The sequence below is a fragment of the Marinomonas piezotolerans genome, assembly GCF_003362755.1.
Classification (GTDB): domain Bacteria; phylum Pseudomonadota; class Gammaproteobacteria; order Pseudomonadales; family Marinomonadaceae; genus Marinomonas; species Marinomonas piezotolerans.
In genome coordinates this window covers 346,029-461,371 of record NZ_QKRA01000001.1, presented here as the reverse complement: position 1 = coordinate 461,371, position 115,343 = coordinate 346,029, and the positions used below count along the sequence as shown (strand labels likewise).

General features: G+C 44.2%; 119 protein-coding genes and 1 riboswitch (2 of these 120 cut by a window edge). Of the genes, 51 read left to right on the top strand and 68 right to left on the bottom strand.

The annotated features are described in order from the left end of the window. The 4 genes from cysN to DN730_RS02100 all read right to left on the bottom strand — a co-directional run. Positions 1-242 carry the 5' portion of a sulfate adenylyltransferase subunit CysN gene (cysN, locus tag DN730_RS02115; protein ID WP_115466455.1) on the bottom strand. Its footprint begins 1,372 nt before the window's first position, so the window shows 242 of its 1,614 coding nt (coding positions 1-242); it begins with the start codon at positions 240-242; its stop codon lies off the left edge, out of view. 17 nt (positions 243-259) lie between these two features. Beyond that, positions 260-1,168, bottom strand: coding sequence for a sulfate adenylyltransferase subunit CysD (cysD, locus tag DN730_RS02110; RefSeq protein ID WP_211313826.1), 909 nt, complete (start codon positions 1,166-1,168; stop codon positions 260-262). 164 nt (positions 1,169-1,332) lie between these two features. Then, positions 1,333-2,691: a prephenate-dependent tRNA uridine(34) hydroxylase TrhP gene (trhP, locus tag DN730_RS02105; RefSeq protein ID WP_115466453.1), complete on the bottom strand. Its 1,359-nt coding sequence runs from the start codon at positions 2,689-2,691 to the stop codon at positions 1,333-1,335. 136 nt (positions 2,692-2,827) lie between these two features. Continuing rightward, positions 2,828-3,787 carry a hypothetical protein gene (locus DN730_RS02100; RefSeq protein WP_115466452.1) on the bottom strand — a complete coding sequence of 320 codons (960 nt, stop codon included), beginning with the start codon at positions 3,785-3,787 and terminating at the stop codon, positions 2,828-2,830. 161 nt (positions 3,788-3,948) lie between these two features. On the opposite strand from DN730_RS02100, the gene DN730_RS02095 reads away from it, so the two are divergent. The 4 genes from DN730_RS02095 (at position 3,949) to fusA (ending at position 8,820) form a co-directional block, all read left to right on the top strand. Beyond that, complete coding sequence (locus DN730_RS02095) at positions 3,949-4,533, top strand: superoxide dismutase (protein ID WP_115466451.1); 585 nt, start codon at positions 3,949-3,951, stop codon at positions 4,531-4,533. Between the two features lie 167 nt (positions 4,534-4,700). Further along, positions 4,701-5,366, top strand: a complete 666-nt coding sequence (locus DN730_RS02090) for a TIGR04211 family SH3 domain-containing protein (protein WP_115466450.1) — start codon at positions 4,701-4,703, stop codon at positions 5,364-5,366. 22 nt (positions 5,367-5,388) lie between these two features. Next, complete coding sequence (locus DN730_RS02085; protein WP_115466449.1) at positions 5,389-6,567, top strand: cation:proton antiporter domain-containing protein; 1,179 nt, start codon at positions 5,389-5,391, stop codon at positions 6,565-6,567. 159 nt (positions 6,568-6,726) lie between these two features. Then, entirely contained in the window at positions 6,727-8,820 is a 2,094-nt protein-coding gene (gene fusA, locus DN730_RS02080) for an elongation factor G (protein WP_115466448.1), read from the top strand. 72 nt (positions 8,821-8,892) lie between these two features. Here the strand turns inward: fusA and DN730_RS02075 are convergent, their stop codons facing one another. The 11 genes from DN730_RS02075 to gorA all read right to left on the bottom strand — a co-directional run bounded on the left by DN730_RS02075 (position 8,893) and on the right by gorA (position 22,879). Beyond that, positions 8,893-9,945, bottom strand: coding sequence for an aldo/keto reductase (locus tag DN730_RS02075; protein WP_115466447.1), 1,053 nt, complete (start codon positions 9,943-9,945; stop codon positions 8,893-8,895). A 97-nt stretch (positions 9,946-10,042) separates the two neighbouring features. Continuing rightward, positions 10,043-11,209, bottom strand: coding sequence for a cytochrome-c peroxidase (locus tag DN730_RS02070; protein ID WP_115466446.1), 1,167 nt, complete (start codon positions 11,207-11,209; stop codon positions 10,043-10,045). 126 nt (positions 11,210-11,335) lie between these two features. After that, a complete protein-coding gene (minE, locus tag DN730_RS02065) occupies positions 11,336-11,593 on the bottom strand; it encodes a cell division topological specificity factor MinE (protein WP_115466445.1) in 258 nt (85 codons plus the stop codon). 1 nt (position 11,594) lies between these two features. Continuing rightward, entirely contained in the window at positions 11,595-12,404 is an 810-nt protein-coding gene (minD, locus tag DN730_RS02060; RefSeq protein ID WP_115466444.1) for a septum site-determining protein MinD, read from the bottom strand. 43 nt (positions 12,405-12,447) lie between these two features. Further along, positions 12,448-13,173, bottom strand: coding sequence for a septum site-determining protein MinC (gene minC / locus DN730_RS02055; protein ID WP_115466443.1), 726 nt, complete (start codon positions 13,171-13,173; stop codon positions 12,448-12,450). 265 nt (positions 13,174-13,438) lie between these two features. Then, entirely contained in the window at positions 13,439-17,125 is a 3,687-nt protein-coding gene (locus DN730_RS02050) for an AAA family ATPase (protein ID WP_115466442.1), read from the bottom strand. Next, entirely contained in the window at positions 17,122-18,318 is a 1,197-nt protein-coding gene (locus DN730_RS02045) for an exonuclease SbcCD subunit D C-terminal domain-containing protein (RefSeq protein WP_115466441.1), read from the bottom strand. Before DN730_RS02045 ends, DN730_RS02050 begins: the two co-directional genes overlap by 4 nt. Positions 18,319-18,321: 3 nt before the next feature. Further along, positions 18,322-19,068: a 2Fe-2S iron-sulfur cluster binding domain-containing protein gene (locus tag DN730_RS02040; RefSeq protein ID WP_115466440.1), complete on the bottom strand. Its 747-nt coding sequence runs from the start codon at positions 19,066-19,068 to the stop codon at positions 18,322-18,324. A 98-nt stretch (positions 19,069-19,166) separates the two neighbouring features. Then, positions 19,167-19,853, bottom strand: a complete 687-nt coding sequence (locus DN730_RS02035; RefSeq protein WP_115466439.1) for a PAS domain S-box protein — start codon at positions 19,851-19,853, stop codon at positions 19,167-19,169. A gap of 135 nt (positions 19,854-19,988) precedes the next feature. Then, entirely contained in the window at positions 19,989-21,464 is a 1,476-nt protein-coding gene (gene pepD / locus DN730_RS02030; protein ID WP_115466438.1) for a beta-Ala-His dipeptidase, read from the bottom strand. A 56-nt stretch (positions 21,465-21,520) separates the two neighbouring features. Beyond that, positions 21,521-22,879 carry a glutathione-disulfide reductase gene (gene gorA / locus DN730_RS02025; protein ID WP_115466437.1) on the bottom strand — a complete coding sequence of 453 codons (1,359 nt, stop codon included), beginning with the start codon at positions 22,877-22,879 and terminating at the stop codon, positions 21,521-21,523. 177 nt (positions 22,880-23,056) lie between these two features. Between gorA and xthA the strand changes: the two genes are divergently transcribed. Together xthA and DN730_RS02015 are read left to right on the top strand one after the other, a co-directional pair. Then, positions 23,057-23,869: an exodeoxyribonuclease III gene (xthA, locus tag DN730_RS02020; protein ID WP_115466436.1), complete on the top strand. Its 813-nt coding sequence runs from the start codon at positions 23,057-23,059 to the stop codon at positions 23,867-23,869. A 179-nt stretch (positions 23,870-24,048) separates the two neighbouring features. Next, positions 24,049-24,357, top strand: a complete 309-nt coding sequence (locus DN730_RS02015) for an ArsR/SmtB family transcription factor (protein ID WP_115466435.1) — start codon at positions 24,049-24,051, stop codon at positions 24,355-24,357. 29 nt (positions 24,358-24,386) lie between these two features. On the opposite strand, the gene DN730_RS02010 is transcribed toward DN730_RS02015, so the two are convergent. From DN730_RS02010 to DN730_RS01995, 4 genes are all read right to left on the bottom strand, one after another. Continuing rightward, entirely contained in the window at positions 24,387-25,229 is an 843-nt protein-coding gene (locus tag DN730_RS02010) for a DNA ligase (RefSeq protein WP_115466434.1), read from the bottom strand. 67 nt (positions 25,230-25,296) lie between these two features. Next, the gene (htpG, locus tag DN730_RS02005) at positions 25,297-27,219 is read right to left on the bottom strand and encodes a molecular chaperone HtpG (RefSeq protein WP_115466433.1); all 1,923 of its coding nucleotides are present in this window, start codon (positions 27,217-27,219) and stop codon (positions 25,297-25,299) included. Positions 27,220-27,322: 103 nt separating this feature from the next. After that, positions 27,323-28,024, bottom strand: a complete 702-nt coding sequence (locus DN730_RS02000; RefSeq protein ID WP_115466432.1) for an O-methyltransferase — start codon at positions 28,022-28,024, stop codon at positions 27,323-27,325. Further along, entirely contained in the window at positions 28,014-28,745 is a 732-nt protein-coding gene (locus DN730_RS01995; RefSeq protein ID WP_115466431.1) for a DUF599 domain-containing protein, read from the bottom strand. Before DN730_RS01995 ends, DN730_RS02000 begins: the two co-directional genes overlap by 11 nt. Before the next feature lie 236 nt (positions 28,746-28,981). Between DN730_RS01995 and DN730_RS01990 the strand changes: the two genes are divergently transcribed. Beyond that, positions 28,982-29,275: a hypothetical protein gene (locus tag DN730_RS01990; RefSeq protein ID WP_115466430.1), complete on the top strand. Its 294-nt coding sequence runs from the start codon at positions 28,982-28,984 to the stop codon at positions 29,273-29,275. A 44-nt stretch (positions 29,276-29,319) separates the two neighbouring features. Then, positions 29,320-29,913, top strand: a complete 594-nt coding sequence (locus DN730_RS01985; protein WP_115466429.1) for a CBS domain-containing protein — start codon at positions 29,320-29,322, stop codon at positions 29,911-29,913. Positions 29,914-29,951: 38 nt separating this feature from the next. On the opposite strand, the gene tusA is transcribed toward DN730_RS01985, so the two are convergent. Next, positions 29,952-30,200: a sulfurtransferase TusA gene (gene tusA / locus DN730_RS01980; RefSeq protein WP_115466428.1), complete on the bottom strand. Its 249-nt coding sequence runs from the start codon at positions 30,198-30,200 to the stop codon at positions 29,952-29,954. 8 nt (positions 30,201-30,208) lie between these two features. After that, entirely contained in the window at positions 30,209-30,802 is a 594-nt protein-coding gene (locus DN730_RS01975; RefSeq protein WP_115466427.1) for an alpha/beta family hydrolase, read from the bottom strand. A gap of 228 nt (positions 30,803-31,030) precedes the next feature. Here DN730_RS01975 and ccoN point away from each other — a divergent pair, with 228 nt between their 5' ends. From ccoN to DN730_RS01915, 12 genes are all read left to right on the top strand, one after another. Continuing rightward, positions 31,031-32,473, top strand: coding sequence for a cytochrome-c oxidase, cbb3-type subunit I (gene ccoN / locus DN730_RS01970; protein WP_115466426.1), 1,443 nt, complete (start codon positions 31,031-31,033; stop codon positions 32,471-32,473). 11 nt (positions 32,474-32,484) lie between these two features. After that, positions 32,485-33,087, top strand: a complete 603-nt coding sequence (gene ccoO, locus DN730_RS01965; protein ID WP_115466425.1) for a cytochrome-c oxidase, cbb3-type subunit II — start codon at positions 32,485-32,487, stop codon at positions 33,085-33,087. Positions 33,088-33,101: 14 nt separating this feature from the next. Next, positions 33,102-33,284 (top strand): cbb3-type cytochrome oxidase subunit 3, encoded by a 183-nt coding sequence (locus DN730_RS01960; protein WP_115466424.1) that lies wholly within the window; start codon positions 33,102-33,104, stop codon positions 33,282-33,284. After that, complete coding sequence (gene ccoP / locus DN730_RS01955) at positions 33,284-34,180, top strand: cytochrome-c oxidase, cbb3-type subunit III (RefSeq protein ID WP_115466423.1); 897 nt, start codon at positions 33,284-33,286, stop codon at positions 34,178-34,180. Before DN730_RS01960 ends, ccoP begins: the two co-directional genes overlap by 1 nt. Positions 34,181-34,288: 108 nt before the next feature. Then, positions 34,289-35,698 (top strand): cytochrome c oxidase accessory protein CcoG, encoded by a 1,410-nt coding sequence (gene ccoG, locus DN730_RS01950; protein ID WP_115466422.1) that lies wholly within the window; start codon positions 34,289-34,291, stop codon positions 35,696-35,698. A gap of 52 nt (positions 35,699-35,750) precedes the next feature. Continuing rightward, positions 35,751-36,245, top strand: a complete 495-nt coding sequence (locus DN730_RS01945) for a FixH family protein (RefSeq protein WP_158541162.1) — start codon at positions 35,751-35,753, stop codon at positions 36,243-36,245. Next, positions 36,242-38,623: a heavy metal translocating P-type ATPase gene (locus DN730_RS01940; protein ID WP_115466420.1), complete on the top strand. Its 2,382-nt coding sequence runs from the start codon at positions 36,242-36,244 to the stop codon at positions 38,621-38,623. Before DN730_RS01945 ends, DN730_RS01940 begins: the two co-directional genes overlap by 4 nt. Positions 38,624-38,631: 8 nt before the next feature. Further along, on the top strand, positions 38,632-38,784 hold the full coding sequence (gene ccoS / locus DN730_RS01935) for a cbb3-type cytochrome oxidase assembly protein CcoS (protein WP_115466419.1): 153 nt from the start codon (positions 38,632-38,634) through the stop codon (positions 38,782-38,784). After that, positions 38,781-39,455, top strand: coding sequence for a sulfite exporter TauE/SafE family protein (locus DN730_RS01930; protein ID WP_115466418.1), 675 nt, complete (start codon positions 38,781-38,783; stop codon positions 39,453-39,455). The genes ccoS and DN730_RS01930 overlap by 4 nt, the downstream gene beginning before the upstream one ends. Before the next feature lie 81 nt (positions 39,456-39,536). Continuing rightward, a complete protein-coding gene (gene hemN, locus DN730_RS01925) occupies positions 39,537-40,907 on the top strand; it encodes an oxygen-independent coproporphyrinogen III oxidase (RefSeq protein ID WP_115466417.1) in 1,371 nt (456 codons plus the stop codon). 32 nt (positions 40,908-40,939) lie between these two features. Next, entirely contained in the window at positions 40,940-41,701 is a 762-nt protein-coding gene (gene fnr, locus DN730_RS01920; protein ID WP_115466416.1) for a fumarate/nitrate reduction transcriptional regulator Fnr, read from the top strand. A gap of 27 nt (positions 41,702-41,728) precedes the next feature. Continuing rightward, positions 41,729-42,271 carry an adenine phosphoribosyltransferase gene (locus tag DN730_RS01915; protein WP_115466415.1) on the top strand — a complete coding sequence of 181 codons (543 nt, stop codon included), beginning with the start codon at positions 41,729-41,731 and terminating at the stop codon, positions 42,269-42,271. Between the two features lie 72 nt (positions 42,272-42,343). Here the strand turns inward: DN730_RS01915 and DN730_RS01910 are convergent, their stop codons facing one another. From DN730_RS01910 to DN730_RS01895, 4 genes are all read right to left on the bottom strand, one after another. Beyond that, positions 42,344-42,907, bottom strand: coding sequence for a YfaZ family outer membrane protein (locus DN730_RS01910; RefSeq protein WP_115466414.1), 564 nt, complete (start codon positions 42,905-42,907; stop codon positions 42,344-42,346). Positions 42,908-42,919: 12 nt separating this feature from the next. Further along, positions 42,920-43,756 (bottom strand): tRNA 2-thiocytidine(32) synthetase TtcA, encoded by an 837-nt coding sequence (ttcA, locus tag DN730_RS01905; RefSeq protein WP_211313811.1) that lies wholly within the window; start codon positions 43,754-43,756, stop codon positions 42,920-42,922. Between the two features lie 72 nt (positions 43,757-43,828). Continuing rightward, on the bottom strand, positions 43,829-44,335 hold the full coding sequence (locus tag DN730_RS01900; protein ID WP_115466412.1) for a SprT family zinc-dependent metalloprotease: 507 nt from the start codon (positions 44,333-44,335) through the stop codon (positions 43,829-43,831). Continuing rightward, a complete protein-coding gene (locus tag DN730_RS01895) occupies positions 44,328-46,103 on the bottom strand; it encodes a RecQ family ATP-dependent DNA helicase (RefSeq protein WP_115466411.1) in 1,776 nt (591 codons plus the stop codon). The genes DN730_RS01900 and DN730_RS01895 overlap by 8 nt, the downstream gene beginning before the upstream one ends. A gap of 58 nt (positions 46,104-46,161) precedes the next feature. Between DN730_RS01895 and DN730_RS01890 the strand changes: the two genes are divergently transcribed. Next, positions 46,162-46,812, top strand: coding sequence for a YecA/YgfB family protein (locus DN730_RS01890; RefSeq protein WP_115466410.1), 651 nt, complete (start codon positions 46,162-46,164; stop codon positions 46,810-46,812). A gap of 88 nt (positions 46,813-46,900) precedes the next feature. Next, positions 46,901-47,194: a YrhK family protein gene (locus DN730_RS01885; protein WP_211313810.1), complete on the top strand. Its 294-nt coding sequence runs from the start codon at positions 46,901-46,903 to the stop codon at positions 47,192-47,194. A 13-nt stretch (positions 47,195-47,207) separates the two neighbouring features. Here DN730_RS01885 and DN730_RS01880 read toward each other — a convergent pair whose 3' ends face one another. Beyond that, positions 47,208-47,486 (bottom strand): putative quinol monooxygenase, encoded by a 279-nt coding sequence (locus DN730_RS01880; RefSeq protein ID WP_115466409.1) that lies wholly within the window; start codon positions 47,484-47,486, stop codon positions 47,208-47,210. A 364-nt stretch (positions 47,487-47,850) separates the two neighbouring features. On the opposite strand from DN730_RS01880, the gene DN730_RS01875 reads away from it, so the two are divergent. Then, positions 47,851-48,093 (top strand): RNA recognition motif domain-containing protein, encoded by a 243-nt coding sequence (locus DN730_RS01875; protein WP_115466408.1) that lies wholly within the window; start codon positions 47,851-47,853, stop codon positions 48,091-48,093. A gap of 141 nt (positions 48,094-48,234) precedes the next feature. On the opposite strand, the gene DN730_RS01870 is transcribed toward DN730_RS01875, so the two are convergent. From DN730_RS01870 to DN730_RS01860, 3 genes are all read right to left on the bottom strand, one after another. Further along, on the bottom strand, positions 48,235-48,813 hold the full coding sequence (locus tag DN730_RS01870) for an NAD(P)H-dependent oxidoreductase (RefSeq protein WP_115466407.1): 579 nt from the start codon (positions 48,811-48,813) through the stop codon (positions 48,235-48,237). Between the two features lie 45 nt (positions 48,814-48,858). Then, entirely contained in the window at positions 48,859-49,218 is a 360-nt protein-coding gene (locus DN730_RS01865) for a MerR family transcriptional regulator (RefSeq protein ID WP_115466406.1), read from the bottom strand. Positions 49,219-49,351: 133 nt separating this feature from the next. Next, complete coding sequence (locus DN730_RS01860; RefSeq protein WP_115466405.1) at positions 49,352-50,671, bottom strand: methyl-accepting chemotaxis protein; 1,320 nt, start codon at positions 50,669-50,671, stop codon at positions 49,352-49,354. Positions 50,672-51,331: 660 nt separating this feature from the next. Between DN730_RS01860 and DN730_RS01855 the strand changes: the two genes are divergently transcribed. The 7 genes from DN730_RS01855 to DN730_RS01825 all read left to right on the top strand — a co-directional run bounded on the left by DN730_RS01855 (position 51,332) and on the right by DN730_RS01825 (position 57,567). Next, on the top strand, positions 51,332-52,519 hold the full coding sequence (locus DN730_RS01855; protein ID WP_115466404.1) for an ABC transporter substrate-binding protein: 1,188 nt from the start codon (positions 51,332-51,334) through the stop codon (positions 52,517-52,519). Positions 52,520-52,732: 213 nt separating this feature from the next. After that, complete coding sequence (locus DN730_RS01850) at positions 52,733-53,602, top strand: branched-chain amino acid ABC transporter permease (RefSeq protein WP_115466403.1); 870 nt, start codon at positions 52,733-52,735, stop codon at positions 53,600-53,602. A gap of 4 nt (positions 53,603-53,606) precedes the next feature. Continuing rightward, on the top strand, positions 53,607-54,575 hold the full coding sequence (locus DN730_RS01845) for a branched-chain amino acid ABC transporter permease (protein ID WP_115466402.1): 969 nt from the start codon (positions 53,607-53,609) through the stop codon (positions 54,573-54,575). Further along, positions 54,575-55,357, top strand: a complete 783-nt coding sequence (locus DN730_RS01840; protein WP_115466401.1) for an ABC transporter ATP-binding protein — start codon at positions 54,575-54,577, stop codon at positions 55,355-55,357. Before DN730_RS01845 ends, DN730_RS01840 begins: the two co-directional genes overlap by 1 nt. A gap of 3 nt (positions 55,358-55,360) precedes the next feature. Further along, positions 55,361-56,083, top strand: a complete 723-nt coding sequence (locus DN730_RS01835) for an ABC transporter ATP-binding protein (protein ID WP_115466400.1) — start codon at positions 55,361-55,363, stop codon at positions 56,081-56,083. Then, the gene (locus DN730_RS01830) at positions 56,083-56,793 is read left to right on the top strand and encodes an aspartate/glutamate racemase family protein (protein WP_115466399.1); all 711 of its coding nucleotides are present in this window, start codon (positions 56,083-56,085) and stop codon (positions 56,791-56,793) included. The genes DN730_RS01835 and DN730_RS01830 overlap by 1 nt, the downstream gene beginning before the upstream one ends. A 324-nt stretch (positions 56,794-57,117) precedes the next feature. Continuing rightward, entirely contained in the window at positions 57,118-57,567 is a 450-nt protein-coding gene (locus DN730_RS01825) for a substrate binding domain-containing protein (RefSeq protein WP_211313809.1), read from the top strand. Between the two features lie 360 nt (positions 57,568-57,927). On the opposite strand, the gene DN730_RS01820 is transcribed toward DN730_RS01825, so the two are convergent. From DN730_RS01820 to DN730_RS01805, 4 genes are all read right to left on the bottom strand, one after another. After that, on the bottom strand, positions 57,928-59,241 hold the full coding sequence (locus DN730_RS01820) for a hypothetical protein (protein ID WP_115466398.1): 1,314 nt from the start codon (positions 59,239-59,241) through the stop codon (positions 57,928-57,930). 279 nt (positions 59,242-59,520) lie between these two features. After that, on the bottom strand, positions 59,521-60,120 hold the full coding sequence (locus DN730_RS01815) for a transglutaminase-like domain-containing protein (RefSeq protein WP_115466397.1): 600 nt from the start codon (positions 60,118-60,120) through the stop codon (positions 59,521-59,523). Positions 60,121-60,332: 212 nt separating this feature from the next. Further along, positions 60,333-62,429: a methyl-accepting chemotaxis protein gene (locus tag DN730_RS01810; RefSeq protein ID WP_115466396.1), complete on the bottom strand. Its 2,097-nt coding sequence runs from the start codon at positions 62,427-62,429 to the stop codon at positions 60,333-60,335. 56 nt (positions 62,430-62,485) lie between these two features. Continuing rightward, positions 62,486-64,057 carry an ABC transporter substrate-binding protein gene (locus DN730_RS01805; protein ID WP_211313808.1) on the bottom strand — a complete coding sequence of 524 codons (1,572 nt, stop codon included), beginning with the start codon at positions 64,055-64,057 and terminating at the stop codon, positions 62,486-62,488. A 570-nt stretch (positions 64,058-64,627) separates the two neighbouring features. Between DN730_RS01805 and DN730_RS01800 the strand changes: the two genes are divergently transcribed. Next, positions 64,628-66,220: a sensor domain-containing diguanylate cyclase gene (locus tag DN730_RS01800; RefSeq protein WP_115466395.1), complete on the top strand. Its 1,593-nt coding sequence runs from the start codon at positions 64,628-64,630 to the stop codon at positions 66,218-66,220. Between the two features lie 186 nt (positions 66,221-66,406). On the opposite strand, the gene DN730_RS19120 is transcribed toward DN730_RS01800, so the two are convergent. Continuing rightward, on the bottom strand, positions 66,407-66,559 hold the full coding sequence (locus tag DN730_RS19120) for a hypothetical protein (protein WP_170139002.1): 153 nt from the start codon (positions 66,557-66,559) through the stop codon (positions 66,407-66,409). 227 nt (positions 66,560-66,786) lie between these two features. On the opposite strand from DN730_RS19120, the gene DN730_RS01795 reads away from it, so the two are divergent. Then, entirely contained in the window at positions 66,787-67,662 is an 876-nt protein-coding gene (locus tag DN730_RS01795; RefSeq protein ID WP_115466394.1) for an MYG1 family protein, read from the top strand. Positions 67,663-67,696: 34 nt separating this feature from the next. On the opposite strand, the gene DN730_RS01790 is transcribed toward DN730_RS01795, so the two are convergent. From DN730_RS01790 to rsmI, 8 genes are all read right to left on the bottom strand, one after another. Continuing rightward, entirely contained in the window at positions 67,697-68,098 is a 402-nt protein-coding gene (locus tag DN730_RS01790) for a GFA family protein (RefSeq protein ID WP_115466393.1), read from the bottom strand. A 174-nt stretch (positions 68,099-68,272) separates the two neighbouring features. Next, positions 68,273-68,587, bottom strand: a complete 315-nt coding sequence (locus DN730_RS01785) for a hypothetical protein (protein ID WP_211313807.1) — start codon at positions 68,585-68,587, stop codon at positions 68,273-68,275. A 254-nt stretch (positions 68,588-68,841) separates the two neighbouring features. After that, the gene (thiH, locus tag DN730_RS01780; RefSeq protein ID WP_115466392.1) at positions 68,842-70,002 is read right to left on the bottom strand and encodes a 2-iminoacetate synthase ThiH; all 1,161 of its coding nucleotides are present in this window, start codon (positions 70,000-70,002) and stop codon (positions 68,842-68,844) included. Then, positions 69,999-70,772: a thiazole synthase gene (locus DN730_RS01775; RefSeq protein WP_115466391.1), complete on the bottom strand. Its 774-nt coding sequence runs from the start codon at positions 70,770-70,772 to the stop codon at positions 69,999-70,001. The genes thiH and DN730_RS01775 overlap by 4 nt, the downstream gene beginning before the upstream one ends. Position 70,773: 1 nt before the next feature. Next, positions 70,774-70,971: a sulfur carrier protein ThiS gene (gene thiS, locus DN730_RS01770; RefSeq protein WP_158541161.1), complete on the bottom strand. Its 198-nt coding sequence runs from the start codon at positions 70,969-70,971 to the stop codon at positions 70,774-70,776. Continuing rightward, the gene (gene thiE, locus DN730_RS01765; RefSeq protein ID WP_115466389.1) at positions 70,955-72,088 is read right to left on the bottom strand and encodes a thiamine phosphate synthase; all 1,134 of its coding nucleotides are present in this window, start codon (positions 72,086-72,088) and stop codon (positions 70,955-70,957) included. Before thiE ends, thiS begins: the two co-directional genes overlap by 17 nt. Next, positions 72,089-74,065, bottom strand: a complete 1,977-nt coding sequence (gene thiC, locus DN730_RS01760) for a phosphomethylpyrimidine synthase ThiC (RefSeq protein WP_115466388.1) — start codon at positions 74,063-74,065, stop codon at positions 72,089-72,091. It lies immediately after the preceding gene. Positions 74,066-74,190: 125 nt separating this feature from the next. After that, positions 74,191-74,295, bottom strand: a riboswitch (TPP riboswitch). Positions 74,296-74,357: 62 nt separating this feature from the next. After that, positions 74,358-75,212 (bottom strand): 16S rRNA (cytidine(1402)-2'-O)-methyltransferase, encoded by an 855-nt coding sequence (gene rsmI / locus DN730_RS01755; protein WP_115466387.1) that lies wholly within the window; start codon positions 75,210-75,212, stop codon positions 74,358-74,360. A gap of 33 nt (positions 75,213-75,245) precedes the next feature. Between rsmI and DN730_RS01750 the strand changes: the two genes are divergently transcribed. From DN730_RS01750 to DN730_RS01740, 3 genes are read left to right on the top strand one after another with little or no spacing between them, the layout of a single operon-like run. Beyond that, positions 75,246-77,078, top strand: a complete 1,833-nt coding sequence (locus DN730_RS01750; protein WP_115466386.1) for a penicillin-binding protein activator — start codon at positions 75,246-75,248, stop codon at positions 77,076-77,078. After that, positions 77,041-77,409 (top strand): YraN family protein, encoded by a 369-nt coding sequence (locus DN730_RS01745; protein ID WP_115466385.1) that lies wholly within the window; start codon positions 77,041-77,043, stop codon positions 77,407-77,409. The genes DN730_RS01750 and DN730_RS01745 overlap by 38 nt, the downstream gene beginning before the upstream one ends. Before the next feature lie 14 nt (positions 77,410-77,423). Continuing rightward, positions 77,424-78,017, top strand: a complete 594-nt coding sequence (locus tag DN730_RS01740) for an SIS domain-containing protein (protein ID WP_115466384.1) — start codon at positions 77,424-77,426, stop codon at positions 78,015-78,017. 4 nt (positions 78,018-78,021) lie between these two features. Here DN730_RS01740 and DN730_RS01735 read toward each other — a convergent pair whose 3' ends face one another. The 8 genes from DN730_RS01735 to zapE form a co-directional block, all read right to left on the bottom strand. Continuing rightward, a complete protein-coding gene (locus DN730_RS01735; protein WP_115466383.1) occupies positions 78,022-78,408 on the bottom strand; it encodes a ClpXP protease specificity-enhancing factor in 387 nt (128 codons plus the stop codon). Positions 78,409-78,469: 61 nt separating this feature from the next. Next, positions 78,470-79,102, bottom strand: a complete 633-nt coding sequence (locus DN730_RS01730; RefSeq protein WP_115466382.1) for a glutathione S-transferase N-terminal domain-containing protein — start codon at positions 79,100-79,102, stop codon at positions 78,470-78,472. A gap of 117 nt (positions 79,103-79,219) precedes the next feature. After that, positions 79,220-80,002, bottom strand: coding sequence for a cytochrome c1 (locus tag DN730_RS01725; RefSeq protein ID WP_115466381.1), 783 nt, complete (start codon positions 80,000-80,002; stop codon positions 79,220-79,222). Between the two features lie 4 nt (positions 80,003-80,006). After that, the gene (locus DN730_RS01720) at positions 80,007-81,242 is read right to left on the bottom strand and encodes a cytochrome b (RefSeq protein WP_211313806.1); all 1,236 of its coding nucleotides are present in this window, start codon (positions 81,240-81,242) and stop codon (positions 80,007-80,009) included. Then, complete coding sequence (gene petA / locus DN730_RS01715; RefSeq protein ID WP_115466380.1) at positions 81,242-81,838, bottom strand: ubiquinol-cytochrome c reductase iron-sulfur subunit; 597 nt, start codon at positions 81,836-81,838, stop codon at positions 81,242-81,244. The genes DN730_RS01720 and petA overlap by 1 nt, the downstream gene beginning before the upstream one ends. A gap of 200 nt (positions 81,839-82,038) precedes the next feature. Beyond that, a complete protein-coding gene (gene rpsI / locus DN730_RS01710) occupies positions 82,039-82,431 on the bottom strand; it encodes a 30S ribosomal protein S9 (RefSeq protein ID WP_115466379.1) in 393 nt (130 codons plus the stop codon). Between the two features lie 15 nt (positions 82,432-82,446). After that, the gene (gene rplM, locus DN730_RS01705; protein WP_115466378.1) at positions 82,447-82,875 is read right to left on the bottom strand and encodes a 50S ribosomal protein L13; all 429 of its coding nucleotides are present in this window, start codon (positions 82,873-82,875) and stop codon (positions 82,447-82,449) included. Between the two features lie 154 nt (positions 82,876-83,029). Beyond that, positions 83,030-84,139: a cell division protein ZapE gene (gene zapE, locus DN730_RS01700; protein ID WP_115466377.1), complete on the bottom strand. Its 1,110-nt coding sequence runs from the start codon at positions 84,137-84,139 to the stop codon at positions 83,030-83,032. Between the two features lie 130 nt (positions 84,140-84,269). On the opposite strand from zapE, the gene DN730_RS01695 reads away from it, so the two are divergent. After that, on the top strand, positions 84,270-84,707 hold the full coding sequence (locus tag DN730_RS01695) for a Z-ring associated ZapG family protein (RefSeq protein ID WP_115466376.1): 438 nt from the start codon (positions 84,270-84,272) through the stop codon (positions 84,705-84,707). Positions 84,708-84,756: 49 nt separating this feature from the next. Here DN730_RS01695 and DN730_RS01690 read toward each other — a convergent pair whose 3' ends face one another. After that, positions 84,757-85,518: a Nif3-like dinuclear metal center hexameric protein gene (locus DN730_RS01690; RefSeq protein ID WP_115466375.1), complete on the bottom strand. Its 762-nt coding sequence runs from the start codon at positions 85,516-85,518 to the stop codon at positions 84,757-84,759. 14 nt (positions 85,519-85,532) lie between these two features. Between DN730_RS01690 and DN730_RS01685 the strand changes: the two genes are divergently transcribed. Next, positions 85,533-86,576: a S1C family serine protease gene (locus DN730_RS01685; protein WP_115466374.1), complete on the top strand. Its 1,044-nt coding sequence runs from the start codon at positions 85,533-85,535 to the stop codon at positions 86,574-86,576. A 2-nt stretch (positions 86,577-86,578) separates the two neighbouring features. On the opposite strand, the gene DN730_RS01680 is transcribed toward DN730_RS01685, so the two are convergent. The 10 genes from DN730_RS01680 to DN730_RS01635 all read right to left on the bottom strand — a co-directional run bounded on the left by DN730_RS01680 (position 86,579) and on the right by DN730_RS01635 (position 93,629). After that, complete coding sequence (locus DN730_RS01680; RefSeq protein ID WP_115466373.1) at positions 86,579-87,124, bottom strand: SRPBCC family protein; 546 nt, start codon at positions 87,122-87,124, stop codon at positions 86,579-86,581. Positions 87,125-87,137: 13 nt separating this feature from the next. Next, entirely contained in the window at positions 87,138-88,445 is a 1,308-nt protein-coding gene (hisD, locus tag DN730_RS01675) for a histidinol dehydrogenase (RefSeq protein ID WP_115466372.1), read from the bottom strand. Between the two features lie 4 nt (positions 88,446-88,449). Then, positions 88,450-89,088, bottom strand: coding sequence for an ATP phosphoribosyltransferase (gene hisG / locus DN730_RS01670; RefSeq protein WP_115466371.1), 639 nt, complete (start codon positions 89,086-89,088; stop codon positions 88,450-88,452). 1 nt (position 89,089) lies between these two features. Then, entirely contained in the window at positions 89,090-90,352 is a 1,263-nt protein-coding gene (gene murA, locus DN730_RS01665) for a UDP-N-acetylglucosamine 1-carboxyvinyltransferase (RefSeq protein ID WP_115466370.1), read from the bottom strand. 17 nt (positions 90,353-90,369) lie between these two features. Further along, positions 90,370-90,606 carry a BolA family protein gene (locus DN730_RS01660; protein ID WP_115466369.1) on the bottom strand — a complete coding sequence of 79 codons (237 nt, stop codon included), beginning with the start codon at positions 90,604-90,606 and terminating at the stop codon, positions 90,370-90,372. Between the two features lie 109 nt (positions 90,607-90,715). Further along, complete coding sequence (locus DN730_RS01655; protein WP_115466368.1) at positions 90,716-90,988, bottom strand: STAS domain-containing protein; 273 nt, start codon at positions 90,986-90,988, stop codon at positions 90,716-90,718. A 1-nt stretch (position 90,989) separates the two neighbouring features. Then, positions 90,990-91,616 carry an MlaC/ttg2D family ABC transporter substrate-binding protein gene (locus DN730_RS01650; protein ID WP_115466367.1) on the bottom strand — a complete coding sequence of 209 codons (627 nt, stop codon included), beginning with the start codon at positions 91,614-91,616 and terminating at the stop codon, positions 90,990-90,992. 3 nt (positions 91,617-91,619) lie between these two features. Next, positions 91,620-92,075 carry an outer membrane lipid asymmetry maintenance protein MlaD gene (gene mlaD, locus DN730_RS01645; protein ID WP_115466366.1) on the bottom strand — a complete coding sequence of 152 codons (456 nt, stop codon included), beginning with the start codon at positions 92,073-92,075 and terminating at the stop codon, positions 91,620-91,622. Position 92,076: 1 nt separating this feature from the next. Beyond that, the gene (gene mlaE / locus DN730_RS01640; RefSeq protein WP_115466365.1) at positions 92,077-92,859 is read right to left on the bottom strand and encodes a lipid asymmetry maintenance ABC transporter permease subunit MlaE; all 783 of its coding nucleotides are present in this window, start codon (positions 92,857-92,859) and stop codon (positions 92,077-92,079) included. Then, positions 92,859-93,629 carry an ATP-binding cassette domain-containing protein gene (locus DN730_RS01635; RefSeq protein ID WP_115466802.1) on the bottom strand — a complete coding sequence of 257 codons (771 nt, stop codon included), beginning with the start codon at positions 93,627-93,629 and terminating at the stop codon, positions 92,859-92,861. The genes mlaE and DN730_RS01635 overlap by 1 nt, the downstream gene beginning before the upstream one ends. A gap of 202 nt (positions 93,630-93,831) precedes the next feature. Between DN730_RS01635 and DN730_RS01630 the strand changes: the two genes are divergently transcribed. The 9 genes from DN730_RS01630 (at position 93,832) to yjgA (ending at position 100,803) form a co-directional block, all read left to right on the top strand. Beyond that, complete coding sequence (locus tag DN730_RS01630) at positions 93,832-94,791, top strand: calcium/sodium antiporter (RefSeq protein WP_115466364.1); 960 nt, start codon at positions 93,832-93,834, stop codon at positions 94,789-94,791. A gap of 2 nt (positions 94,792-94,793) precedes the next feature. Beyond that, positions 94,794-95,372, top strand: a complete 579-nt coding sequence (lptC, locus tag DN730_RS01625; RefSeq protein ID WP_158541160.1) for an LPS export ABC transporter periplasmic protein LptC — start codon at positions 94,794-94,796, stop codon at positions 95,370-95,372. Next, positions 95,353-95,862, top strand: a complete 510-nt coding sequence (lptA, locus tag DN730_RS01620) for a lipopolysaccharide transport periplasmic protein LptA (protein ID WP_115466362.1) — start codon at positions 95,353-95,355, stop codon at positions 95,860-95,862. The genes lptC and lptA overlap by 20 nt, the downstream gene beginning before the upstream one ends. 8 nt (positions 95,863-95,870) lie before the next feature. Continuing rightward, a complete protein-coding gene (gene lptB, locus DN730_RS01615; protein WP_115466361.1) occupies positions 95,871-96,596 on the top strand; it encodes an LPS export ABC transporter ATP-binding protein in 726 nt (241 codons plus the stop codon). Between the two features lie 76 nt (positions 96,597-96,672). Further along, positions 96,673-98,163: an RNA polymerase factor sigma-54 gene (locus DN730_RS01610; RefSeq protein ID WP_115466360.1), complete on the top strand. Its 1,491-nt coding sequence runs from the start codon at positions 96,673-96,675 to the stop codon at positions 98,161-98,163. 11 nt (positions 98,164-98,174) lie between these two features. Beyond that, positions 98,175-98,624, top strand: a complete 450-nt coding sequence (locus tag DN730_RS01605; protein ID WP_115466359.1) for a PTS sugar transporter subunit IIA — start codon at positions 98,175-98,177, stop codon at positions 98,622-98,624. 9 nt (positions 98,625-98,633) lie between these two features. Next, entirely contained in the window at positions 98,634-98,903 is a 270-nt protein-coding gene (locus tag DN730_RS01600) for an HPr family phosphocarrier protein (protein WP_115466358.1), read from the top strand. A 5-nt stretch (positions 98,904-98,908) separates the two neighbouring features. Next, complete coding sequence (mgtE, locus tag DN730_RS01595) at positions 98,909-100,261, top strand: magnesium transporter (protein WP_115466357.1); 1,353 nt, start codon at positions 98,909-98,911, stop codon at positions 100,259-100,261. An 11-nt stretch (positions 100,262-100,272) separates the two neighbouring features. After that, positions 100,273-100,803, top strand: coding sequence for a ribosome biogenesis factor YjgA (gene yjgA, locus DN730_RS01590; protein WP_115466356.1), 531 nt, complete (start codon positions 100,273-100,275; stop codon positions 100,801-100,803). 84 nt (positions 100,804-100,887) lie between these two features. Here yjgA and DN730_RS01585 read toward each other — a convergent pair whose 3' ends face one another. From DN730_RS01585 to DN730_RS01560, 6 genes are all read right to left on the bottom strand, one after another. Beyond that, on the bottom strand, positions 100,888-104,697 hold the full coding sequence (locus tag DN730_RS01585) for a YhdP family protein (protein ID WP_115466355.1): 3,810 nt from the start codon (positions 104,695-104,697) through the stop codon (positions 100,888-100,890). A 13-nt stretch (positions 104,698-104,710) separates the two neighbouring features. Next, a complete protein-coding gene (rng, locus tag DN730_RS01580; RefSeq protein ID WP_115466354.1) occupies positions 104,711-106,165 on the bottom strand; it encodes a ribonuclease G in 1,455 nt (484 codons plus the stop codon). Continuing rightward, a complete protein-coding gene (locus DN730_RS01575) occupies positions 106,158-106,754 on the bottom strand; it encodes a Maf family protein (RefSeq protein ID WP_115466353.1) in 597 nt (198 codons plus the stop codon). The genes rng and DN730_RS01575 overlap by 8 nt, the downstream gene beginning before the upstream one ends. Before the next feature lie 10 nt (positions 106,755-106,764). After that, complete coding sequence (mreD, locus tag DN730_RS01570) at positions 106,765-107,238, bottom strand: rod shape-determining protein MreD (protein ID WP_115466352.1); 474 nt, start codon at positions 107,236-107,238, stop codon at positions 106,765-106,767. Further along, positions 107,239-108,024, bottom strand: a complete 786-nt coding sequence (gene mreC, locus DN730_RS01565; RefSeq protein ID WP_245957869.1) for a rod shape-determining protein MreC — start codon at positions 108,022-108,024, stop codon at positions 107,239-107,241. A gap of 67 nt (positions 108,025-108,091) precedes the next feature. Next, positions 108,092-109,135: a rod shape-determining protein gene (locus DN730_RS01560; protein WP_115466350.1), complete on the bottom strand. Its 1,044-nt coding sequence runs from the start codon at positions 109,133-109,135 to the stop codon at positions 108,092-108,094. A 238-nt stretch (positions 109,136-109,373) separates the two neighbouring features. On the opposite strand from DN730_RS01560, the gene gatC reads away from it, so the two are divergent. Genes gatC through gatB form a run of 3 tightly spaced genes read left to right on the top strand, consistent with a single transcriptional unit; the run spans position 109,374 to position 112,584 of the window. Further along, positions 109,374-109,661: an Asp-tRNA(Asn)/Glu-tRNA(Gln) amidotransferase subunit GatC gene (gene gatC / locus DN730_RS01555; RefSeq protein WP_115466349.1), complete on the top strand. Its 288-nt coding sequence runs from the start codon at positions 109,374-109,376 to the stop codon at positions 109,659-109,661. A gap of 11 nt (positions 109,662-109,672) precedes the next feature. Beyond that, the gene (gatA, locus tag DN730_RS01550) at positions 109,673-111,136 is read left to right on the top strand and encodes an Asp-tRNA(Asn)/Glu-tRNA(Gln) amidotransferase subunit GatA (RefSeq protein WP_115466348.1); all 1,464 of its coding nucleotides are present in this window, start codon (positions 109,673-109,675) and stop codon (positions 111,134-111,136) included. A 2-nt stretch (positions 111,137-111,138) separates the two neighbouring features. Continuing rightward, positions 111,139-112,584: an Asp-tRNA(Asn)/Glu-tRNA(Gln) amidotransferase subunit GatB gene (gene gatB / locus DN730_RS01545; RefSeq protein WP_115466347.1), complete on the top strand. Its 1,446-nt coding sequence runs from the start codon at positions 111,139-111,141 to the stop codon at positions 112,582-112,584. A gap of 57 nt (positions 112,585-112,641) precedes the next feature. Here the strand turns inward: gatB and DN730_RS01540 are convergent, their stop codons facing one another. Continuing rightward, on the bottom strand, positions 112,642-113,865 hold the full coding sequence (locus DN730_RS01540) for a diguanylate cyclase (protein ID WP_115466346.1): 1,224 nt from the start codon (positions 113,863-113,865) through the stop codon (positions 112,642-112,644). Positions 113,866-113,968: 103 nt separating this feature from the next. Between DN730_RS01540 and DN730_RS01535 the strand changes: the two genes are divergently transcribed. Both DN730_RS01535 and DN730_RS01530 read left to right on the top strand, forming a co-directional pair. Then, a complete protein-coding gene (locus tag DN730_RS01535) occupies positions 113,969-114,247 on the top strand; it encodes a YkgJ family cysteine cluster protein (protein WP_115466345.1) in 279 nt (92 codons plus the stop codon). Beyond that, a protein-coding gene (locus DN730_RS01530) for a L,D-transpeptidase family protein (RefSeq protein ID WP_115466344.1) crosses the window boundary here: on the top strand, positions 114,244-115,343 show its 5' portion. It continues 592 nt past the right edge of the window; the window shows 1,100 of its 1,692 coding nt (coding positions 1-1,100); the start codon lies at positions 114,244-114,246; its stop codon lies beyond the right edge, outside the window. The genes DN730_RS01535 and DN730_RS01530 overlap by 4 nt, the downstream gene beginning before the upstream one ends.

Sequence of the window (115,343 nt, the reverse complement as noted above, 5' to 3'; positions counted from 1 at the left end):
CCATCCACCAATAACGCTAAGTCAACTTCTTCACCTTGAGTGCCCGACTTCTTACTATCGCGTTTCACCGCATCTAAGTGATCTTCATAGATCAGCTTTGAATCATGCAGTAGACGACCAATTAGTGTACTTTTACCATCATCTACGTTACCGCAGGTAAGCAAGCGAAGCAGGTCTTTTTCTTCATGTTGCTTGAGGTAGCCAAGGATATCTTGACTGATCAATTCTGATTGATGAGACATTCTTACAACTCCTACCCTTAGAAATAACCTTGCTTCTTCTTCTCTTCCATCGAACCCGCTGAATCGTGGTCGATGACGCGGCCTTGACGTTCGGAACTCTTCGTCAACAGCATCTCTTGAATGATCTCTGGCAATGTATCCGCTTCAGATTCCACTGCACCTGTGAGTGGGTAACAACCTAAAGTACGGAAGCGTACCGATTTCATTTCAGGCACTTCACCTTCTTTAAGCGGCATACGCTCATCATCAACCATTATTTGAACGCCATCACGCTCAACCACAGGTCGTTTTGCAGAGAAGTAAAGAGGAACAATTGGAATGCTTTCTAAGTAAATGTATTGCCAGATATCCAACTCCGTCCAGTTAGACAAAGGGAACACTCGAATGCTTTCACCTTTGTTTACTTTACCGTTGTAGATATTCCATAACTCTGGGCGTTGATTTTTAGGGTCCCAGCGGTGCTGTTTATCGCGAAAAGAATAGACGCGCTCTTTAGCACGTGATTTCTCTTCGTCTCGGCGCGCACCACCGAACGCGGCATCAAAGCCATATTGATCAAGAGCCTGTTTAAGGCCTTGCGTCTTCATTACGTCAGTGTGCACAGCGCTGCCGTGAGTAAACGGACCAATACCTTGAGCCACACCTTCAGGGTTCTGGTGCACAAGCAAATCTAAGCCAAGTTTTGCAACGAGTTCGTCACGAAACTTAATCATTTCTTTAAACTTCCATCCCGTATCTACATGCAATAGTGGGAACGGTGGCTTACCCGGATAAAACGCTTTCATAGCAAGATGCAGCATAACAGCCGAATCTTTACCAATGGAATACAGCATGACCGGATTGTCAAATTCTGCGGCCACTTCTCGGATAATGTGAATACTCTCAGCTTCAAGCTGTTTAAGGTGAGTCAGTCTTGCCTCTGTCACTGTCATAGTATCTCGTCTCAAATTTGTAAAGGCTTCAGCATTTGCTTAACTATAACATGCCAGAAAGTTATAAAAACCCGATCAAGTAGATTTTCATAGCATATAGATATTAAAAAAGACTCGTATAGAGTCTTTTTACTTCGGCGCTGATTATAAGCAAACCATCACTGACTGCTTGGCAAGTTTCTCATAATCAACCCTAGCTCTAGTTGCTCAGGCTGAAAAGGTAATGGAATACGTGCTTTGTACCCCGATCCTGGCGCTACCGTCATAGTTTCGCCCTTCAAACTTTCCATCGCCTCGACACTATAACTCACACCGCCTTTCGGCGTAATTAACTCAATTGAGTCACCTACTTTAAAGCGATTCTTAACATCAATTGTGAGCCAACCATTATTCCAGTCCAACATTTCACCTACAAACTGCTGACGATCCGAGATCGAATTACCGTATTGATAGTTCTGGTACTGATCGTGAACGTGACGACGATAAAAACCTTCGGTATAGCCACGGTTTGCCAAGCCCTCGAGCTTATCCATCAATGACATATCAAATGGTTGCCCCAGAACTGCATCATCAATAGCTTTACGGTAAAGCTGTGCGGTGCGCGCTGCATAAAAGTGCGATTTAGTACGCCCTTCTATCTTTAAAGAATGAACTCCCAGCTCAATAAGCTTTTCTACATGCTGGATTGCGCGCAAATCGCGGCTATTCATGATGTAGGTGCCATGCTCGTCTTCAAACGCTGGCATAAATTCGCCTTCGCGCCCTTGTTCACGCAGCAATACGACGTCATCAAATGGTTTACCTTCGCCTAGCGTTGGCGCCACATAGTCATTTGGGTTAAAACTTTGTACTCCTTTTAGATGACTGCCATCAGCTGGCACAATGTCTCCATTCTCATCCTGAACAGCCGATTTCATATCATATTGCCAGCGGCAAGAGTTCGTACATGTACCTTGGTTTGGATCACGGCGATTAAAATACCCAGACAGCAAACAACGACCTGAATACGCTATACAAAGTGAGCCATGCACAAACGTTTCAATCTCCATCTCCGGCACCATTTGACGTATCTCACCGACCTCATCTAAGGAAAGCTCGCGAGACAAAATCACGCGCTCTAGACCGAAGTTGTGCCAAAACTTAACCGTCGCCCAGTTGACCGCATTTGCCTGAACCGACAAATGTATCGGCATATCGGGCCACTTCTCTTTAATCAACATCATCAAGCCCGGGTCCGACATGATCAAAGCATCAGGCCCCATTTCAACAACGGGCTCCATGTCTTTAATAAAAGTTTTAATTTTGGCGTTGTGGGGTGCAATATTTGTAGCGACATACAGCTTTTTGCTTTGGCTGTGCGCCTCTTCAATGCCCTGAGCGAGGTTAGCCATAGTAAAGTCATTGTTGCGCACACGCAGACTGTAGCGCGGCTGGCCAGCGTAAACCGCATCCGCGCCATACGCATAGGCATAACGCATATTTTTAAGAGTCCCAGCGGGAGAAAGTAATTCAGTCATAATTAAATTTTATAAAGAAATAAGATGGCGCGAATTCTAATGAAATGCACACACTTTTCCTTATGCCAAACGCAAGAATGGCCGAGTAAATCGGCCATTCTTTGATTCAAATCAAGTAACTCAACGAAGTATCAAACTACTCGTCTAAACTTAACGTTTGCTGCAATGAAATCTGTCTCACTTGTGCTTTTAAACTATTAATCTCGCGTAGCACTTGGGGGCGAAATTCATCGATTGAACGTATCGCTTCATCATACTCATTGAGCTTGGCGTTTACTTCAGCACTTGGAGCCGAGTCCGATGGCTTAGCTTGAATGTTAGCCAGCTCGATCTTCTGTTGCTCCAACCTTTGAGCAATCTGCTCAAGGCTCGTGACGGTTTGATCTAATTGTAATCGTAGAGCTTCAATGCGCCCCTGTTGCGAAGCTTGCTCCGCAGCAGAGCGATCTAGTTTCTCTGAGATAGTAGTTAAAGAAGACTTTTGAGACTCTTGGGAGTTTTGAACGTTTGCAACAGTCTCGATCAGTCGATTGTAACCGTCTTCGATCTCATTAAATGCGTCCCCTTGTACGGCAACAAGCTTTGCTTGGGTCGAAACTGTTTCGCGCAATTGACTAAGTTTGTCATCTAATTGCTCAATAGCGTCACTGTTGGACGAGATATTGCCACGATTTCGATCATACGAAACGCCCCATAATTTACGAATTTCACTTTCATGATTCTTTAAGGTTTCTTCTACCGTTGACCCTAATTGATCAGTCGATACATCAGCTGCCAGCAGCTGGTGATCTAAATCTTGGATCTGGCTTTGCGCCCCTAGCAGTTCATCTCGCAATGCTTGATTTTGCATCCAAAGCCAATATCCGCCGCCAGCAGATCCACACAAAATCAAGAGTAAAAGCAAATAAATACCTGCTAAACTCGGTTTTTTAGTGTGTTTGGTGTTTGCCGTACTGGCCTGGGCTGGCTTCGCTGGCGGAGGATTCAATCTGCGCTTTTTGGCTTGATTAGCTTGTGCAGATAAAGAGGATCGATCACTTATTTCGTCTTGATCGAGTGTTAAACTTGGGATTTCTACGTCGTCATCTTTTCGCATGGTAAGTAAGGTCGTTGGATGTCTCAGTTTGGTAACTATGAAATAAATATCCACACGAACAGTATGAATATAATCTTCAAACGTTCGATGCTAGTATATAATCACCATTAACTGCTTGATCACAAGCACTTTTCGTTTCATATAAAGCAAGGAGAAAAGAAATGGCGTTTGAATTACCAGCTCTACCTTACGCAAAAGATGCGCTTGAACCACATATGTCTACGGAAACTTTAGAGTTTCATTATGGTAAGCACCATAATACTTACGTAACGAAGTTAAATGGTTTAGTACCTGGCTCCGAATACGAAGGTAAATCTTTAGAAGAAATCATCACGTCTGCTCCAGCTGGTCCAGTGTTCAACAATGCTGCACAAATCTGGAACCATACTTTCTTCTGGAACAGCCTTACTCCGAACGGCGGTGGCGAACCTACTGGCGCTCTAGCTGAAGCAATCAATGCGAAGTGGGGCTCTTTTGAAGCGTTCCAAGAAGCATTTAACGACAAAGCAGTAAACAACTTTGGTTCTAGCTGGACGTGGCTGGTTAAAAACTCTGATGGCTCGCTAGAGATCGTTAACACTAGCAACGCCGGCACACCTATGACCAATGGTCAAACTGCGCTAATCACAGTTGATTTGTGGGAACACGCTTACTACATTGACTACCGCAACGTACGTCCAGATTACCTAAAAGGTTTTTGGGCTCTTGCAAACTGGGAATTTGCTGCGGCAAACTTCGCTGCATAAGCGAAATTTTTCCTATCTCTTTAAAAAGCGCGATTTATATCGCGCTTTTTTTGTTTTACTCTTTACTGACAGAAACACGCGGCGCTTCAGACTAACTATATATTGCTCTTAAACCGCTGGAACGTTATTGTTGCGCTACAAGTAATTGATTGTTAAAGGGTCTTAACGTGCTAAAACACCTTCTTTTTGGATTCACTGCCTCCTTAAGCATTGCTCTTTCTGCTCATGCAGAAACCGTTTATGTATCAGATATTCAATTCGTTGCCATTAGAGAAGGGCTAAGCAATTCGACTCGTGCCACAGAGCGCGGCATTAAAAGTGGCACTCCTCTAACTGTATTAGAGCGTCGAGATAGTTACACCAAAGTAAGAACACCTGAAGGGAACGTTGGTTGGCTGCCAGATTACTTTGTCAGCGAAGATCGCGTTAGCCGTGATCAGCTTGTCTATTTAGAAAACCAACTAACTCAGGCGAAAGAAGCGAACATTGCAGCACAAGAAGCACTTCAAACGACGAAAGACACTAATGATGAGCTAATCGCCTCGGTTAATGAACTGACCACACAAAAAGCCGCTTTAGAGCAACGCTTGGAAGATGTTAGTGAGCTGGCTCAAAAAGCAAAAGCCATTGTTTCAGCTAACGAATCATCGGATTACAAAATTAAATCTTTACAGCAGCAGGTTACTAACTTAACCGCTCAAAACGATCAACTGTCCTCTTCCACTGAACAACGCTGGTTCATGATCGGAGCAGGAACATTAATAATTGGTGGGGTGTTTGGCTTATTATTCCCTATGACTCGCCGCAAAAAAGCGCCGACAAGTTCTTGGTAAGCTTGCAGAGGAGTGCTTCCCGATCGATACCTCAATTGTCCATTCCTTTTTCTTGATATTCGCAGGGGCGGCTGTTGTCGCCTCCGTTGCACTTTATACTAAACAACCACTTATTCTTGCCTACATCGCGCTCGGCGCATTATTTGGCCCCTATGCGTTAAAACTTATTGACCACCCAGCGCTACTCGAGGAGATGTCTCACATAGGGATTATCTTTTTGCTATTTTTGCTTGGATTAGACATGCAACCGAGTCACTTGCTCAATATGCTTAGAAAAGCTTCTTGGGTTGCCCTAGCCTCTTCGATTATTTTTGCTGGATTCGGCTACTTTACCGCTAACGCTTTTGGCTACACAGTAGTCGAATCAGTGATCATCGGACTAGCCATGATGTTTTCAAGCACCATAGTGTGTATAAAACTGCTCCCCACCACCGTTTTACATCATAAACACACAGGGGAACTTGTTGTCGGTTTGTTGTTGCTACAGGACATTTTAGCGATTGCGGTATTATTGGTTATATTCGCAGCAGGTAACACGCAAGACACAGAAACTAACAGTTACATGAACTATGTAATGCCTTTGATTGGCTTGCCCTTGCTGATAGTTGGAGCATTTTTATTCGTAAAGTATGTACTGCTTAAGCTAATTGCAAAATTCGACCGTTTTCATGAGTACATTTTCTTACTTTCAATTGGTTGGTGCCTAGCTGTTGCGGTATGCGCAGAAGCTCTCGGTCTTTCTGCCGAAATGGGTGCATTTATAGCAGGGGTCGCGCTGGCCACTAGCCCTATTTCACAATATATAGCAACACACCTTAAGCCCTTAAGAGATTTTTTTCTTATCTTATTCTTCTTCTCAATCGGCGCTAGTTTTGATCTAAACCTATTGGGAGTTGTGATTGTTCCAGCATTAATCCTCGCAACACTGTCAATCCTTATAAAGCCCACAGTGTTCCGATATCTTTTGAAAGGTTTAAAGGAGGATCGAAGTACAAGCTGGGAAGTAGGCTTCCGTCTGGGGCAAGTAAGTGAGTTCTCTTTATTGATTGCTTATTTGGCGACATCACTTGGCTTAATCGGAATCGAAGCTAGCCACGTAATACAGGCGACAGCCATTCTCAGTTTTGCACTGTCCACCTACGTCGTTATCCTCAGATACCCTAATCCTATTGCTATTTCTGACCGATTACGCCGAGACTAGCAAAAATATTTAGCGAAATAATTGAGGCGTGGCGTTACGCCTCTTTTATTGCAACACCTTCTTATAATAGAATACCCGCCAATACCTGACTATATCGCTGAAAAGTCTTGTATACTAACTACGCGAAAAATTCATCCTACACTTATTTAGAGCAATGTAATGGCTGACTTATCTCTTTACAGAAACATCGGTATCTTTGCCCACGTTGATGCGGGTAAAACTACCACAACTGAACGTATTCTTAAGCTAACTGGTAAAATCCATAAGACTGGTGAGGTTCACGATGGTGAATCTACTACTGACTTCATGGAACAAGAAGCGGAACGTGGTATTACCATCCAGTCTGCTGCGGTAACTTGTGAGTGGAAAAAACACCGCCTAAACGTTATCGATACTCCTGGACACGTTGACTTCACAGTTGAAGTATACCGTTCTTTGAAAGTATTGGATGGCGGTATCGGTGTATTCTGTGGTTCTGGTGGTGTTGAGCCTCAATCAGAAACAAACTGGCGCTATGCTAACGAGTCTGAAGTTGCTCGTGTTATCTTTGTTAATAAACTAGACCGCCTAGGCGCTAATTTTTACCGCGTAGTAGATCAAGTTAAAAACGTGCTTGCTGCCAACCCTCTAGTTATGACACTTCCAATTGGTGAAGAAGATGACTTCGTTGGTGTTGTTGACGTTCTTTCTAAGAAAGCGTTCGTATGGGACGACACAGGTCTTCCTGAAAACTACGAAATCAAAGACGTTCCTGCCGACATGGTCGACAAAGTAGAAGAGTACCACGAAGCTTTGATCGAAACGGCGCTTGAGCAAGACGAAGACCTTATGATGGCGTACCTAGAAGAAGGTGAAGTCCCTTCTCTAGACGAAATCAAGCGTTGTATCCGTAAAGGTACACGTGACCTTGCGTTCTTCCCTACATACTGTGGTTCTGCATTTAAGAACAAAGGTGTTCAGCTTGTATTGGACGCTGTTGTTGATTACCTACCGAACCCAACTGAAGTTGACCCTCAGGATCTTACAGATCCGGAAACTGGTGAGCCAACTGGTAAAGTTGCTACAGTGTCTGCAGACGAGCCTCTACGAGCGCTTGCGTTCAAGATCATGGATGACCGTTTTGGTGCCCTAACCTTCGTCCGCATTTACTCTGGCCGCCTTAAGAAAGGTGATACTATTCTTAACTCTGCTACAGGTAAAACTGAGCGTATCGGCCGAATGGTTGAGATGCAAGCAGACGATCGTAACGAAATCACCGAAGCACAAGCTGGCGATATCATTGCAATCATTGGTATGAAGAACGTTCAAACAGGTCACACGCTTTGTGATCCTAAACACGAATGTACACTTGAAGCGATGATCTTCCCAGAGCCTGTAATCTCTATCGCTGTGCAGCCTAAAGACAAAGGCGGCAATGAGAAAATGGGGATTGCAATCGGTAAAATGGTTGCAGAGGATCCGTCTTTCCAAGTTGAGACTGACGAAGATTCTGGTGAAACCATCCTTAAAGGTATGGGTGAGCTTCACCTTGACATTAAAGTGGACATCCTAAAGCGTACTTATGGCGTAGACCTAATTGTTGGTCAACCTCAAGTTGCTTACCGTGAAACGATCACTCGTGAAGTTGAAGACAGCTACACACACAAGAAACAGTCTGGTGGTTCTGGTCAGTTCGGTAAGATCGATTACCGCATCAAACCAGGTGAGCCAAACTCTGGTTTCACATTCACATCAACTGTTGTGGGTGGTAACGTACCTAAGGAATTCTGGCCTGCAGTTGAAAAAGGCTTCAAATCCATGATGGCAGAGGGTGTTCTAGCGGGCTTCCCTGTTCTTGATGTTGAAGTTGAGCTTTTCGATGGTGGCTTCCACGCCGTTGACTCCTCTGCTGTAGCATTTGAGATCGCAGCTAAAGGCGCATTCCGCCAGTCTATCCCTAAAGCAGGTGCGCAGCTTCTTGAGCCAATCATGAAAGTTGACGTATTCACTCCAGAAGACCATGTTGGTGATGTAATCGGTGATCTTAACCGTCGTCGCGGCATGATCAAAGATCAGGAAGCTGGTCTAACTGGCGTACGCATAAAAGCAGATGTACCTCTATCTGAAATGTTCGGCTACATCGGCCATCTACGTACAATGACATCCGGTCGTGGTCAGTTCTCTATGGAGTTCGCTCACTACGCACCATGTCCTGCTAACGTAGCTGAAACTGTCATCGAAGCAGCAAAAGCACGCAAAGCAGAAAAAGCTTAATATTACACACCGTGATATCAAAAAAACCCGGCATTAGCCGGGTTTTTTATTGAACATTTCTTCTCTCTACTCTTAGAATGGCACTGGGTATCTACGAAATACTTCCGATACTTCTTTTAGTACGTCGTCATTTAACACCATATCAAAAGCAGCAATGTCCTCCTGGAGCTGAGATAGCTTGGTTGCTCCTATAATCGTAGAGGTCACGCCATCTACCTGATCTACCCAAGCTAACGCAAGTTGCGATGGAGTAAATCCATGACGCATAGCGACAGCTTGATATTCTTTGATAGCGTTATTTGTCATCTTAGTATCGCGAAACAAACCATTACGCTGCGCAAAACTCCATCGACTACCCTCTGGTCGAGCGCCATCTATGTACTTACCGGACAACGCACCCGCAGCAAGTGGAGACCAAGGCAAATAAGCGACCTCTTGATAAGTACAGTTTTCTATCAAATATGGCCAATCTTTGGCGTGCAAAAGACTAAACTCGTTTTGGATAGACGCTACTCGAGGAAGGGAATGCTTTTCACTTAGACGCAAATACTCATTAATTCCCCAGGGGGTTTCATTAGACAAGCCAAAATGACGTATTTTTCCAGACTTAACACACTCGCCCAGTGCTTGAAGAATCTCTAACATTTGCTGTGATTGTTGCACAGCATCTATGTCAGTAAAGGTAGTTCCGCCTGGCCAATGCTTAGCAAAATGTGGCGAGGTGCGGTTTGGCCAATGTATCTGATATAAATCAATATAGTCAGTTTTCAAACGAGCGAGAGAATCATTTACCGATTGAATAATTGCCTCAGCTGTTACATCTCCTCCATTTCGCACCCAAGACAACCCGTTGCCAGCAATCTTAGTTGCCAAAACAATCTCATCTCGGCGTGACTCATTTCGGCTCAGCCAATTCCCAATAATGGACTCTGTTTTTCCATAGGTTTCAGGTGTTGGTGGGACCGCATACATTTCAGCCGTGTCCCAAAAATTGATTCCTTGGTCTAATGCATACTCAATCTGATGATCTGCATCCTGCTGTGTATTTTGCTTACCCCAGGTCATCGTTCCCAAGCATACACGAGATACATCAATATCCGTCCAACCCAACTTATTGTATTTCATTAAGATACATTCCTTACGGTTACATTACCCTTAAGAATGTAATGAATCAGCCCCAACAAAGCCAGTGTGACACGAGGAAACAATGTGAAGCACTACTTCATTGATCTTCCTGAAGATATTCATATTGTTGATCTGTGAGAGTTTTTAAGAACGCCACTAACGCATCTACTCTACGGTCACTTAATGCTGGACCTTTTGTTAACGTTTTCATATCAACTGTTTCAGGCACTTCAGGAGCGCTCCATGCTTTGCCTGTCTCTGGGTTTACAAGGCGTGTAGGGTTGTTGTAGTGATCATAAAACTTAACCACGGTACGAAGATCATTGAATACACCGTTGTGCATATAAGGCCCAGTCACTGCCACATTGCGTAACGTAGGAACCCTAAATTTGCCTGCTTGATGCTTATCTAATACGTTTGGATTCTCGAGTAAACCAAGGTCCCTCTCTACATGTTTTAAAGAACTATTCTTTGGTACACCGATATTTCGATACTCATAATTTGTAAAGGTCTCCCGCTCAAAAAAAGGAGATTGATTCAACTGATGACATTCAGCACAGTTAGTGAACTGCTGTGAGAAAAATAGTGTCCTCCCTAGCTCCTCTTCTGAAGTGAAAGACGCCTCTCCTTTCAAAACCCTGTCGTATTTAGAGTTAAATGGCATAAATAATTGGGTCTGCTCAAAATGAGCGATCGCATCAGTGACGGCATCAAATGCATAACTTTTATCCAGAAAAACATCATTGCCATACACTTTCTTAAAGGAAGAAACGTATTGCTCATTTTCCATTATACGGTCAATGACGGCTGCTTCTGTAGGCATTTGCATTTCGACTGGATTAACAAAAGGGCCAGCCGCTTGATGCTGTAAATCAATCGCCCTTCCATCTAAAAATTGTCCTCCACGATATTCTCCTGATTGCATCTTATGGAATACTGGAGTCAGTGCAGCGTAAGATGCCGTTGGGGCGTTTCGCCCCCCTAAAGAAACCTCATCACTTCCTCGCGATACGGCGCTCCCAATTTCACGCTTATCGACAAATGCATGACCAACGTCATGACAGCTAGCACATGAGAGATTTCGTGACTTGGACAAGTTAACATCGAAGAATAGCTGGCTGCCTAGTTGAGCTTTAGGGTGTGTAATTGGGACTGGTAAATCTGACGAGGTGTTTTGATTTTTGATTCGATCAACATTACTAATCTGCGTACAGCCTACGCATACAAATAACAGTAAACTTGAAATAATGAGGGTGGAATTCATAACAGCACCGAAAAAATACATGCCATCATGTTATAACAAGTTTAAGTCACAGGAAAGAAATGAGAATGAAAACCACTTAATTTTAGGCTTGATCGATGACTGTGGTACATCAATCAAGCCTATGTCTTAGTTCTTTTCAGGCAATGTGACGTTTAGCTCTAGCACCGAACAATCGTCCGTGTTATCAAGCTGGATCTGAACATCATCAGAGTCTACTTGTACATACTTACGGATGACATCAATGATCTCTTGCTGCATTTGCGGCAAATAATCTGGTTGGTGACGACGACTACGTTCATGCGCCACAATAATTTGTAAGCGATCCTTAGCGACAGAAGCAGAACTCGGCTCACTTTTGCTTTTAAAGTAATCAAAAATTCCCACGCTAGCCTCCTAACAGTCGCTTAAAGAATCCCTTCTTTTGAACATCGATGAAGCGTAATGGACGCTCCTCACCCAACAATCTATCCACTGCGTCAGAATACGCTAACCCCGCTTCCGCTTGGTTATCTAGAATAACAGGCGTACCTTGGTTAGACGCTTTAAGAACAGCCTCAGACTCTGGAATGACTCCAAGTAATGGAATCGCCAAAATCTCTTCAACGTCCTCGACACTTAACATTTCTCCATCAGACACTCGCTCTGGATTATATCGCGTAAGTAACAGATGCTCTTCTATAGGAGAGTCACCTTTTTCAGCTCGTCGACTCTTACTTTGAAGGATTCCCAAAATACGGTCCGAGTCACGTACTGAGGATACCTCTGGGTTGGTCACAACAATGGCAACATCTGCAAAATACAGCGCCATTTGAGCGCCCTTTTCAATGCCTGCAGGGGAGTCACACACGATATAGTCAAATTGTTCTGACAATTCGTTCAAGACAGCTTCTACACCTTCAGGAGTAAGAGCGTCTTTATCTCGAGTTTGTGAGGCTGGCAGTATAGATAAATTTTTGGTGCGCTTATCTTTAATTAAGGTTTGTGACAAAGTCGCTTCTTTATTGATCACATTTACGAAATCATATACGACCCTGCGCTCACACCCCATAATCAAATCAAGGTTTCGCAGACCTACATCAAAGTCAATGATGACGGTTTTATGTCCTTTTAGTGCCAACCCTGTGCCAATCGCTGCACTAGACGTGGTTTTCCCTACCCCGCCTTTACCAGAGGTTACGACGATAATCTTAGCCAACTAAATATCCCCCAAACGAAATTCTGATAGCTCATGCTGTTGTTTACAACGAAACGATTTCTAATGCATCGTCCACTAATAGCACTTGCGCCGTGTCTTTCCAAATTATATTTTGCAATGCATCGCTCAGCATAAAGTTGCCGGCCACAGAAACTAGCTCAGCTTCCATACTACGACAGAAAATTCTTGCTTGAGTGTCGCCCTTAATTCCAGCCAATGCACGCCCACGCAAAGCACCATAAATATGTATATTCCCCTCAGCCAAAACTTCTGCTCCAGCACTTACTTGAGATACAACAATAAGATCTCCGGGTGCATAGATTTGTTGGCCTGAGCGAACAGGTTTAGTGATAAGCTTTGTAGGTTGAGAAACATCACGCTCTTCTACAACTGTTTTTATCACCACATGTGGATCCGTCGCAGGCGCACTTTCTTCACTCTTAATATTAAGTTTACGGTTACTGGCGTTTGGCAGCATAGGTAGTAAAGCGTCCGTTCGCCAACTGGGTATACCACTTTCTGGTGCACGCCAACCCATAACCGCTAACCCTAATTCGCGACAACGCCCTATCAACTGATCAAACGACTCATATGAAACGCTTTCACATGCACAAAAGTCTACAATCAAAGGCGCTTGGTTAAAAAACTGTGGTACTTGTGCAATTTTCTCCTTTAGCCCTTGGACAATTTGCTCCACATTTAGACAACGTACCTCTAAAACGACTGTGGTAACAACGCTGCCTTTGAGACGAAAGTCAGTATCTGACATCTATCGAAAATCCTTAATTAAATCAATGCGGTAGCACTAAATATAAATAGCTATTTAAACGAAAGTCTATTCTAACAATATAACGCTACAAATGAAGCGATCCAGTTCAAACAAAAATTGGTGACGCACCCTAATTGTGCCCTATAGCCTCTACTGTGTGCAATTTACACCATACATCTAAACTACTGTTTTTTATATTCTTTTACTGCTTATTTACAAGGTTTTGCTACCATATCTGGGGAAAAGTAATTCTCCAAGATAATTTTCAAGAAGTTACTCTAAATATCGGTGCTAACGACGAAACCCCAAGACCAGAATGCTTCGTTACTTCTATCTGAGTAGGGATACGCTCTTTCAAGGCCTCCACATGACTAATAATTCCTATGGTTTTACCACGACTATTCAACCTATCGAGCGCATCTAACGCGGTATCCAAGGTTTCACCGTCTAATGTCCCAAAGCCTTCGTCTAAAAATAGTGAATCAATGGAGGTTTTATAAGAGACCAAATCAGATAATGAAACGGCCAACGCCAAACTAACCAGAAATGACTCCCCTCCAGAAAGGGTCTTCGTATCACGAGATACATCGCCCTGCCAATGATCCAATACTTCTAGAGCCAATCCTTCAGCCCGTCTTCGCTGCAATTGATATCTGCCGTGCAATACTTGTAAATGATTGTTCGCCAGCCAAACCAGGTGATCCAGTGTTACAGATTGCGCATAACGTCTAAACTTAGCACCGTCAGCAGAGCCTACTAATACATTTAAATCATCTAGTAATTGGAATGCTTTTTTATCAGCTTCTATTTTGGCGGTCATTTCATTGCTATTTTGTCTATTAGCAAGCTCAGACCGTATACGCTCTCTAAGCTCTCCTAACACCATAAGCACTTCTTCACTCCGTCTCTGAAGAGAGGTTTGACTGGCTTCAAGCGCATGCAAATCCACGTCTTCACGATAAAGCTCTGGCGGGGCACTCAATAGCTCGGTTAAGCCCTGATTAAGTAGCCGTAAATCCACTTCTAAATCATGTTCTTCATTTTCTAATCTATATTTGAGATCTTGTAAAAAAGTTGTTCGTTCTCCAGTCAGTTTATAAGCTTGCCTCGCCTCTTCACTTACAAACCCATTATTTGATAATACCTGCTTATGTTCTTGAATCGCTTCTACTAATAACTCCGAAATCTCGCGGGATCTAATATCATTATTTGCAATCTCTGTCGTCACCTGAACTGATTTTAACGCGAGGTCATTAGCATGCTCGTGGCTTTTGTCGAATTCAACTTCAGCAAGTTTGAGGTTGTCTTGCAGCTGCTGACGCACTTGAGCAACTGTCTTGTTAGCGAGCCCTTCATTTAAAGCACCTTTTAGCTCTTTTTGCTGCAGTTCCAACTCGCTTATACTATCCGACTCGGAATCAACTGACTTTTGCTCTTCTATAAGTTTGTTCTCGATCATTTCTGATTCCCACAAACTTTGTGCAAGCTGCTGCTCTACTTGTGTTAACGAAGTGTGAGCATTCTGCCATTGCTCAAGTGATTCGCTAATAGCATCAAGACTTTTCAGGTCAACTATCCTAAGACTCTCTTCATGCGTCAGATCATTTACTTCATTTGTCAGTTCTAATTTTTGCTTTTCTAGTAACTCACTCTGATCAAAAATCTCTTTTCTAAGCCCTATTATGCTCGTATGGCCTTGTTGTCTCGACGTTTCCGAATATTCAATATCACGATGGTTGGCCGACAGTCTTTCTTCGTGATGCTTTTGATTTTGCAGCTCTGACAGATAAGCCTGTGACACGCCTTCTGCTTGATCAAAAAGATCACGCTGCGTCTCAAGCTGACTTTTGCCTGCTTGATACTTTGCCAACAGCTCATCAGAGCTAATATTTGAAAATTCGCCAAACAGCGGCACGAGCACTGTATTCTTCAATTTCAACTTTAGCGTATTGAGCTCGCTGGCAATGTCTGAGATTTGATTATCATTATGCGATCTTTGTGTTTCAATAATTGCACATTGTTGAGAAAGTTCCTGCCATTCGTTTTGTTGGCCTCTGATCGTTTCGTTAATGTGGCTTAGTCGTTCGGTTAAAGTAGTGTCAAAATTGGATGATGCAACACGCTGAATATTGTGATCTTCGCTACCGCATAACGGGCACATCTCGCCGGCAATTAGAGCATTACGTTCACGCTCTAGAACCTCCACTCGACGCTGCAAATCCATTCTCGCCTGCACATCCTCCAGTTCTTGATTGGCTTCGGCAAGAGCGTTAGCGATCTTCTCCTGACGCTCAGACAAACAAGTAAGTTTGTCGGTCAATTGTTTGGCAATCGCTTGCTTAGCGACGTACTGAAGACCCAGTTGCTCATATCGTTCTACTGACGGTTGCAGAATCTCTAATTGTGAAAGATGATCATGCTCCCGAGTTAAGGTATCCCTCCATTCATCGAGGCTGTCACCCAGCATTAGCTTATCTAGTTTTGCCTTTAGCGCATTAACTTCTGCATCGCTTCTAAGCTTTGTCTCAATGAGCTGTTCACGGTTGGCTTGTTCCTGCTTTAGCTTAAGTTCGAGTTTTTCCAATGCCGATTGGTGGTCATCTAATTGCGCCTTTTTCTGTTTGATCTGCGTTAGACCCGCGTCAATTGAATGGCGCTGAGCTTGCCATTTCGCAAGTAACTTTTGTGCTTTTTGGCCATCCTTCCATGCACCTAAAGAGGATTTAAACGTATCAATTTGGTCTCTTAAATCGATTTGGTGCTTTTTCTTTTCTGTCGAACCCAGTTTTAGTTGCGCTATTTTCCTATTCTTGTTTTCAACGACTTCGCGCCCTTTAGAGAGTGTCGCCGATATGGCCTCTAAACGATTTTCCATTGGCAACCAGTGTATGCTTGAAGCCTTTTCGAAAGACGCGACTTCTTGTTTAATCAAACGCAGGTTTTCTCGTCGTTCCGCAAGCAAATCTGTGACTTTTTGCATCTCAGACTCTATGGTCTGACGCGACGCAGCTAAATCGTTGTATATATTTAAGTGGTCATCACGCTTCTTACGTAGCTCGACAACCTTGTCATAAATGGGATCTATCGCGTAAGCCTCTATTGAACGTTCCAACAACTTAAACTCGGAAGCTTTTTCTCGTTTATGCTGTTGAGCAGCAAGCAATTTATTCTCGGTTTCTTGGTGTTTTGCGCGTAGCTCATCGCAACGCTTCCACCAAACTACTGCCCCATTCACCTCTGCTAGCTGTTTGACAAGAGAACGATGAAGAGCAGTAGTGTTCGCTTCTTCTGTTATTAGTGATTCAAATGCCCCCTCGTCCATAATGGAGTGGCTTTTGTGTATCGCTTCCATCTGAGCGATATCAGCCTTACGCAGGCGATGTTGTTCGAAGATCCGTTTCGAAATGATTGCATAAATCTCTGTACCAGTTAGCTCCTCTAGTAACTCTGCTCGCTCGGAGTCTTTCGCATTTAGGAATGCTGCAAAACCACCTTGAGCCAACATCATAGAGCGTGTAAACCGCTCGAAGTCTAAACCCGTTAGTTCGGCTATACGAGAAAGCTTAGAGTTGATTTTATCAGTGATGATTAAACCGGTATCGTCCGTTAACTCGCACTGAATTTGCTGCAAGTTTCCATCTGGTTTATTACGTGCCCTACGTTGCGACCAAAAAGCACGATATCGCGCCCCCTTGACTTCGAAAACGACTTCAGCTGAACACTGCGACGTATGACGAGTCATAACATCATTATTAGACTGAGAGACTTGAACTCGTGGCGTTTGATGGTAAAGCGCCAAGCAAATAGCGTCGAGTAACGTCGATTTTCCTGCACCAGTCGGGCCCGTTATGGCGAAGAGTCCAGCAGATAAAAAAGGCTCGCTTTCAAAATCTATAAACCATTTACCTTTTAGAGAATTTAAGTTCTCGAGTCGTAATGAGCAAATTCTCATACTGAATCCTCATCTTGCTCAACAGCATAGGTATCAAATAAGGCTGATAGTGCCGCCGCGTGAGAAGGCTCGATATCCTTCTCTGCAAGCAACTGAGAAAATACATCGGTAGGAGATAAGTCATCTAACGTTGCGGTTTCACCGTCCGTACGCCGGTATTGGACGACAGTTTTTAAACGCTGGATTTTAAGTACTTCGAATGGCCTATTAACAAGTCGTTCGGCTATCTGCTCTTGAAACATACCCAAATTGATATCTTCTTCAATAGTAAGTTCGAGCCATGCGGTCGCTTCTTGAGTATGGTCGAGCTCATCGATTTGCTGTAACAGAGAGTCTCTTGAACCCTGTAGACGTTTCAGCACACGGAATACTGGTATCGTTTCTAGCTCAACTGAATTTAACTCAGTATCATAAATAGACACAGACTTTTGAGATGCCAACTCATCAAAGCTCATTGGAAACGGTGAACCAGAATAGCGCCAATGATCGTTACGACCAACGCGCATTGGTTTATGTATATGTCCTAACGCTAAATAGTCAAATGGCGGTAGCACACTGGGAGACAATGCATCTAAAGTCCCGACGTAGATATCACGCATTGCATCAGTTTTCTCACCACCAATCATAGTCAGATGTCCCGTACCGATGATCGGTAAATCGGGAGCCTCTTGTTTAGCCATATCATAAAGACGCTGGTAGTAGTCTTGGATGCTCGATTCTAATTGCTCTTTTTTCTGCCTATCGGTTTGCCCCGCCTCACGCGCCACCATATCTTGTGCACGCAAAAATGGAATCGCGCAAACCGTAGCGCATGTCTTTCCATTATCGTCTTTTAAATATATTAAGGCGTCATTTGAAGACACCCAAGAAGGTTGAGTGATTACCTGGACATCTATATGAGCCAACAGCCCCTTGCTTTCATTGAGCACGCTTACCGAATCATGATTACCGGCGATAACGATTAAGCCACAACGAATTTTGGCTAACCTAAGAGCAAGCTCATGGTACAGCTCACGTGCGTAGCTTGGTGGTGTACTGGTATCAAATACATCTCCCGCCAACAAGACTACGGAGATGCCATTTTTCGCGACGTACTCTACCAACCAACTTACTAATTTTTTATGCTCAAACAGACGGCTTTTGCCCATAAAAGTTTGGCCTAAATGCCAGTCTGATGTGTGAAGTATTTTCATAGGTTAATTCGTGATAGGAAGGTACTGATATTGATCCACTCGCACTTTACTTATATGCAGCAATCGCTCTAATTCCATCATAGGGTAACGTCCAAACGTAACGACATAAGCTAAGTCAAAACGTTGAAACTGATACCCTACAAGTGGAGAACTGAAATCTGTAACAATAGGTTTTGCGTGAACCTGGTAATTTTCACCTTTAAACGCATCCAATAGCTTTTGGGCAATCGGCAATACCTTATGATCACAGAAGACAACCGCTTTTAAGGAAGGATCTGTATGATTACGTTGCTGTTGCTTTGCAAACCTAATCCCTGAGTCCGGTAGCTCGTTGGCCAGTGACGTAGGTAATGCAATGGTCAGTGACCGATCAGATCGATCAAGGCTAATTGTACGCCCACTATGTTTACTGACCAACCAATCAACTCTATCGCCAGGCAGTAACGCCATATTCGCATGGCAAACAACGACACTTAATCCATTACCCACCACTCTGATATCTTGTACATCGACAGGCACGTCGTAATCCTTACTACTTAATCGATGTAATTGTAGATCGCAAGATACTTGATGCTGACACGCTAACAACTCATCACCATTCGGTAAATACAGTGCGCAACTCCTACATCCTCCTGCTAGGCAGCTGTGATGAATCAGTTCTCCTTGCTTTAATAAACTCTGTAGTAGATTGGCGTTCGCACCAAGCGAGTAGATACGCCCATCAAGACTCACTTTAAAGTTATCCTGCATAGTTCACTATTTTTAGGTCAAAACACTATTATGGCGGGGGCAAGGGATAAGATGCAAACGAAGCAAAACTGAGAAGAAGTATTGATCTGAAATAGCACCTACATATCTGAATAGATACGAATCAAATAATAACGGTGGATGGGAAGGCTCAGCTCTTCGAGCCTCCATTTGCACTTAAGCTGATCGCCGTTACGACGCATCAGCGCTGACGACTGTAATACTCCAAAATCAGTGGCGGTAGACGCTAATTGTTGGCTCCACCCACTTTCACAAAGAGAGCTCAGCCCATCAATAAGGGCTAATTTATTCAAAGGACGGCCTTTGAGGTCATTTAACTGGTACCCAGTAACGAACTCAGCTCGTTGGTTCATTGCCAAGACGACCCCACGCTGATCAACCAGCAATGTTGCAACCGTAATTTGATCAAGTATCAATTTTATGAGTTCATTCGCCTCATAAAGCTGCTTTTTATGAATCACTAACTCATCATTGGCTTGCAAGCGCATGCGTTGTAGAGCACTACAACGCTTGGCTAATCGCTTCATTAGGGGTAAACCATCAACTTGTGCGGAAAGATACTCCAGCTGATTTTCTATTAGAAGATTGCACTGACTAATATGGCGGTAGTAAAGAATGGAGCACAACAATATAAAAACCAGCAGAGAAGTCGCCACTAAAACCACTTCCGTAAAGAATGAATATTGGACGGGTTTAAATAACACATTGTCTATCAACCCCCCCAACAAGAACGCCAAAGCGGTCGAAAACCAGACACTATGGCGCATATTCACGACTCTTTAACTGAAAACAACCATCCACCATAGCGCCACTCAACTATTTGAAAATCAACCTATTAAATTTAGCAGGTCGTTTCAGTTGTCTGTGTGACAAAGTGTTGTCTTTACAGTGACGAGAAGTAACTAAACTGCTTGTTTAGGTGTCGCCTTAAGCAACGCTTTGAGCAGTAACCAGAAATCTTTTACCGACGCAATCTCAAGCCGCTCAGAAGGCGAATGCGCCCCCCTTATATTAGGCCCAAAGGATATCATCTCCATTTCAGGGTATTTCGCTCCAATAATGCCACATTCTAACCCTGCATGAATCACTTTCACGTTTGGGAGAAAGCCCATGACATCTTGGTGAATTTGATTGAACTGCTTGAGAAGCGCTTGATCAGAATTCGGCTTCCAACCCGGATAACCATTCTCTAACATCACATCACATCCCACTAACTCGAACGCAGAGGCTGCCACCCGAGCGAGATAGTTCATTTGGCTATCGACTAGGGAACGCACCAACAAACAGGCAGAAAACGCCAACCCACTCCCCTCTGGAGTCAGTTTGATAACACCAAAATTACATGACGTTTCCGTTACCCCTGTTAAACTTGGCGACATACGATGAACGCCATCTGGTGCTAATATAAGTGCTCTAATTAGATCAGACTGACTGTCTTGATCAAGATGCTCAGACGGTAAGATTCGCTCACCCTTAATACTAATCTTGCTGTCAGTCTCACGAAATTCCTCGATAAAAAGCTGTTCATGCTTGCCAATCAGATCCATCGCAAGATCTTCGTCTGACTGCGCGAGCGAAATGACAGCAGAAGCATCGCGTGCAATAGCATTTCGAAGAGAACCCCCTGATAGCGCTGACAAACCAAATTGAACATGCTCACTTAACTCTAAAAGGAGACGAGCCAATAAAATATTGGCATTCGCACGCCCTTTGTGAATATCTAACCCTGAATGGCCGCCAGTTAACCCTGCGATTTCAATTTTAATACCTGTGTTGAACTGATCGTTCCGAAGCGCTGTAAATTTTCCAGCCACATTAATATCGACGCCACCCGCACAACCAATATAGACATCCCCGCGATCTTCAGAATCTAAGTTCAATAAACGCTTGCCTTTTAGGACCCCTTGGGCAAGTTGCGCCGCGCCTCTCAAACTGGTTTCTTCTTCAACCGTAAAAACAGCTTCTATCGGCCCATGTGGAATGTCCTTAGATGCAAGAACGGCCAGTATAGCCGCTACGCCAATGCCATTGTCTGCCCCTAACGTAGTACCTTTTGCTCGAACCCAGCCAGATTCCTCATAGGTCTCGAGTTGGTCTAATGTGAAATCATGGCTTGAATCCACCGCTTTTTGAGCAACCATATCTAAATGACCTTGAAGGACCGTCGTTTCACATAACTCCATCCCAAAGGTAGCGTCTTTAAAAATACACAAGTTTCCAACGTTATCCACGTGTGATCTTAATCCGATGGAATCTGACCAGGAAACCAATATATCCCGTAACTTTTTCTCATGAAATGAGGGTCTTGGAACGTCGCACATTAAACGAAAGTGCTGCCATATTTCCTTTGGCTCCAACTGTTCTAACCAGTCATTCATAATCAACTCCAAAAAGCCCCGATGGTTCTTTCAGTGGCTTGATTTAATACTTTGCGTTATCGCTTCTTAAGAGACGCCGCTGAAAACGTTACAAACTCTTCAGCGCTGGTGGGATGCACACCGACTGTCGAATCAAAATGCGCTTTCGTAGCACCGGCTTTAATAGCTATTCCTAATCCTTGAATAATCTCACCAGCATAATCACCTACCATGTGAGCTCCTAATACTCGATCACTTCCACGATCGACAATTAGTTTCATAAAAGAACGTTCTTGAGCGCCCGATAAAGTATGCTTCATGGCTCTGAAATCAGTTTGATAAACATCTATATCAAAGCCCCGCTTGTCCGCTTCTTGTTCAGATAAGCCAACAGTCCCTATTGGTGGTTGACAAAATACGGCAGTCGGAATGTTGTCATAATCCAAACTAGGCTCTATGCCGTCAAACCAGTATCCAATCAGAGCCATCGCTTCTTTAATGGCCACAGGTGTTAGCTGAACCTTATCTGTCACATCTCCAACTGCATAAATACTGTCTATAGAACTACGATAGGCATTATCAACCACTATCGCTCCGTTAGAAGTCGTCTCAACGCCGACCGCCTCTAGATTCAGCCCCGCAGTTTTTGGTTTTCTACCTGTCGCATAAAGTACTTCACCAACAATCAGTGTTCGACCATCAACTAATGTAACGCGTTTTTGATCACCCTCTTTCTCGATTTTCGCGATATCGCTGTTTAACTCTACATTGATACCTGATTTAGCAAACTCTTCTGTGGCAAATTCTCGAACATCATCATCAAAACCACGAAGGAGTTTGTCTCCTCGATACATTAGGGTAGTTGTTACCCCTAAGCCATTACAGATGCCCGCAAACTCAACAGCGATATAACCACCGCCAACGATCAAGATAGAGCTTGGCAATTGATCTAGATAGAACATATCGTCTGAGACCAGTGCTAATTCCCGACCTACGACATCTGGTACAAAAGGTTCGGCTCCGACTGCAATCAGAATGCGTTCGGACGTTATAACGTCATCACCCACTTGAACCGTATGAGCGTCGAGCAACTTACCAACCCCTTTATGGATGGTAACACCCGGATTTTCTAGCAAATTTTTATAAATGCCATTCAGTCGCTCAATTTCTTTTGTTTTATTATCCCGTAACGTAGTCCAATTGAACGTAGGGGGCGTGAATTCCCAACCATAGCCACGGGCCTGATCAGCGACGTGACTATATTCTGAACCATAAACAAATAATTTTTTGGGAACACAACCTATGTTCACACAGGTGCCACCCAATGCTGACGCTTCGGCTACGCCGACTTTAAAACCTTTTGATGCTGCGATACGACTCGCTCTTACACCGCCAGAACCTGCCCCTATAACGAATAGGTCGTATTGATAATCCATAATGAGCCTCTAAATCTTTGTTTTCTATTTCAATAAGGGTAACACCCTTATTTTCAACAGATGTACCTTATTTTTGATCGAATGTTTACTGACAGTTTGAACAGATCGTATTGTCATTATCATTTGAATCTGCAACTATGCGTAACTCATATCAGAACGTCAGGAAAGCTTTGAAGCATGAAACTAATATCCTTCAATATCAATGGTCTTCGCGCACGCCCTCATCAAATTGAAGCACTTGTTCAGACTCAACAGCCAGATATCATTGGTTTACAAGAAATTAAAGTCCATGATGAAGCGTTTCCTAAAGAGATCCCGGAGTCGGTCGGTTACCATGCATACTTTTATGGGCAAAAGTCCCACTATGGTGTGGCTATATTCAGTAAACAGCCTGCTATCAATGTGGAATACGGCTTTCCAGACGACGAGCCGGACGCCCAGCGTCGTATGATCATCGCTACATTTGATACACCTAAAGGTCCACTAAAAGTTATCAATGGATATTTTCCACAAGGTGAAAATCGAGATCACGAAATAAAATTTCCTGCCAAGCGTAAGTTCTATGAGGACCTTATGTCTTATTTAGAGCAGCACTCTCAAAAAGAGCAAATTGTTGTTATGGGTGATTTCAACATATCCTATCAAGATATTGACATTGGCATTGGTGACCAAAATGCAAAACGCTGGTTGCGTACGGGTAAATGTAGTTTCTTGCCTGAAGAACGAGAGTGGTTTGACAAGCTTTTGGGTTGGGGGCTTACAGACACGTACCGTGCCCAACATCCTGAAAATAATAGTTTTTTCAGCTGGTTTGACTATCGATCTAAAGGGTTTGACGATGTTCCAAAACGTGGGCTTAGAATTGACGGAGTCCTCGCCACTGCCCCACTTATTGAACGGTTAGTCGCGTCAGGCATAGACTATGACACACGCGCAATGGAGAAGCCTTCTGATCATGCTCCCATTTGGGCTGAATTTAAACTGGACTAGATCTGTATATTTTATAACCAACCAAAGTGTATGATTACATACTGGGAGCAAGGCGATTCTGTACGTGACCTACCCCCAGTCTTATCCACAAGGGATGTGGATTATTTATATCTCAACAGGCACAGAAATTTGTTGTAAGCATCATTCGCATAAACATTATTAATGACTGAAAATTGACCATGCCAAACACCAATTTAACTATCCCAGAGCTATTAGAGCGCGCTACCGAAGCGTCAGGCTTTCTTAAAGCACTAGGAAACGAAAATAGACTCATTATCTTATGCTATCTACTAGAAGGCGAACTGTCTGTAGGCGCTTTAAATGCAAAGCTACCTTTAAGTCAGTCCGCACTCTCCCAACACTTGGCCATATTACGCAAAGACGCATTAGTTGAAACTCGAAGAGACTCTCAAACAATCTACTATTCGATTGCAGACTCTCGTGTTAGAGAATTAATAAGTACTATGTATCGACTATTCTGTCATTAATGGAATGGGTAACGCTTACGAAAGTCATATTACGGAGCAATTTCTCTTAACTCAAAATCATCTGCTCGAATTCGAATAAAGCTTGCGAAACGTGGCAGGCCGCTTTTTGTCAATCCCTGATAGCGGAATGTCACATATTGACCAATCGTAGGTGGATTTCTTCGCTCAGAGTCACTAAAGCCAGTACCTAGTCGAAATATTGTTCCTTCAACCGTTTCTACTAGAAGGGCTCCCATCATCCCTTGATACTTACCTTTACCTGGTAAGTGCTGCAATACCTTGGCCTCACCATCTTGGAAGCGCTTCAACTTTAACAGTGCAGAAGTCCGACCATCATGGTGCATCGCATCTTTGCGATGTAGCATAAGACCTTCGCCACCTGATGCCGTGACAGAATCAAGATATTTAAAGAGTGTTTCTTCGTCAGAAAGAGTAATTTGAGTAATAGGTTGTATCGTTTTTGAGTTTGAGGATCCAATTAAAGATGTGTAATGAATCGCCCTAATTGCAAAAGGATCACGCTTATTGGGTGCATCAAACACCATATACGTAATTTTTGACCACTTAGAATCGTCAGGTTCAGTCGACAATACGGTATTTTGAACAACGTTAAACTGTTGTCGCCCTGCCCACAACTCCCCATCAAACCATTGATTAGGCCAGCCTTCGGTGAACCAAACTGGGGGGTAAATGGGATGTCCGTTACGGGTAGTAAGCTTTTTACCATCCCATATGGCTCTTATTCCATCGTACTTTTCACTTACTAAATAGTCCGTGACATGCTCATTCTGATAAACATTTGCAAGCTGCACTTCATTGGCAAACACTGAGGACACGAAGCAACAATAAAACACGCACCACAATTTACGCATATAACCTCCTTGTTATGCGTTATATAAAAAAAAGCCCGAGGTAAGCTCGGGCTATCCATCTCTCGTTTTAGTTCGACATCTGAACGATTAATTTGTTCATACGCGTCACAAATGTAGCAGGGTCATCTAGCTGACCACCCTCGGCAAGGGTCGCTTGTTCATAAAGCAGCCAAGCCATATCTGAAAAGCGATCTTCATCGGTTTCAGAATCCATTTTCTGAACAATCGGGTGATCAGGGTTAATCTCTAAGGATGGTTTTGACTCAGGCAATTGCTGCCCTGCTTGCTCAAGCAAACGGCGCATTTGCAGCCCCATATCAAACTCACCGACAACCAGGCAAGCTGGCGAATTAGTGAGACGATCAGTACTGTTAACAGACGTCACCTTCTCTTCTAGAATCGTCTTCATACGCTCCAGCAAAGGCTTCATTTCTTCCGCTTTTTGCTCTTTCTCTTTCTTCTGCTCTTCGGTTTCTTCAACCTCGATGTCCAGCTTGCCTTTCGTTACATCTTGGAAAGATTTACCGTCGAACTCACGTAAAGAAGACATCATCCACTCATCGATACGGTCACTCAGTAACAAGACTTCATAACCCTTCTTACGCAATACTTCTAAATGAGGGCTGTTCTTAGCGGTATTATGGTTTTCAGCGTAGATGTAATAGATCTTATCTTGATCTTCAGCCATTCGCTCAACGTAGTCTTTAAGAGACTCTGTTTGATCCGCCTTATCTGTGTGAGTCGAGCTAAAGCGCAGCAGCTCAGCGATTTTATCTTTGTTACCAAAGTCGTCCGCTGGACCTTCTTTGAGCACATTACCGAATTCATTCCAGAAAGTCTGATACGTTTCAGGATCATTTTTTGCCATCTTTGATAGCATATCGAGAACACGCTTCGTTAATGCTGAGCGCATAGAATCTACAGCATTATCGTTCTGTAAAATTTCACGAGAAACATTCAAAGATAGATCATTAGAGTCTACAACCCCTTTCACAAATCTCATATAGGGAGGTAAGAACGCTTCAGCGTCGTCCATAATAAAGACTCGTTGAACATAAAGTTTCAAGCCACGCAACATGTCGCGGTTCCACAAATCATGCGGCGCTTTTGAAGGGATGTATAGAAGGCTCGTGTACTCTAGTTTGCCTTCTACTTTATTGTGAGACCATTTAAGCGGCTCTTGGAAATCATGTGACACATGCTTGTAGAACTCTTTATATTCTTCATCCGTCACTTCATTGCGGGGACGCGTCCATAGCGCTTTCGCTGAGTTTACGGCTTCCCAAGTAGGCTCTGCATTTTCATCCGCAGGCTTAACATTACCTTCCTCATCGTATTCTGGGGTAGGCACCTTAAGCATTTCGACCGGTATAGAGATGTGGTCTGAGTATTTTGAGACCAGTGAACGTAAGCGCCAGTTATCAGCGAACTCTTTTCCATCTTCCTTTAAATGGAGTGTGATGGTAGTACCACGTGTTGCTTTGTCGATTGATTCAATTGTGAATTCACCAGAGCCTTCAGACTCCCAGCGAATTGCCTCACTGTTTCCGGCGCGTCGTGTCTCGACGGTTACACGATCTGCAACGATGAACGCAGAATAGAAACCAACACCAAACTGACCAATCAGTTGGCTATCTTTTTTCTGATCTCCGCTTAATTGCTCTAGGAACTGCGCTGTACCAGATTTCGCAATGGTACCAAGGTTTGAAATGGCTTCATCGCGGCTCATTCCAATACCGTTGTCATCGATTGTAATCGTGCCTGCATCGGCATCAAAGCCAATGCGCACTCGTAGATTTGGGTCTTCAGATAGAAGATCCGCATTAGAAACTGCCTCAAAACGAAGCTTGTCAACGGCATCGGATGCGTTAGAAATCAGCTCGCGTAGAAATATCTCTTTATTCGAATACAAAGAGTGGATCATTAAATGAAGCAGTTGCTTTACTTCAGTTTGAAATCCTAACGTTTCTTTTTGAGTTTCAGTTGTCATGTTTCTCCATGCTCCTCACAGTTACATCAATAACGCCAATTGGCGCCAATCTCGGTTATGAACCATGTTATGGAGTCATAGAAAAAAATTTCAAGCGTAAAAGTTAACGCTTACGCACGATTGTTAAACCATCTCCAATCGTAAGTAAGCTAGAATCTACTTCTGGATCTTGATGAATAGCATCATTCAATTCACGAACAATGCGCGTATCCTTATCAGTGAATTCCTCGTCGGCTACATTTCCCCACCAGAGAGTATTATCGACCACTAAACACCCTCCTGGACGAAGCAGCTGTTTACCAAGATGATAGTAGTGCAGCAAATTGGCTTTATCAGCGTCGATGAAAATGAAATCAAAGGTACTACGTTCGTCTTTCCCCAATTGTTCCATGGTCTCCTTCGCATCAGCGCAGCGTGTTTCAACGCTACCTTGTATCTCTGCTTGATCAAGGTATCGGTTCGCAATATCTAACCACATTTGTTTTTTATCAATAGCTAGGAGTGTCGCATCAGAGGACATTTTTAGCGCCATAGAAAGCGTGCTATAGCCGGTAAATACACCTATTTCTAAAAGCTTTTTAGGCTGCTGCAAAGCGACCAAAAGCCCGAGAAACTGCCCCACTTCAGGCGACAGCGCCATTCGAGCCATGTGGTACTGGGCGGTTTCACGTCGTATCGCTTCCAGTACAGTCGGTTCATTCACCGAATGATTTATCACATAAGAATAAAGCTTATCATCAACGTTAACGGTTCGATTAACCGGAAAATTATCTTCTGAAACTGGCTTAGGAAAATTAGGAAGCATGAGATTTTATAACTAGACCACGACTAAGAGTTTTAAACGTTTTGGAGCGAAATTCGCGACGGTACAACACAGCAACAACCATGATACTTGACGCCATACAAAAGTAAGGACCTAAAAACCATGCAGAAAATGCCATCGCAAAATAATAAGCACGCAGTCCATAATTGAATTGGTTCGCGGCGAGACTACAAATTTTTGCCATATGCATGGCATAAAGCTCACGCTCACTCTCCTCGATACCTCGCTCTGTCGCCAATGGGGCACTACCGACCAGCACAGAACAAAAGTTGTACTGACGAACGGACCATGTGAACGTAAAAAAGGCATAAACAAAGATGAGCACTAATACGATAATTTTAAGCTCCCACTCAGTCTGACTCATCGGGGCTAAAAAGTAGAATTCATTTATAATACTTAACGCCTGCTCTGAATAGCTGAACGCGGTGAATAGCCCCGCGATGATCAGCAAGCTACTCGATGCGAAAAACAAGCTGCTACGCTCAAGATTCGCCATTACCGACGCATCAGCGATTCGATTATCACGACGTAATAATCGTGACATCCAAGCTAAACGGAATTGGTGCAACACGCTCACTAGGCAGGTACGTCGCTTAGAGTAATGAAGCGCGTAGAATGCGTACCCCCACCAACACCCGACGAATACAACGAGTGTCCAAATGGCCATTGGATCAAGGAGATCATAAAGCGATTGATTATCCATAAGTTTCCTAACAAGCCTTTAAGGTTATAAGTATGTAGGTCGCTATTATATCGAATAATCTATTGTTTCAACGTCAGAAAGCTCTATTAGCGACAAAAATATTTCTTCTGGGAGTCAAATTAGCCCAGAAGGTGAAAAAAACTTGACCAATTGCGTCCGAAGAAAATTGATCGTTGTCAATACTATGCAACTCAGGCTATGCTGAAAACGTAAATAATTTTAAAAGGGTGTGTTTCATGCAACGCTTGCTGATTCTCATAATGTTCATTCCTCTGATGCTATTCGTTAGCGTTGGGGCGAAAGCACATGACGACAGCAACGCGCCTAGCTATCTGAAAGGCGGTCTAGTTGAAACACCCTTCGAGCTACCGAGTGCGGAAGTTTTACCCGATATTGATCAAGCGTTACCAATTGATGAATATGTTAGTACAAGCAAGTTTGCTGCCTCTCACGGCAGCTGCATGCAAAATCACCTCACCTCAGTACAACCCAGCACTCTTTCATGTCGTGGGCCACCTCCTTCCTATTAATAACTTAACAATTTACTAAATCAGTTATTATTTGGAGAACGAACATGAAAACACTTACCTATGTCACTACAAGCGATATTAACGATCTATCTTGGCCTGTAATTGAGCAGAACACAGGGCTCTACTCCCCAGCAACATCAGTGTTCACCGATTTTAAAAAAACCAATCCTCGTGTTATCGAACCCAACGTGCGTGCGGATGTACTGGCAACGATTATGAAGAAAGAGCATGTGCGTATGAAAGTTGTCGTTGACGCTAACAACAACTTCTTAGGGGTCGTGAGTCTAGAAGACTTGTCAGAGGAAGCATTTATCAAACAAGCCGCGGCAGGCTACATGCGTGATGAATTGCTCGCGATTGATTTGATGCGTGCGAAAGAAGATCTGTTAGCCGTTTCTTATAAATCTTTGACCAACAGTGACATTGAATCTGTCATCCACAGTCAAAAAGAAAATACCTACCAACACTTGCTCGTTGTCGATGAAGAGAATATGTCTATTCGCGGATTAGTTTCAGCAAACGATATTGTCCGCCAGCTTAAGTTGAGCATTGACACGGCTACATCCACCAGCTTTGCTAAATTGCATCAAGTCATCGAAGGTGATTATGCGAACAGCAAGCGTTTACGTGTTGCCTAAGTGTAAAGAGCACAACACTTAAGACAAAAGGCTGGTTTTTAACCGGCCTTTTTCTTTTGGACCCAGTAATAATAAATACCCTGCTCAACAGTCTGTTTAAGAAGTGGATGACCTAGGAAATTACAAAACTTAGGAATGTCTCGCTCAGTTGAAGGGTCCGTAGCGATGATTTTCACCACACTCCCTGGTTCCATCTTTCGAATCACCCCGTGTAACATCATTACTGGCTCTGGGCAGTATAAGCCCTGAGTATCTAATACTTCTTCATGGTTGACATCTTCAGTCATTCATTGCCTCAAACATAAGGTTTAATAAATTCGCATGTAGTGCGTGCCAATGTCTCCAACACTACATTCCGGCTCATATTGTAACGTTTCAATACGTTGAAATCGTGATCGGCACCTTCTACCCACTCAACCGATATATTAATAGGTAAGCTCTGAGTACACACCCACGCTCTATCGCCCAAAGCGTCGCGTGTACCTTGAATCACCTTGAATGGAACTCCCTTAGTCGCTTGCAAATGGTACAGGCGATCTTTATCAGGCTTTTTAGTAGGATAAAATGGATATCCAAGCGCAACGCAGGCTTGCACATTATGCGTTTGACACAATTCCGCGATCATTCGTGCGCCCATTGATTTACCAATCAGAATAACTGGTTCATTCGGACTTATCTTAAACACAGCTTCATCTATAAGCGTCTTTATATTAGGAGGTGGTCTGCGCTTTCCACTCTGCTCCATTTCAGCCATATACTCTAAGGTATAGGACTCTATAGTCAGTGATTTATATTCTCTGGTAGCTATTTCTAACTCTGCTCTAAAACCACTCAAAAAGTCACTTTGGTGCCCAGCTCCCGCACCGTGGAATATGTAAACCGTCGTCATAGGATATAAAAACGTTGCTCTGTGACAAGGAAACACAACATAGGGAGTTCCTAATCTGTTATTCAAAATGTGAAAAGACTTAGAATCAATTTCGCTAGTTCACCGCTGCCTCTTCCCAGCTTCATTGGACATATCAAGTCGGGACGAATCATTTAAGCGAGCGCTTATTATGAAGGCAGCATTTTCAATAACAAGGTCTATCACTCAACTTGGTTTGTGGAAGAAACTATGAGCACAGCTTTTGATCACCCAACATATAACTACAGTGTGGTACGTGCATTTACCATAATGACTGTAGTCTGGGGCGTAGTAGGCATGGCTATCGGCGTACTAATCGCTTCGCAATTGGTATGGCCAGGCTTACTTGCCGACATCCCCTACCTTCATTTTGGTCGTCTACGTCCACTTCATACGAATGCCGTCATCTTCGGTTTTGGTGGTTCAGCGTTATTTGCGACATCTTACTATGTGGTGCAACGTACCACGCAAACTCGTCTTTTTTCCGAAGTGTTATCCGGATTTACCTTCTGGGGTTGGCAAATCATTATTGTTGCGGCCGCGATAACGCTACCGCTTGGCTATACACAAACCAAAGAGTATGCAGAATTAGAATGGCCTATCGACATTTTAATTACCCTCGTATGGGTCGCCTATGCAATAAACTTCTTTGGCACGATTGCCAAACGCAAGATGAAACATATCTATGTCGCTAATTGGTTCTATGGTGCGTTCATTATCACCGTCGCCGTGTTGCATATTGGCAATAGTGCTGTCATCCCGGTAAGCGCCTTCAAATCATACTCGGTATACTCTGGTGCAGCAGACGCGATGGTTCAGTGGTGGTACGGCCACAACGCAGTTGGGTTCTTCTTAACTGCTGGCTTCCTTGGCATGATGTACTACTTCGTTCCTAAACAAACAGGTCGTCCAGTTTTTTCATATCGCCTTTCAATTGTTCATTTTTGGGCATTGATCTCATTATATATTTGGGCTGGACCTCACCATCTCCATTACACGGCGCTGCCTAACTGGACCCAAAGTCTGGGCATGGTTATGTCTTTGATACTATTAGCACCTTCTTGGGGCGGGATGATTAATGGTGTTATGACGTTATCAGGCGCATGGCATAAGCTTCGTCATGATCCAATTTTACGATTCTTAGTGGTATCACTTTCTTTCTACGGTATGTCTACGTTTGAAGGCCCAATGATGTCTATTAAGACGGTTAATGCCCTGTCTCACTATACTGACTGGACAATCGGGCACGTGCATGCCGGAGCACTGGGCTGGGTTGCCATGGTTAGTATCGGGGCTGTTTACCACATGTTACCCGCTTTATATGGGATGAAACCGGGCCAGATGTACTCTACACGCTTGATTAACACACACTTTTGGCTAGCCACTATCGGTACCGTTCTATACATAGCGTCCATGTGGGTAAACGGCATTATGCAAGGACTAATGTGGCGAGCATTCAACGACGATGGCTCCCTGACCTATACATTTGTCGAAGCCGTTGACGCGAGTTACCCAGGGTGGTTTGTTCGAGTACTCGGTGGAGCCGTCTTCTTATTAGGAATGCTATTGATGTCGTACAACACGTATATGACCGTACGCCAAGCTAGCAAAAGCGAGCCTAATAGCCTTAAAACCGACGCACAGCCAGCATAGGGAGAATCGATATGCGCCATGAAGTCATTGAAAAAAATATGGGACTTATGATCGTTTTGATCGTGGTAGCGATAAGCTTCGGTGCTTTAGTAGAGATTATCCCCTTGTTCTTTATGAAGCAGACAACGCAACCTGTCGAAAATCTAAAGCCTCTTACAGCTCTTGAGCTTGAAGGTCGGGATATCTATCAGCGTGAGGGTTGCTTAAGCTGTCACAGTCAGATGATCCGCCCATTTCGTGCTGAAACTGAACGCTATGGGCCTTATAGCGTCGCTGGGGAATCCGTTTATGACCATCCCTTCTTGTGGGGGTCCAAACGGACTGGCCCAGACCTAGCACGTGTCGGTCAACGCTACAGCGATGAGTGGCATCGAGCACACCTCTATAACCCTCGAGACGTTGTACCCGAGTCAAACATGCCAGGTTTTCCATGGCTTTTTGAAAACACCATTGATGGTAACGAAACTCAGAATAAGATGATCGCACTACGTTTGGTGGGCGTCCCTTACACGGACGAACAAATCACGACAGCAAAAGCTGAGGTCCGCGGTACACGAGAAGTCGATGCGCTCGTGGCTTATCTACAGCAACTTGGCACGGTTATCGAGCGATAGCGGGGAGAAGTGAAATGGATATCAATACACTACGTGCATTCGCAACGCCTTTGGCTTTTATCGCTTTCATAGCAATTGGTGTCTGGACGTTTAGCAAGAGTCGTAAAAAAGGTTTTGACGAAGCAGCTAATTTACCGTTTGCGGACGATGACTTTGACAATCAGTCTAAAGACTCCCAGGCGGAGGACCATAAATAATGAATGAACTAACTTCTTTTTGGAGCGGCTGGATCATTGTGATCTCTCTCGGCTCAATCATCGGGTGCTACGTCCTTTTGTCCGTAGTTCGCAAAGGGCAAAAATTCAACGGCGACACTCAACAAACTATGGGCCATGAGTTTGATGGCATTGAAGAATACGATAACCCTCTACCAAAGTGGTGGTACTGGATGTTCGTGTTAACAGTGATCTTTGCTTTAGGGTATTTGGCCTTATATCCAGGGCTGGGAAATTTTAAAGGGTTATTAGGTTGGACGCAGGAATCCGCCTACAACGAAGAGGTCGCTGCAGCAGAGGCTGAGTTTGGCCCTATGTTTGCACAATTTTCGCAAACCCCAATCGAGGCATTAGCTAAGAACGATCAAGCAATGCGAATTGGTCAACGTCTCTTTGCTAATAATTGCTCTCAATGTCATGGGTCAGCAGCCACAGGAGGTTACGGATTCCCGAACCTCACTGACAAGGATTGGTTATACGGTGGCGATGCGGCATCTATTAAGCAGACAATCCTAAATGGCCGAATGGGCGCTATGCCTGCGTGGGGGCCGATATTAGGTGAGTCTGGTGTACACCAAGTATCTCAATATGTCATGAGCCTTAGTGGGCGCGAAACGGATGCCGCTGCAGCAAAAAAAGGGCAAGCGTTGTACAGCACCAATTGTCAAGCGTGTCACGGTGAACAGGCTCAGGGAAATCACTTATTTGGTGCCCCAAACCTTACCGACAACATCTGGCTATATGGTGGCGGTGAGCAACAAATAAAACAAACCATTCGAAATGGCCGCTCCGGACGCATGCCAGCTTGGGAAGCGATACTAGGACAAGACAAATCTCATGTTGTAGCGGGATACGTATATAGCCTATCAAATCAGTAATTCGCTGATGTGTATCAAAAGGGTGTGCCAAAGTGGCACACCCTTTTTTGTGGAATGGCGGTAACATAGCTCGCAGCAAAACAGCCTGATCACAATAAGGAAGGCAGTATGAATGATAAAATTCCAGTGAAAGATGTCACCCCTGAAATCATCGAATATGATCTCTATGAGAAGCGTAAAAAGATTTACACCCGCGCTATATCTGGCTTTTTTCAAAAAATACGTGTCCGTACTCTTTGGGTTCTGATGCTGGGATATTTTTTAACACCTTGGATGAGCTGGCATGACCGCCAAGGAGTGCTATTTGATCTCCCTACTCGACAATTCCACATTTTTGGCATCACTTTCTTCCCGCAAGACTTCTTTTTACTCGCTTGGATTCTCATCATCTGCGCCTTTGGCCTATTTTTTGTAACAACCTTGTTTGGCCGAGTATGGTGTGGCTACACGTGTCCTCAAACAGTTTGGACAATGGTGTACATGTGGATTGAAGAGAAAACCGAGGGCTCACGCAACCAACGTATCAAGCTCGATAATTCAGAGCTGACCTGGACAAAGTTTCGTAAAAAATTTGCCAAACATGCACTATGGATTGCATTCGCGTGGCTTACAGGAGTTACTTTTGTCGGCTACTTTACGCCTGTGCGAGATTTAGTTGTCGACATATTTACATTGTCCGCACACCCTTGGGCGTACTTTTGGATTGCATTCTTTACGGGGGCCACTTACCTCTTTGCTGGTTGGATGCGTGAGCAGGTTTGTACTTACATGTGCCCCTACGCCCGGTTTCAGGCCGTAATGTTTGATCCTGATACGTTAGTTATCTCATACGACTACAACCGAGGGGAAAAGCGAGGTGCTCGTAAGCGTAATGTTGACCCTAAAAGTCAGGGCTTGGGAGATTGTATAGACTGTAGCCTGTGCGTGCATGTATGCCCTGCCGGAATTGATATACGTGATGGCTTGCAATATCAATGCATAGGGTGCGCGCTTTGTGTCGATGCATGCGATTCGATCATGGACAAAATGGGGTACGAAAAAGGGCTTATTAGCTACACAACAGAACAACGGCTGGAAGGTAAACGCTCCCATATCTTGCGACCAAAGGCGCTCGGATACGCTTTAGCGATGCTGATCGTGATCGGGGCTTTCTTCACGTTCGCAGGTGACAGAGAAGCTTTAGGCCTAGATGTAATACGTGACCGCAATCGCCTCTATAATGAAACGCCTAGCGGCATGATTGAAAACATCTACACCGTGAAGGTCATCAACATGGATCAGGCCATGCACACCTTTGAGTTGTCTGTTTCTGGGCTTAAGAACATGACAATGATTGGCCGTAAAACAGTTAACGTTCGAGCTGGTGAGGTCCGCTCGATACCTTTCTCGATCCAAGTGCCGCCTACTTCGATGATTCAACAGAACAATACGATCTACTTTAAAGTTCGTTCAATCGACCAAAACTACGTGCTAGAAAAGATTACAGAAAGCCGCTTTATTGGTCCTATATCAAAATAATTTATAGTTCGCGATGATAAACTCATTGCGAACTACTTATTCGGAGCACATCGTGTCAACTTACTCATCAGCTTCAACGACGGTTTGGTACAAGCAATTTTGGCCATGGTTCATCATTTCGATTCCTGCCTCGTCTATTATTGTGGGGATGATTCAGCTTTATGCCTCACTACACTCATCAAGTGACTTGGTAAAAGATGATTACTACAAAGAAGGGTTGGCCATTAACCAAGTCATTACCATGCGTGATGCAGCAAAAGATCTAGGTATAGAAGCTCATCTGACACTAGACAATCTCACGGGAGAGCTAATTTTAGCTACTCGCAACGTAAAGGCTCCGACTCTCACTGCATTATTTGCACATGCAGCCTTATCTAAATATGATTTTTCTGTCACGTTCATCCGAATACAGGCGGACCAATATCGGGCCAACTTAGAGAAGCCATTGACAGGAATTTGGAACATCTACCTAGAGTCTAATAATCTTTGGCAGCTTAACGGCCGAATCAACACAAATATTCATAGCAAACTCGACTTTAATCTATGACAAGCTCGTGCTTTCATTGTGGTGATGCGATTCCTTCTGGACTGTCTATAACCGCTGATATCAAACACCAAAGCCAGTCATTTTGCTGCTATGGTTGCCAAGCAATAGCAACCTGCATTCACGATGCAGATCTTGAAAAGTATTACGAGAAAAGACAAAACCAACGAGCAACTCGACCGTCTGATGACAATATCGGCGCATTCGAGCTTCTTTCTGATCCAAGCAATTATGCACGCTATGTACATTCAGAAAATGACGCGCATACCATGCAATTTGCGATCACTGGTATTACCTGCTCAGCATGCGCATGGCTTATTGAAAAACGACTTTCGTCACTAGAAGGTGTAAACAGCGCCTTCGTCAATGTTAGTTCGCAGATCGCGACTGTTACATGGAAATCACCGTTACAATCACCTCTTAGCATAGCTCAAACACTATTAGCCATCGGTTATTCAGCACAACCATACCTCCCAGGCGAGCAAGACCTGCACCAACGCAAAGAAAAGCAAAAGGCAATTATCCGCTTAGGTGTAGCGGGTGTAGGTATGATGCAGGTCATGATGAGTTCAATTGCAATGTATGCCGGTGATATGGATGGGATGGACGATATTTATCGACAATTGCTTCGGTGGGTCAGCTTCATCTTCGCTACACCCGTTGCCCTTTATGCAGGACTCCCCTTTTATCGCGGCGCCCTAAGAGACCTAAAGAACCGTCACTTTACCATGGACCTACCCGTCTCGATTGGCATAGGTCTAGCCTACGTATCAAGTACCGCCGCACTTATAACCCAAACAGGACATGTCTATTTTGATTCAGTAACCATGTTCATTTTTTTCTTACTGCTAGGCCGTTTTTTAGAAACCGTAGCGCGTTCAAATCAATCGCTCATTAATACGGACGACGCATTAACAGCAATAACAGTGATTAGAAATAGCGAAAGCATGCAAATAGCCCAGCGAGACCTAGCTTTAGGAGATACGGTAAAGGTGGATCCTGGGCAGATATTCCCCGCAGACGGCACTCTTAAAAGCACTTTGACTGCCGTAGACGAATCCAGCTTAACAGGTGAATATAATCCTGTTATCAAATATTTGGGGGATAACATTAGTGCGAGTACAACAAATATTGACCAGACAGCCCTATTGGAAGTCACACAATTAGGGCAAAACACAAAAGCTGCCGCGATTTCTCGCATTACCGACCGAGCATTAACCGAAAAGCCAGCCATTGCTTTACTAGCCGATAAAGTAGCCCACTATTTTGTTATCGCGGTACTCGTTATTGCCGCAGCAACCTACTTTTTTTGGGCGATGCAAGGCGAACCTGAGGCCTATTGGATCATGGTTAGCGTATTGGTTGTCACCTGTCCTTGTGCGCTGTCGTTGGCAACCCCCACTGCTTTGACAACCGTCACAAACCGATTGAAAAATGATGGGTTTCTTATTACGCGAGGGCACGTAATCGAGGCGCTTGCGAAAGTAGACCATGTGGTATTTGATAAAACTGGGACGTTAACTTTAGGTGAGTTTACCGTCCGTAATACGACCCTTATGACTGACGAATATTCAAAGTCCGATATCCTTCGCCTCATTGCAGGTCTCGAACAATGTTCAAATCATCCAATCGCGAAAGCATTCGGTAATATTTCTCCATTTGAATTCAGCGATATTAAAAATGTTACTAGTCAAGGAGTGTATGGCGTCCATAAGGGGGCAACCTATTGTTTTGGCAATGCTGACTTCATTAAATCTCAAGACATCAAGATACCGGCAGCGTTGGTTGAAGCCACTAACACAGGCCTAACGCTTTATCTTTGCCGAGCAAGCACTTTACTGGCTAAAGTAGACTTGCATGATCAGATTCGTCCAGAGACAAAAGAGGTACTGGAGAGACTAACGGGCATGGGGATTGCTGTCAGCTTGCTAACAGGTGATACACCAATGTCCGCTCAATCAATCTTACCAACCAAATGGTTTAGCCATTATCAAACGAGCTGCACGCCGGAAGAAAAATGGCGCTGGCTTATGAACCAGCCCAGCCAAAATATGCTAATGGTAGGCGACGGGCTAAATGATGTCCCTGCACTTGCTGGTGCCACAACATCACTGGCAATGGGAGGTAGCTCTGATTTAGCAAAGCTTCATTCTGATGCAGTATTGCTCAGTAACCATTTATCTGGGGTAGCCAATGCCATCATGGCCGCGAAACGCTGTAAACGAATTATTAAGCAAAACCTCGCATGGGCAGTATGCTACAACACGACCCTACTGCCTTTGGCCGTCATGGGCTGGGTGCCGCCTTGGGTGGCAGCGATTGGCATGGCACTGAGCTCGCTCATTGTCGTGATCAATGCTACGCGTTTATCTCGAAACTAGGAGTTGAAATGGAAAGCTTGTTTATCCTAATTCCAATTGCAGCAATTTTCGTCGCTATCGCTGGAGCCATCTTTGTCTGGGCAGTAAAAGGAGATCAATTTGAGGATTTAGATCGAGAAGGTGAACGCATTCTCTTTGAAGACGATGAGCATTCTAAATGACTGCTGTGAGCGTGTTTTTTAGCGGCCTCCTGATCGGGATCGCTGGTGCAGGTCACTGTATCGGCATGTGTGGCGGCCTTTCGTCATTATTGAGCCTGAATGGTAAACCATCCATGTGGCGCTTGGCGTGTTACAACTTTGGTCGCGTCAGCTCATATGCTTTATTAGCGGTCACACTGGCAGCTAGCATCCAGCTAGGAACAGATGCGCTTTATATAGATTTATTATACCCACTACGTACCGTTACAGGAATTATCTTAATATTGATGGGGCTATATCTATGTGGGGCGTCGAAATGGATCTTAAAAATTGAACGTATTGGCGTTGTTGGCTGGCGTATATTAGAACCCATGGCGCGTCGACTCATACCTATTCGAACAAACAAGCAAGCATTTATGGCTGGGGTATTATGGGGATGGCTACCGTGTGGGTTGGTATACTCCACCGTTATTTGGTCATCGTCGCACGGCTCAGTGTCTCTCTCTGTAAGCGCCATGGCCGGCTTTGCTGCTGGGACAATGCCAGCAATGATGTTAGCGGGAGCATTCAGTCAACGATTGAAAGAATACTGGGCAGCCTACCGACTGGGTTTTGTTTTTGGGGTTTTGATCATTTTTTACGGCATCTACAGCATTCCATACGTAAGACAGATCATTTCTGCACATGGATAAATTCAAATCTTGATCTGTATCAGCTAATGAAATCACCAGAAGCGTAAACTTCCTATTAGAAAATCTAATAGGACATAGAAAATGCTCTGGAACTCTGACCTTATTCAAAAGTACAACTTAGCCGGACCGAGATATACCTCCTATCCGACGGCACCTAAGTTCTCTGCTGACATCAGCAAAATATCGCTGATAGATAAGATGCTCGCTCCATCATCACTGCCTTTGAGCTTATATTTTCACGTACCGTTTTGCGCCCACCTTTGCTACTACTGCGCATGCAACAAAATCGTTACCAAACAGTACGACAAAGGCTCTGAATATGTGGAGTTGTTAGGCGAAGAAATGCGCTTGAGGGCGTTGATGATTGATCAAAATCGCCCAGTCACCCAGTTACATCTTGGCGGTGGTACTCCAACATTCCTGAGCGAAGCAAATTTAGAAACTTTGTTTGATATTATACGAGAATACTTCTCACTTATTAATGATGGAAGCCAAGACTATAGCGTTGAAATCGATCCCCGAGAAGTAAGTCGCTCAAAACTAGAAACACTTTCTAAACTTGGATTCAATCGAGCAAGCCTCGGTATCCAAGACTTTGATGCTGACGTTCAGCAAGCTATTCATCGAGTTCAATCGCTGGAGTTAGTCGAACAGGTCATGGAAGATTTGCGCAGCCTAAATTACAGATCCATAAATTTTGATCTGATTTACGGATTGCCCAAGCAAACTCTAGACGGCTTCGATAAGACCCTGAAACACGTAATCGGCTTAAATCCAGATCGTATTTCCGTATTCAATTATGCGCATTTACCGCACAGATTTTCTCCACAAAAGCGTATTTTAGAATCAGACTTGCCGACGCCAGAGCAAAAACTGACTCTATTAAAACATACGATCCAAACGCTCACTGATGCGGGTTACGTATATATCGGTATGGATCATTTTGCAAAACCCGAAGACACGTTATCCGAAGCTCAACAAAACGGTCAGTTACAACGTAACTTTCAAGGGTACACCACCCATGCTGATACAGACCTAATGGCATTTGGCGTATCTGCCATCAGCCAGATTGACGGCACCTATTTTCAGAATCACACCGATCTTTCGTTATATCAAAACAGCATTGAAAATGGTCAACTCGCTATAATGAAAGGATATATCAGTAATAAGGATGATCGCATTCGGCATTTTGTTATTATGCAGCTGCTGTGTCATAACCAGATTGAAAGCTCACAAGTCGATGCTATCTTTAACATTAAATTTTCACAATATTTCAGCCATGAGCTAGAGTGCTTGAAAGCACTGGAAGAAGATGGCGTCATAAAAATTATACGGGGTTCAGATACTATAGTGCTGACTGTGACTGAAGCGGGCCGATTATTGGTTAGGTGCGTCTGCATGGTCTTTGACCAATACATTCATGACAATGCCTCGTTTTCAAAAGTTATATAACAAATAGTCCGATCGAGCTCAGGGAGAGTAATATGTCTATTTCAAACACAAAAACTCGCTTTAACAGTAAACTAACCTCGCAATGTCAAAACTGCAGTTTGAGCGCTTTGTGCCTTCCAATATCGCTAGCTGATGAGGACGTTAACCGATTAGATCAAATTATTGAACGTAAACGCCCTCTTAAAAAAGGCGAGCTACTGTTCCGTCAAGGTCAAGAATTCGACTCAGTCTTTGCCGTACGTACCGGTACCCTAAAGACTTTCAATATTACCAACTCTGGTGAAGAGCAGATTACAGGCTTTTACTGTCCTAGTGAGCTATTGGGGTTAAGTGGCATCGATAACAACACCTACCCTATCTCCGCTAAAGCTCTGGAAACGACCACTGTATGCGAAATTCCATTTTCTCATTTAGAACAGCTCACAGCTCAAATACCCTCTCTAAAGCATCAGATCTTTCGCTTAATGAGCCGAAAAATCTGTGATGACCAGCAAATGATGGTACTACTGGGTAAAAAGAATGCCGATGAGAAAGTAGCGTCTTTCTTGCTGAACCTTTCCCAGCGGTTTAAAAAACGCGGATATTCTGCAACGTCCTTCAGACTATCCATGTCTCGTGGAGAAATCGGTAACTACCTTGGGTTAGCGGTCGAAACGGTTAGTCGTGTTATGACACGTTTCCAAAAGAATGGATTGATCGATGTTGAGGGGAAAGAAATCACCATAGTTGATCTTCCTGAAATGGAGAAACTTATCGGCACTGCCGAAGAATGTGCTAAAATCGAAGCCGTCTAATTAACCATTCAGTTAAGGTTTTATTTCATGCTCTTTGATGACTTTTATTTTAAGTCGCTGATTCGAACGGTCGAAGATTGGCCTAAGCCGGGTATTAGCTTTCGCGACATTACGCCTATCTTCTCAAACCCGAAAGGTATGCGCATGGTAGTGGATGCTTATGTCCACCGATACATCGATTCGGACATCACTCACATTGCGTGCATCGATGCTCGAGGCTTCCTCATTGCATCGGTCCTCGCGTACGAATTGCGCATCCCTTTAGTGCTAGTTCGAAAAAAAGGTAAACTGCCAGGTAAAACCATCTCACAGAGTTATGACTTAGAGTACGGTAGTGCTGAGCTTGAAATTCAAGAAGGCGCTGTGAATGAAGGAGCGAACGTATTGCTCTTTGACGACCTTATTGCGACCGGTGGAACGTTAATTGCTGCAATGACCCTACTTCGTCAACAAGGTGCAACGATAAAAGAAGTGGCTTCGATTATTGATCTTCCAGACCTTGGCGGCAGCACAAAAATATCAGATTTAGACGTACCTGTGTTTGCCCTTTGCGCATTCGAAGGTGAATAACTAAAATACTCAAGTAACAAAAAAAGGTGGCTTTTAATGCCACCTTTTTTGTGTCACTTTGAACAAGGCTTCTTAGAAATACGTCACTACCCCTAAACCAATGCTCTTATTCATTTCAGCATCTTGGTTATAGCTACTCAAATCGACTTGAGTTAATCCGTAACGGACAAACACGCGAGCATTACGTAGTGTGCGGTACTCTGCTCTCACCTCAGTCTGATAAACGTTCTCAATATTTCTGAATGACAGTACTGTCGGCGAATAGTACAAAGATCCATAAATACTAAAACGATTCGCTTTTGGGAAAGTAAAGCGGTAGAAACCACCTAAGCCCACAGCTAGACCTTCTCCATCTTTGTCATACTTAGTGTCGACAGCAATTAACCGAGCACCCAAGCCAATCTGCAACGGATAGTCTTTCGCCGTATCTTTGTCTTCGATGTGCGCCCCAACGTACCCATAGGTACCATCATTGGTGTGGTACATTCCACCAGCATCTAGAAAATATGTACCTTGATCAATACTTATGTCTGCTTTGATCGCCTCATTTGAGAGCGACCCTTCAAACGTGCTAGCGCTTGCTTGATAAGATACGCAAGCACCTAGTGCAAGTGGCAGTAGTGTTTTAATCGACATCCTGGATCCTTCTTAAAGCGAAATTAAATTTAAACGTTTGAATGCGTCTTCTGATTGTGTCAGCCCTTTGAAATCAAACAAATCAGTATCCGCCAAATGAGATGGCACAACATTTTGTACCGCTGAAAACATGGTATCTAATCGGCCAGGGTATTGCTTCTCCCAACCCTGCAACATCTCTTTTACAACTTGACGTTGTAGATTTTCCTGAGACCCACAAAGATTACAAGGGATGATTGGGAAAGCCTTTCGTAAAGAATACTGCTCAATATCTGACTCTTTACAGTAGGCAAGAGGACGGATTACCACATGTTTGCCATCATCACTCAACAATTTAGGCGGCATTGATTTAAGCTTGCCACCAAAGAACATATTGAGAAATAGTGTTTCTAAGATATCATCGCGGTGATGACCTAGTGCAATTTTCGTTGCACCAATCTCTTCTGCAAATCCATATAACGAGCCACGGCGTAGGCGCGAGCAAAGTCCACATGTTGTTTTGCCTTCTGGCACCAACTCTTTAACAATGCTGTACGTGTCTTTTTCCAAGATATGGTAATTTACGCCAAGCTCATCAAGGTAGGCAGGCAACACATGCTCTGGGAATCCAGGCTGTTTCTGGTCTAAATTAACCGCAACAATTTCAAAGGATATCGGCGCACTCTTTTGTAGGTTACAAAGAATGTCCAACATGGTGTACGAGTCTTTTCCGCCTGACAGACACACCATGACTTTATCGCCGTCTTCTATCATATTAAAGTCGGCAATGGCTTGGCCTGTATTGCGCCGCAAGCGCTTTTGCAATTTATTAAGCTCTAGCTTTTCTTTTCGATCAATTTCAGAATTCATTATCAACGTACCGTATATCAGATGCGGCTATCTTACTACAAGCCCAGTCGCTAAGCATCCAGCCACAGCAGATTAGTTTGCATGTAAAAAGACTAATGGCTCTTTACAAAGCTTACAGAGGTATTGAGTGCCGCGTTTTACTCGACCATGTCGATGAGCAGTAAATTCATGTGTTTGGCAACCACACTGATAGAGATAAAGCCGCTTAGGTTTCGGGACCTCAAATGTATGTGTCCGTTCCGCGTCGACATTAAACAAATGTTCCATAATGGCGACCCATTCAGGCCCATGAGGCTTAGGTTTGCTACCATATACTTGATAGACGACCAAATGCGCGACTTCATGAGGTACAACTTCATCAATAAACTTCTCAGGGTCTTGGTTTAGCATAAACGCATTAAAACGCATTTCATTTGTTTGCAAGTATGCAGTGCCCGCGCTACGACCACGCTGTTTAAAATTAAATATTGGCTTAGTTAAGCGCATATTGAAGTAACGTTCAGCTTGCTTGAGACATTGATCAATTTTTACTTCAACCCTGCGCCTCAACTCAATTGTATCAATTTGAGACTTAACCATATTCAAGATCACCAAAAAGCTCTGCGGCATTCAATCGCTTTAACCGTTCAACACTCAATCCTGTCACACGACTTAACGCAGCGTAGCTTTTCGGATTCGCCTCATAAACTTTATGTAACTGGACGTCACTAAGGTGCTCATGCATTCTATTTTGCACGCTCCAGCGCATAAGCCGATTCCATGATTGGTCATCGGGTGACGGCATACAATCAGACTCTCTCAATACGGGGTAATAAAAGTCTGGTGAAAGAATTAACTGGTTATCGCCCTTTAAAATAGCTCGGCATGATTCATCAAGACATACTCTAAATGGTTGGATTTGTTGGATACGAAGGTAACCTGCCGCTAAAAGACGGCGTATCACTGCTTTCCATTGGCTTTCATCCAAGCTTTTACCTTCACCAAACAAATTACTCTGCTGAAGACTATAGTTACTGACACTTTTGTTGTTCTTTCCCAATAGTGTATGAATTAGCGACGAGAATGGCACAATGCCTTTCGTTTTATGAACCAACGACAATATTTTCTGCGCTGCAATCGTCACATTATGTTGGGACACTGGCTTGATGCAACGGTCACACTGACCACAACGCTCGTCGCCTGCTTCATTGAACACCCGCAATACTGCATCCTGACGACAGCCAAGAGTCTCTAGGCACTCAATCAATTGCCAAAAGTCATCTTCGTCCCCCCTCTCATGCTGTAAAAACTGCCAAGTTTGTAGGATGTCCTGCAAACCATAGAAAAGCAAAGCAAACGCTGGCCGGCCATCTCGCCCTGCTCTACCCATTTCTTGTACATAACTTTCAATGGATAAAGGTAAGTCCAAATGCACAACGAATCGAACATGGCCAAGATCAATCCCCATACCGTAGGCAGTCGTCGCGACCAATACTTGAACGCCACCTTGCGCAAACGCGGTATGTGCCTGCGTCCGCGTTTCGTGATCTAGAGAGGCGTGGTAGCAGCGGGCCGCAACGCCATTTTCAGTAAGCCAGCTAGCAAGTTCCTCGGTTTTTCGACGTGAACGACAGTAGACTATGCCCGGCAGCCCCAGCCCTTCTTTCATTAGGAAAGACAGTAGCTGATGCTTGGCTCGTCGTTTTTGCGATACTTGTATGCGTAAGTTTGGCCGTTTAATGCTTTCACGAACAACAACAGGTCCACTTAGGTCTAATGCCTGCTCAACCTCCTCTTCCTTGGAACGTAATAATGTCCCTGTCAAAGCAATAACAGGGACAGAGGGAAAAACGTCCTTGAGTTGACCTAATTGGTCGTACTCAGGTCTAAAGTGCTTACCCCATCGCAGCACACAATGCGCTTCATCGACTGCGATACAAGCAATGGGGATATCTTCTAACAACCCAAGCACACTTGGTTGTAGTAACTTTTCGGGAGACATATACAATATTTCGACATCATTGCGCCGTAAACGCCAATGTAGATCGTTTTGCTCCGCGCCATTTTGTGTCGAATTAAGAAATTCCGCTTTAATCCCTAATGCACTCAGCTGTTCGACCTGCTGTTGCATGATAGAAATCAAAGGACTCACCACAATACCAACCCCCTCCCTGACCAAAGAGGCAACCTGATAAATGGTGGACTTACCCGCTCCAGTAGGCAACAAGGCTAAGACGTCGTGTCCGTTTAGAACTGGCTCTATACAAGACCATTGAGAACCAATAAAATCCTCAAAACCCAAGCGTTGTAACGCTTCGAAGCACTTACTGTGTTTAATTAAGGCGGATGAATTGATCGATTCGCTCATGGTTTTTTACAACTGATATGTTTACACTGTGACGCGATTGAATAATAGGAATACCTAAATGCAGCACCAACCACTTGATGATTTAGAACTTGAAGAGTTAGAAAACTTCCTAGACTCTGATGCCGTTCACGAAGATTGCCAAAATTTTGTAATGGCCCACGGCTTTCTAACCGCACTATCAATCTGTCCAAACACGCCACAGCCATCTCGTTGGTTACCTGTTGTATTCGAGGAAAGCCCTAATTTTACCTCTGAAAAAGAACAAAATCACATTGAGAATCTACTTAAACGGCTTTTAAGTGATATTCAAAAGGAACTAGAGTCCGAAGATGACTTCCTCGTACCTTGTGAAATTGAAATGAGTGACAACCCAGAGGAACTAAGCGAGCTTCAAGAGTGGGCTTCTGGATTCATGGAAGGTGTGTTTTTCACAGAAAGAAGCTGGTTTGAGACTGAAAAAGAAGAAACGGTCGCTGAACTACTGCTACCATTCATGGTGGCTTCTGATCTGTTTGAAGATGAAGAAGTACAGCAGATCCGTGAAAGCGAAAAACTCACTCAATCTTGTATCTCTCAAATCCCTCAGTTAGTCACGGATTTGTTCCTTGTATTGCGCACCGAGCCCGAGAAAAAGCCCAAGCCACAGCAAAATCGTAATAAAAAGGCTGGAAAAAACAATAAATCAGGCGGGAAAAAACCTCGTAAGTAATCTCACTAAGCCGCTCAATTGGAGCGGCTTTTTGTATTCGAACATTTAGCACGTTGTAAGACAAACAACACAAGGATACAGATAACACGTGAACAATGAATCATCATCCAACGAGAAAATAAGAGACAACAACTGCAATCATATTGTTATTCAAAGACGTTACGACACACTGGGCGCTTTGAATGATTTGCTGATCGCCATCTGGTTTTTGATCGGCAGCTTCTTTTTCCTAAATGAGTCGCTAACCTATAGTGGTACCTGGTTGTTCATTGTTGGCAGTGCGCAACTCATGATTAAACCTATTATAAAGCTGATTGGTTTGTTTCATATCGGCCGCGTGCATCCTGATTTAAAGCGACGTCATACAAATAACGCTAAGTAACCTATGAGAACGCTTAATCATAGGATATCTCATAATGTCGCTCGACATTCACTGTGATGCCCCCCCACCTAGAGGCTTTTACGCGTCTTTGATGAGCCTCGAAAGCTGCTTTATCTGTAAACACTTCATGAACGTCAAACCGAAGTGGATTCTCTGCGCACGGTGTGACTGAGAAGCTCAAACAACCGTGTTCTTCGAGCGTCAAACGAATATGTATCGGTAATTCTGCTTTAACATCGGCTAAATCGGCTTCAGGTACAACGATGTGACCCGTCAAACGAACTTGCGTCATGTACTAACTCCCACCAATTGTATTTCCACACTAACATAATATACCGCTATTGGAGTACGTCCCTTTATTGCTCTTCTGCGTAGGAGCAGTGTATGACCCCATTAACTAAAGACACTAAACCGAACACACCAAATCGACATACCTTATGAATAAACTTTACCATGACTTTGCCCCTAGCAGTTGTCTGATGAAGGCAATTTTATTCGTTCATTGTTGCAGTGTACGTCACGTCTATGAAAACACTCGGTAAAATTAGTGCTCCACAACTATACATAAGCTTTTAACACAGAGATTGAATATCTTTGCTTGGTTTACTGAAGCAGACTTGAGACAATGCGCGAAACTTTACAAAGGCAAACGCAATATGAAACTTCTAGTTCGCAACCTTGCACGCACGACCACAGAGCAAGACATTCACGACCTTTTTGCTGCTCATGGCACTGTCGATCAATGCGACCTTGTTTTAGACAAAGAGACAGGGTTATCAAAAGGATTTGCGTTTGTCGAAATGCCTGATGACAAAGAAGCGAACAAGGCACTAAAAACACTTCACCACAGCAATATTGATGACAGTAAAATCCGAGTCAAAATGGCTCAAGATAAGTAACAACCCGCTCATTGAGAACGGGCCGATCTTTTTGTTTTGGAAAAATCAAAGTAACTATGGTTTGGCCCCTCAATCTAGCATTCCCACTATCGAATTGCAGAGTTTCTTGCCTCTTCCATGAGGCAACAGCGAGCTAGGTAATTACTGTCGTATTCTTTTCGGTAGTTGGCCGATCGTGTCCAACCAACCCTTTCGCTTTGTATCGCTAGCACTTAGGACAGGGCCAAAGTAAGTTGTAGATTTGTTCTTTATTCCAGAAAATCCTAGGATCGTTGTATTAAGTTGTTTTCGAATCACATCACCTTGCACGTAGCGATACCATATTGGCGGCGTATCGAGCGTAATAATCAATTCAGAAGTGCGCCCTTTTAATAACTTTTCAGGCTGAGACTTGCCTTGAATATATTTAAAAGCAAAATTAGGTAAAAAGCTCCGATCAAACAGCCCCTTAAGTTTGGCGGGCATTGATCCCCACCATACAGGGGTTACAATGACTATGTGATCTGACCATACGAGTGACTCTTGAAAGTGCCGTAAGTCTGGCTCTAAGGGTTGCGTTTTGTCATACCCCTGCTCCAAACTCAATTCGAAACTCATATCAGCGATATTAATTTGTTTAACATCATGTTTATCCGATGCGGACATTGCATAACGATCCGCAAACGCTTGGCACAAGCTGTTATTTTTTGGGTTTGCATTAATCACTAACACTTTTGACATGACTGCCATTCCATCTTAATTCAAAGGTGCAGTGTAAAGTCTCACCTATAGGTCAGAGTCAACTCCTTCAAGGCAATCACTAATTGATTTTTTATAATCTTCTAGCCGGTCTTTTCGAACTTCCAGCGCCTTTATTTGTGCCGCAATGTCATATTGCTTTTTTATCAAGACTTCGATCACCTGACGCCAGTCAAAACCCTCTTTCTCACATTTCAGCGAAGCTAATTCAGCAAGCGTAATCCCGACACTTTGAGCCTCTTTAATGATCTTAATTAAACGAATATCGGATTCATTATAAACTCGGTACCGACCAGATCTAGGCACTTTTAATAAACCTAATGATTCGTACAGCCGAATTGCTCGTTGGGTTGCACCGGATAGCTCCGATGCCTCTTTGATAAACACCTAATTCTCATTCCTTAGATCAATACTGGCCTGATAGACAACGTCCAATCTTACACTCGCGGCCCTAGAGTTAGAACGAATTAGGGCGCTGATTTCACCAGCGCCCTAATTCGTTTACCGTGAGTTCTCAATGTTATGAAACATTTTTAACTTCAATCAAGTTAACCGCCTTACTCGCATCGTCAATTAACCCGTCAATTTTCCTCATATTCTCTAGCTGACCTTGAAGTTTCACAGATAGCTCTGTGAGTTCAGTGGATGAAACAGCTGTCTCTTCAGCAGAGGCAGCTGTTGAGTGAATAACCTCATCTATTTCTGTCATGCCTTGATTTACTTGGCTTAATCCTGCAGCCTGACTTTGTGAGGCACCATCAATTTCCGCGATCGTACTTGAGATCGTTTCGACATGTTTAACGATATCATCCAACGCCGTTACACACTTCTGGGAAATAGCGTTGCCTTTTTCGACATTTTCTACGGATGACTGAATATATTGTGCTGATTCACTGGCTGCCTTTGTACTACGCTCAGCCAGTGATCGCACTTCATCTGCTACAACTGCAAATCCACGCCCCATCTCTCCTGCTCTAGCGGCCTCAATTGAGGCATTGAGCGCCAATAGGTTGGTTTGAGATGCGATATCGTCGATCACATTGATAATGTCACTAATGGCTTCACTTGACCTATTAATCTCCTGCATCGCTTGCTCAAGTTCCTTGATCTCATTCGATGCCAGCGTTGCTGCGCGCCGCGCCTCAGACGAAACCGTACTCGCCGCAGATGCACGATCAGCATTGTCATTCGCTTGAGTAAGGATTTCATTTAATGCCCCCGCCATTTGAGTAATCGAAGCCGCTTGCTGAGTGGATCCTACGGTAAGCTCATGACTAGCGACATTAAGATCTTTCGCACCAGATGTCAGGCTTTCACTAATGGAATCTACATCGTTATACACCGCTCGCAGTGCCACTTTTTCTGACACTTCCTGCACATACTCGACGTGACCCATTTCTTTTCCTCCTAGATCTTTAATGTAAAACGTGTCGACTCGAAAATCCTTATCCCATTGATTAAAGAAAGTGGTCTGCTTCCCTTTTCTTAAGCAGTTCACACCACAATTTTCGGTTTTACAAATATTCGCCCCCCAATTCGAACATTGCTGGCCTAGTACGTCTTCACGCTTTACGCCAAGAGGGTCTGTCGCCGCACGGTTAACGAATGTCCAATTCATGTCTAGATCGGTTACGGAGAGTGGATTTGGGATGGAATCAAGGATTTGCTCATAAAAATTAACCTGCTCCTTGGCCAATCGCTCCATTTTAATCAAGCAAATCAATGATCCCGCCATCGCAGCTACCAAAAGCAACAAGATCATGTTTTCGGCCGCAAACACTATCGCGACTACTATGGAAATAAGATTCAAGGCTAATGCCAAGCGGTAATAATTTTTCATGCTTTATCCTCTAAGACCCACTTTAAAAACCAATATGGATACAGTGGTAATCTAACTTAGCCATTTTGATGAGTAATCCACACTTCAGATGCGAATTGGTAAAAGAACGTAACAATCGTCGGTGATTGAGTGAGCAATCCATGGGACATACATATTGTTTGTATACGAGATTTTGTTCAGAAAGGATCAATAAAAATAGCCAAAGCGCGAAATCTTTGCCAACTACGTTTAGCGCCAACCTTTCTACCAACAAACAAAAGGCTAAATTTCCAACTTTTTTAGGCCTTCCGTACGGCGACGATGTCGATCTGCTTCACTTGATCGCCACCTTTTGAGAATAAATTCTGCAGAAACATAGCGAATCATTTTAGGTCAACCTGCCTATTAAAGGTGCATTTTGTATGCAATTTACAGTAAATCATACGACTAAAATTTAAAGCAACATTGTACACAATTTCATAAATCAACCTAACTTATTGATTTTACGACTTAAATTCAAGTTAGCAGAAACAACACATAAAAATGGCACGAAGCATGCAATTGCACACAATAGAATTAACAAATTGTTCTTTCTACTTGATTTAATTGTATACGATATATCAATTGGGGCTGGCGACTGTTGGCTTTTATTACCCAAAAATCATTAGCGGAGTGTTATAGATGAAGAAGAGTCATTTTATTAAAGCAAGCCTTTTAACCAGCTTAGTAGGTATAGCCATATCAGGCCCTGCATTAGCAGACAATCCAACATTAAAAATAGGTTTCGTTGGCGTAACCTCTGGCCCAGCTGCCGCATGGGGGATTTCTAATCAGCGTTCAATGGAAACACGCGCCGACTGGATCAATGAAATCGGCGGCGTGAAAATTGGTGATAAAACGTACGACATTGAAATCGTTGCGTTTGACGACCAAAAAGACCCAAAGCGTGCGGTTGCTGGTATGGAGAAAATGGCTCAAGAAGGCATCCATTACGTAGTTGGCCCTAATGTCGACGACGGAGCAGCAGCGGTACGCCCTGTTGCCGAACAAAAAGGCATTATGTACTTCCCTTACGCCTTCCCTAAATCTTTGTATACTGCGCCAGCTTCCAACGCCGTATTAGGCATGGTGGCAAACTACCAGTCAGGGCCAGCAATCTACAAATACTTAATGGAACATAAAGGCGTTAAGAAAGTCGCTTTCGTTGCTGCCAACGAATCAGACCCACTAAGCCAACGCGATGGTGGGGTAGAAGCCGCGAAAAAACTGGGCTTAGATGTCGTGTCTAGTAATGTCACGTACCAAGTAGATACCACTGACTTTACGCCAGTGATTCTGCCCGTTATCAAATCTCGTCCTGATTTATTAGTGCTATCTGGTGTTTCCCCTGCTAACGCCCCTCAGTTGATCCGTTCAGCTCGCGAGCTTGGATACACTGGCTTGATCTCGACTGAAACGGCACAAGATGCCAACGTGTTAAAAGAAGGTGCAGGTGATCTTGCAAACGGGTTCATCTCTGTAGGCGGTGCTTCAACACCTGAACTTGCTTCAGACACCATGCGCGAGTTCGTTAAGCGCTACACAAAAAAATACGGCGAATATAACGACGAATCTAACACCAAAGTGTACGCCCTTGAGTACATCATCGCGACCTTACAAGCAGATCCAGATGCGATAGATGACGTGCAAGATTTCCAAGAAACAATGGACACTTTCGAGGCACCAAACCCATATATGGTCGGTAACGCCAAGCTAAAATACGTGGGTGACACGTCGTTTGGCCAAAAACGTCAATTGTCTGTTCCTCTTGTTGTAAACGTATACAAAGACGGCAAGTTTGAAACTCTATTTGTTGCACAAGTGGACTAATTCACTCGACAAAAGAGTTTAGTTAATAGGTGGCTCTGGATTTGCTTTCATCCTTCATAGCTTTGGTCAGCTTAGAGCCACCTTCTTTTGCTGCCACAAACAACCTAGTGATGCGACCACTCAATTCTCCAAGTCCCACTGAGCATTGATTGAAATACGTCATCTAATCACTGGTATGAGTGGTGATGCTCCTTGTTTTCATTAGGAACATGTATGGAACAAATAATTGTTAACGGGCTATATCTCGGCGCTCAATACGCTCTGATTGCCTTGGGGTTGACCCTAATATTCTCACTGATGAATGTGATGAATTTCGCCCACGGACAAATGTACGTTATGGGTGGTTTTATTACCTATACCGTTGTCTCTCAGTTTAATATCCCATTTTTTATCGCTCTGATTATATCGGGGATGGCTCTCGCTGTGATCGGTGCTTTAATCGAAAAATTCCTCTTTCGCCCAGTGATTAAAAAATCCAAACGGGATGAAAGCACCATGTTACTTGCCGCAGGCATCGGCTTCTTTTTAGATTCTGTCATCCTACTGGCGTTCGGTGAAAAACAACGTGGTGTACCTAAAATTATCGACGGCGTTTTCAACTGGGATTTCCGCATCATCATGCCTTACGACCGCATCGTGATTGGTTGTATTGCCATCGCAATGATCATCGCCTTCATGCTGTTAATGCATTACTCGAAAGCGGGCCGCGCCATGCGCGCACTGGCTCAAGATAAAGTCGCTGCGACACTTATGGGCGTCAATGTAGACCGCTACCAAATGATTGGCTTTGCCTTAGGGGCCATGTTGGCAGGGGTTGTGGGCGGTTTACTGGTGACGATCACTGGTATCAACCTAGGCATGGGCGGCCCGACCTCTACCAAAGCTTTCATTATGATTATGATCGGCGGCGCAGGTGTCATTCCTGGAGCGATCGTTGGAGGCTTTATTCTGGGTATGATGGAAAGCGTCGGTTTGTCTGTGTTATCTCAATACGGTGACATCACCTACCTGTTGATCTTCGCATCCTTAATGATCTTTTTAGCAATTAGACCACACGGTTTAATGGGTAAGCCTTGGGGGTAATCGCATGAATAAAAAAATCTTAGCCTATGTTGCATTGTTTCTTGTCTTTGTTTATGCCGTCGTCCCAATGCTGATTAATATCTCAGGACGTTTGGATTTCTATTACACATTGACCTCTGTTGCTTTACTTTCAATTGCTTCGGCAGGGGTTTGGCTGACTTTTTATATTGGTCGTATCAACATCGGTCAAGGTGCATTTGCGTTAGCGGGCGGTTATGTTTCCGCTATTTTAATTAGCCAGTACGGTTTTAACTTTTGGGTAACCTTACCCATTGCAGGACTTTTCTGCGCTGTATTATCCGTCTTTATCGGACTACCTATCCTGCGTTTGCGAGGTGTCTACTTTGCCATGGTGACTTTGGTGTTGACGGAAGTCATGCGCTTGACCACGTTAGCTCTGCCTATTACCCAAGGCGCGAAAGGCATTACTTCTCTGCCTCTACCCAGTGGGCTAGAAATCTTTGGTCTGAAATTGATTCCAGATTTCTCGACTTTGGAAAATCCTAAAGTTGGCTTCTATATGATGGCCATTACTTTAATGATCATTGCCTATGCTGTGTTGTATCGCATCGTCAATTCACGTCTAGGGCACTTATGTCGTTCCTTACAACAAAATGAAGAGTTGGCCTCTTCTATCGGCGTCAACACAACTTATTTACGTGTGCTGACTTACTCAATCTCATCTTTCTTTGGTGGCATTGCCGGAGCAAGTTTTGTGGCGATTACCCAATCCATCTACCCCTCCTCCTTCCAGGTCGCGGACAGTATTAACTTTATGCTGAATTGTTTCTTGGGAGGTTTAGGTTACGTCTTTGGGCCAATGCTGGGAACCCTAATGCTCTACTTTGGTTGGGACTTGCTGTTCACGATTGGTAAGTACCAAATGCTGGTGTACTCAAGCTTATTGATCATCTTGATGTTGTTCTTGCCGAACGGCGTTCTGAGTTTATTTGACCGTAAGGAGAAACGATAATGAAGCCCTTACTCGAAGTGCGTAACGTAACCAAACGCTTTGGCGGTCTAATCGCCGTTAACGATGTAAGCTTTGACGTACGCAAAGGCGAAATTTTGTCTGTCATTGGTCCAAATGGTGCAGGCAAATCGACTTTATTTAAGTTGATCTCGTCCTTTTTAAAAACCAGCAACGGCTTGGTGCTATTTCGCGGAGAAATTATTAGTAATCTGGCACCACACACCGTAGCTCGTCGTGGCGTAGTGCGTACCTTTCAGGAAACCACCATTTTTAAGTCCATGACCGTTCGCGAGAACATCATTGTTTCCCACCATTTGCAATCTAAAGCCTCTCTACTGGGCTTTTTCCTTGGCTCACGAAAAGCTAGAGCCGACGAAAAGCGTTTCGGAGAGTCAGCCGATCGCATCATCGGACTACTCGGGTTGGAAAATATCGCTAATGAACTGGCTTCAAATCTGCCACAAGGTCATTTGCGTGTACTAGGGATGGCCATTGGCCTTGCTACTGACCCAGCCATCATTCTCTTAGACGAGCCCTTTGCAGGCCTTAACCATGATGAAACCATGCGTTTGGTCACACTGGTACAGCGTCTCAGAGATGAGCGTGAAGTCACCGTACTCTTGGTGGAGCACGATATTCCAGCGGTCATGAAAATCTCTAACCGCATCGTGGTACTGAACTTCGGGCAGAAAATTGCCGAAGGTACGCCACAAGAAATTCAGAATAACCCCGGTGTAATCGAAGCTTACCTTGGCTCAGAAGATATGGCAGTAGGGATTTAAGCGATGAATGAAATTCTAAAACTAGATAATGTCGAACTGTATTACGACCACGTTTATGCACTTAAAGGCGTTTCGGTGAATTTGCATGAAGGTGAAACAGTCGCCTTGATTGGTGCTAATGGAGCCGGTAAATCTTCCATATTGCGCGCCATTACAGGTCTATCAAAAATTAAATCCGGCTCGATCCATTACAAGGGCAAGCGCCTAGACGGAACCCTTGCCAGTGATATTGTCGGCCAAGGCATTGCCATGGTTCCGGAGGGCCGCCGAGTATTTCCTTATATGTCCATTAAGGACAATCTTCTTATGGGTGCTTTTACTCGTAGCGACAAAGCCGGCATCACAAAAACTTTAGAAAGTGTGCTGGAACGCTTCCCCCGATTAAAAGAACGCTACTCACAACAGGCAGGGACTCTATCCGGTGGTGAACAACAAATGATGGTAATCGGTCGCGCCCTTATGGCTGCCCCAAAAATACTCTTATTAGACGAACCAAGCTTGGGGATCGCTCCAAAACTGGTGCAAGAAATTGCTCGCTCTATTGTTGCGATTTCTCGCGATGAGAAAGTCAGCGTGCTCTTAGTGGAACAAAATAGCCGTATGGCCATGTCGATATCACACCGAACGTATGCCTTATCTACGGGAGAAATTGTGCTAGAAGGAAATTCAAAAGAGCTGATGAACGATAAGCGCATCAAGGAAGCATACTTGGGCGGAGATTTATAATGCGAATACTAGTCGTCAACCCAAATACGACCTCCCCTATGACAGAAGTAGCCTGCGCCGCTGCCCGTCAAGTTGTCAGCCCTGGAACGGAGATCGTGCCACTCACCTCAAACTTTGGCCCTGCGTCCATTGAAGGCTATTTTGACGAAGCTGTGTGTGTGCCTGGAATGCTCAAGGCGATCCAACAAGCTGAGGATTACGATGCGGTCGTGATCGCTTGTTTCGATGATACAGGGCTGGATGCGGCACGCTGCCTGACGGATAAACCCGTGATCGGCATTGGCGAAGCGGCTTATCGCGTCGCCTCTATGCTCTCTAATAAATTTAGCGTCGTGACGACCTTAAGCCGCTCTGTACCCGCCCTTGAACATAATCTATTACGCTATGGACTTGAGCGCCAATGCGCGCGCGTGCGCGCCACGGATATTCCAGTGTTAGAGCTGGAAAACGAAAGCGCTCGTGCCTATGACAAAATCGCCAGTGAAATCGAAGCTGCCCTCAGAGACGATAGAGCCGAAGCCATCGTTCTTGGCTGCGCTGGTATGGTGGAGTTGGCAGACAAGCTTACGAAACACTACCAAATCCCAGTGCTCGATGGCGTTACTTGCGCTGTGTCTATGTGTGAAAGTCTAATTAGACTGGGGGTCAAAACCTCACGCAAAGGGGGCTATGCGCCACCACACACAGAGAAGATCTCAGTACTTGGCTGAGCACTGAATCACATGCCCGCATTCCCATCAAATGTGTGGAGCAATAGCGAGAAAGAAACATTCCTCCTAAACGTCTGCAACCATGCCTTTCCATTTAGTTAACAGAAAGGCGTGGTTGAACTCAGATCGCTGTAACGCTTCTTCGAAGTACTAGACAATTAAGGATCACCCCACAAGGCGAACAGTTTTTGTTTCACTGTCGTCAGGCGCTAAATAGCCTAGAGCAGGGATGCATCTCTGCTCATCAAACACAAGGTAAAGTGACGGGAAAACTCAGACTGTCTGTGTCATCGGACTTGGGTCGTAATACCCGAAGATTCATCCATGGTGTCATTTCATATCGCAACGATGAAACGCATCACTTGTGCTTCTCCTGACTATATATTGGAACATGGAAATCCCATTACGCCAGAGCAACTATCGACCCATAATTGTTTGCTGTACCGCCTTGCGGGTCGCTTTTTTGACCAATGGGAATACTCAAATCATGCAGAGACCTACAAAATTAAAGTCGAAAGTAATCGGGTCAGTAATGATACAGATATTGTGAAGCGATGGGCCGTGACTGGAAAAGGCATTGCGTACCGTTCTTTAATAGATATTCATTCAGAACTAAATAATGGACAACTGGTTCAACTGTTACCCAACTATCAATCACCGGCTGTTGAACTCCATTTGATCTGCCCGAGTAGAAAACAAGTTAGCCCCGCGGTTATTGCCTTTAGGGAACTGCTTAAGAACAAGCTTTCAGAGATTTTATCCGAAGCCAATTGAAAAGAATGACACTCGCTGACAATTTCCCTTCCGTCAACCTATTGGAAAGCATGTCTATTTAATCGAACAACCCGTCGTGGAAGATACGCTTATTTATACTGATACAGGTGACGATACATCACAAACGGTACCCTCTGGCGCTTTAAGCAACATTCGGTTTTGACCATAGAAAGTTAGTTGAGGTGGTTTAAGTATCGGGTACCCAAGTTCCTCAGCCTTTTGCATGACGCTATTAACGTCTTCAATCTAGATTGTTCTAACATAAGTTCGTTATCAAACGGTTAATCTTCATATTTCCGCCCTCATACACTGACTCACTCATAGCTTAATAAACCAATTGTGGATATCGGTTCAAACAATTTAGAAACGTGATGTAAGACCAAAGCGAAGGCGCCAGCCTTCTCCATCAATGTTTGACGATTGACCATCTAGACTAAAACGATTGTTTTCTGGAGAAAATACCGAAAGAGCAAAGGTTATAGGAATTGGCAAGTTATTGAATGGTCTTACTTGTTTTTGTAATGCGAGCTCGAAGTAATCGGAATCTAAATGACTTTGCAATTCATCTCTTTGGTATTTGAGCCTGTGATAGCCTAACCGAATGCCAGAACTTCGGCCGACCAAGCCTGTACTAACATAGAGCTTATTATAATGCAGCGGCTCACCGACTTTTCCCTGTTGCAAGTCTATGCCAAGGGACAAAGCTGCCACCTTTTCTCTAAACTGTATCCCTAAGGCGTGTTGCTGAGAATCATCGAAAGACTGCAAACCATACACTTCAATAAGGTCTAACCAGGTACCACGATGATAGAGCCCCAATCGCCCCATTCCATCCGCTTCGTCTTGCTGTATTGGTAAAGTCACACCAGCTCTTAACCAAGAGTTAAAGGCATACTGTAATGGAATTGCCTGTTGACCATTATCATCGGCGTATACGCCAAAACTCAAGGAAGACTGAGGCGCTTCTGCAATTTTCTTAGGTGGCTCAAATACCATTGGCTCTTCCAGATTCCGAGAAAAATCAGATAAGACGATAATAGATTGAATTTCCGTTTGGCTTTCTCTAACCAACTTTTTGTACTCATGCCGCAGCTTCTGTTCTACCTGCACTTCATAAGCTCGCATGCGATCAAGTGAGCTCAAGAGAATTTGGTTAGCTTGAACTTGAGCGGCTTTCAGTTTGCGCTCAATACTCACCTGCTCTGTTTGGACCGCCAGTAATTGCTCTTCATAAGTAACAATCAGCTCGTCCTGAGTGCGCGACGCTTCGTTCTCTTTATCGGCAAAAGCATCTGCTGCTTGGTTAACTTGAGTACTCATCAATACTTGGAAGTCGTTGTCTAATTTTGCAATAGCAACGTCCAAGGCTTGCCCAGTATAGGTATTTTTTAGAGTTTCTAATTGGTCCTTATAACTATTCAAAGTCAGTTCGAATTGAGATTGCAACTCCTGTGGGTTAGTCAGAATGGGGAGCTCAGGTAACGAAATATCGATATCAAGATCGTCCAAGTTGATGTCATCTACGCTGACATCAATATCTTCAAGGCAAGAATCATTTTCTAAACAGTCAATCAGGTCATCGACACTAAATGCCCAACTGGTCGCGCTACCTAGAACGAAGGAGAATGTTAATAGAAAGAAACATATTTTGTTTAAGTAGGATGGCAAGTGCACTTTCATTCCTTGTAAATACACGCTCTGGCGTTCGTAATACCTGACAATATCCCTTTAGTAAGTAAGTTGGCAAGCAGTACAAAAGATAGCAGTTATCCAGCAACGAGTCCTTATATGCTCATCAAAGCATACAAACCATGAACAAAACCTCAAACGGAACATGGGAATACTGTTTGATGCCCTTTTCTTTAAATACCAGTTTTTAAACGCTACATGCTCAGCAATCAGAACTAAGCACACACCAATACTGAATTGTTTTCGCATTGCGCCCATAACGCGTCAACTAGCCCTAATTTTATCAATCAATGCCAATTGAATGTCGGGCAGGTTGTCTGCCACTTCTTTATAAGTCTTTTTCTCTTGCAGTACGCTAATAATAGGCATTATTGGAGCCGACCATATTTCTGGCAAGTCGGCCTCTCCATCTACAATGATAGGGAACGCTAGACGCTCAACTGGTGGACAAAAATCTGCGGATACGCCTTTTTTATTCCCTCTCGCATCGAGACGGTACCAGCCATGATTCTTAAGATAGACGGCATTGAGACCATGCAAGCAAAACGGTGGCTTATCATGGTTTATTGTCAGTCTCTGGTAACAAAGGCCCGCAGGGATGCCATTCGCGCGCAGCAGCGCTGCAAGTAAGTGACTCTTAGCATAACAATACCCTGTTCCGTATCTTAGAACGTCGGATGCTTTACATGTCACAGGGTTACACTCGTAATCCCAACTATGTTTGATTTCGTCTCTGACGAAAATAAAGCATTTCTCTGCAATCGCTTCGTCACTATCGGCACCAACAGCTAATGATTGTGCCTTTGCCAACACTTCTGGTGACTTCCAATCTATGTACTCTGTTGACTCTAAATACTGTTGCACTCTTGCAATCTCCCATCGCAGCAAACTGATTTCTCTGCTTATTGTATGTAACTAATTCGAATGAAACAAAGTACCCTCCTTCACTTCGATTTTCTTGCCATTTGAAACTTCTAAAACCACTTAATTGATCAAAATAAAAAGCCACTTCCCTTCGATTAGGGAAGTGGCTTTTATTCACACTCAAACTGCTGTCTTAACTAGTCAAAGCAGATTTATAACTGACGGTCTGAGCTAATTACAAATTTCTCGACAATACCTTTAAGACCATGCGACATTTCTGTTAATTGTTGAGAGGTTCCAGCACCCTCTTTCGCTTCAGATGTCGTTTCGACGTTTTTAGCGGCAATACGATTAAGGTTATTGCTCGTATCGTCAATGGTTCGGGCCTGCTCATCAGAGGCGACGGCTATACTGCCCATCAATTCACAAACTTCTTCAATCGACTCTACGATTTCTTTAAGGCTCTCAGACGAATTTCCAGACACTTCTGCTCCTAATTGGGTCTTCTCAACGACAACTTCAATCAACTTCGCTGTCTCATTGGCCGCTTTCGTACTTTGTGCAGCCAAGGCCCGAACTTCATCTGCAACGACAGCAAAGCCTCTGCCCGATTCCCCAGCCCTAGCGGCCTCAATCGCTGCGTTTAGGGCGAGCAAATTCGTTTGATTTGCAATGTCTTCTATTGCAGAAAGAATAGAAGAAATATTGCTACTGGCCTCTCTGATATCATTCATAGCCGACACGGTTTTGCCGACAAGGTCGCTACCAATTGTTGCTGAATCTTTTGCTTTTTGGCCAAGGTCATCAGCCTGTTTAGCAGTCGTCGCCGTAATCTTAACTTGTTCATTGACTTCAACTATTGCCGCAGAAATCGACTGTATCGACTCTTCAGAACTTGCAGTGTTAGAAAGTATTGTTTCACTGGAAAGCATCACTTTGTTGCTTTGCTCTACAATGCTGTTGGTGTAGTCCGTAATATCCGTAACAATACTTTTCAGGTCGGAATTTGTTTTTATCAAAGCATTCGTTATGACGTCTTGCTCACCGTTTGATTTCAGACTGCTCGTTAAATCACCTTCTGATATTCTTTCTAAGCTACCCACAAAAACAGTGTCCAACTCTTCTGCAAAACGATCCAGCGAGGATGCCATATCACCAAGTTCATCAGAACGTTGAATATTCGTTCTGTTACGAACGTTACCGGTCGCCAATTGATTAACCATATCCGTCATTTTTAGAATTGGACTGGTAATAGATCGACTTAGCACAATGCCCACAGCAACAATAATGGCAGCGGTTACTAGGATAGAAAGTATGATCACCCATGTTATCGCACTCACCGCGGCAAATGCTTCATCACGAGATTTTTCAGCGATGATCGCCCAAGTCGTCCCTTTAAACTCTATTGGAGCATAGGCAGACAACACCTCGCGTCCTAAATAATTGTCCATGAGTCGCGATCCTGATTCACCAGCTAGCGCAGTGTTAATCGCAAGGCTTCTTGCTTTGTTATCTTGGTTTAAGAAAGCGGCATCGACAGAGTATCGTTCGCTATCCAGATAGGAATCAGAACGCATTAAGTTGTCATTACCCACGAGGTACGTTTCTCCTGTTTCTCCGAGCCCCGAACGCTGAGACATAATGCCTTGAATGACCTCTCCAGATAGCTCTAATACTACGACGGATACCACATCCCCACGCAAATTAAGCACTGGAGCACCGATAAAAAATCTTGGGCTATTATCTCTATAGACGTATGGTGTAAAGTCTTGAAACGCAGTACCTTTCGTATCTAATACCTTTTTCCATAATGATGAAATTGGATTTTTTTCATCAAAATTTACCTTAACATTTGTACCTAATTCGGGTCCTTTTTTCACACTATATATAATGTGGCCTTTATCAGCTGAAAGTAGTAATAAATCTCTATATCCAAGGACCTCTACATACTTTAATAGGTTTTCACTTTTTTCTTCCCAAATTCCCTCATAGTCAATATTACTAACACCAAACACATCATTTTCAGTTATGACTTCTTCTAGCTCTTGATAAACTTGTAGTGCACGGAATAGTTCTTGTATATCTCTACTATTGGATAGAATAGCGATATCTTTATCTGCACTTTCAAGATAGCCTTCAATTTGACTAGCCTTAATATCCCTTGAACTGACAAGGTTTTTAAAAACATAGTCATTCAATGCTGAGCCCGATTTCAATAATGCTATAGAAGCAACAATTGCTACTGGAAGAATCCCAATTAAAGAAAATATGAGCAACAACTGGCTTCTAAGTTTTAATCTACTTTTCATATTGTCATCTCTAAAAATGAATTTTTTAATACTTGAGCAAATGTCTACTCATTCTTTTATTGCCTTACAGACCAATGGTCAGCGCTTACTTCAATGTCCCACAAAGGCAAAGACGCCATTGGTAAAGGGCTATACGAGACTTTTTTATTCACAGCAACGACCTTGTCAGGCGCTGGCACTACAAGCATGTACGCATTTTTGTAAACATGATTAATCATTTTTGTCATCACTTCGGTGAATTGTGGGGTATTGGCCGCTTCCTTAAACATTGCGTCAATGTATTTGCCCATTTGAGGGTCGGCAGGCATAGTGCTCCATACACTGTTGGGCTGATAAACAAACGTTGCTGCCCAAGGGTGATTGAAGTACCAATCATCATCCCCCCATACAATCAGATCCCATGCTTTTGTGTTCTTACCACCATTGGTAGATAACACTTGCCCAAAGATCGTTGTCTCATCGACGATTTCAAAGTCCAGTTTTACACCCACCTTGCGCAAGTCTCGATCAATAGAGCGCCAAATAAACATGAACTTATCCTGTGTTAGTACTTTAAGTTCTAGTCCCTGTAAAATACTTTTTAATTCCTGACGTATCTCTTTTGGTGGCTCAACTTCGGAATAGGCTTTTAAGTTTTTCACTGCCTCTTTAACACCAGGAAAGTTAGGCGATGCTAATGTTGGTTTAATTTGGCCGTACCCGGAAAATGCGTAGTCTAGTAGCTGTCTCTGGTCGATAGCCCGATTTAAAGCAAGACGAACATTTTTGTCTTTCAATTTCTCATTACCATTAACCATATTAATATGAATGGCTATATTATCTGTGGATGGGCCGGTAACCAATTTAGCGTATGGAGATGATCGAACTAAGTCTACATCTGAAAACGGGATCGGCATTATGTCTAAGAAACCTTCAGAATCAACGACATCAGATAAAGCAAGATCAGGATCAAGCTTGGTGTAAACAGTGAATGTCTCGACTTTTGCTAAATCCTTATCAAAGTAATAAGGATTGACTTTAAAGACCGCCTTGTCTGTTTTTCTATCTCCTTCGATATACCCTTCACTTAAAATATATGGACCTAACCCATATGGTCCTGCTTCGGCAAGGTTCGGGCATGTCGCTTTTCCATTCCAACCAAATTTCTCGAGATATTTTTTAGTATAAAATTGAATCCAAATAACGTCGTTTAGAAACGTCCCATACTTTTCCTTCAAATGAAATCTTACGGTATAGTCGTCGATTTTCTCCGTTCGATCATATACTGTATTAATTTTGCTAAAAAGAAATGGCTTTTTCTTAAAGTATTTCATATTTTCCATTACGGCATCCGCATTAAACGCGGTACCGTCTTGGAACTTAACGCCTTTTCTTAGTTTAAACTCATAAACCGTATCACTAATTTTCGAGTGAGATGTTGCCATATAGTATTCCCACCCACGCTCATTGTTAGCAGGCCTCAACAAAGAGCCGTTTACTGCATGAGATGTGTAAAGATACGGAAGACTTGAAATATATATTTTGACATGAGAATCCTTGATAGGCGCAGCATTGGCCGAACCCAAAAGAGACAGCATCAAAAAAGAAATAAGCAATGGGAATGTGTTACGAAAAAATGTTCTACACATATTTTTCTCCGAAGTTCAAACTAGAGCGAATAATTAGCTAACACTTCCATTCACCTAAGACAATCAATAGAAGTATGATCGGAAAATCAGCCGATAAAGCATGAAGAATCTTATAATTAGAGATCAACAAACTTCTTACATTCATTATTTTGATTTTTTCTAACCTACCCCAATCAACATAGGTATACAGAAACAATCATTTTTATGCGTCAGGCGCGGTACTTTCCTAGAAAAAAGCATAGCACTGGCCGCATTGATAACATAAAAATCTAGGCCGATTTTAATAAAACGTTACATATTACTACGCTCTGAAAATGTTCTTTTCCGCATGTGACAACTTGCCTTAACGTTACTCAATGTACGTAAGCAATTTTGTAAAGTTACAGCCAAGGATTCGCGACGTTTCCGCGAATTTCCTGATTGAGGAGGGATTGTTAGCAATCGCTATATTACGCGCTAAATATAGGTAGACATTCTAAGCATGGTTTGAAAAGATTGAACGTTTGCTATTGAAAATTATTCTCAATAGCACTTTATATCCAACGCCGATAACAATTGATCTCATTTAGTATGAAAAAGTTTTCAAAGCTACACCACCAAATTTTCTCCATCACAACCGCTTTAGCTTTCATAATCATTGTTATCATCAGCGTTTCCATTGCGTCACTTCTGTATACACAAGGCATAGACAACGCTGAATCAGTGCTTCGCAACAAGAATAGGTCCGTCACCGCTTTGATAGAAGGATACGTTGCACCACTTCGCAAAGCGGTTAAGTACTCTGGCAGCCCTGAGTCAGGAGTTGACCATACCCATTATCGAGAGCAAGGCACAAAAGAAGAGATCCTGAGCCTCTTTGAGATACTGCAAAAAACCATCCCAAACATCCATTACATCTTTTCTGGGTACGAGGATGGATCATTGTTGATTAACCATTACACGCCGCCTGCAGACTACAATGCTGTTATTCGTCCTTGGTATCAAGCGGCAATAGAATCTTCTCCCCGCATATCTGATGGCGTTCCTTATCAAGACATTAACTCAAAAGAATGGTTAGTTTCCTTTGGCAAAACACTATTAGATACGAATATGAATGTTATCGGCGTTATTTCCATAGACGCAGGGATGGATGCCATAGTCGAAGCGCTCGCCGTTAAAGATGAAAAGTACCCTACCATCTACAACTTCGTCATGGATACTGAAGGAAAGATCCTTATTCACCCAGATGAAGCGCTTCCTGATACGGTTAACAAAAAAATTATTTCTCATATACCAAAAGCAATTAATACGTCAGGCAGCCTTTCCTATGATGATGAAGACCAACAAAAATTAGCCCACTTCAATCGCATTGATGAGTTAGGGTGGATAGTCGTCACGGAAGTTAATTTTGCTGATATTCGCCACCCGATCATAGATACCATCATTGCGACTGTATTGATGATCGTCATAGGAACGCTTCTTACCACTTGGTTAATGAGTTACATATTGAGTAGTCACCTAATCTTGCCCTTGCGAAAGCTACAGCAAAGAGTGCAGGAAATTACGGAAGGCAAAGATGAACTAGGAAAATATGTATTTCCAAATAACGAAATAGGTAAAATATCCGAAGCAATTGAGAAGCTTACTGAAAAAGCGCTAGTTCAAATGAACATTGAATTAAAAGACAAAAACGCTCAGCTCAGCACGATTTCCCATACAGATCAGCTAACATCAATCGCCAATCGTCGAAAAATGATGGAAGTATTGCAAACTGAAGTCAGTCGCTATCAAAGTACCCATCAACCATTTAGCGTACTGATGTTCGATATAGATCACTTCAAACGAGTTAATGACTCGCATGGCCACGAAATGGGAGATCAGGTGCTCATACATCTTGCGCAGATCGTCGAAGCTACGATTCGCAATACCGACACGTTAGGGCGCTGGGGAGGAGAAGAATTTGTTATCGTTTGCCCTAATACAGACAAACATATGGCTCTGAACATGGCCGAAAAGGTATTCTCAGCCATCCACACACATGACTTTCCTTTGCAAATTAATGTTACAGTTAGTCTTGGCCTATCAGAATTTACCAATGAGCATTCTTTAGAAAGTGTCTTGGTTGAGATAGATCGAAAAATGTATCGTGCAAAACAACTAGGCAGGAATCAAATCCAAGCATAGAACTTCTATTAGGCTCTAAGCTGCGATGAAAATGTCTTTTTTGATCCGAGTTAATAGAATGCTGGATCATCTGAGACAGTTTAGACTTGGTTCTATTGGCTATGGGAAGGCGATATCATTCTGCCCTACCCATGCCCTATATATCGCTAGTAAAGTGCTAGAGCCAACTTCTGCAAACTTAAGCTGTTAATCTTTACTCACACCGCCTTTATTGGCTCTTGCATTACGTTTTTGTTTCTTACGCTCATTTTTTTCGGTAACGATTTTGATCGCTTCATCTTTGGTTAGATTAGGATGCTTAGCGATCAACTCTTCAACTCTTGTATCAAATTTGGTCATTTGTAAATCTCATCTCATTACGTGCGATTTAGGGGGGTGATGATAAGCAGAGCCCTTTCGCTGGGGTCATGCTAGTGTTTCATTTCCGGCGCATCGTACCTTACCAAACCACTCACGCCAATACTCTGTGAAAAAGAACGGTGTTACCGACCCCAAAAAACCCGTAGAATTCTGGCGCTAAGTACATCTGTGCTGTGACGTTACACCAAGAAAAAAGAGAAGGTAGAATGATAGAAAAGACTCCAGTGATCGCGACGCACAACGGTAGCTTTCACGCAGACGACGTATTTGCGGTCGCAGCACTTAAACAGCTTTTCCCGTCCGCAAAAATCATACGCACACGTGATCTAAACGTAATCGCCACGGCCGATATCGTGCTCGATGTAGGCGGTGTATACGATGCAGACCAAGGTCGTTTTGATCATCATCAACGAGGCGGCGCTGGTAGTCGCGGAAACGGCATTCCATTTTCATCTTTTGGCCTGATGTGGCAAAAATACGGCCTAGAAATATGTGCAGGCAATCAAGAAGTCGCAGACTCGTTAGACAAAAACTTAGTTTCTGCCATCGACGCCATCGATTGTGGTCATGTAAAAGGCCCTATCACTGGCGTTAGCCTTAGCCAAACCATCTCTATGTTTAACCCAACTTGGGAAGAGGAACCCGATTTTGACGCATGTTTTGACGAGGCCATTGCCTTCGCATCACGGGTTTTAGCACGATTCATCGCCGCTGCTAACGGTGGTGTGAATGCAAAAAGCTTGGTCGCCGATGCCATAAGAAAAGCAGAAGATCCAAGAGTGGTTATTCTGGAGCAATACACGCCTTGGAAAACCACGGTGCTCAACTTATCTCAAGATGCGTTATTTGTAGTCTACCCGTCGGAAACTGGCGCATGGCGCGTACAGACCGTACCTATTGAACTTGGCTCCTTTGAAGACCGCAAAAAGCTTCCCGCACCTTGGGCAGGCCTTTCGGATAAAGACCTCCAAAACATCACAGGCTTAGATGATGCGATGTTCTGCCACAATGGTTTGTTCATCGCAGGTTGTGCCTCATTCGAAAACACCCTGAAAATGGCTAAGATGGCGTTAGATCATTAAGGTTTAATAACCTCACTTCGAGTCTGACTTTTCTTTACTTAGGTAGCAGGTCGAACTCAGGTACGTCATCCATCTCTGCTTCCCAAAGAGCCTTGCTCGAGGCAAAAATGTGAGCAGTTGGTGCCAATGAAACTTCTGTGTCCAAACAGCCGGCTGGCACCACGAGCAGCCCCTCAGACTCAATAATTGGTAGCGCTGAGCCACACAATTTGCAAAAGCTTTTTGTATGGCGAGTGTCTGGGAGTGTGAAGGAAGTCACTGCATCCGCTCCAGACTTCCAGACCAATGTAGCAGAATGTGAGAATAGGTTTGCCGCATGTGCCGATCCTGTATCTTTTTGGCAGTGCCGACAGTGACACAAGTAAAAACTCTCAAAATCGCCTTTCACCTCGAAACACACAGCGCCGCATAAACAAGAGCCAAATTGATCAGGCATTAAAACCTCCTCCGAATACTAAAAGTGACATGCAATGAATTCAGAGCCCTGCATTTCATATTACTGCTCATGAGTTAGAACCCTAGCCTGAGCAGCAAGCAGCTAATTTTTGTTATGCGACCCGCCAACACTACAAGTAACCTGCTTTCTGATAGCTTCCATAACCTGCTAATGTTATTTCTTAAGTTCATTAAAGAGTTTGGCATCCATCGCTTTAAAATTGAAGCAGGATTTACCTTGCATACGGTTTTTCAATTCTGGTGTTAGGGTTTCCAATAACTCTGGAAACACATAGATAGGCATAAGGTGAAAACTGACATATTTTTTGTTTACTTTGACTGAGCCAAAATACATTGGCTTGCCATTCTTCATGACATAATGCGTGTTTAAGTAAAAATTATCTGGTTGGTCCGTGACAACAATCATACCGTTTGAGTATGGAGTTAGGATCTCCTTAAGTTGGTGAAATATTTCATTCGGATTATCCATTTTGCAACCCTCATAGACGTGGCATTACAACATTACATAGCGTCCAGATTACATTGCTATCCAGTGATCAAACATCAAATTTCTAATGTCACTGGCTGGTGCTTGGTTCGAAGGTATTCGAGGATAGGTATCAATCCATTAAAAATAGACAGTTTCTTCGAGTCGTCTAGGTTTACAACCTTGTCAGCGATTCAATCAACACCCACAGAGAAAATTCGATGCCTCGTGCGGATGTTGTCCCACTAGGCACTGAGTTAAGTAAGGTTTAAGGAGATGTCCCAGTCTTTCCACACGACTTCGCGGCCTTGGGCCCGTATAGCGTTGGCAATTTCAACGACGCTACGCTCATCACTTACTTCAAATTGCTCTAGCGCTTCTTGGGCGTCGTCGGCGTAACCACCTGGTTGGGTTTTGGATTCCGCGCTCATGGTAGTGAAGCCCATACGGGCGGCGTGGTTTCGAAACTCAGCGGATTCTCGCGTTGAGAGGCTCATCTCTAAATCCGCATCGAAAAGCCGCCACGCAGCGATCAGTTGCACCAGCTCAAGGTCAGAAATCACAGACTTTGGCTGAATCCCCCCCGCACACGGGCGAATACGAGGAAAAGCCACGCTAAAGCGTGAGCGCCAATAGCGTTTTTGCAAATGTCGTAGATGATACGCCATCATGATCGAATCGGTACGCCAATCGTCAAGGCCAAGCAATACGCCCAAACCAATTTTGTGGACCTTGGCTTGTCCGATACGATCAGGCGCATCCAGACGGTGGTTGAAATCTGATTTGTTACCGCGTAAGTGATGCTCAAGATAGGTACTGCGGCGATAGGTTTCTTGGTACACCAAAACGCCATCTAGCCCTAACTCTTTTAGTTGAGCGTAGTCATCTTGCTCTAAAGGCTGTACTTCCATGGAGAGCTGACTAAAAGCCGGTTTAAATAGCGGCAACATGCGCTCAAAATATGGCATGGAGACTTTTTTTGTCTCGCCCGTCACCAGCAAAATATGATCGAAGCCTTTCTTTTTGATCGCTTGAATCTCACGCTGCACCTGCTGCTCATCCAACGTCAAACGCTTGATTGCATTACTCATTGAAAAACCGCAGTACGTACATTCGTTGGCACAAGTATTAGACAAATACAACGGCGCAAATAAGCTCACAGTATTGCCAAAGCGCTGTTGTGTTAGCCGTTCACTTTGCTTCAGCATGTCATTTAGGAAAGGCTTAGCCGCGGGAGAAATTAATGCAACAAAATCGTTAATGTCTCGTTTTGGCTTGGCCAGCGCACGACGCACATCTGCCTCGGTGGCCTCAACATGCTGAGACGTGGCGGCTTCCCAATCCAGAGACTCTAGCTCTGAGCTAAATTGCCCCGCTACGGCTGGGCTTTGATGCAACACTCGCACGGTGCCAATCATGATAGCTCCTTAAGGAACTCAGTGAATGGGCTTGATGCTTGCGCGGTGTGCTGCACTTGCCCTGCGCCTGATTCATACGCCATGCGCCCTGCTTCGACCGCCAATTTAAAGGCCTTGCCCATTGTTTCAGGGTGACTTGCTACCGCCATCGCTGTGTTCACTAATACCGCATCCGCACCCGCCTCTAACGCGGCAGCAGCATGGGACGGCGCACCAATGCCTGCATCGACAATCACAGGAACATTACTCTGCTCGATGATAATGTCGAGGAATGGCTTTGAGGCTAAGCCTTGGTTGGAGCCAATCGGCGCACCTAACGGCATCACACATTGAGCGCCCACTTCTTCTAGGCGCTTGCACAACACGGGGTCGGCGTGGATGTACGGCATCACCACAAAGCCAAGACGCACAAGCTCTTCGACCGCTTTTAACGTCTCGATTGGATCAGGCATGAGGTACCGCGGGTCAGGGTGAATTTCCACCTTGACCCAATTGGTTTCAAGCGCTTCTTGAGCAAGTTGCGCAGCATAGATCGCTTCTTTAGCATCGCGCGCGCCAGAGGTATTCGGAAGTAGCTTTACCCCTAGTTTTTGCAGTGGTTTGAGGATGTTATCCGTGCCGCTTTTCAAATCCATCCGGCGCAGTGACAAGGTCGTCATTTCACTACCGCTCGAAAGAATCGAGGCAATCATTTGCTGGTGGTTGGCGTATTTGCCCGTCCCTGTAAATAAACGCGAGGAAAATGTGTGATCTGCAATCGTAAGTGGCATATTAGCCTCCCGCTATGGATTCGAAGATATCAATACGGTCATTGTCTTTAAGAACGTGCTTTGACCATTGGCTACGCGGAACGATTTGTTGGTTAACCGCGACCGCAACGCGTTGTTCACGGGGCACGACGGTCTCAATCAGATCGCCCAATAAGTTGTGCTCGGACTGGATCAATTCATCATTAACAGACAACTGCATTGCATGCTCCTTGCTGAACGGCTTTGAGTAATGATCTTGTAGCAGCTTTCGGATCATCCGCACGGGTGATGGCCGTCACTAGCGCCACTGAATCCACATCGGTAGCCTTCACAGTAGGCAAACGTTCGGCATTAATACCACCAATGGCGACCGTCGGATGAGCGCCATCAATCAGCTTTACATATTTCTCGAGACGGGTAAGGCCTTGGGGCTGAGATGGCATGTCTTTTGTCACAGTCGGGAAAATATGGCCGAGAGCGATGTAACTTGGTTTGATATTAAAAGCTCGCATGATTTCAAAGTAGCCGTGCGTGCTGATACCTAAGCGCAGCCCTGCTTTCTGAATGGTGGTCAAATCCGCAACTTCGATATCTTCTTGACCAAGATGTACACCATATGCACCTAGCTCAATTGCAAGTTGCCAATAATCGTTGATAAAAACCTGCGCACCATACTCTTGCCCTAGGGCGATGGCTTGCTGGATTTTTGTCTTCAGGTTCTTGTCGTTGGCATCTTTAACACGAAGTTGAGCGGTGGTGACACCTTGCTCTAATACCAAAGTAAGCCATTCGATGCTGTCGACGACAGGATACAAAGTAAATAGCTCTTTTCGAATAGGAGCAAACGCACTGTCATCGGCAAGCTGATGATCATCTTCGAACGAGGTCGTTGGAAACCAACGACGATCCGTGGGCCATTCTGCTCCAGCTCCGCGAGCTTGTTGGGTCAGCCACGCTAGCGCCAACGTCATGGCATCTAAATGTTCGTAACCTCGCTCGATAAAACACGCCAATGCGACGGCCAGATCGTTTTGATTGATTTCTACCAGATTGTCGGCTTGAAAGTGAGAAATGCGCTCATTTTGCAAGCCCTTCACGGATACTTGATTACCTTGACAAACGGCTTGATAAACCGTGTTCGATACCTTTAGCGCAGTGGTAAAGTGCCAAGTCTCCGTTTGGGTAATCAGACTTAGCTTCTCATTACTAGGCTCAATCTGAACGTCATCCGTTGTGGAGTGAAGCACTCGACACCCTAGGTGTCGAGCACTGTCCAAAACAGATGATTTAAAGTCAGCGTCACTAAACGCGATAGTTTTAACATCTGTTTTGGTCATTTACTGTTCGGTCTCCACTTTTTCCGCTGTGTTGCTCCTCGGTGCCAGTTTATCGGTTGTTAGATAAACATCACTACCCAGCTCTTTAAACTGCTCGGACATTTGTTGCATGCCTTCTTCTGCGGTGACATCTACGGCGTCGATTTTCTCAAGACCCGCTGCGTAATCACGTACTTCTTGAGTGATCTTCATCGAACAAAATTTAGGGCCACACATTGAGCAGAAATGCGCCACTTTGCCCGATGCTTGTGGCAACGTTTCATCGTGGTAAGCTCGAGCAGTTTGAGGATCAAGAGATAAGTTAAATTGATCTTCCCAACGGAATTCAAAACGCGCTTTAGACAATGCATTATCACGTATCTGAGCGCCAGGATGCCCTTTGGCCAAATCCGCTGCGTGAGCGGCAATTTTGTAGGTAATCAAACCTTCTTTCACGTCTTCTTTGTTTGGCAAACCAAGGTGCTCTTTTGGTGTCACGTAGCACAGCATGGCACAACCGTACCATCCGATTTGCGCTGCACCGATGCCAGAGGTGATGTGGTCGTAGCCAGGGGCAATGTCTTGTGTCAAAGGTCCAAGCGTGTAAAACGGTGCTTCATGACAATGCTCAAGTTGCAGATCCATGTTCTCTTTAATCAGCTGCATCGGTACGTGTCCTGGGCCTTCAATCATCACCTGAACATCGCAATCCCACGCGATTTTCGTCAGCTCACCGAGTGTGCGCAACTCAGACAATTGTGCTTCGTCGTTGGCATCCATGATAGAGCCTGGACGCAGACCATCGCCTAAGGATAGAGACACATCATATGCGGCACAGATGTCACAGATTTCTTTGAAGCGCGTGTATAGGAAGTTTTCTTCGTGATGCGCGAGACACCATTTTGCCATGATGGAGCCACCGCGCGACACGATACCGGTTAAGCGTTTCGCTGTCATAGGTACGTAACGTAGTAACACGCCGCAGTGAATAGTGAAGTAATCAACGCCCTGCTCAGCCTGTTCGATCAGGGTATCGCGGAACACTTCCCAGTTTAGATCTTCCGCGACGCCATCCACTTTTTCTAAGGCTTGGTAAATCGGTACGGTTCCGATTGGCACTGGCGAGTTACGTAAGATCCATTCACGCGTTTCATGAATGTTTTTACCGGTCGATAAGTCCATCACGGTGTCCGCACCCCAGCGCGTCGACCACACCAATTTCTCTACCTCTTCCTCAATAGACGAGGTGACCGCTGAGTTACCGATGTTGGCATTAACCTTTACAAGGAAGTTGCGACCAATGATCATTGGCTCAGATTCTGGATGATTGATGTTGGCGGGGATGATCGCTCGGCCTTCCGCCACTTCTTTACGCACAAACTCTGGCGTAATTTCTGTTTGTAAATTCGCACCGAAGCTTTGGCCTGGATGTTGTTTTAGTAGCAGTTCACTTTTAATTGCTTGTAGATTCTGGTTTTCTCGGATGGCAATGTATTCCATTTCAGGCGTGATAATGCCTTGTCGAGCATAGTGCATTTGTGTGACACATTGACCTACCTGCGCTTTGCGTACCGTTGGCAGCTGTTTAAAGCGCAGCTCGTCTAATTCATTGTTTGCAAGACGCTCTTGTGCAAAGTTTGAACTCACGCTTTCGAGTACTTCTGTATCATTGCGGTCTTCGATCCATTTCTGACGCAGTGCTTTAAGCCCTGAATGCACGTCAATGTTCTCGGCTGGGTCCGCGTATGGACCTGCTGTGTCGTAAACGTAGATTGGTTCGTTTGGCTCGAACGTTAGATTTTCTGGATCGGAGCCGATTGCTGTATCCGTTAGATTAATCTGACGCATTGGCACTTGTATGGATGCATCTGAGCCTTGTACATAGATGCGTTCGGACGATGGAAAAGGAGTCGCTTGCAACGATTCGATGAATGCTTTTGCTTCAAGACGTGATGCTTCGCGAGACTTTTTATTTGGCTTAGGTGTTACATTCGACATTAGCAGATTCCCATATAGATATTTCGGAAAAAATGCTTGTCAGGAGAACACATGCTTACATGTGTTGCTGTTGAGAGACGTCTCAAGTTCGTGAAGACGAAACAGCGTTGTATTCAGCAGAAAAGAAAAGGTTCTTTCTTGTTCCCTTCGCAGGTATTAGCCTGATCAGGTTCTGCGGATCCCGCATTAAAATGCGATCTCAGCCAATTAAGGCACTCCGACAAGTTGAACGTCAGTATACGGATTTCAACGTCGCTGTAAACTCTGAAATACCGAGTCAGCGATTTGGTCGCTACTCTTCATGCATCGCAAGCGCCTGTTTGTATAAGGCATTTTTCTTCTCGCCCGTAATCTCAGCAGCCAACGCGGCGGCTTGTTTCAAAGGCAACTCCTTGAGCAAAATTTTAAGTATTTTTAAAGCTTCGCTATTGTCTTTTTCGTCTTCTGGTAATGACACCATCATCACGAACTCACCACGGGTTTGATTACTATCGTCTTCTAAAATCTGCTTAATGTCTGAAACTGAGCCCGATAAAAAGGTCTCAAACGTTTTTGTTAATTCACGTGCCAAAGCCACCTGAACCGACTCCCCCCAAACCACTTCTAAGTCTGCTAAACAGTCTAAAATACGATGCGTGGATTCATAAAAAACGACAGTTCCTAAGCTTGGTAACCAACTGGACATTTCATCCCGCCGGGATTTACTTTTCGCTGGCAAAAAGCCGACAAAACTAAAACGGTCGGTAGGCAAACCTGAAGCACACAAGGCGGTAATTAATGCCGATGGACCAGGGACAGGCACGATATTATGGGCTTCCTGCCGCAGGAAATTGACCACGTGGTAGCCTGGGTCTGAAATAAGCGGTGTACCCGCATCAGAGATCAACGCGACATTTTTACCGTCGTTTAAAAGCGATGCTATATAAGAGGCTTTATCGCGTTCGTTATGATCATGCAACGCAAATAACTTGGTATCAATTGCGAAATGATTCAATAATCGCTTGCTGTGTCGAGTGTCTTCAGCAGCAATAAAGTCAGCATTGGCTAACACTTTTTTAGCCCGTTCGCTGATATCATCAAGATTGCCGATCGGGGTAGCCACGATGTAGAAGGTTCCTCTCACATCATTATCAGTCTGTGTTACCATGTTTCCTCTTTTGGGCTTTAGTATCGCGAGCATATGAGTTTGTTAAGATCACGTATCATACCACTTTCAATCGTTACGTTGTCGCTAATCGGGTGCGGCACTATCGAAACTAACATGCCAGTGGAGAATCAGGCGGAGGTAAGCGTCATTGAGCGATCGGACGCCCCCACTGATAACCCTGTAGAATATGCAATCTGGCAGGCCGAGCAACAGCCAACCGAAGCTTTAGCTGCCCCATTCTATTTACATGCAGCAAAGCTAAAAGCAGTTGCGCAGTCCTATTCTCAGGCTCAGCAATTATTAGAAGATCACGTTATCAACGTGGACTTTAATGATCGCTTCGATGGACTATTACTTTATAGCCGTGTCAGTGCTGCACAAAACTCGCCTTTGCTCGCTATTCAAGCGCTCAGTCAAGCGAGGGAGCTTCCAGTAGCGGAATTACCACAAAACCGCATTAACCTGTTGACCACTCATGCTGAAGTGATGACGACATTGGAAATTTGGCCGAGTGTTGTCCGTAATCGAGTAAAGCTGAGCACAATTCTCCCCCCTACTGCGCAACCAGAAAATGAAATGCTGCTTTGGAGTGCGGTACAAAACTTGACTGATAATGAACTAAGCTACCTTAAGACAACAAATTTGCCTTTGCTGCCCGGCTGGCTTGAGATTTCACGCATATTGCGCAACCAAGATTTGAATGTCGATCAGCAATTGCAGCAATTTAACCGCTGGCAAGTAAACAACCCCTCTCATCCTGCAAGCATTAATCCGCCAGCAGATTTTAAAATCATGGCATCGCTTGATGACCAATTGCCAAACGCATTTGCCATACTTTTACCAATGAGTAAGGAGTTACAAACGGCTTCTAGTGCCATTCTTGATGGTATGCTGAGACAATATTACACCAATACTGGTAAACGCCCACGTATAGACATCATCGATACAGATCAGTACGAAGACTTTTCGGAAGCCTATCAAACAGCCCTTGATACTGAGGCAGAAATTATTATTGGCCCGCTACGCAAACAGAATGTTGCACGACTACCCAGCCTCGTTACTGACATTCCGACCATTGCGTTAAACCAATTGGATACAATGCAAGCGCATCAAAACCTATACCATTTTTCGCTCAATGTTGATGATGATATAAGGGAGTTAATGTCATTTGCTAAGCAAGAAGGCGCCGTTACGTCTGCTATTTTAGCCATTCAAGACACTTGGGCGTTGCGCCAAAGCGATCAGTTTCAACGATTAGCGGAAGATTCAGATACACCTGTATTAGAAAGTCTGTCTTATGAGGATACGCCGCTCGGTCGCCAGCGGGCGATCAAGTCACTGCTACAGATAGACGAAAGTGAGGCGCGCATTAGCTCTGTCGCCCAATGGACTGGCCAGTCTATAGAAACGACTTCGCGCGCACGTCAAGACTTAGACTACGTGTATTACGTTGGCAAGATGGACAATGCGAAACAAATTCGTCCACTAATAGATTTTTACTTCGCTAATGATATTCCGATGCTGGCGTCACAAACGCTGCATGATGGAAAACCAAGTAGTAACACGAAAAATGAAGACATAGAGCGAATCATTTTTACCGAAGTTCCTGCGTTAAGCCAACAGCCTAGCAAGACTAATTCACCTTACGTATTACAGCGTTTAAACGCGCTAGGTAATGACAGCTATTTAATTGCAAGCCGCTTGCCATTGTTTACATTGGTACGCTCTGCAAAACTGTCAGCTAAGACGGGCATCATTACATTAAATGAAGAAGGAATCTTCAATCGACGCCCTAATATCCTAACGTACAAGAAAGGAGCTCTTGTCGATGCGAAGCAAGAATACAGGGAATCAGAAGCGTACTGACGGCCAAAAAGCAGAAGCTCTCGCAGAGGCATTTTTAATCAAACATGGATATCGCCCGATCGAACGCAACTTTCATTCGAGGGCTGGCGAAGTTGATTTAATCATGCAGAAGCCCGGAGCCTATGTATTTGTGGAAGTTCGATATCGGGCCAATGCATCCCGCGGAAAAGCAGCCGAAAGCATCACACAGCACAAGTATATGCGTTGCCTAAAGACGGCGCAGTACTGGTTAATGAAACACCATTTATCTGGTAGCCAATTTCAAATCGATGTGGTCGCTATAGACGGCGCATTGCTAGAGGAGAATATCTCCTGGCTACCAGCAGTATAATTAAAGTGACCACTATGGATTATCAAGAAGCTATATATACTCAATTCGCGCAGTGCTTTGAATCACAGCAGTATGCTCTTGAGAGCTTGCCTCCGTTTATCGAGCACGCTTCTAAAGTATTATTTAATAGCATTGCGAGCGGCGGCAAAGTGATTGCAGTTGGCAATGGGACAGGAGCATACATATCCCAATACTTCAGCACTCTGCTGGCTGATCGTATGGACCGCGAGCGTCCGGGACTACCTTCTATTTCGTTAACTAGTAACGGTAATGCACTGCTAGCGATTACACACAATGATAGCTATCACGACGTTTTTTCGAAACAGATTACGGCACTGGGCAATCCTGGCGATGTCCTATTCGTCGTAGCAAACAAAGGAAATACATCCCCAATTATCCAAGCTATTCAGGCCGCACATGAGCGTAAAATGAATATTGTTGCGCTGACAACACCTGACGCCAAGAATGTCTCTTCGCTTACTTCGCAAGATGACACCGAGATTAAAATTAACCTGAAAGGCACAGCGCGGGTACAAGAGTGCCAAACCACTGTCGTTCACACTTTGGTTGATCTACTTGAACGACAGCTATTTGGCTATGATGATTAAAGGACTATTTCACGACTTTTAAAGTAAACCCTTTTTTTGGCTCCGGAGTCTTTGGCTCATCAGGCTCCGGCGGCATGTCAAATTCTTCTGCGGGGAACGATAGTCCATCGCCATTTTCTTTCGCGTAAAGCGCCATGGCTGCCCCTATAGGCACAAAGACCTGCATAGGCTTGCCACTAAAACGCGCCTCAAACGAAACACCTTCCTTATCCATATGTAATTGACGCACAGCACTCATACTAATATTTAGGACGATCTTGCCATCGTTCACGAACTCTCGCGGTACAATTGCACCAGGGAACTCTGCGTCTACCAACAAATATGGGGTCATTTCATTATCTGCTACCCATTCGTAAGTAGCATTCAATAAGTAAGATCTTTTCGGGATCATAGCTAGCAACTCCAAACAACAAAAAAGGGGCATTAGCCCCTTTTTATACAACAAAATCCAGTTAGTCTAGACGCATTTCTTGTTCAGCTTCAGACAAACTTTCTTTAAACGACTCTCGTTCGAAAACAAGATCCATATATTTATATAGACCTTTTGCTTGAGCTTTCTCAATCTCAATGCCCAGAGCAGGAAGACGCCATAATATTGGTGCCAAACAGCAATCTACGATTGTGAACTCTTCGCTCATGAAATAAGGCTTTTCTTCAAAGATAGGTGAAACGCTAATTAAACTTTCACGAAGTTCTTTTTGTGCCGTTTCTACGTCTTCTTTATTCTTGCTTGAGAGGATTAAATCAACCAGTTTTGCCCAATCGCGCTGAATGCGGTACATGTACAACCGACTGTCTGCTCGAGCTACAGGATAGACTGGCAATAATGGTGGATGCGGAAAACGCTCATCCAAATACTCCATCATGACATTTGGCTCGTACAACACTAGCTCACGATCAACCAAAGCCGGAAGCTCATTGTAAGGGTTAATATCCGCCAATTCCTCTGGCTTGTTGAAAGGATCAACATCAATAATATCTACGGTTACCGCTTTTTCAGCCAGCACAATACGCACACGGTGGCTGTAATGATCTTCCCCATCAGAGAAGAACGTCATGGAAGAGCGCTTGGCAATAACACCCATGTATAACCCCTATTCTATAAACAACGAAAACCCCAAATTAGGGGTTTAACTTATCAAAATAATTTATAGATGTCCCCATTTTTCAATAGGGACATCTTGGCCTTTTCGAATCACACGCTAGTGGATCTCGCGCCAGAATTCTTTATTCAACAGGTATGCGAACACACCAAATAGAACAATGAATAATAACACTTTTATTCCTAAAGATTCAGCCTTTAGACGGCTTGGCTCACCCATATACACTAAAAAATTAGTTACATCGTATGCGAGCTGATCAAATTCGTCTTCGGTTAGTTGACCTTCTGTCTTTTGAACCACAACATCACATTGCTCTTCAGTTAACACGTCGCCAGATAGTGTATCAAATTTTGGCTTTCCATGCTCGTCCAACGCAGGCGCTTGTGCACATGTCATGTGACGGACTCCCTGAAGATGCTCCAATACATTTGGCATACCAACGCTAGGAAAGACGGTATTGTTTACCCCCCAAGGCCGAGTTTCATCTTCATAAAAAGACTTTAGATACGTGTATAACCAGTCTGGGCCGCGCAAACGTGCCTCTAGTGTTAGGTCAGGCGGCGTTGCACCAAACCATGCCTTGGCATCTGCAGCATTCATGGCATTACTCATCAGATCCCCTATCTTCTTACCTGCCGGCAAAAGGTTCGCCTCAAAAATCTCAGCTGGAATGCCAAGGTCATTTGCCGCCCGCTCGTATCGAGCATATTTTGCTTCATGACACCCAGCGCAGTAATTGCTGAAAACCTGAAGGCCGCGCTGCAAAGAAGTTTTGTCATGCAGATCAGGTTCCATATGTTCAAGATGAAACGCATTCCCTCCTGATGCCAAGGCAAACATAGGAATCAACGCTACTATTAATAATACAATACTCTTCTTCATGCGCTTAGACCCTCTCCGGAACTGGTTTTGTACTTTCCCACTTGGTGTACCAAGGCATTAATAAAAAGTAAGCGAAATACACAACCGAGGCGATTTGAGCAATCGTTGTACGACCTTCAGTCGAAGGAAGGACACCTAACACCCCCAGAACTACGAAGCTTACGCAAAATAGCGTCAGCGCAATCTTACTCATCCAACCTTTATAGAGCATAGATTTTACAGGACTACGATCCAACCAAGGCAATACAAACAGAATGGCGATCGCCCCTCCCATTGCAACCACTCCCCAGAACTTTGCATCGACACCAAACAGCGGGTAAGTCACTGCACGCAAGATGGCGTAGAACGGCGTGAAATACCATACAGGCGCAATGTGGTCAGGCGTCTTTAGTGGGTTAGCTGCTTCAAAATTCGGTTTTTCTAAGAAATACCCCCCCATTTCTGGAAAGAAAAAAATCACTGTGCAAAACACGAAAAGGAATACTGCTATACCAACTAAATCGTGGGTTGTGTAGAACGGATGAAAGGGAATACCGTCCAGAGGTACACCGTTCTCGTCTTTGTGCTTTTTAATATCGACACCCTTGGGATTATTAGACCCAACATGATGTAACGCTAGTAGGTGCAGAACAACCAATGCCACCAAAACCAACGGTAGAGCAATTACGTGTAACGAGAAGAAACGATTCAATGTGATACCTGAAATCAAGTAATCACCTCGGACCCACTGCGCTAAATCTGGCCCGATTACTGGAATTGCACTAAACAAGGAAATGATAACCTGTGCGCCCCAATACGACATCTGCCCCCAAGGAAGCAAATAGCCCATGAAAGCCTCAGCCATGAGCGCCAAATAAATCGCCATACCAAAGAGCCACACCAACTCACGCGGCTTTTGATACGATCCGTACAACAACCCTCGAAACATATGCAGGTAAACGACAACAAAAAATGCTGAGGCGCCTGTAGAATGCATATACCGAATAAGCCATCCATACTCAACATCTCGCATAATGTATTCAACAGAAGCAAAAGCACCTTCTGCGGTGGGTGTATAGCTCATGGTTAACCACACCCCAGTTAGCAACTGGTTCACTAATACAACTAGCGACAACACACCAAAAATGTACAACACGTTGAAGTTTTTAGGCGCATAATACTTACTCATGTGTTTTTCAAACGCCTGAGTCACCGGTAGTCGCTCATCCACCCAAGCCATTAAGCTTTTAAACATAGCCATTACACAACCTCCTCTGCGTCCACACCAACTTCAATTATATCTTCACTTATGAAGCGATGAGGTGGCACCACCAAGTTAGTAGGCGCAGGGACGCCCTTGTACACTCGTCCAGCCAGATCAAAACGTGACCCATGGCATGGGCATAGAAATCCGCCCAGCCATTCTTTACCTAGGTCTTCTGGAGCAACCTCTGGCCGATATGTAGGAGAGCACCCTAAATGGGTACAAATCCCTAACAATACTGAGAACTCTGGTTTAATGGCACGAAATTCGTTCTGAGCGTAGGTGGGTTGCTGATTAACCGTTGATTCCGGGTCTGCTAATTTCTCATCTAATTTTGTGAGATCTGAAATATTCTGCTGCGTTCGTCTAACAACCCAAACAGGCTGACCACGCCACTCCACTATAACTTGCTGCCCAGGCTCGAGCTTACTGATATCTGCCTTCACTGGCGCGCCCGCAGCTTTCGCTTTGGCGCTTGGGTTCCATGACGCTACAAAGGGAGTGGCTACACCCACTACTCCGACAGCACCGATGGCACTGGTCGCCCCAATCAGGAACCTACGACGACCCGTATTTACGCCGTTCTGACTCATTATGGTTCTCTCCCACCAATTTACTATCGATCCTAAAAACCCATAAGAACAACAGGGATTTGAATGCTGCGAAAGATGTTAAGAGAAAGGAAAAATCGAGACAAGGTAACTTGTTTGCACAATCACAAAACACTGATTTGAGACATAAAAAAACGCCTGACTGAGCAGGCGTTTTGAAACTTCGAAGCGAAATTGAAAAATTAACGCTTAGAGAATTGTGGACGACGACGTGCTTTGCGTAGACCAACTTTCTTACGTTCAACTTTACGTGAGTCACGAGTAACGTAACCAGCAGAACGTAGAGTACGACGTAGAGTCTCATCGTATTGAATTAGCGCACGAGTAATACCGTGACGGATAGCACCGGCTTGACCAGAGATACCACCACCAGTCACTGTTACGTAAACGTCGAATTTCTCAGTCGCTTCAACAAGTTCAAGAGGCTGACGAACAACCATGCAAGAAGTTTCGCGACCAAAGTATTGCTCTAAAGAACGGTTGTTAACAACTAAGTTACCAGAACCGGCTTTTAGGAATACACGAGCAGTAGACGTTTTACGACGACCTGTTCCGTAGTATTGAGTAGCTGACATATTGACCTTCCCGTATTAGATGTTAAGTTCTTGTGGCTGTTGTGCTGCATGTGGATGCTCAGTGCCAGCATACACTTTCATTTTCTTGTGCATTGCACGGCCTAGAGGACCTTTAGGCAACATACCTTTCACAGCTAGCTCAAGAACACGCTCTGGAGCATGGTCAATCAACTTATCAAAGCTCATTGAACGTAGGCCACCTGGGTAACCAGTGTGACGGTAGTAGTTCTTGTCAGCTGCTTTGTTACCAGTGACACGAACTTTCTCAGCATTGATAACGACGATGTAATCACCTGTATCAACGTGAGGAGTGTATTCTGCTTTATGCTTACCGCGTAGACGGCGAGCGATTTCTGTAGCCAAACGACCAAGAGTCTTGCCTTCAGCATCTACCACGAACCAGTCGCGGCGTACTTCAGCAGGTTTTGCAGTAAAAGTTTTCATTAAAAAAACCCTTTATCTATACATGCGAGCGCGCATGCCAATACCTATTATTATTGGTTATGGAAGTCTAATAAAGAATTCCATAACGTACACATACTCCAAATTTGGAGCGCGCGAATTATAACTAAGTTAACCGAAAAACTAAAGGCTTTTATTACGGTCGATGCTCAAGCATTAGGTACTCTTCGGATTGCATCTCCAAAAGCCGACTTACAGTTCGGTCGTACTCAAACGCTAAGCGTGTCCCAGTATAAATATCAGGTATTGCAACGTCCGCAGATATGATTACCTTCACATGACGATCGTAAAATTCATCAACAAGGTTAATGAAACGGCGCGCCATGTCGTCACGCGCTGCGTCAAGCTGAGGTAGACCAGAAATAAGCACGGTAGAATACAACTTCGCGATTTCTATATAATCTATCTGGCTACGGGGGCCATCACATAGCGCCCTAATGTCAAACCATGCTATATCTTCGTAGCTTTTATAAAGCGGAATAGCACGCCCCTCAATCTCAACACCTCCGCCCTCTTCGACAAGATTTTTGTTAGCCGCCAAACTATTAAAACGCTCTTCTAAATTCGCTTCTGACTGCTCTCCAAGAGGAAAATAATAGAGCTTAGCTTGTTTCAATGTACGCAAACGGTAATCAACACCTCCATCTACATTCATCACTTTGGTGTGCTTATTGACAAGATCTATCGCTGGCAAGAATCGCGCCCTCTGTAGGCCGTTCTTATATAGACCGTCTGGCTCGATATTAGATGTCGCGACTAATGCTGTTCCATTAATAAACAGATGCTCAAGTAAACCGGCCAAAATCATCGCATCCGTAATATCAGTCACGAAAAACTCGTCAAAACACAGCACTTCTGCTTTATCAGAAATCTGCTTTGCCACAATTTCTAACGGATTCTTAGTATCTTGTAACTTGCGTAACTCTTGATGAACCATTTGCATAAAACGATGGAAATGCAAACGTAGCTTTCGTTCCATTGGCAAGCATTCAAAGAAGGTATCCATAAGATAGGTCTTGCCCCGACCAACGCCCCCCCAAAAATACAAGCCTGTTACCACATTTATCTCAGGCTCTTTCTTTTTAAAGAAGCTGAAAAGCGATTTCTCAATCTTCCTCGGATTATTGGATCGCTCAACCAATCGGTCGAATAAATCTTGTAACGCCTGCACTGCTTCTTCCTGTGCGGGGTCATAATTAAAGTCGGAACGTTTTAGATCTTCCTGGTATCTTGATAGTGGGGTCATTGTTTGCGAATACACCATTGCATAATTAAGGTAGCTATCTTACCAAATTGATACAGAAACCTCACCATTCGCTATATTTCCATCACTGCATTTCCGTTATAATGCGTATAGATGTCTTGGGGAGTAAACCATGGAACTAGAAGTATTCGATATCATCGTCTTTGTTACAGGAATCATCGTAGGTCTTGCGGCAGCTTTAATTTTTAGAGCAGTTAGCAAAAAGGCAGCAATGGAAAATCATCGCTCAACTGGCGCAACCATAGAATCGTTGCAACACGAACTTGAGCGACGCCAAGTGATGTCAGATGACCATTTTTTACAACTTAACACTCACCTTCAAGCAGTAGAACGAAAGCTCTTGGATGTTCGCAAAGCCGTCAATGAGGGAGCCGCAACATTAAGTACTGTAGAGTTCGCTAAACCTGAAGCGGACACGGACAGTGTTCCTGAGTCTGTTACAGCTGCACCTCCACGTGATTATGCGACGAAAGACAAAACAGATGAAGGCATGCTAAGCGAAAGCTTTGGACTTAAAACGCCAGTTGAAGAGCCCAAACGCACTTTTTAATAACTTGCTTAATCAAATACTAAAGAAAGGGCCTAAGTGGCCCTTTCTTTTATGCAGGATTCGGTACATCAACAAACTCGCACTCCACCCCCCAATTAGCATTGATATACTCTGCTAACGCACGCGGCCCATAGCATTCAGTTGCATGATGACCAGCAGCACAAAAATGAATACCCTCTTCTCGTGCAATGTGTATAGTTTGTTCAGACACTTCTCCGGTGATAAATACATCTGCACCACAGTCAATAGCTTTTCCTATATAGCCTTGAGCCCCCCCTGTGCACAAAGCAACTTCTCTAATCAATTTGTCGCCTACATTTTCAAACAAAACGTCACGACCTACGAGTTTACTGAGGCGCGTCGAAAAGTCATCTGGGCGCTCGCTTTCTACTAGTGTCCCTACTATGCCAATCGATTCATCAAGGGATTTTCCTTCTTCCAAAGGCCGCAGTTCCGTTAATCCAATAGCGCGAGCCAAATTAGCATTATTGCCAACTTGGAGGTGTGCATCCATCGGTAAGTGATAGCCAAACAGATTAATGTCGCTTTTAATAAGTGCAGCGATACGTTGGTATTTCATGCCAGTGATTTGGGGCGACTCACCCTTCCAAAAATAGCCGTGATGAACAATAATGGCGTCTGCGTTCTTCTTAATCGCTATATCAATAAGCGCTTTACTGGCTGTAACGCCCGTCACAATCTTGTAAATCTGCTCTTTGCCTTCTACTTGAAGACCATTAGGTGCATAATCTTTAAATGCATTTGGACGGAAAAGTTCAGTAAGTTTTCTCTGTAAATCACTCTTTTGCATGGACACCCCATTTAATGAATTTTGTAATTAGCCGAAACAGCCTAACTTGGGCTCTACTCGGGCTTTGGCTAGGTACCACTCTCTTGTTCTGGCAATTCTATAGAACAGAATCAACTCAAACGTTTGCCAATGCAGTAGCAACTACTGCAGATTCTGTCGTTAATATTTATACTTTAACCAATCAACCAGTCCCATTTAGCTCAAAGCAAAAGCAAACTATTACGAGCCTTGGTTCCGGCGTTATTATATCTAAAGACGGATATATCCTCACGAATCACCACGTGATTCAAGGCGCAAGCGAAGTAATTCTCTCATTAAACGACAAACGCCAAACCAAAGCGAAAATAGTAGGAACCGATGCTCCGACTGATCTAGCAGTACTAAAAGTTGACCTAAATGATCTAACACCCATTCAGTTAGGAAACAGCGAAACGTTACGAGTCGGAGATCAGATCTTAGCGATTGGCAATCCATTTGGGATAGGTCAAACAGTCACTGCCGGTATTGTCAGCGCCAAAGGTCGAGACAGTATCGGCCTTAATGTATACGAGAATTTTATTCAGACTGACGCAGCGATTAACCCAGGTAATTCAGGCGGCGCCTTGGTAGACCTATCAGGGAAGCTGGTGGGAATTAGTTCCGCCATTTACTCTAGCACAGGAGGGTCACAAGGCATTGGATTTGCAACTCCAATTAACGACGCCATCGATATTATGACGTCCATTATAAAAAATGGGACCGTCATTCGAGGCTATTTAGGCATACAAGTTCAACAAAACAACGAACAAGTCGCGCAAGCTCTTAACCTACCTTCTGGCCAAGGACTGCTCGTTACATCTGTTACGCCACTTGGACCTGCAGATGAAGCAGGCATTCAAGCCGGAGACATTATATTGGCGATTGAAACTCAAACAAACTTAAGTGCGCACACTGCGCAAAAATTAGTATCACAACTTACACCTGGAGAACGGGTTTCAATTAAGGGGTTACGCGGAACGCAAAGCTTTATTATCAAAGCGACCGTTGATAAGCTGCCCGCAATGCAAGCAGCTCATTAAAACTAAAATTGCGCTAAATTCGCTAAGCTTTTTTCGAGGTTTGACCCAGCGATGGAGTTGGCAATCAGCGCAAGATAAGGACTCAAAAATCCTGCATCAAGCACTCCTTCTACTACCCAAACAATCACCAAATGCTCGTTCTGCTGAGTTATTTCAATAGCATTCGAAATAGGCTTCACTGTTTGATTTGGTGTTACAGTGAAATCAATTTTAGTGTCAGAAACAGACTGAACCGTAATCGAACCCCGCTTGTTAGGATTATCAATATAGAGAATGCCAAACTCCACATTTTGATCTAACTTAGACTCAGAATGCGTATCGGCTGGCAACTGCAATTGACCGTCTTGAATATACATCCAACTAGGCCATGCTTCGACAGTATACAAACGCTCCAATAATTCGTTTTGATTTTCTCTATCTACTACCACGGAGCGCTCAATTTTATAATCTGAGGGCAAGAAAAAACCCACAGCAACCATGATTAAGATAATCACGGCTACAATGCGGGTTACGTAGCGAAGAGAAACAAGTGCTTTTGTCGGTTGCACTGTTTACCCCTTTCTATTTATCAATAATCCGAAACTCTGCGGACAACGCATGCGCCTCTAATGACTCCCCTCGAGCAAGCGGCGATGCAATTTTTGCAAGCTCACTCGCCCCTTCGTGAGAGCAATGTATGATGGAACTGCGCTTCTGAAAATCATAAACACCTAAAGGTGATGAAAAACGCGCTGTGCCTGATGTTGGTAAAACATGGTTAGGTCCTGCACAGTAATCTCCCAAGGCTTCTGGTGTAAACCGCCCCATAAAAATTGCGCCCGCATGCCGAATCTCTGGCAACCACTCTTCTGGGTTTTCTACAGCGAGCTCTAAATGCTCGGCTGCGACGATGTTAGCGACTTCTACAGCCTCTTCCCTTGATGCTACATGTATTAACGCACCACGCCCTTCGAGCGAAGTCTTAATGATGTCTTTACGACTCATATCATCAATGAGCCTCTCCATCGATGCTTTAACTTTTTGGATAAACCCTAAGTCAGTACTAATAAGTATCGACTGAGCATCTTCATCATGTTCTGCTTGTGAAAACAAATCCATCGCAATCCAATCAGGATTAGACAATCCATCACTCACCACAAGTATTTCCGATGGGCCAGCAATCATGTCAATACCGACGGCACCAAACACAAGGCGCTTTGCCGACGCCACATAAATATTTCCAGGCCCAACGATTTTGTCTACCTTAGGAACCGTCTCGGTGCCATATGCCAGCGCAGCAACAGCCTGTGCCCCGCCAACGGTAATTACGCGATCTACTCCAGCAACATGTGCAGCCGCTAAGACAATGTCGTTCACAAACCCATCAGGCGTTGGCACTACCATTACAATCTCACCAACTCCCGCAACTTTAGCGGGCATTACGTTCATCAACACAGAAGATGGGTATGCAGCCTTGCCCCCCGGAACATAGACACCGACTCGATCAAGTGGCGTTATCTGTTGACCAAGTATCGTTCCATCCGCTTCTTCATACTGCCAAGATGTCTGCTTTTGGCGCTCATGGTAAATCTTTACGCGATTAGCAGCTTTCTGAAGAGATGATAGTAAAGCAGGATCTATACGCTTGGCAGCCTGTGCTAATTCGTCTGCTTCAATAACAAGCTCTGATGCGGTGTTCACTGAGCGGCGATCAAACTTATTGGTCAATTCCATCAGCGCGACATCACCATCTACGCGCACACGATTAACAATCTCTTCAACACTTTTTTGAACTGCCACATCTGAGACGCTCTCCCAAGACAATAGCTCTTTTAGCTCAGATTTAAAGCTGGCATCTTTAGACGAAAACTCTCTTATATTTAATTGCATGACATCATTCTCCAGCGTCAACCGCGCCACTCAACATATCTAATATGGGTTGAATGTGCTGGTACTTTGTCTTGTATGCAGCCTTATTGACCACTAGCCGAGTACTAATGTCTGCGATGTGATCGCGAGGCTCCAAGCCGTTAGCTTTCAATGTATTACCCGTATCTACAATGTCCACGATAAGGTCTGCAAGTCCCATTATCGGAGCCAACTCCATTGCACCATAAAGCTTAATAACATCTGCCTGAATGCCTTGCTCGGCAAAATATGCTTTCGCAGTTTTGGTAAACTTAGAAGCAACCTTTAAACGACGGTTTGGCAGTATCTGCCCCTTCACACCCGCTGTCATTAGCCGACACTTTGCTATCTTAAGATCTAACAGTTCGTATTGATTCGAGGTGCTTGCCTCCATCAAAACATCTTTACCTGCCACCCCGAAATCAGCAACACCATGCTCAACATAGGTCGGAACATCCGTTGCTCGAAGAATGACGAGTTTGATATGGTCATGATTGGTATCAAAAATCAGTTTTCGGCTTTTACTAATATCTTCAAGTGGGAAAATATTCGCTTTCTCTAGCAACGGTAGAGTTTCTTTAAGGATACGCCCCTTTGACAGGGCAATGGTTAAGGTTTCACTCATGCTAATTAAGAACCCTTGATATTTTTGCGCCTAAAGCACCTAATTTTTCTTCAATACATTCATAGCCACGGTCAATGTGGTAGATACGGTCGATCTTTGTATCCCCCTCAGCCACCAATGCCGACAATACTAATGATGCGGATGCTCGCAAATCCGTTGCCATAACGGGCGCGCCCGTTAACGATGCCTTACCACGAACAATTGCAGTATTACCATTTACTTCGATATCTGCCCCCATACGCACCATCTCATTCACATGCATAAAGCGGTTTTCGAAAATATTTTCAATAACGCTTCCAACACCATCAGCAACTGCATTTAGCGCCACAAATTGTGCTTGCATGTCTGTGGGGAAAGCTGGGTAAGGAGCTGTAGAGATATTGACAGCTTTTGGTCGGCGGCCGTGCATGTCCAACTCTATCCAATCAGAGCCCGTTGTCACCGTCGCACCCGCTTCCTCTAGTTTTGCCAATACGGCCTCTAGACTTTGAACATCCGTATCGATGACTTTTACCTTACCACCTGTAATTGCTGCCGCGACCAGAAAAGTACCGGTTTCGATTCGATCTGGCATGACAGAGTAGGTCGTACCGCTCAACCGCTCAACACCTTCGACGGTAATAGTATCTGTTCCATGCCCTGTAATCTTAGCGCCCATAGCGTTTAGGCATTCAGCTAAATCCACGACTTCAGGCTCTTTTGCAGAATTTTCAAGAACCGTCACACCATCAGCCAACGTCGCAGCCATCAGTAAGTTTTCTGTGCCAGTCACCGTCACTTTATCAAAGAAAATTCGGGCTCCCTTTAGTCGACCATCAACGCTAGCAACGATATTACCATTCTCAACTTCGATAACCGCACCCATGGCCTCTAAACCACGTAAATGCAAGTCCACAGGGCGACTGCCTATGGCACACCCACCTGGAAGTGAAACAACAGCTTTACCAAAATGAGCTACCAAAGGACCTAACACCAGAATAGAGGCCCTCATTGTTTTTACCAGTTCATACGGTGCCTCGCAGTTGTTAAGCGTCGCGACATTGAGCTCTACGTTCATACGCTCGTCCACCACAACCCCACACCCCATAGAACCCAAAAGTTCTAACATTGTGGTGATGTCATGTAGGTGAGGTAAATTATTAATTGTGATTAGATCTTTCGTTAACAAGGTCGCAGCAAGAATCGGCAACGCTGCGTTCTTTGCTCCTGAAGCGCGCACAACACCGTTAAGGGGCCTGCCACCAGTTATAAGCAATTTATCCATGAAATCTCTCTTAGAATTTATAAGCTATCGAACTGTGCAGGCGTTAACGTTTTCATCGTTACTGCATGTATGGCACCAGTTGAAATGGCATCTTGTAGATGAGAGTAAACTAGCTGTTGTCTTTTCACAGTATTCAAACCATCAAATGCATCTGCGATGACTGTTACTTGAAAGTTACAACCTTCACCTTCCGCCAGTACGCGGCTACCTTGAATTTTGGTTTCTAACAATTCTTTGACTTCGGAGGCGTTCACAAAAACTCCCAATAAAATTTAATGACTTATGGGAGTATTGTACATTAGGCAGGACTACTTTTGGCAGATTTATAACGCAAAAACAGGAGTTTCCCCCTGTTTACAAAAACTATGCAATTGTAAAAACTCTCTCTAAGCCGTAGAGCCTAAGCATATCGTAAAAATCCGCATTGCCACCGACAAGTTGCAATGCGTTACTGTGGCGTCTAAATTCTAGCAATAGAGAAATAATTGGAGCGTTAATCACTTCTAATTCAGAAACATCAACCATGACATTCCCGTCAAAGCCATACTGAGACAGCTCGGACTTAATTTTGAATAGATCATCCAAGCTGTAAGCACCAGATAACTTCCAACCTTCTTTAGAAGCCTGTAAATCCATGTTATTGGCCCTCTGCAACAAGAGACTGCTGCCACGCCATAATTGCTTTATCTAAATCATTACGGTTCTGTTGAACCATTAAACCAAACTGCTTACGAAACGTAAGCCCGAAATTAATATTGTTGATTACAACATTACTCAACAACCAATTACCGCTATCCTCTTCAGGCTCCATGTAGAATGAGATATTTATAGGGCTACCATCATTTAAATTAAACGATGCATCCACTCGAACCTCGCGTCCTGGCTTTTGTTGCGCTAAAGGCAACACTTGAATTTTACTTGGGTCGAAATCTATGACGGCCGCACTATAAGTATTCAATAAGGTACGCTCTGTGACCTGGGCGAAGGTTTTGATCTGTTCGTCTGAAGCACGACGGTAGTACTTACCCATTACTTTTTTGGCCAAATCATTAAAATCAACGACTGGATCCATAATTCCTTTCATTACAGAATTAAGTTTTTCAGGGTCGTTCGCAAGCTCATCACGGTTAGCGACAACCTTTGTTTTGAAATCGTTTACTACCGACAATACAGTATCTCGTGCGCTTTCTGGATCTACTTCAGCCTGCACCACGCCAGATGACAACGCTAGCCACCCCATAAGCCCTAAGATGAAATTGCGCATAATCTACTCTCCCGATTTAAATAGAAATTGTCCGATCAAATTCTCAAGCACTAAAGCCGATTGCGTATCATAGATCTCATCACCATCCGTTAGAACTTCATCGTCTGCACCAATTGAAATCCCAAGATATTTTTCACCAATCAAACCACTTGTCAGAATAGCAATAGAACTATCCTTCGGGATGTTATCTACGTTCGCATAGATATTCATGACCACCTTACCCATATAGTAGTCTTTATCGTATTCAATTCTTGATACTTCTCCTACCGTAACACCAGCAATGGTGATTTTTGCTCGCTCTGTTAGGCCACCGACATCATCAAAACGCGCTTCCAACGTATAACCATTACTTCGATCAGTAAACGCCAAACCACTAACCTGTATCGCCAAATAGACGAAGGCTGCCAACCCCATCAACATAAAGAAACCTACAAGTAACCCTGCCTGCTTATCCTTCATTCTAAAAATCCCCAAACATAGCTGCTGTTAACAGAAAATCTAATCCTAAAATTGCGAGCGACCCCATCACCACCGTCCGAGTGGTGGCACGCCCTATCCCCTCTGAAGTGGGATGGCAAACATAACCTTGGTAGACAGCAATCCACACTACCGCAAAAGCAAACACAAACGACTTAATTACACCGTTAAAAATATCTCTATCAAAATAGACGGTCTGCTGCATTAAGCTCCAAAATGACCCATCATGAATGCCAAGCCAATATACCGACACCAACATACCACTCCAGATACCCACAGCAGAGAAGATAACTGCCAATATAGGCATACAAGTAATACCGGCTAACAAACGCGGGGCGACGACACGGCGTAGAGGGTCGATCCCCATCATTTCATAACTCGATAACTGTTCCGTCGTTTTCATTAGCCCAATTTCGGCAGTCAAAGCAGAACCGGCACGGCCAGCAAACAACAACCCAGTAACCACCGGACCAAGCTCCCGTAATAGTGTTAAAGCCAATAATTGCCCAACAGCTGATTCAGAACCGTAGCGCGCTAAAATACTAAATCCTTGGAGCGCCAACACCATGCCGATGAACCCTCCAGAAACGACAATAATAATAAGTGATAGGACACCAACAGAGTATACTTGACGAATATAGAGTAAGCAGGCTTCTTCAAACCTAACAGGTAGACGGAATAATGATTGGGCTAGGAATATACCTGCAAGGCCAAGTGACTCAACAAACGTCGTAACACGTGTAAAAAGCGTTTTAACAGCCACCATCACCTGGTCTCCAGTAATTCTGTTTGATAGTCTTTAGCGGGATAATGGAATGGTACAGGACCATCAGCCAAGCCATTCAAAAACTGTACGACCTGCTCATCTTCCGAGGAACGCACCTCTTCAGCTGAGCCTTGCAAAATAACCTTACCACCTGAAAGAATGCAAACGTGATCAGCAATACTTAGTGATTCCTCTACATCATGAGAGACAAGTACGGAGGTAATATTAGCGGCAGAATTTAGGCGCTGTATCATTTCAACCAACACACCTTTAGAGATCGGATCTTGCCCAGCAAACGGCTCGTCGTACATTACCAACGCTGGATCCAACGCAATAGCACGTGCCAAAGCAGCTCTTCGGGCCATACCCCCGGACAACTCCGATGGCATCATACTAGCGGCACCTCGTAACCCGACACTCTGTAATTTTATCGTCACGATATCTCGAATCATTGCCTCATCGAAATCCGTATGCTCCTCCAGTGGTAAAGCCACATTCTCAAACACGGTCATATCACTGAACAGCGCACCACTTTGAAAAAGCATGCCCATTTTCTTGCGCGCTTCAAAGAGTGCTTTGCGATTTGCGTTGGGGATATCAATACCATCAACCACAACGGAACCGTGAGAGGGCTTAATCTGACCTCCAATCAATCTAAGCAACGTTGTCTTACCAGTGCCACTGGGGCCCATAATCGCTGTAATTTTACCTTTAGGGATTTGAATCGAAATTCCATCATAGATGGCACGATCACCTCGATGAAAAGACATATTTTTAATATCGATGTAGGCGTCCACAGTTTACTCCCTGCCTATAGATGGTTTGGATACTAGCACTGGACCCAATTAAAAGGAATGCCAACACTCTAACTAGAATAAAAGCAAGTCTTGAAATCATTCCCTAAACCTCATTAAATGAGGCCTCTGAGGATCCCCCTCTCCATACATTCAAACTAAATAGAGTGATTTTTAGATGCTATTGTTTTCTGCGGCACTTGTCGCTGGCTTGATTTTATTAATTCTAAGTTCAGACAAATTCATTGAACACGCAGCATTAGTAGCAGAAAAGCTTAATGTCAGCCCTATTATCATTGGCGTCACGTTAGTAGCACTTGGTACTTCTGCGCCTGAAATGGTTGTTTCAGCAATCGCAGCCCTCGATAACGCACCAGGAATAGCTATCGGTAATGTCATTGGTTCGAATATCGCCAATATTGGCCTTGTCTTCGGTGCCACACTTTTGCTCGCAGCAATACCGATCAGCAGTAGTCTCGCAAAAAAGGAAGTACCCTTATTTTTGGCTATCACTATTTTGGCCGGTGTACTAATGTTTGATGGCTCACTATCCGTCATCGATGGCGTTCTCTTAATTACTGCCTTCTTAATCACTTTGTTCATATTGTTACGAAACTCCAGCGAGATGGAAGAAGAACTAGTAAGCGATTTGCCAGAAGATGACGGCAGCAGCATCACCAAATCACTCATCATCGCAGCACTGGGTTTAGCCGTGCTCATTGGTAGCTCAAAACTTCTAGTTTGGGGTGCCATTGGTATTGCATCAGCGCTAGGTGTATCTGACTTGGTAATTGGACTCACTATTGTTGCAATTGGAACTAGTCTTCCCGAATTGGCAGCATCTATTACTAGCGTTAAAAAAGGTCATCATGATATTGCTATAGGTAACGTATTAGGCTCAAACATATTTAACCTAGCAACGGTACTCCCTCTTCCAGCATTATTGGCACCAGGAATGATAGAAAGCACTATAATGAGCCGGGACTATTGGTGGATGCTAGGCTTGTCTATTGTTTTCGCTGCTTCAATATTCCTATTTGCTAAACAAAATAGCATTAGCGTACCCAGATGGATGGCCTTCCCCTTGCTAGGCGCTTATACTTCGTACTTATATTTATTAGCGGTATCAGGTAGCTGATTGTGAATGTAAGAGCTTTTTTAGAACGAAAAAGAGTCATTGCTGCCATCTCTATCGCAGTAGTTGTAGTGGTATTCTTTATTTTGGGGAATCGCCCAACTTTGTATCTGCTGGAGGAGCAAAAACTAGAGAGCTCTCCCGACTACTTTTTAGAGCAAGTAGACTCCAAGTCGTTCGATCAAAATGGAAAAGTCGTCGAGGAAATCATCGCCGCATCAGCTAATCACTTTAACGACTCTAAAACCACCGTATTTTCCCACCCTGTCTTTACCAGAATTCACCCTGAATATATTTCAATAGCGACTGGTGAAGCAGGAGAAGTCAACGACAGCTCAAAAAACTATTCTTTGTCAGGTGATGCGAAGATCGTTCGCACAGACATCTATCAGAAATCGATAGAGGTGAGCGCTGAGAACATAAGTTATGATGACCAAGCACAAACAATACTCGGAGAAGTCGACGCCTCTCTTAAAAGTAATCAATTGGTCACTCACTCCGACAAGCTTTTTTTTGATATCACTAACGAATCCGCGTCGCTCAATGGAGGCGTAACAAGTACCTATGAACCCATTAAAAACTAAAACCCTATTCTTTGCGTGCAGTGCTCTTTTCTGTCTCGAAGCATTTGCACTGCCCGATGATCAACAGCAACCAATTAGCATAGAGGCTGATAAAGCTTTTTTTGATCAAAAAACAGGCGTCGCAACCTACGATGGCAACGTCATTGCTAAGCAAGGATCAATTGAAATTATTGCTGAGCATTTGACAATCAAAACAGACATTGCAACCAACGAGTTCAACTCACTCCACGCAAAAGGCTCGCCCTCTTCGTTTTCGCAAACAATTGATGAGGCTGGCAGCATCTTAAAAGCGACTGGCGACACCCTTGACTACAGTGTCACTAAAGGCGAGCTCGAAGTACATGACAATGGCTTTTTGAAACGAGGCGACAACGAAATCTCCGCCGACTACATCCATTATTTCATCGAAAAAGACACTTTTAATGCTGAAAACCGCGGATCAGGGCGCGTGAATATGACACTCCAACCTGCCAGCAATCAACAAAACTAGAGCATACGATGGCTACTTTAGAAGCAAAACACCTTGCAAAAAGTTATAAGAAGCGCGAAGTTGTCAAAGATGTTTCCCTTAAAGTAAGCACTGGGGAAGCTGTAGGCTTATTGGGGCCTAATGGTGCTGGAAAAACTACGTGTTTCTATATGATAGTTGGCATGGTTACCAATGATAAAGGCGGCATTTTTATCGACGATGAAGATATAACTCAAGACGCAATGCACGCCCGAGCTCAAAAAGGTGTGGGCTACCTACCACAAGAGGCATCGATATTTCGAAAGCTGAGTGTTGAAGACAACATAGCGGCAATCTTAGAAACCCGCAAAGAACTATCAAAGCAAGACCGTAAAGATAAGCTTGAGAGTCTACTAGAAGAATTCCATGTCACCCACATAAGAAAAAACCTTGGGATGGCATTATCTGGAGGTGAACGCAGACGAGTTGAGATCGCTAGAGCACTTGCAATGAATCCAAAATTCATCTTGTTAGATGAGCCTTTTGCAGGCGTTGACCCAATCTCTGTTGGCGACATCAAACACATCATTCGCCACCTTCAAAACAGCGGGATCGGAGTACTTATTACGGATCACAATGTTCGGGAAACACTCGATATTTGCGACAAAGCGTACATTGTTGGTAACGGCCACATCATTGCATCCGGTGATGCGGATACCGTTATCAATAACGAGCATGTTAAGAAAATTTACCTTGGCGATGACTTCCGATTGTAATCCCCTTATTTTTCTCAAGAAAAGGGAGTAGTATGCATAACTCATTCCAAAAATCTCATTCAGAAAGAGTTGCGCTATGAAGCAGTCCTTGCAACTTAAAATGGGTCAACAGTTAACGATGACCCCTCAGCTGCAGCAAGCTATAAAATTGCTACAGCTTTCGACGCTTGACTTGCAACAGGAAATCCACGATTTCCTAGAGTCAAACCCTCTTCTTGAATTAGACGAAGAGGAAAGCTTTCAACAGGAATCCGTTACCAAAAACTCGGAAATCACTAATGTCGCAGAAACCACTTCGTCTGAAACAAAAGCCGAACAAACTGGCGACGACTCGCGCGTAGAGTCTGAGTGGACGGAGAGTATTCCCAATGAGCTATCGATTGATAGTAACTGGGATGACACGTATCAAAATTCTGCCGCCGCATCTGACTCCCCTTCATTTGAAGGTGACCAAGATTTGGATAGCCGTAATGCCTTACTTGAAAACATCCAAGACCATTTAATTTGGCAGCTCAACCTCACTCACATGTCCGACAAGGATATCGAGATTGCATATGCAATCATAGATAGCGTTCAGCCTGATGGATACCTGTCAACGTCCGTTGAAGACATTTTTGCAGTACTGTCTGTTGATATGGACGATCTAGAGCTTGATGAAGTTGAAGCAGTGCAACACCGCTTGCAGCGATTCGATCCGATTGGCGTCTGCTCACAGGATTTAAGAGAATGTCTATTGGTTCAACTTGAAGCATTTAAAGATCACCCTCTATACCGCAGCACCTTTAACGTGGTAGATCAACATTTGAGCTTACTTGGAAACCGTGACTACGCGCAATTAAGCCGAAAAACTCGGCTCAAAGAAGAGGCGCTAAAGGAAGTTATTACGCTTATCCAGCAACTTAATCCGCGCCCGGGCTCGCTGGTTGATACAAGCGAAACAGACTATGTTATTCCTGATGTGAGCGTCAAAAAGCACAATGGTATTTGGCAAGTAGAGCTCAATAATGACGCATTGCCTCCGGTCAAAATAAACGAAACCTACTCTGCGATGCTCACCACATCAAAGTCCTCTGAAGACGTTTCTTATATTCGAAACTCTTTACAAGAAGCAAAATGGTTTCTGAAAAGCCTACAAAGTCGTAACGAAACACTTCTCAAGGTAGCGAGTTGTATTGTTGCGCGACAAGTCGATTTCTTTGAGGTCGGTGAAGAAGCCATGAAACCAATGGTGCTACATGATGTCGCAGAAGAGGTAGGCATGCATGAATCAACAATTTCACGTGTAACGACTCAAAAGTACATGCATACTCCGCGGGGCATTTTCGAGTTGAAATACTTCTTCTCAAGCCATGTCAATACCGCATCGGGGGGCGAATGCTCCTCAACGGCTATTCGCGCAATGATTAAGAAGCTCGTTGCGGATGAGCCACCTAAAAAACCATTAAGCGATAATAAGCTTGCAATCATTTTGGCAGAGCAAGGTATCCAAGTAGCCCGCAGAACGGTTGCAAAGTATCGCGAAGCGATGAATATTCCACCCTCTAACGAGCGTAAACGACTTATTTAAAGGCTGTTATCATGTCGGTTAGAAATTTAGTAAAGCCAGAATTAGTTTTTGCTAAACAACAAGTTACCAGTAAAAAACGTGTTCTGGAGCAACTCTCTGAAGCAATAGGCTCGCGACTGCATTGTCATGCAGAAGAAGTGTATGATGCTCTCCTTGGTCGAGAAAAGTTAGGTAGCACTGGTATAGGTAGTGGCATTGCTATCCCTCACTGTCGACTTGAGCAAGCAAACCAAGCGGCCATCGTTATTATGTCACTCGATGAGCCCATCGATTTTGACTCAATTGACCGTAAGCCAGTGGACCTGATTTTTGCATTAATTGTTCCTCCCCATCAGTGTGACGATCATTTAGCGACACTAGCGGAGATAGCGGAACTCGCTCAATCAACGGATAAGCTGGCGAAACTACGTCAACAGGCGACTAATGAGGATCTGCAGGCAGCATTCGAATTATCGATATAAGGAATATCTATGTTAGAGCAAACTGTCGAGATTATTAATAAACTCGGGCTTCATGCACGTGCTGCAGGTAAGCTTATTGAAACAACATCGAAGTTTTCGTCAGACATTACCATCGAGAAAGAAGGTAGAAATGTCGATGGAAAAAGTATCATGGCAATGATGATGCTTGCTGCAGCGAAAGGCACAACAATTAAGATCAAGGTTAATGGCGAAGACGAAGAAAAAGCCATGAACGAGATCATAGCATTGATTAATAACCGCTTCGGAGAAGACGAATAATATCGATGAATGAGCCGACAACGCTAGAGCACTTGCAGGCTGTCTCAGACTCACTAGAGTCCGGCGCAACCATGCAGATCAAGTATTTACTTAATGGTGCGTTGCCAGCCCAGGATGTTGCTCGTCTCTTAGAATCGAGCCCGCCTAGAGAAAGAAAGCTTTTGTGGGGGTTAATTGACCACACAAATCAAGGTGAAGTGCTTCCCTATGTAAGCGAAGAAATCAGTATTCAGTTCATGAAGTCCATGGACACTGAACGTCTTCTTGCTGTCTCGGAGCACTTCGACAACGACGATCTCGCAGATATTCTTCAGCAACTACCAGAGACCCTTGTTAAAGAAGTACTAGCCTCCATGACAGCGCAAAATCGCGCGCGTATGGAAGCACTCCTCAGTTATTCTGAGGATTCTGCTGGCGGTCTAATGAATACGGATACGATCACTATCCGCCCTAACATCACTGTTGATATTGTTTTCAGGTTTCTACGCCGGCACTCAGAACTGCCTGAAATGACAGATAGTTTATTAGTTGTAAGCCGTACCGACCGATTTTTAGGCATGCTGCCACTAACTAAGTTGCTTGTCGCCGACGCCGACGCAACGGTTCGTGATATCATGGAAACCGAATGCGATGTCATCTATGCCGACCAAGACGCAGCAGAAGTAGCACAGCTGTTTGAAAAAATGGATTTGGTATCTGCTCCTGTAATAGACCCCGAAACCAAAAAGCTTTTAGGTCGTATCACGATTGATGACGTGGTTGACGTCATTCGCGACGAAGCCGAACACTCAATGTTGTCGATGGCGGGGCTAGATGATGACGAAGACACATTTGCTCCGATCATTCAAACCAGCAAGCGCCGCGCAGTTTGGCTTGGCATTAACCTAGTGACAGCATTTACCGCTTCCTATGTTATTGGTCTATTTCAAGATACATTAGACAAAGTCGTGGCACTTGCTATTCTGATGCCAATTGTAGCCAGTATGGGCGGCATTGCTGGCTCTCAAGTACTCACCTTGGTGATTCGTGGTATCGCACTTAATCAAATAGGCAACGCAAATGCCAAATGGTTACTCAATCGTGAGATCATTGTCGGGTTGATCAACGGCACCCTTTGGGCAGCTGTTATAGCGGCACTTACTTATATGTGGTTTGGTGATATGCAAATTGCATATGTTATTGCTGGTGCAATAGTTATTAATCTATTATTCGCAGCATTAACTGGCACACTTCTACCAATTGCTTTAAAAAAACTTGGAATTGATCCGGCTTTAGCGGGTAGCGTCATCCTAACGACTGTGACTGATGTCGTTGGCTTCTTGTCCTTTTTAGGGCTTGCAACCATATTTTTAATATAGATGAATTAATAATGACAGATTTTGAACATTACGACGAAAACGAAGAAGAGATCAAAAGTAAAACGCAGATAAAGCGTGAGATGGAAGCTCTCCAAGATCTTGGCGCCAAGCTCGTCAAATTAACGCCTGCCCAACGAAAAAAAGTCCCCATGTCTGAAACATTACGTGAAGCGCTTGCTGAAGCTGATCGCATCACCCATTGGGGGGCTCAACGTCGCCATCTACAGTATATTGGCAAGGTCATGCGCACGGAAGATGCTGAAGCAATTGAAAACCGCGTCCAACTATTTGACGCAGCTTCAGCAGCCAATAACAAAAGGTTTCATCAACTCGAAGCGACACGTGACGCTCTCATCGGCGATAACAGCAAAGCGGTACTCGATCAATACATTGATAAGAACCCAAATATTGACATTCAACACCTACGCTCACTCGTACGTATGGCCCAGAAAGAGCACTCTCAAGGTAAAGCAACAACCAACAGCAAGAAACTTTTCAAGTATCTACGTGAGGTACAAGACCAGCAACTTGGCCTGAATTAATTGCTAACTTTTTCAGATACAAGCGATGCCCGATAGCATCGCTTTACTTTATTACTTTCTTCTTCGGACCTGCCAGATAGACGGCTACTTCCGAGGCGTATACTTCACAGGCTTCACATTCGGAGCAGAGAACGGTCCTTTGATTTCATACTGAATACTTGTCACCTTGGAGATCTGATCGCCAATCAATTTATCTGTAATATACAGTAAGCCAGCAATTTGAGGCGTTGCCAACAGTAACCCTGCAACGGGTAAAGTGCTACTTATTGGGATAGTTGCAGTCAATCGCTCATCTAGCGTTTCATTGATTAGATTTGCTTTGCCTGCTAACTGAATCTCCGCAGTCGGCGACAAAACCTGAACCGGTTCTGCGGTATCTAGAATACCCTCTCGGATCACGAGCACACTTGAAAACTCGCTAAATGACATCCCCTCTTCATAAAGATCCGAGAAATCAAACGTCAACCGCTTCAACAACGTATCGACATTGAATATCCCTAACACCTTTAAAAAAGGCGGAAGCTGATCAACTTGATTGAAGTTGCCATCATTAACGTTAAATTTGATACGGCCGTTCAAAGAGGCACGATCAAATGACACCAAAGCCCCCTTCCAGCTCAAGGCCACATCCATCTTATAAGATTTAGACTTTATAAACGGCGTCGGCGAGAACTTACTTGTTAACTCTTGTGCATCAGATCCTGACGTCGCTATCGTTACTTCCACATTAGGTGTATCACCGCCTTGCCAAAAGATTTGCCCATCAAATTTACCGTTTGGTAATTGGGTGGAAATATTATCAATACGGATACTTTCACCAAGATTCACGACGTCTGCACGCCAGTCTCCATATGGACGATTATCAATAAACACCTGATCAAGCTTAATTGCCATTGAAGGAATAATGCCCGGCTGCATGGGGTCTGCCCCATCAGAGTCTTTAGATGAAGAGCTGCCTGTCTTCCAATTAAGGTAGGCTATATGTAGTTGAGGCAGCGTAGAAGCATTTTTCAATTCTACATTCAATTCATCTGATGTAAGAGTAACTGGGTTACCAGCTCTAGAAGCTTGGTAAACCAACTTCACGTTACTTAATTCATTTTGCTCATTAATCGGCACACTGTCCGCTAGGAGGTCAATTGAACGAATCCAACTAGGCACTACTAAAGACATGGGAGCATTTGTACTTGTCTTTGTACCAGCGCCAGCCTCACTGAGCTCACTGATTAATGGCACCCAGTCATGCCAATTAACTATGCTGGTCTGACCACTAAACGCAACGCCAGTCTTCATTTCCTCAACACGCTGAAGCGGCTCAAAAAGAGATAAGCGGCCACTTGTTATCTCCGAGTTAGACAAAAGCAATTCACCATATGCCAATTGCTCTGCAGCAAAATTTATTAATACGTCGCTCTCAAAAACCTTTAAACCTAATGCGAACGGCAGTTCTCGATCAGACCGTTTTGAAAATGGCGCAGGCAGTTCCGACACAAAACCTTCAAGCTGAGACGACACTGATACATCCACCTGCCCACGCTGAGACTTATTAATCGAAAATTCAGCGCTATAGGGGGTAACTCCATTCAATCGACGAATAATAGGTGCGGGCAGATTACGCCACTGTCCCATAGGTTTAGCTGCAACATCCCCTTCTATCTGCCCTAAGACGACAAATCGACCATCTGCTAGGCTTTCAGAGGACAATTTGATATTACTAGTACCGCCTAGAGTATCAACCGAGAACTCAGTATCGAATAAGCCTCGTTTAGACGAAAAATGTAGCATCCCCTCGTCCACATAAGAGGCTAAGTCTATTTCGGGAATATACAATTCATTGTTTTTAAATCTTAGCTCTACTTGAGCAAGGGGCTCACCTAAACCACTCTTTAACGGTACCGACACATCAAAACTACCAGCAACCGCCCCATCAATGTTCCACTGCTCAAAAGGCGCTAAAACAGATTCTTGTAGCGGCGTTTTGTTCAAGGCACCGATCACAGCTGACGCCTGATCATCAACGTTACCTGAAATATTAAGCCAATTAGCCCCCGCCTCGGTTATAGGAACATTAATCGATAATCGGTCCACTGGAAGGCCTGCGAACTCGGCCTCCTTTACAGAAACAGTTAAATCATCACTACCAAGAGATACATTAGCTTTAACATTTGTTGGGTGCGGCCAATTAGGATCAAAAGAGAGCTCATCGACCGCAGCATCTATATCCAATCTAATTAATGGTGGCGTTTCTGATCGTAGTCCTGCACGTAACAAGAAGTCGACTTTACTGGCTTCTCCTCCATACAAATTACTAGCGAGCCAATCACGCAAAGCATCGGATAACGCATTTGTGGGCACAAAAGTTAAACGATCTTCAATGGGTACATTTTGCGCGTTTATGTCTAAAGCAATCCATCCTTCACGCTCGTCTGGCTGCTCCAACCGAAAGGCACCCTGTATGTCGGCTCCGTTGTGAGTAACACTTAAATCCTCACCCGAAACCACAAATGCGTCTTGAAGTTTTCGCCAATATACTTCACCGCTAGCGCGATCTATTGACCACGAGGAATCATAAAGCGTAGGAAATGCTAGCTCAGTTTGATTTGCTAAAAACTCAATATTCCCCTCTACATCGGATAAAGAGAACACCGCGTTGACATCTTTCACAGCCGGGATACCGTTGTATCCTTTTACCGTTGCACCTACTACATTGCTCAAATATTGATAACGCAACTTCTCATCGGATTGCCAAACTCTAATCGCTCCATTTTCAGCGGTGCCCTCCGCATCAAGCCCAGTTAACATTTGACTCAAAAACCAGTCTTTTGGGATAAAACGCAGAGCAAGATCACTCATTATTTGAGCGTCTAATTTGTCAAACACAACATAGCTTCTATCTGATTCGGAATCCAACTCACCTTTGAGCTGTGTTGGACCAAAGCTATGTGTATTATCTGTCCAAACAATATGTGGGGCACTCAAGCTATTGACCCCCCCCTCTCGCTTAAACTTCCAGTCAGATTGTAAATTTATAAAACCACTGTTAGAAAAAGTTGCCTCTATTTCACTGCTCTTAGCTTGAACCTCTAAGCCTCGTCCGGTCTGATAAGTAAGCCAATACTGCCCGGATATCATCGCCGAATTAATCCCTTTATCAGACAATGGCTCCAACCACTCTAGATTAATACGAGTGTTAGGTACGTTTGCATATGCAGTGATCCGTTGTTTTAGAAAACTCGTGAGATCATTATTGATCTCCACCCTGACCTCTAAAGGGCTCCTCGCATCATTAATAAAAATATCGGAACTCAGTAAGGTCTTTGATCTCGCTTTAAGCAAATAACTGTGCGGCAAAGAAAGAGTCTGTTGCGGAAAACGGGGACTATTTAGATGTATCCGCATATCGGCGACGGATACCTGCTGCTGCTCTGTTACATAATTAAGAATCCTTGCGACAGCAATATCTGTATTATCGGCAGCCTTAGCAGAAGACTCCAAACCAGAAAAATTTATCCCCCCCTTGCCATCCTCTTCTAAAAATAGATCGACATCTGAGACAACAACGTCTTTAAATTGTGGGGACAGCGTTAATAGTGTTTTAGGAAGATCTAATTCGAAATGTAATACAGCGATAGAAAGTGCTTGGTCTCGTCCGGGCGTATCAATGGAAATCGCAGACGCCGCTAGTTGAACATTAATACCGTTCATTCGAGCATGTATACCATCCACGTGCACAGGCATGCCCGTCAACTGAGTCAAGTTTTGTTCGATTTGAGGGCGATAGCGGTCAACCATAGGCAGCGCATACTTTGAAAAAAGCACAACACAGGCCAAAATAATCGCACTAATAACAACTAGCCAAAAAACAAGACCAAATACCCTTTTAGCAACCTGCATAGGTAACTATCCTTTATCGTAACACCACATCATATTGATCTTGGGTGTACACTGGTTCGACCTGAAAGCGTATCGTTTTGCCAATAAACGCCTCGAGTTCAGCAACCCCTGCACTTTCTTCATCTAAAAAACGATCTACAACTGATGTGGACGCTAACACTAAATATGTACTTGAGTCATAAGCACGATCAGCGCGTAATATCTCTCGAAACACCTCATAGCAAACCGTCTCGGGTGTTTTAACAAACCCGCTACCACGGCAAGCTCGACACGGTTCACAAAGAATTTGACCTAAGCTTTCTCGAGTGCGCTTACGTGTCATTTCAACCAAGCCTAACTCCGACACGCCTGTAATTTTAGTCTTCGCATGATCGGCATCGAGCACTTTCTCCAGCATTCGGAGCACTTGGCGCTTGTGCTCCTCATCTTCCATATCGATAAAATCGATTATAATGATCCCACCTAAATTGCGTAAACGCAGCTGGCGGCCCAATGCCGTCGCCGCCTCCAAATTAGTTTTATAAATGGTTTCTTCTAAGTTCTTACTGCCAACAAAAGCGCCAGTGTTAACATCAATTGTGGTCATCGACTCCGTTTGCTCTATTAGCAAATAGCCGCCCGATTTAAGCTGAACTTTTCTATCCAAAGCTCTCTGTACTTCATCCTCTACACTGTACAAATCAAAGATTGGCCGTTCGCCCGGGTAATACTCTATTCGTGGCAAAAGATCTGGAATGAAGTCTTCAGCAAATGCACGCAATTTTGCGTAGTTTTCTTTCGAATCAATACGAATTTTTTCTGTCGTGAGACTGACCAAATCACGCATTGTACGTAAATGAAGTGGCAGATCTTCATAAATAACAGTAGGAGCTTTTGAGCCATTTATCCGTTTTTTTACCGATTGCCAAAGACGCGTCAAAAAATTAATATCCGAAAGTATTTCTTCTTCACCAGCACGTTCCGCGGCGGTTCTCAATATATAACCACTCGTCTCATCTCGATCTTTCAATGCGGTCGAAACAAGAGATTTTAGCCGTTCACGTTCATCTTCATCGTCAATACGCTGGCTGACGCCGACGTGTGCTTGATCTGGCATGTACACCAAATATCGAGAGGGGATCGACAAATGAGTGGTTAGGCGAGCCCCTTTTGTACTAATCGGGTCCTTTGTTACCTGAACAACCAACGACTGCCCTTCTCGCAAGTAGTCACCTATTTGATCACTTGGATTTACGGCATCACGGTCGGCGACTTCAGAGACATGAATGAACGCAGCACGCTCAAGACCAATATCAACAAAGGCTGCCTGCATACCAGGCAATACGCGCACTACTCGACCTTGGTAGATATTTCCGACTATCCCTTTTCTACTAGATCGCTCTATATAAACTTCTTGTAATACACCGTTTTCGACCAACGCAACGCGAATCTCCATAGGTGTAACATTAATCAGTACATCTTCACTCACGAACATTCTCCTTCAGTGCGCTGACACCAAACTCACTCAATAATTGCGACAGCTCATAGATAGGCAAACCTACCACCGCCGAAAACGACCCAGAAATATGGCGTACAAATACACCTCCAACGCCCTGAATAGCATATGCACCGGCTTTATCGGCTGGCTCGCCTGTTGCCCAATACTGCTCTATCTCTAGATCTGAAATCTCTCTAAACTCAACTTCTGTCACGACATTCCGCGTAACAACTCGATTTAAACCACCATCACAAACACACAACGATGTCATAACTCGGTGAACTGCACCTGACAGAGACCGAAGCATTGCATGAGCTTCATTGCGCCCAGCAGGCTTACCCAGAATCGTCTCTCCAAGCACAACACTTGTATCCGAAGCAATTACCACATCCCGTACAGCCAAGCCATTCATTCTAATCGTAGCTTCTGCCTTTTGGCGTGCCATGCGCAGCACATACTCTTCAGGTTGCTCAAGCCGATAAGGCGTTTCATCGATATCCGCAGGCAATACCGAAAACTCTTTAACCAGATCCCCTAGCAGAGCCTTTCTTCGAGGTGAAGCAGACGCAAGTACAATCATGTCTAACAACCTATTGAATAGAGTATAGCCTTCGTATACTACGCAATATTATAAAACACCAAGGCCACAGTAACGCAGTAATAATGGCAGGCATGAAAATCATCAAAGTCGGCTCAGCATCCCCAGAATAGTGATCAAGCCAAAAGCCGATGAGTTGATTGATACTAACAAGCAAGAATATGAACATCGCTTGCTGCCATCTCCGATACATACGTAAGCGCTTGTAAAGGACGGCACACATAAACGTAATGAGGACATACGTCAGAGAGTGATAACCAATGACTCCGCCTTGTAACAGGTCAACCAATAGACCTAAAAACCACGCTACTCCCACACCAACTCGTAAAGGCAACGCAATGACCCAGTACAGGACAACTAGCAACGCCCATTCGGGTCTGAACCAAACAAGGTGCGACGGAAAAGTAAGGCCTTCTAGCATTAGAGCAACAATGAACGTCAGACAAAAAACAAAGGATGATTTCATCTATTTTTCCTCCGTGGTCGGCCGCTCTATCAACATTACATGTCGGCTACGACCTAGCTGTGCCAACGGTACCACGTCAACATCAGCGTAAGATTTACCAGGTATGTGCTGGACACCTCTTACAACACCTACGGGGTAGCCACTCGGGAAACGCTCATCAAGACCGCTTGTGGTCAAAATATCGCCTTTTTTAATATCCGCTGTATGAGGAACACTCATTAGCTCCATTCGCTTAAGATCCCCGGTACCGCGCAAAACACTCCGAAATCCTGTTCTTGCTAGCTGTACAGGGACAAAATGACTGGCATCGGCGATCAATAAAACTCGGCTGGTATACGCCGACGTTTCAACCACTTGCCCCAGTACCCCTGTTGCATCAAGTACTGGCTGCCCGACATACGCGCCGTTAGAGAATCCTTTATCAATTAATAGCTTGTGGGAGTAGGCGTTTTGGTCGAACCCGATCACTTCCGCCATAACTATTTTCTCTTCAACACGCTGAGACGCATCTAGTAGCTCCCTCAGCCGAACGTTTTCTGCCTTTAAAGAGGTTAGGCGCTGAAGTTGCCCTCTGAGCATTAACAACTCTGCATTAAGCTCTTCATTTTGTGCTACTAGCCCTTCACGACTTTCTAAACGCATGTCAGCCCAACTCAACATCTTCTGCGGCATACTAACCACAACTTGAATCGGCGTCACAAGCCAAGTGAGATACGGCCGTATCGGAGCAAATGCTTTGAACTGTAAATCTGCCACAATCATGGCAATAGAGATAAGAGCCAGCACAACAAATCTTGCGCTGGACACCTTATTTGAGAAGGAAACAGAAGTGCTAATGGGTCAAGCTCCTAACTTACTCGCTCTCAGCTGAGAACAATTCCGAAGCGTGCTTATCCATCATTTCTAAAGCCATGCCGCCGCCACGAGCAACACACGTCAATGGATCATCCGCAACAATGACAGGCAACCCTGTTTCTTCACTGATAAGACGATCTATTTCTCGTAACAAAGCACCACCACCTGTTAATACTAAGCCCGACTCTGCAATATCGGCTGCCAATTCAGGTGGAGATTGTTCTAACACACCTTTTACCGCTTGAACAATTTGAGCCAATGGCTCTTGTAAAGCGTCTAAAATTTCTTTGCTTGTTAACGTGAACGCTCGCGGAACACCTTCTGCAAGATTACGGCCGCGTACGTCAATTTGTAAATCTTCACCAGTATGGTAAGCCATACCAATTTCAGTTTTGATACGCTCTGCGGTCGCGTCACCAATCAAACTACCATATTGACGACGTACATAAGTTGTAATCGCTTCATCAAATCGGTCACCACCAACACGGATAGATTCCGATGTAACAATGCCATTTAGGGAAATAATCGCTATTTCAGTCGTACCACCACCGATATCGATCACCATAGATCCAGATGCTTCGGCAACTGGAAGTCCCGCGCCGATTGCAGCTGCCATAGGCTCTTCAATAATATAGACTTCACGCGCACCAGCTCCCAATGCGGATTCTTTTATCGCTCGACGCTCTACTTGTGTGGATTTACAAGGCACACACACTAAAACACGGGGGCTTGGTTTTAGGATACTGTTTTCATGTACCTTTGAAATAAAATATTGAAGCATCTTTTCAGTAACATGAAAGTCTGCAATCACGCCATCTTTCATCGGGCGAATCGCAGTAATGTTACCCGGTGTTCTACCTAACATGCGCTTCGCATCTGCACCAACAGACGCTACAGTTTTCTGATTTCCATTGTGGCGAATCGCAACAACAGACGGCTCATCCAAGACAATCCCACGATCGCGCACGTAAATAAGGGTATTGGCTGTCCCCAAGTCGATGGATAGGTCGCTAGAGAACATTCCCCTAATTTTTTTAAACATGAATTTCTACACCCTGAAAAGATCCATTACGAATAGTCAGAAAATGTAACAATCGGTACCCCGAAGAGCAAGGCGAAACCGCATAAATGTTCGAATTCTTTACTCTTATATCTTTGTTTATTGGTGGTTTTTCAGACTAGATCGTTCTAAACGATATTTTTGACCTGTAAGCTTTCTACCCATACGCAATAGCGATACAATAAAATCATTTTTCGAAAACCGACAAATTAGGTGAATCATGTCTCTAGATAAGCAAGACGTGCAAAAAATAGCCCATCTCGCTCGTTTATCGTTGAGCGACAGCGATGCTGAGCAATACAAAGACTCATTGACGAGCATTTTAGACTTGGTTGCTCAAATGCAATCAATAAATACTGACGGTGTTGAGCCATTAGCTCATCCGCTAGAAGCGAAACAGCGTTTACGTGATGACATTGTCACTGAAGAAAATCGACGCGACGCTTTTTTAGCAAACGCCCCGCAAACCGAAGCTGGTCTATTCCTAGTCCCCAAAGTTATTGATTAAGAGCTTATTTCATGGTTGATCAAAGCATTACATCGCTCGCTAAGAAGCTGCGAGCAAAAGAAACCTCGAGCGTAGAACTAACACAAGATTTCTTAAGCCGAATCAAACAATTCGACGGCCAGCTAAATAGCTATATTACAATTAGTGACGAAATAGCGCTTGCTCAGGCCGAGGCTGCTGATAAAAAGCTTGCCGCGGATGATAACGCATCCCTATTGACTGGAATTCCAGTTGCCCACAAAGATCTTTTCTGTACCAATGGGATATTAACTACCTGCGCCTCAAAGATGCTCAACAATTTCGTACCACCATACGAATCTACTGTAACGAGCCGTATGCAGGCTTCAGGTGTCGTGACTCTTGGGAAAACCAACATGGATGAGTTTGCAATGGGCTCATCCAACGAAAACAGCCATTATGGTGCAGTCAAAAACCCTTGGAATCTTGAGAAGGTTCCTGGTGGTTCATCTGGTGGCTCAGCGGCCGCCGTTGCAGCAGGGTTGTGCGTTGCTGCAACTGGTACCGATACCGGCGGCTCGATTCGTCAACCTGCTTCCTTTTGTGGTATCACCGGTCTGAAACCAACTTACGGGCGCGTTTCTCGCTTTGGCATGATTGCTTACGCCTCCAGTCTTGACCAAGCTGGACCAATGGCACGCTCTGCAGAAGATTGCGCCCACATACTTCAATCCATCGCAGGCTTTGATGCAAACGACTCAACCTGTTCTGACATCGCCACTGAAGACTACACAGCCAGCATAGATGCTCCGTTAGATGGGCTCATCATAGGCCTTCCTAAAGAATACTTTGGCGATGGTTTAGACAACGATGTGGCAACAGCGATACAAAATGCCGTGAAAGAATTCGAAAAGCTGGGAGGCAAGGTTAAAGAAATATCCTTACCGAACCTCAACTTAAGCATTCCATCTTACTACGTCATTGCTCCGTCAGAAGCGTCATCCAACCTATCTCGTTTTGATGGGGTCCGTTATGGCTATCGTTGCGAAGATCCTAAAGATCTCATGGATATGTACAAGCGTTCACGTGGTGAAGGATTTGGAAAAGAAGTTCAGAAACGTATTATGGTCGGCACTTACGCCCTGTCTGAAGGCTATTACGATGCTTATTATTTAAAAGCTCAACGTATTCGTCGACTGATCAAAGAGGACTTCGTTAAAGCATTTGAAGAAGTAGATGTTATCATGGGCCCTGTCGCCCCTACTACCGCATTTGGTATTGGCGCGAAGACCGATGACCCAATCGCAATGTACCTTGAAGATATCTATACCTTATCTGTCAATCTAGCAGGTATTCCTGCCATGTCAGTACCAGCTGGCTTTGCGAACGGAATGCCTGTCGGTCTACAAATCATGGGCAATTACTTCAGCGAAGCGAAGCTACTCAATGTGGCGCATAAATTCCAACAGGCCACTGACTGGCATACGAAAAACCCTAGCTTGGTAGAAGGAGCATAGTCATGAATTGGGAAGTTGTAATTGGCCTTGAGATTCACGCTCAACTTGCGACCAAGTCGAAACTTTTTTCAGGTGCTGCGATAGGTTTTGGTGCAGAACCAAACACTAACACGACGCTGGTTGACCTCGGCATGCCCGGAGCCTTACCCGTTTTCAATAAAGAAGCGTTGCGCATGGCGGTTATGTTCGGCGCTGCGGTCAATGCAAAAATAGGCATGACATCCGTTTTCGCGCGGAAAAACTACTTTTATCCAGATCTTCCAAAAGGCTATCAAACCAGTCAGATGGATCATCCAATCGTCGGTGAAGGCTTTTTAGACATTACTTTAGATGACGGTACTGTAAAGCGAGTCGGCATTACCCGAGCCCATCTTGAGGAAGATGCAGGCAAATCACTGCACGAAGATTTCCAAGGAATGACGGGGATTGACCTAAACCGCTCAAGCACCCCACTGCTTGAAATAGTTTCTGAGCCAGATATGCGCTCGGCAAAAGAAGCAGTTGCGTACGTCAAAATGATTCACTCTATCGTGACGTATTTAGGTATCTGCGATGGCAATATGGCAGAAGGCAACATGCGTTGTGATATCAATATCTCACTACGCCCTAAAGGCCAAGCAGAATACGGAACTCGAACAGAGATAAAGAACGTTAACTCTTTCCGCTTTATTGAACGAGCAATTTACACTGAAATTGAGCGACAAGCCGATATTCTTGAAGATGGCGGCAAAATAACTCAAGAAACTCGCCTATATGATCCAGATAAAGACGAAACACGCAGCATGCGCAGTAAAGAAGACGCGAACGATTATCGCTACTTCCCGTGTCCGGATCTACTGCCAGTAGAGCTAACACAGGAATATGTGGATATAATTCGCAATAACTTACCTGAACTGCCGACTCAGAAAGCTGAACGGTTTATGAGGGAATATAAGCTTAGCGAATATGATGCAAATGTTCTTTCCGCTACGCGCGCTATGGCTGACTACTTCGAGAAAGTGGCAGAGATCGCAGGCAATGCAAAACTGGCTGCAAACTGGGTGATGGGCGAGCTCAGTAAATATCTTAACACTGAGGGCAAAGATATCACTGAATCTAATGTCACCTCAGAACAGCTTGGTGGATTACTCGTCAGAATCGAAGACAATACTATCAATGGTAAAACCGCTAAAAGCGTTCTGCAGTCTATGTGGGAAGGGGAAGGTTCTGCCGATCAAATCATTGATGCTAAAGGTCTAAAACAGGTAACAGACACTGGAGCGATTGAAGAAATGATCCAAGGCGTATTGGATGCGAATGCGGCTCAAGTTGAACAGTTCCGTGCGTCTGATGAAGATAAGCAGAAGAAAATGATCGGTTTCTTTATGGGGCAAGTAATGAAAGCGTCTCAAGGAAAAGCGAACCCTGGCAAGGTCACACCGATTCTCAACAAGCTTTTAAAAGGTTAAGTTGCAGAATCGCTACTTACCAATAGAAAGCCAAGCACATAGTTCCTTGGCTTTCTATTATGTACAGAGTTCTATACAGTCTTTTCCGGCTTTCTTAGCTCGATACAAATGACTGTCCGCCGTATCAAGCATATCACTCAAATTTTGCTTTTCCGTTGTACAAACCCCTACGCTGCAGGTCACAGCTAGATCGCATTCCGTAAACAAGCGATTGCGTACGCTCGTCATAAAGCGAGCCATATCAACACAAAAAGTAGTTTGATTCCTATTGGAAATGATTGCGAATTCTTCACCACCATAACGCCCGACGAGATCCGATCCAAAATGCTTAATTAATAGAGCGGAAAATTGCTGAAGCAGCTGATCTCCGACCCTATGCCCGAAATTGTCGTTCACTTGCTTGAAGTTATCAACGTCAACCATAGCAACCGATATTTCATTCGAATCTAGAAACATCGTCTCCCCTTGATTAAACAAGTAACGCCGGTTATAGATGTTTGTCAGGGCATCTAAATTCGCTGAATCTCGAATTTGCTCCAGCATTTCTTGTGAGTCCAAGTTTTGAAAAATTCGACAAAAGAACTCCTCGTGATAGAACGGTTTCCTCAAGAAATCATTAGCGCCATTTTTAATAAAACGCGCGGATAAGATCCCATCACCACTGGATGACAAACCTATAAAGACAACATCTTGAAAACGACGATCCATCCGCACCTGCTTCACCAGCTCGCAACCGTCCATTCTTGGCATCTTATGATCAGCAATGATTAGCTTTATATCTTGATCTTGCGCCAGAACCTGCAGCGCATCAACGCCATCTGTTGCAGTCAGTAGCTTGAATTGAAGTTTGCGTAACAACGAACAAATGTAGGCTGAACTAGTAGAGCTATCCTCTACCACTAGTACTTTTATAGAAAGGTTTTTTCTAAGGCGATCAAGTAGATTTACCACCTGATTGTAGGCAAAGCGAGAGTCTTTGGTGATGTAGTCGATCACACCTTTATCCAGCAAATTCGAGCGCAATCCCTCATCGAAATTACCAGTTAGGACTATCGCAGGAACATTATGCTTCAGAACAAGCTCAACTGCTTCACCCGAGGCCGCATCGGGCAGGTTTAAGTCAACAACCGCCGCAAAAAACGTTTCACCTTCTGCCAGCCTCGCTTGGGCCTCAGAATAGTCAACGCACATAACGCATCGAAAATAAGAGTGCTCTTGAAGCAGCTTGCTAAGAACTTTTCTAACAACTCCGCTATCCTCAACCACCAATATGTTATACATTCTGAATTCTCTAATCGCGAGTCTGATGTAGGCCTATCAAATATTGTATATTTGCACGCTTACTTGTATGTAACAGAACCGTGTCAATTTGTAATAGTGAGCTATGAACTGTCGACCCTTCTGCGGCGCTTGCTGCATTGCACCATCTATTACCAGCTCGATCCCTGGCATGCCCGATGGGAAGCCTGCTGGAGTTCCATGCATTCATTTGGATGCAGAATTCCGCTGCGCCCTCTTTGGAGATCCGTCTCGACCTGAAGTCTGTGCTAAATTTGATGCAGAAGAGTATGTTTGTGGCGAAGACCGAGAGCAAGCACTACACATAATCAGTGACATGGAAGACATGACTACACCTATTATTAATACTAAGGAGCTTAGATGAACTTACGGTTTAAAGAATTGGGCGCAGCCGTTGTGATGAGCGCAATACTTGCAGGCTGCTCATCAAGCGGATCACGCTCAGGTGGAGAGATCCCATCATTCGTAACAACACCTCCTTCTGAATCCCAAATTGAAGACAGTGTTCGTAGGCAGGTCACTTTAATGCTTGAGGCCTTTACTCCAATCGCGGGCCAGGCATTGCCTAATAAGAGTGTGTTAGAGGCATACGAATTTCGTGACTTTGAGCCGATATGGATACACGATAAAAAGCTCGATTTATCAATATACAAGTTAATATCGACCTTAGAGACTGCACAAAGTCATGGTCTAAATCCCATTCACTACCACATTGACACTCTAAAAGAATACTTAGATCTGCCGTCCCCCACTTCGCAACAGTTAGCAGAGCTTGATGTGATCGCGACTGTTGCTATGTCTAGCTTTGCTCACGATCTCTCGATTGGTCGGTATGAACCACAATTGATCGACCCAAACTGGCAGCTAGATGCCCCCAGCAAAGACTGGAAGAATCTACTTTTTATAGATTCACCAAGCGATATGGTGAATTACCTTCCTCTACTCGCTCCACGTCAACCTGAGTATCAGGTACTACAACGCTGGCTTGTCTATTATCAAGAACTCGCACAAAAGGAAGGTGACATTCGTGTCGACGTAGGCGTACCTCTGACCGAAGGAGACGAGGGTCCCCGAGTTGCTCAACTACGTGCGCGTTTGGTTCAACTTGGCGATATTCGATTTTCTACACGAAAAGTAAACGAAGATTACTTTGGAGCAGAGTTAAAGGCCGCTTTAATACGCTTTCAACAACGTCACCATTTAACGGCAGACGGCGCTGCAGGGTCGCAAACCATCCAAATGCTAAATGTACCGCTAGAAGAAAGGGCCAAACAGATTTCGTATAACCTAGAACGATGGCGCTGGCTACCTTCAGAGATGGAAGAAAACCGTATCTGGGTCGACCTTACAGATTACACAGCACACATTTTTCTGAATGGTCAGAATGAAAGCATGAAGGTGGTGATCGGCAAGCCTGAGCGTCGTACAAATGTATTCTATGGACGAATGACTTATATGGT

Excerpts from the sequence above, each read along its gene's own strand:
- trhP (WP_115466453.1), bottom strand. The coding sequence starts at position 2,691 with ATGACTGAATTACTTTCTCCCGCTGGGACTCTTAAAAATATGCGTTAT.
- DN730_RS02100 (WP_115466452.1), bottom strand. The coding sequence starts at position 3,787 with ATGCGAAAAGATGACGACGTAGAAATCCCAAGTTTAACACTCGATCAA.
- DN730_RS02095 (WP_115466451.1), top strand. The coding sequence starts at position 3,949 with ATGGCGTTTGAATTACCAGCTCTACCTTACGCAAAAGATGCGCTTGAA.
- fusA (WP_115466448.1), top strand. The coding sequence starts at position 6,727 with ATGGCTGACTTATCTCTTTACAGAAACATCGGTATCTTTGCCCACGTT.
- DN730_RS02075 (WP_115466447.1), bottom strand. The coding sequence starts at position 9,945 with ATGAAATACAATAAGTTGGGTTGGACGGATATTGATGTATCTCGTGTA.
- DN730_RS02070 (WP_115466446.1), bottom strand. The coding sequence starts at position 11,209 with ATGAATTCCACCCTCATTATTTCAAGTTTACTGTTATTTGTATGCGTA.
- minC (WP_115466443.1), bottom strand. The coding sequence starts at position 13,173 with ATGTCAGATACTGACTTTCGTCTCAAAGGCAGCGTTGTTACCACAGTC.
- DN730_RS02050 (WP_115466442.1), bottom strand. The coding sequence starts at position 17,125 with ATGAGAATTTGCTCATTACGACTCGAGAACTTAAATTCTCTAAAAGGT.
- DN730_RS02045 (WP_115466441.1), bottom strand. The coding sequence starts at position 18,318 with ATGAAAATACTTCACACATCAGACTGGCATTTAGGCCAAACTTTTATG.
- DN730_RS02040 (WP_115466440.1), bottom strand. The coding sequence starts at position 19,068 with ATGCAGGATAACTTTAAAGTGAGTCTTGATGGGCGTATCTACTCGCTT.
- DN730_RS02035 (WP_115466439.1), bottom strand. The coding sequence starts at position 19,853 with ATGCGCCATAGTGTCTGGTTTTCGACCGCTTTGGCGTTCTTGTTGGGG.
- pepD (WP_115466438.1), bottom strand. The coding sequence starts at position 21,464 with ATGAATGACTGGTTAGAACAGTTGGAGCCAAAGGAAATATGGCAGCAC.
- gorA (WP_115466437.1), bottom strand. The coding sequence starts at position 22,879 with ATGGATTATCAATACGACCTATTCGTTATAGGGGCAGGTTCTGGCGGT.
- xthA (WP_115466436.1), top strand. The coding sequence starts at position 23,057 with ATGAAACTAATATCCTTCAATATCAATGGTCTTCGCGCACGCCCTCAT.
- DN730_RS02015 (WP_115466435.1), top strand. The coding sequence starts at position 24,049 with ATGCCAAACACCAATTTAACTATCCCAGAGCTATTAGAGCGCGCTACC.
- DN730_RS02010 (WP_115466434.1), bottom strand. The coding sequence starts at position 25,229 with ATGCGTAAATTGTGGTGCGTGTTTTATTGTTGCTTCGTGTCCTCAGTG.
- htpG (WP_115466433.1), bottom strand. The coding sequence starts at position 27,219 with ATGACAACTGAAACTCAAAAAGAAACGTTAGGATTTCAAACTGAAGTA.
- DN730_RS02000 (WP_115466432.1), bottom strand. The coding sequence starts at position 28,024 with ATGCTTCCTAATTTTCCTAAGCCAGTTTCAGAAGATAATTTTCCGGTT.
- DN730_RS01995 (WP_115466431.1), bottom strand. The coding sequence starts at position 28,745 with ATGGATAATCAATCGCTTTATGATCTCCTTGATCCAATGGCCATTTGG.
- DN730_RS01990 (WP_115466430.1), top strand. The coding sequence starts at position 28,982 with ATGCAACGCTTGCTGATTCTCATAATGTTCATTCCTCTGATGCTATTC.
- DN730_RS01985 (WP_115466429.1), top strand. The coding sequence starts at position 29,320 with ATGAAAACACTTACCTATGTCACTACAAGCGATATTAACGATCTATCT.
- tusA (WP_115466428.1), bottom strand. The coding sequence starts at position 30,200 with ATGACTGAAGATGTCAACCATGAAGAAGTATTAGATACTCAGGGCTTA.
- DN730_RS01975 (WP_115466427.1), bottom strand. The coding sequence starts at position 30,802 with ATGACGACGGTTTACATATTCCACGGTGCGGGAGCTGGGCACCAAAGT.
- ccoN (WP_115466426.1), top strand. The coding sequence starts at position 31,031 with ATGAGCACAGCTTTTGATCACCCAACATATAACTACAGTGTGGTACGT.
- ccoO (WP_115466425.1), top strand. The coding sequence starts at position 32,485 with ATGCGCCATGAAGTCATTGAAAAAAATATGGGACTTATGATCGTTTTG.
- DN730_RS01960 (WP_115466424.1), top strand. The coding sequence starts at position 33,102 with ATGGATATCAATACACTACGTGCATTCGCAACGCCTTTGGCTTTTATC.
- ccoP (WP_115466423.1), top strand. The coding sequence starts at position 33,284 with ATGAATGAACTAACTTCTTTTTGGAGCGGCTGGATCATTGTGATCTCT.
- ccoG (WP_115466422.1), top strand. The coding sequence starts at position 34,289 with ATGAATGATAAAATTCCAGTGAAAGATGTCACCCCTGAAATCATCGAA.
- DN730_RS01940 (WP_115466420.1), top strand. The coding sequence starts at position 36,242 with ATGACAAGCTCGTGCTTTCATTGTGGTGATGCGATTCCTTCTGGACTG.
- ccoS (WP_115466419.1), top strand. The coding sequence starts at position 38,632 with ATGGAAAGCTTGTTTATCCTAATTCCAATTGCAGCAATTTTCGTCGCT.
- DN730_RS01930 (WP_115466418.1), top strand. The coding sequence starts at position 38,781 with ATGACTGCTGTGAGCGTGTTTTTTAGCGGCCTCCTGATCGGGATCGCT.
- hemN (WP_115466417.1), top strand. The coding sequence starts at position 39,537 with ATGCTCTGGAACTCTGACCTTATTCAAAAGTACAACTTAGCCGGACCG.
- fnr (WP_115466416.1), top strand. The coding sequence starts at position 40,940 with ATGTCTATTTCAAACACAAAAACTCGCTTTAACAGTAAACTAACCTCG.
- DN730_RS01915 (WP_115466415.1), top strand. The coding sequence starts at position 41,729 with ATGCTCTTTGATGACTTTTATTTTAAGTCGCTGATTCGAACGGTCGAA.
- DN730_RS01910 (WP_115466414.1), bottom strand. The coding sequence starts at position 42,907 with ATGTCGATTAAAACACTACTGCCACTTGCACTAGGTGCTTGCGTATCT.
- ttcA (WP_211313811.1), bottom strand. The coding sequence starts at position 43,756 with ATGAATTCTGAAATTGATCGAAAAGAAAAGCTAGAGCTTAATAAATTG.
- DN730_RS01900 (WP_115466412.1), bottom strand. The coding sequence starts at position 44,335 with ATGGTTAAGTCTCAAATTGATACAATTGAGTTGAGGCGCAGGGTTGAA.
- DN730_RS01895 (WP_115466411.1), bottom strand. The coding sequence starts at position 46,103 with ATGAGCGAATCGATCAATTCATCCGCCTTAATTAAACACAGTAAGTGC.
- DN730_RS01890 (WP_115466410.1), top strand. The coding sequence starts at position 46,162 with ATGCAGCACCAACCACTTGATGATTTAGAACTTGAAGAGTTAGAAAAC.
- DN730_RS01880 (WP_115466409.1), bottom strand. The coding sequence starts at position 47,486 with ATGACGCAAGTTCGTTTGACGGGTCACATCGTTGTACCTGAAGCCGAT.
- DN730_RS01875 (WP_115466408.1), top strand. The coding sequence starts at position 47,851 with ATGAAACTTCTAGTTCGCAACCTTGCACGCACGACCACAGAGCAAGAC.
- DN730_RS01870 (WP_115466407.1), bottom strand. The coding sequence starts at position 48,813 with ATGTCAAAAGTGTTAGTGATTAATGCAAACCCAAAAAATAACAGCTTG.
- DN730_RS01860 (WP_115466405.1), bottom strand. The coding sequence starts at position 50,671 with ATGAAAAATTATTACCGCTTGGCATTAGCCTTGAATCTTATTTCCATA.
- DN730_RS01855 (WP_115466404.1), top strand. The coding sequence starts at position 51,332 with ATGAAGAAGAGTCATTTTATTAAAGCAAGCCTTTTAACCAGCTTAGTA.
- DN730_RS01850 (WP_115466403.1), top strand. The coding sequence starts at position 52,733 with ATGGAACAAATAATTGTTAACGGGCTATATCTCGGCGCTCAATACGCT.
- DN730_RS01845 (WP_115466402.1), top strand. The coding sequence starts at position 53,607 with ATGAATAAAAAAATCTTAGCCTATGTTGCATTGTTTCTTGTCTTTGTT.
- DN730_RS01840 (WP_115466401.1), top strand. The coding sequence starts at position 54,575 with ATGAAGCCCTTACTCGAAGTGCGTAACGTAACCAAACGCTTTGGCGGT.
- DN730_RS01835 (WP_115466400.1), top strand. The coding sequence starts at position 55,361 with ATGAATGAAATTCTAAAACTAGATAATGTCGAACTGTATTACGACCAC.
- DN730_RS01830 (WP_115466399.1), top strand. The coding sequence starts at position 56,083 with ATGCGAATACTAGTCGTCAACCCAAATACGACCTCCCCTATGACAGAA.
- DN730_RS01825 (WP_211313809.1), top strand. The coding sequence starts at position 57,118 with ATGGTGTCATTTCATATCGCAACGATGAAACGCATCACTTGTGCTTCT.
- DN730_RS01810 (WP_115466396.1), bottom strand. The coding sequence starts at position 62,429 with ATGAAAAGTAGATTAAAACTTAGAAGCCAGTTGTTGCTCATATTTTCT.
- DN730_RS01805 (WP_211313808.1), bottom strand. The coding sequence starts at position 64,057 with ATGTGTAGAACATTTTTTCGTAACACATTCCCATTGCTTATTTCTTTT.
- DN730_RS01800 (WP_115466395.1), top strand. The coding sequence starts at position 64,628 with ATGAAAAAGTTTTCAAAGCTACACCACCAAATTTTCTCCATCACAACC.
- DN730_RS19120 (WP_170139002.1), bottom strand. The coding sequence starts at position 66,559 with ATGACCAAATTTGATACAAGAGTTGAAGAGTTGATCGCTAAGCATCCT.
- DN730_RS01795 (WP_115466394.1), top strand. The coding sequence starts at position 66,787 with ATGATAGAAAAGACTCCAGTGATCGCGACGCACAACGGTAGCTTTCAC.
- DN730_RS01790 (WP_115466393.1), bottom strand. The coding sequence starts at position 68,098 with ATGCCTGATCAATTTGGCTCTTGTTTATGCGGCGCTGTGTGTTTCGAG.
- DN730_RS01785 (WP_211313807.1), bottom strand. The coding sequence starts at position 68,587 with ATGGATAATCCGAATGAAATATTTCACCAACTTAAGGAGATCCTAACT.
- thiH (WP_115466392.1), bottom strand. The coding sequence starts at position 70,002 with ATGATTGGCACCGTGCGAGTGTTGCATCAAAGCCCAGCCGTAGCGGGG.
- DN730_RS01775 (WP_115466391.1), bottom strand. The coding sequence starts at position 70,772 with ATGCCACTTACGATTGCAGATCACACATTTTCCTCGCGTTTATTTACA.
- thiS (WP_158541161.1), bottom strand. The coding sequence starts at position 70,971 with ATGCAGTTGTCTGTTAATGATGAATTGATCCAGTCCGAGCACAACTTA.
- thiE (WP_115466389.1), bottom strand. The coding sequence starts at position 72,088 with ATGACCAAAACAGATGTTAAAACTATCGCGTTTAGTGACGCTGACTTT.
- thiC (WP_115466388.1), bottom strand. The coding sequence starts at position 74,065 with ATGTCGAATGTAACACCTAAGCCAAATAAAAAGTCTCGCGAAGCATCA.
- rsmI (WP_115466387.1), bottom strand. The coding sequence starts at position 75,212 with ATGGTAACACAGACTGATAATGATGTGAGAGGAACCTTCTACATCGTG.
- DN730_RS01750 (WP_115466386.1), top strand. The coding sequence starts at position 75,246 with ATGAGTTTGTTAAGATCACGTATCATACCACTTTCAATCGTTACGTTG.
- DN730_RS01745 (WP_115466385.1), top strand. The coding sequence starts at position 77,041 with ATGCGAAGCAAGAATACAGGGAATCAGAAGCGTACTGACGGCCAAAAA.
- DN730_RS01740 (WP_115466384.1), top strand. The coding sequence starts at position 77,424 with ATGGATTATCAAGAAGCTATATATACTCAATTCGCGCAGTGCTTTGAA.
- DN730_RS01735 (WP_115466383.1), bottom strand. The coding sequence starts at position 78,408 with ATGATCCCGAAAAGATCTTACTTATTGAATGCTACTTACGAATGGGTA.
- DN730_RS01730 (WP_115466382.1), bottom strand. The coding sequence starts at position 79,102 with ATGGGTGTTATTGCCAAGCGCTCTTCCATGACGTTCTTCTCTGATGGG.
- DN730_RS01725 (WP_115466381.1), bottom strand. The coding sequence starts at position 80,002 with ATGAAGAAGAGTATTGTATTATTAATAGTAGCGTTGATTCCTATGTTT.
- DN730_RS01720 (WP_211313806.1), bottom strand. The coding sequence starts at position 81,242 with ATGGCTATGTTTAAAAGCTTAATGGCTTGGGTGGATGAGCGACTACCG.
- petA (WP_115466380.1), bottom strand. The coding sequence starts at position 81,838 with ATGAGTCAGAACGGCGTAAATACGGGTCGTCGTAGGTTCCTGATTGGG.
- rpsI (WP_115466379.1), bottom strand. The coding sequence starts at position 82,431 with ATGTCAGCTACTCAATACTACGGAACAGGTCGTCGTAAAACGTCTACT.
- rplM (WP_115466378.1), bottom strand. The coding sequence starts at position 82,875 with ATGAAAACTTTTACTGCAAAACCTGCTGAAGTACGCCGCGACTGGTTC.
- zapE (WP_115466377.1), bottom strand. The coding sequence starts at position 84,139 with ATGACCCCACTATCAAGATACCAGGAAGATCTAAAACGTTCCGACTTT.
- DN730_RS01695 (WP_115466376.1), top strand. The coding sequence starts at position 84,270 with ATGGAACTAGAAGTATTCGATATCATCGTCTTTGTTACAGGAATCATC.
- DN730_RS01690 (WP_115466375.1), bottom strand. The coding sequence starts at position 85,518 with ATGCAAAAGAGTGATTTACAGAGAAAACTTACTGAACTTTTCCGTCCA.
- DN730_RS01685 (WP_115466374.1), top strand. The coding sequence starts at position 85,533 with ATGAATTTTGTAATTAGCCGAAACAGCCTAACTTGGGCTCTACTCGGG.
- hisD (WP_115466372.1), bottom strand. The coding sequence starts at position 88,445 with ATGCAATTAAATATAAGAGAGTTTTCGTCTAAAGATGCCAGCTTTAAA.
- hisG (WP_115466371.1), bottom strand. The coding sequence starts at position 89,088 with ATGAGTGAAACCTTAACCATTGCCCTGTCAAAGGGGCGTATCCTTAAA.
- murA (WP_115466370.1), bottom strand. The coding sequence starts at position 90,352 with ATGGATAAATTGCTTATAACTGGTGGCAGGCCCCTTAACGGTGTTGTG.
- DN730_RS01655 (WP_115466368.1), bottom strand. The coding sequence starts at position 90,988 with ATGGATTTACAGGCTTCTAAAGAAGGTTGGAAGTTATCTGGTGCTTAC.
- DN730_RS01650 (WP_115466367.1), bottom strand. The coding sequence starts at position 91,616 with ATGCGCAATTTCATCTTAGGGCTTATGGGGTGGCTAGCGTTGTCATCT.
- mlaD (WP_115466366.1), bottom strand. The coding sequence starts at position 92,075 with ATGAAGGATAAGCAGGCAGGGTTACTTGTAGGTTTCTTTATGTTGATG.
- mlaE (WP_115466365.1), bottom strand. The coding sequence starts at position 92,859 with ATGGTGGCTGTTAAAACGCTTTTTACACGTGTTACGACGTTTGTTGAG.
- DN730_RS01635 (WP_115466802.1), bottom strand. The coding sequence starts at position 93,629 with ATGTCTTTTCATCGAGGTGATCGTGCCATCTATGATGGAATTTCGATT.
- DN730_RS01630 (WP_115466364.1), top strand. The coding sequence starts at position 93,832 with ATGCTATTGTTTTCTGCGGCACTTGTCGCTGGCTTGATTTTATTAATT.
- lptA (WP_115466362.1), top strand. The coding sequence starts at position 95,353 with ATGAACCCATTAAAAACTAAAACCCTATTCTTTGCGTGCAGTGCTCTT.
- lptB (WP_115466361.1), top strand. The coding sequence starts at position 95,871 with ATGGCTACTTTAGAAGCAAAACACCTTGCAAAAAGTTATAAGAAGCGC.
- DN730_RS01610 (WP_115466360.1), top strand. The coding sequence starts at position 96,673 with ATGAAGCAGTCCTTGCAACTTAAAATGGGTCAACAGTTAACGATGACC.
- DN730_RS01605 (WP_115466359.1), top strand. The coding sequence starts at position 98,175 with ATGTCGGTTAGAAATTTAGTAAAGCCAGAATTAGTTTTTGCTAAACAA.
- DN730_RS01600 (WP_115466358.1), top strand. The coding sequence starts at position 98,634 with ATGTTAGAGCAAACTGTCGAGATTATTAATAAACTCGGGCTTCATGCA.
- mgtE (WP_115466357.1), top strand. The coding sequence starts at position 98,909 with ATGAATGAGCCGACAACGCTAGAGCACTTGCAGGCTGTCTCAGACTCA.
- yjgA (WP_115466356.1), top strand. The coding sequence starts at position 100,273 with ATGACAGATTTTGAACATTACGACGAAAACGAAGAAGAGATCAAAAGT.
- DN730_RS01585 (WP_115466355.1), bottom strand. The coding sequence starts at position 104,697 with ATGCAGGTTGCTAAAAGGGTATTTGGTCTTGTTTTTTGGCTAGTTGTT.
- DN730_RS01575 (WP_115466353.1), bottom strand. The coding sequence starts at position 106,754 with ATGATTGTACTTGCGTCTGCTTCACCTCGAAGAAAGGCTCTGCTAGGG.
- mreD (WP_115466352.1), bottom strand. The coding sequence starts at position 107,238 with ATGAAATCATCCTTTGTTTTTTGTCTGACGTTCATTGTTGCTCTAATG.
- DN730_RS01560 (WP_115466350.1), bottom strand. The coding sequence starts at position 109,135 with ATGTTTAAAAAAATTAGGGGAATGTTCTCTAGCGACCTATCCATCGAC.
- gatC (WP_115466349.1), top strand. The coding sequence starts at position 109,374 with ATGTCTCTAGATAAGCAAGACGTGCAAAAAATAGCCCATCTCGCTCGT.
- gatA (WP_115466348.1), top strand. The coding sequence starts at position 109,673 with ATGGTTGATCAAAGCATTACATCGCTCGCTAAGAAGCTGCGAGCAAAA.
- gatB (WP_115466347.1), top strand. The coding sequence starts at position 111,139 with ATGAATTGGGAAGTTGTAATTGGCCTTGAGATTCACGCTCAACTTGCG.
- DN730_RS01540 (WP_115466346.1), bottom strand. The coding sequence starts at position 113,865 with ATGTATAACATATTGGTGGTTGAGGATAGCGGAGTTGTTAGAAAAGTT.
- DN730_RS01535 (WP_115466345.1), top strand. The coding sequence starts at position 113,969 with ATGAACTGTCGACCCTTCTGCGGCGCTTGCTGCATTGCACCATCTATT.